This is a genomic window from Cecembia calidifontis (genome assembly GCF_004216715.1).
Classification (GTDB): domain Bacteria; phylum Bacteroidota; class Bacteroidia; order Cytophagales; family Cyclobacteriaceae; genus Cecembia_A; species Cecembia_A calidifontis.
In genome coordinates this window covers 1,980,344-2,095,686 of the sequence record NZ_SGXG01000001.1, presented here as the reverse complement: position 1 = coordinate 2,095,686, position 115,343 = coordinate 1,980,344, and the positions used below count along the sequence as shown (strand labels likewise).

The 115,343-nt window shown below is 41.0% G+C and carries 98 protein-coding genes, 2 pseudogenes and 1 riboswitch (1 of these 101 cut by a window edge); of the genes and pseudogenes, 42 read left to right on the top strand and 58 right to left on the bottom strand.

Annotation, left to right across the window (positions count from 1 at the left end; genetic code table 11):
* The 4 genes from BC751_RS09185 to BC751_RS09170 form a co-directional block, all read right to left on the bottom strand.
* Positions 1-175, bottom strand: the 5' portion of a protein-coding gene (locus BC751_RS09185) for a hypothetical protein (protein WP_130275281.1). 26 nt of this gene lie to the left of the window's left edge; 175 of the gene's 201 nt are visible here — the first part of the coding sequence; it begins with the start codon at positions 173-175; the stop codon falls past the left edge of the window.
* 388 nt (positions 176-563) lie between these two features.
* Complete coding sequence (vapC, locus tag BC751_RS09180; RefSeq protein WP_242617576.1) at positions 564-959, bottom strand: type II toxin-antitoxin system VapC family toxin; 396 nt, start codon at positions 957-959, stop codon at positions 564-566.
* Between the two features lie 10 nt (positions 960-969).
* Complete coding sequence (locus tag BC751_RS09175) at positions 970-1,161, bottom strand: type II toxin-antitoxin system VapB family antitoxin (protein WP_130275279.1); 192 nt, start codon at positions 1,159-1,161, stop codon at positions 970-972.
* A 683-nt stretch (positions 1,162-1,844) separates the two neighbouring features.
* Positions 1,845-2,930 (bottom strand): IS110 family RNA-guided transposase, encoded by a 1,086-nt coding sequence (locus tag BC751_RS09170; RefSeq protein ID WP_130273827.1) that lies wholly within the window; start codon positions 2,928-2,930, stop codon positions 1,845-1,847.
* Between the two features lie 148 nt (positions 2,931-3,078).
* Between BC751_RS09170 and BC751_RS09165 the strand changes: the two genes are divergently transcribed.
* Positions 3,079-3,315 (top strand): hypothetical protein, encoded by a 237-nt coding sequence (locus BC751_RS09165; protein ID WP_242617415.1) that lies wholly within the window; start codon positions 3,079-3,081, stop codon positions 3,313-3,315.
* Here the strand turns inward: BC751_RS09165 and BC751_RS09160 are convergent.
* The 4 genes from BC751_RS09160 to BC751_RS09145 all read right to left on the bottom strand — a co-directional run bounded on the left by BC751_RS09160 (position 3,302) and on the right by BC751_RS09145 (position 8,632).
* Positions 3,302-5,188: an IS1634 family transposase gene (locus tag BC751_RS09160; RefSeq protein WP_242617319.1), complete on the bottom strand. Its 1,887-nt coding sequence runs from the start codon at positions 5,186-5,188 to the stop codon at positions 3,302-3,304. The genes BC751_RS09165 and BC751_RS09160 overlap by 14 nt on opposite strands.
* 273 nt (positions 5,189-5,461) lie before the next feature.
* Positions 5,462-7,639 carry a peptidase domain-containing ABC transporter gene (locus BC751_RS09155; protein WP_130275278.1) on the bottom strand — a complete coding sequence of 726 codons (2,178 nt, stop codon included), beginning with the start codon at positions 7,637-7,639 and terminating at the stop codon, positions 5,462-5,464.
* Positions 7,614-8,144 (bottom strand): TlpA family protein disulfide reductase, encoded by a 531-nt coding sequence (locus tag BC751_RS09150; protein ID WP_130275277.1) that lies wholly within the window; start codon positions 8,142-8,144, stop codon positions 7,614-7,616. The genes BC751_RS09155 and BC751_RS09150 overlap by 26 nt, the downstream gene beginning before the upstream one ends.
* Positions 8,144-8,632: a hypothetical protein gene (locus BC751_RS09145; protein ID WP_242617414.1), complete on the bottom strand. Its 489-nt coding sequence runs from the start codon at positions 8,630-8,632 to the stop codon at positions 8,144-8,146. The genes BC751_RS09150 and BC751_RS09145 overlap by 1 nt, the downstream gene beginning before the upstream one ends.
* 296 nt (positions 8,633-8,928) lie before the next feature.
* Between BC751_RS09145 and BC751_RS09140 the strand changes: the two are divergent.
* A pseudogene (locus tag BC751_RS09140) lies at positions 8,929-9,384 on the top strand (transposase); the annotation flags it as partial.
* 128 nt (positions 9,385-9,512) lie between these two features.
* Here BC751_RS09140 and BC751_RS09135 read toward each other — a convergent pair.
* Together BC751_RS09135 and BC751_RS09130 are read right to left on the bottom strand one after the other, a co-directional pair.
* The gene (locus BC751_RS09135; protein WP_130273825.1) at positions 9,513-10,349 is read right to left on the bottom strand and encodes an IS3 family transposase; all 837 of its coding nucleotides are present in this window, start codon (positions 10,347-10,349) and stop codon (positions 9,513-9,515) included.
* Positions 10,346-10,639 carry a transposase gene (locus tag BC751_RS09130; RefSeq protein ID WP_130273826.1) on the bottom strand — a complete coding sequence of 98 codons (294 nt, stop codon included), beginning with the start codon at positions 10,637-10,639 and terminating at the stop codon, positions 10,346-10,348. The genes BC751_RS09135 and BC751_RS09130 overlap by 4 nt, the downstream gene beginning before the upstream one ends.
* Positions 10,640-10,701: 62 nt before the next feature.
* On the opposite strand from BC751_RS09130, the pseudogene BC751_RS09125 reads away from it, so the two are divergent.
* Positions 10,702-11,454, top strand: a pseudogene (locus BC751_RS09125) (IS256 family transposase); the annotation flags it as partial.
* A gap of 132 nt (positions 11,455-11,586) precedes the next feature.
* Here the strand turns inward: BC751_RS09125 and BC751_RS09120 are convergent.
* A complete protein-coding gene (locus tag BC751_RS09120; protein WP_130275276.1) occupies positions 11,587-12,033 on the bottom strand; it encodes a hypothetical protein in 447 nt (148 codons plus the stop codon).
* 144 nt (positions 12,034-12,177) lie between these two features.
* Here BC751_RS09120 and BC751_RS09115 point away from each other — a divergent pair, with 144 nt between their 5' ends.
* Both BC751_RS09115 and BC751_RS09110 read left to right on the top strand, forming a co-directional pair.
* Positions 12,178-12,471 (top strand): transposase, encoded by a 294-nt coding sequence (locus tag BC751_RS09115; RefSeq protein WP_130273826.1) that lies wholly within the window; start codon positions 12,178-12,180, stop codon positions 12,469-12,471.
* Entirely contained in the window at positions 12,468-13,304 is an 837-nt protein-coding gene (locus BC751_RS09110) for an IS3 family transposase (RefSeq protein WP_130273825.1), read from the top strand. The genes BC751_RS09115 and BC751_RS09110 overlap by 4 nt, the downstream gene beginning before the upstream one ends.
* 323 nt (positions 13,305-13,627) lie before the next feature.
* Here BC751_RS09110 and BC751_RS09105 read toward each other — a convergent pair whose 3' ends face one another.
* Both BC751_RS09105 and BC751_RS09100 read right to left on the bottom strand, forming a co-directional pair.
* A complete protein-coding gene (locus BC751_RS09105) occupies positions 13,628-14,935 on the bottom strand; it encodes an IS1380 family transposase (protein WP_130273823.1) in 1,308 nt (435 codons plus the stop codon).
* Between the two features lie 99 nt (positions 14,936-15,034).
* Positions 15,035-15,235 (bottom strand): hypothetical protein, encoded by a 201-nt coding sequence (locus BC751_RS09100; protein WP_130275275.1) that lies wholly within the window; start codon positions 15,233-15,235, stop codon positions 15,035-15,037.
* 347 nt (positions 15,236-15,582) lie between these two features.
* Here BC751_RS09100 and BC751_RS09095 point away from each other — a divergent pair, with 347 nt between their 5' ends.
* Together BC751_RS09095 and hutI are read left to right on the top strand one after the other, a co-directional pair.
* Complete coding sequence (locus BC751_RS09095) at positions 15,583-16,764, top strand: IS4 family transposase (protein WP_130273808.1); 1,182 nt, start codon at positions 15,583-15,585, stop codon at positions 16,762-16,764.
* A gap of 558 nt (positions 16,765-17,322) precedes the next feature.
* A complete protein-coding gene (gene hutI, locus BC751_RS09090; protein WP_130275274.1) occupies positions 17,323-18,567 on the top strand; it encodes an imidazolonepropionase in 1,245 nt (414 codons plus the stop codon).
* A 222-nt stretch (positions 18,568-18,789) separates the two neighbouring features.
* Here the strand turns inward: hutI and BC751_RS09085 are convergent, their stop codons facing one another.
* Positions 18,790-19,992: an IS4 family transposase gene (locus BC751_RS09085; protein WP_165389799.1), complete on the bottom strand. Its 1,203-nt coding sequence runs from the start codon at positions 19,990-19,992 to the stop codon at positions 18,790-18,792.
* Between the two features lie 201 nt (positions 19,993-20,193).
* Between BC751_RS09085 and BC751_RS09080 the strand changes: the two genes are divergently transcribed.
* The 3 genes from BC751_RS09080 to BC751_RS09070 all read left to right on the top strand — a co-directional run bounded on the left by BC751_RS09080 (position 20,194) and on the right by BC751_RS09070 (position 22,974).
* Entirely contained in the window at positions 20,194-22,188 is a 1,995-nt protein-coding gene (locus BC751_RS09080; protein WP_130275273.1) for a urocanate hydratase, read from the top strand.
* Positions 22,189-22,282: 94 nt separating this feature from the next.
* Positions 22,283-22,531, top strand: coding sequence for a DUF6364 family protein (locus BC751_RS09075; protein ID WP_130275272.1), 249 nt, complete (start codon positions 22,283-22,285; stop codon positions 22,529-22,531).
* Positions 22,528-22,974 carry a type II toxin-antitoxin system VapC family toxin gene (locus tag BC751_RS09070; protein ID WP_130275271.1) on the top strand — a complete coding sequence of 149 codons (447 nt, stop codon included), beginning with the start codon at positions 22,528-22,530 and terminating at the stop codon, positions 22,972-22,974. The genes BC751_RS09075 and BC751_RS09070 overlap by 4 nt, the downstream gene beginning before the upstream one ends.
* A 168-nt stretch (positions 22,975-23,142) precedes the next feature.
* On the opposite strand, the gene BC751_RS09065 is transcribed toward BC751_RS09070, so the two are convergent.
* The 3 genes from BC751_RS09065 to BC751_RS09055 form a co-directional block, all read right to left on the bottom strand.
* Positions 23,143-23,481, bottom strand: coding sequence for a CPBP family intramembrane glutamic endopeptidase (locus BC751_RS09065; RefSeq protein WP_130275270.1), 339 nt, complete (start codon positions 23,479-23,481; stop codon positions 23,143-23,145).
* A gap of 179 nt (positions 23,482-23,660) precedes the next feature.
* Positions 23,661-24,665, bottom strand: coding sequence for a phosphotransferase (locus tag BC751_RS09060; protein WP_130275269.1), 1,005 nt, complete (start codon positions 24,663-24,665; stop codon positions 23,661-23,663).
* Entirely contained in the window at positions 24,652-25,218 is a 567-nt protein-coding gene (locus tag BC751_RS09055; RefSeq protein ID WP_130275268.1) for a P-loop nucleotide/nucleoside kinase family protein, read from the bottom strand. The genes BC751_RS09060 and BC751_RS09055 overlap by 14 nt, the downstream gene beginning before the upstream one ends.
* Before the next feature lie 107 nt (positions 25,219-25,325).
* Here BC751_RS09055 and BC751_RS09050 point away from each other — a divergent pair, with 107 nt between their 5' ends.
* From BC751_RS09050 to BC751_RS09040, 3 genes are all read left to right on the top strand, one after another.
* The gene (locus BC751_RS09050; RefSeq protein WP_130275267.1) at positions 25,326-26,441 is read left to right on the top strand and encodes a family 10 glycosylhydrolase; all 1,116 of its coding nucleotides are present in this window, start codon (positions 25,326-25,328) and stop codon (positions 26,439-26,441) included.
* 149 nt (positions 26,442-26,590) lie between these two features.
* Positions 26,591-27,643 (top strand): alkane 1-monooxygenase, encoded by a 1,053-nt coding sequence (locus BC751_RS09045; RefSeq protein ID WP_130275266.1) that lies wholly within the window; start codon positions 26,591-26,593, stop codon positions 27,641-27,643.
* A 378-nt stretch (positions 27,644-28,021) separates the two neighbouring features.
* The gene (locus BC751_RS09040; RefSeq protein WP_130275265.1) at positions 28,022-28,852 is read left to right on the top strand and encodes a tetratricopeptide repeat protein; all 831 of its coding nucleotides are present in this window, start codon (positions 28,022-28,024) and stop codon (positions 28,850-28,852) included.
* Between the two features lie 71 nt (positions 28,853-28,923).
* Here BC751_RS09040 and BC751_RS09035 read toward each other — a convergent pair whose 3' ends face one another.
* The 5 genes from BC751_RS09035 to BC751_RS09015 all read right to left on the bottom strand — a co-directional run bounded on the left by BC751_RS09035 (position 28,924) and on the right by BC751_RS09015 (position 33,288).
* Positions 28,924-30,156 carry an NADH:flavin oxidoreductase/NADH oxidase family protein gene (locus BC751_RS09035; RefSeq protein WP_130275264.1) on the bottom strand — a complete coding sequence of 411 codons (1,233 nt, stop codon included), beginning with the start codon at positions 30,154-30,156 and terminating at the stop codon, positions 28,924-28,926.
* 184 nt (positions 30,157-30,340) lie between these two features.
* Positions 30,341-30,778, bottom strand: a complete 438-nt coding sequence (locus BC751_RS09030; protein ID WP_130275263.1) for a MarR family winged helix-turn-helix transcriptional regulator — start codon at positions 30,776-30,778, stop codon at positions 30,341-30,343.
* Positions 30,779-30,813: 35 nt separating this feature from the next.
* Positions 30,814-31,296 carry a glutathione peroxidase gene (locus BC751_RS09025; protein ID WP_130277543.1) on the bottom strand — a complete coding sequence of 161 codons (483 nt, stop codon included), beginning with the start codon at positions 31,294-31,296 and terminating at the stop codon, positions 30,814-30,816.
* The gene (locus tag BC751_RS09020) at positions 31,296-31,712 is read right to left on the bottom strand and encodes an organic hydroperoxide resistance protein (RefSeq protein WP_130275262.1); all 417 of its coding nucleotides are present in this window, start codon (positions 31,710-31,712) and stop codon (positions 31,296-31,298) included. Before BC751_RS09020 ends, BC751_RS09025 begins: the two co-directional genes overlap by 1 nt.
* Positions 31,713-32,235: 523 nt before the next feature.
* Positions 32,236-33,288, bottom strand: a complete 1,053-nt coding sequence (locus BC751_RS09015) for a M42 family metallopeptidase (protein WP_130275261.1) — start codon at positions 33,286-33,288, stop codon at positions 32,236-32,238.
* 176 nt (positions 33,289-33,464) lie between these two features.
* On the opposite strand from BC751_RS09015, the gene BC751_RS09010 reads away from it, so the two are divergent.
* The 3 genes from BC751_RS09010 (at position 33,465) to BC751_RS09000 (ending at position 36,051) form a co-directional block, all read left to right on the top strand.
* Complete coding sequence (locus BC751_RS09010) at positions 33,465-34,217, top strand: sulfite exporter TauE/SafE family protein (protein ID WP_130275260.1); 753 nt, start codon at positions 33,465-33,467, stop codon at positions 34,215-34,217.
* Between the two features lie 67 nt (positions 34,218-34,284).
* Positions 34,285-35,670, top strand: coding sequence for an ATP-grasp domain-containing protein (locus tag BC751_RS09005; protein ID WP_130275259.1), 1,386 nt, complete (start codon positions 34,285-34,287; stop codon positions 35,668-35,670).
* A 24-nt stretch (positions 35,671-35,694) separates the two neighbouring features.
* Positions 35,695-36,051 carry a response regulator gene (locus BC751_RS09000; protein ID WP_130275258.1) on the top strand — a complete coding sequence of 119 codons (357 nt, stop codon included), beginning with the start codon at positions 35,695-35,697 and terminating at the stop codon, positions 36,049-36,051.
* Positions 36,052-36,085: 34 nt separating this feature from the next.
* On the opposite strand, the gene BC751_RS08995 is transcribed toward BC751_RS09000, so the two are convergent.
* A complete protein-coding gene (locus BC751_RS08995; protein ID WP_130275257.1) occupies positions 36,086-37,969 on the bottom strand; it encodes an amidophosphoribosyltransferase in 1,884 nt (627 codons plus the stop codon).
* Between the two features lie 279 nt (positions 37,970-38,248).
* Here BC751_RS08995 and BC751_RS21900 point away from each other — a divergent pair, with 279 nt between their 5' ends.
* Entirely contained in the window at positions 38,249-38,407 is a 159-nt protein-coding gene (locus tag BC751_RS21900; protein ID WP_165389818.1) for a hypothetical protein, read from the top strand.
* A gap of 120 nt (positions 38,408-38,527) precedes the next feature.
* Positions 38,528-39,865 carry a sigma-54-dependent transcriptional regulator gene (locus BC751_RS08990; RefSeq protein ID WP_130275256.1) on the top strand — a complete coding sequence of 446 codons (1,338 nt, stop codon included), beginning with the start codon at positions 38,528-38,530 and terminating at the stop codon, positions 39,863-39,865.
* A 1-nt stretch (position 39,866) separates the two neighbouring features.
* Here the strand turns inward: BC751_RS08990 and BC751_RS08985 are convergent, their stop codons facing one another.
* From BC751_RS08985 to tsaD, 6 genes are all read right to left on the bottom strand, one after another.
* Positions 39,867-42,377, bottom strand: a complete 2,511-nt coding sequence (locus BC751_RS08985) for a hybrid sensor histidine kinase/response regulator (RefSeq protein WP_130275255.1) — start codon at positions 42,375-42,377, stop codon at positions 39,867-39,869.
* Between the two features lie 52 nt (positions 42,378-42,429).
* Positions 42,430-42,936, bottom strand: a complete 507-nt coding sequence (locus tag BC751_RS08980) for an HNH endonuclease (protein ID WP_130275254.1) — start codon at positions 42,934-42,936, stop codon at positions 42,430-42,432.
* A 56-nt stretch (positions 42,937-42,992) separates the two neighbouring features.
* Positions 42,993-43,460, bottom strand: coding sequence for an SsrA-binding protein (smpB, locus tag BC751_RS08975; RefSeq protein ID WP_130275253.1), 468 nt, complete (start codon positions 43,458-43,460; stop codon positions 42,993-42,995).
* Positions 43,461-43,809: 349 nt separating this feature from the next.
* Complete coding sequence (locus BC751_RS08970) at positions 43,810-44,688, bottom strand: IS3 family transposase (RefSeq protein WP_165389788.1); 879 nt, start codon at positions 44,686-44,688, stop codon at positions 43,810-43,812.
* Entirely contained in the window at positions 44,685-45,065 is a 381-nt protein-coding gene (locus tag BC751_RS08965; protein WP_130275252.1) for a transposase, read from the bottom strand. Before BC751_RS08965 ends, BC751_RS08970 begins: the two co-directional genes overlap by 4 nt.
* A gap of 97 nt (positions 45,066-45,162) precedes the next feature.
* Positions 45,163-46,167: a tRNA (adenosine(37)-N6)-threonylcarbamoyltransferase complex transferase subunit TsaD gene (tsaD, locus tag BC751_RS08960; protein WP_130275251.1), complete on the bottom strand. Its 1,005-nt coding sequence runs from the start codon at positions 46,165-46,167 to the stop codon at positions 45,163-45,165.
* A gap of 12 nt (positions 46,168-46,179) precedes the next feature.
* On the opposite strand from tsaD, the gene BC751_RS08955 reads away from it, so the two are divergent.
* The 4 genes from BC751_RS08955 to BC751_RS08940 are packed head-to-tail and all read left to right on the top strand — an operon-like array spanning position 46,180 to position 53,935.
* Positions 46,180-50,802 carry a translocation/assembly module TamB domain-containing protein gene (locus BC751_RS08955; protein ID WP_130275250.1) on the top strand — a complete coding sequence of 1,541 codons (4,623 nt, stop codon included), beginning with the start codon at positions 46,180-46,182 and terminating at the stop codon, positions 50,800-50,802.
* 47 nt (positions 50,803-50,849) lie between these two features.
* Positions 50,850-52,151 carry a cryptochrome/photolyase family protein gene (locus BC751_RS08950; RefSeq protein ID WP_130275249.1) on the top strand — a complete coding sequence of 434 codons (1,302 nt, stop codon included), beginning with the start codon at positions 50,850-50,852 and terminating at the stop codon, positions 52,149-52,151.
* Complete coding sequence (locus BC751_RS08945; RefSeq protein WP_130275248.1) at positions 52,148-53,098, top strand: Smr/MutS family protein; 951 nt, start codon at positions 52,148-52,150, stop codon at positions 53,096-53,098. Before BC751_RS08950 ends, BC751_RS08945 begins: the two co-directional genes overlap by 4 nt.
* 3 nt (positions 53,099-53,101) lie before the next feature.
* On the top strand, positions 53,102-53,935 hold the full coding sequence (locus BC751_RS08940) for a hypothetical protein (protein ID WP_130275247.1): 834 nt from the start codon (positions 53,102-53,104) through the stop codon (positions 53,933-53,935).
* Here BC751_RS08940 and BC751_RS08935 read toward each other — a convergent pair whose 3' ends face one another.
* The 8 genes from BC751_RS08935 to BC751_RS08900 all read right to left on the bottom strand — a co-directional run bounded on the left by BC751_RS08935 (position 53,936) and on the right by BC751_RS08900 (position 61,704).
* Positions 53,936-55,405, bottom strand: coding sequence for a cellulose synthase family protein (locus BC751_RS08935; protein ID WP_130275246.1), 1,470 nt, complete (start codon positions 55,403-55,405; stop codon positions 53,936-53,938).
* Positions 55,405-56,949: a 4Fe-4S binding protein gene (locus BC751_RS08930; protein ID WP_130275245.1), complete on the bottom strand. Its 1,545-nt coding sequence runs from the start codon at positions 56,947-56,949 to the stop codon at positions 55,405-55,407. Before BC751_RS08930 ends, BC751_RS08935 begins: the two co-directional genes overlap by 1 nt.
* Positions 56,946-58,298: an NAD(P)/FAD-dependent oxidoreductase gene (locus BC751_RS08925; RefSeq protein WP_130275244.1), complete on the bottom strand. Its 1,353-nt coding sequence runs from the start codon at positions 58,296-58,298 to the stop codon at positions 56,946-56,948. Before BC751_RS08925 ends, BC751_RS08930 begins: the two co-directional genes overlap by 4 nt.
* Positions 58,291-59,049 carry a DUF547 domain-containing protein gene (locus BC751_RS08920; protein ID WP_130275243.1) on the bottom strand — a complete coding sequence of 253 codons (759 nt, stop codon included), beginning with the start codon at positions 59,047-59,049 and terminating at the stop codon, positions 58,291-58,293. Before BC751_RS08920 ends, BC751_RS08925 begins: the two co-directional genes overlap by 8 nt.
* Before the next feature lie 50 nt (positions 59,050-59,099).
* A complete protein-coding gene (locus BC751_RS08915; RefSeq protein WP_130275242.1) occupies positions 59,100-59,591 on the bottom strand; it encodes a rhodanese-like domain-containing protein in 492 nt (163 codons plus the stop codon).
* A gap of 102 nt (positions 59,592-59,693) precedes the next feature.
* Positions 59,694-60,407 carry a Crp/Fnr family transcriptional regulator gene (locus BC751_RS08910; RefSeq protein ID WP_130275241.1) on the bottom strand — a complete coding sequence of 238 codons (714 nt, stop codon included), beginning with the start codon at positions 60,405-60,407 and terminating at the stop codon, positions 59,694-59,696.
* A gap of 74 nt (positions 60,408-60,481) precedes the next feature.
* Positions 60,482-60,952 carry a type I restriction enzyme HsdR N-terminal domain-containing protein gene (locus BC751_RS08905; protein ID WP_130275240.1) on the bottom strand — a complete coding sequence of 157 codons (471 nt, stop codon included), beginning with the start codon at positions 60,950-60,952 and terminating at the stop codon, positions 60,482-60,484.
* A 56-nt stretch (positions 60,953-61,008) separates the two neighbouring features.
* On the bottom strand, positions 61,009-61,704 hold the full coding sequence (locus BC751_RS08900; protein ID WP_130275239.1) for a ComEA family DNA-binding protein: 696 nt from the start codon (positions 61,702-61,704) through the stop codon (positions 61,009-61,011).
* Positions 61,705-61,926: 222 nt separating this feature from the next.
* Between BC751_RS08900 and hemA the strand changes: the two genes are divergently transcribed.
* The gene (gene hemA, locus BC751_RS08895) at positions 61,927-63,204 is read left to right on the top strand and encodes a glutamyl-tRNA reductase (protein ID WP_130277542.1); all 1,278 of its coding nucleotides are present in this window, start codon (positions 61,927-61,929) and stop codon (positions 63,202-63,204) included.
* Here hemA and BC751_RS08890 read toward each other — a convergent pair.
* Genes BC751_RS08890 through BC751_RS08880 form a run of 3 tightly spaced genes read right to left on the bottom strand, consistent with a single transcriptional unit; the run spans position 63,201 to position 66,027 of the window.
* Positions 63,201-64,112 carry a hypothetical protein gene (locus BC751_RS08890; protein ID WP_242617410.1) on the bottom strand — a complete coding sequence of 304 codons (912 nt, stop codon included), beginning with the start codon at positions 64,110-64,112 and terminating at the stop codon, positions 63,201-63,203. The two genes, hemA and BC751_RS08890, sit on opposite strands and share 4 nt — an antisense overlap.
* Before the next feature lie 50 nt (positions 64,113-64,162).
* Positions 64,163-64,876 carry a glycosyltransferase family 2 protein gene (locus BC751_RS08885; RefSeq protein ID WP_130275238.1) on the bottom strand — a complete coding sequence of 238 codons (714 nt, stop codon included), beginning with the start codon at positions 64,874-64,876 and terminating at the stop codon, positions 64,163-64,165.
* Positions 64,877-64,881: 5 nt separating this feature from the next.
* Positions 64,882-66,027 carry a cystathionine gamma-synthase gene (locus tag BC751_RS08880; protein ID WP_130275237.1) on the bottom strand — a complete coding sequence of 382 codons (1,146 nt, stop codon included), beginning with the start codon at positions 66,025-66,027 and terminating at the stop codon, positions 64,882-64,884.
* A 63-nt stretch (positions 66,028-66,090) separates the two neighbouring features.
* Between BC751_RS08880 and BC751_RS08875 the strand changes: the two genes are divergently transcribed.
* Together BC751_RS08875 and BC751_RS08870 are read left to right on the top strand one after the other, a co-directional pair.
* Positions 66,091-66,801 carry a TVP38/TMEM64 family protein gene (locus BC751_RS08875; RefSeq protein ID WP_165389817.1) on the top strand — a complete coding sequence of 237 codons (711 nt, stop codon included), beginning with the start codon at positions 66,091-66,093 and terminating at the stop codon, positions 66,799-66,801.
* Between the two features lie 148 nt (positions 66,802-66,949).
* Positions 66,950-67,135 carry a hypothetical protein gene (locus tag BC751_RS08870; RefSeq protein ID WP_130275236.1) on the top strand — a complete coding sequence of 62 codons (186 nt, stop codon included), beginning with the start codon at positions 66,950-66,952 and terminating at the stop codon, positions 67,133-67,135.
* Positions 67,136-67,182: 47 nt separating this feature from the next.
* Here BC751_RS08870 and porU2 read toward each other — a convergent pair whose 3' ends face one another.
* Together porU2 and BC751_RS08860 are read right to left on the bottom strand one after the other, a co-directional pair.
* On the bottom strand, positions 67,183-72,249 hold the full coding sequence (porU2, locus tag BC751_RS08865; protein ID WP_341272834.1) for a putative type IX secretion system sortase PorU2: 5,067 nt from the start codon (positions 72,247-72,249) through the stop codon (positions 67,183-67,185).
* Positions 72,209-73,321 carry a putative type IX sorting system protein PorV2 gene (locus tag BC751_RS08860; protein ID WP_130275235.1) on the bottom strand — a complete coding sequence of 371 codons (1,113 nt, stop codon included), beginning with the start codon at positions 73,319-73,321 and terminating at the stop codon, positions 72,209-72,211. The genes porU2 and BC751_RS08860 overlap by 41 nt, the downstream gene beginning before the upstream one ends.
* 390 nt (positions 73,322-73,711) lie before the next feature.
* Here BC751_RS08860 and BC751_RS08855 point away from each other — a divergent pair, with 390 nt between their 5' ends.
* Positions 73,712-74,041 (top strand): PadR family transcriptional regulator, encoded by a 330-nt coding sequence (locus BC751_RS08855; protein WP_130275234.1) that lies wholly within the window; start codon positions 73,712-73,714, stop codon positions 74,039-74,041.
* A 4-nt stretch (positions 74,042-74,045) separates the two neighbouring features.
* Positions 74,046-75,944, top strand: a complete 1,899-nt coding sequence (locus tag BC751_RS08850; RefSeq protein WP_130275233.1) for a PspC domain-containing protein — start codon at positions 74,046-74,048, stop codon at positions 75,942-75,944.
* 58 nt (positions 75,945-76,002) lie between these two features.
* Here BC751_RS08850 and BC751_RS08845 read toward each other — a convergent pair whose 3' ends face one another.
* On the bottom strand, positions 76,003-77,676 hold the full coding sequence (locus BC751_RS08845; protein WP_130275232.1) for an IS1182 family transposase: 1,674 nt from the start codon (positions 77,674-77,676) through the stop codon (positions 76,003-76,005).
* 226 nt (positions 77,677-77,902) lie between these two features.
* On the opposite strand from BC751_RS08845, the gene BC751_RS08840 reads away from it, so the two are divergent.
* The 7 genes from BC751_RS08840 (at position 77,903) to tenA (ending at position 84,115) form a co-directional block, all read left to right on the top strand.
* On the top strand, positions 77,903-79,303 hold the full coding sequence (locus BC751_RS08840; protein WP_130275231.1) for an MBL fold metallo-hydrolase RNA specificity domain-containing protein: 1,401 nt from the start codon (positions 77,903-77,905) through the stop codon (positions 79,301-79,303).
* 16 nt (positions 79,304-79,319) lie between these two features.
* Positions 79,320-79,829, top strand: coding sequence for a hypothetical protein (locus BC751_RS22045; RefSeq protein WP_207226857.1), 510 nt, complete (start codon positions 79,320-79,322; stop codon positions 79,827-79,829).
* A gap of 10 nt (positions 79,830-79,839) precedes the next feature.
* Positions 79,840-80,961 (top strand): S8 family serine peptidase, encoded by a 1,122-nt coding sequence (locus BC751_RS08835; protein ID WP_207226856.1) that lies wholly within the window; start codon positions 79,840-79,842, stop codon positions 80,959-80,961.
* Between the two features lie 79 nt (positions 80,962-81,040).
* Positions 81,041-81,131, top strand: a riboswitch (TPP riboswitch).
* Positions 81,132-81,206: 75 nt separating this feature from the next.
* Positions 81,207-81,998, top strand: a complete 792-nt coding sequence (thiM, locus tag BC751_RS08830; protein ID WP_130275230.1) for a hydroxyethylthiazole kinase — start codon at positions 81,207-81,209, stop codon at positions 81,996-81,998.
* Positions 81,995-82,648, top strand: a complete 654-nt coding sequence (thiE, locus tag BC751_RS08825; RefSeq protein WP_130275229.1) for a thiamine phosphate synthase — start codon at positions 81,995-81,997, stop codon at positions 82,646-82,648. Before thiM ends, thiE begins: the two co-directional genes overlap by 4 nt.
* Positions 82,642-83,472 (top strand): bifunctional hydroxymethylpyrimidine kinase/phosphomethylpyrimidine kinase, encoded by an 831-nt coding sequence (gene thiD / locus BC751_RS08820; protein WP_130275228.1) that lies wholly within the window; start codon positions 82,642-82,644, stop codon positions 83,470-83,472. The genes thiE and thiD overlap by 7 nt, the downstream gene beginning before the upstream one ends.
* A complete protein-coding gene (tenA, locus tag BC751_RS08815; RefSeq protein ID WP_130275227.1) occupies positions 83,459-84,115 on the top strand; it encodes a thiaminase II in 657 nt (218 codons plus the stop codon). Before thiD ends, tenA begins: the two co-directional genes overlap by 14 nt.
* A 20-nt stretch (positions 84,116-84,135) precedes the next feature.
* Here the strand turns inward: tenA and BC751_RS08810 are convergent, their stop codons facing one another.
* Positions 84,136-87,078, bottom strand: a complete 2,943-nt coding sequence (locus tag BC751_RS08810) for an FAD-binding and (Fe-S)-binding domain-containing protein (protein ID WP_130275226.1) — start codon at positions 87,076-87,078, stop codon at positions 84,136-84,138.
* A 114-nt stretch (positions 87,079-87,192) separates the two neighbouring features.
* Between BC751_RS08810 and BC751_RS08805 the strand changes: the two genes are divergently transcribed.
* Together BC751_RS08805 and BC751_RS08800 are read left to right on the top strand one after the other, a co-directional pair.
* A complete protein-coding gene (locus BC751_RS08805; protein ID WP_130275225.1) occupies positions 87,193-87,450 on the top strand; it encodes a hypothetical protein in 258 nt (85 codons plus the stop codon).
* 66 nt (positions 87,451-87,516) lie between these two features.
* Positions 87,517-88,293 carry a YdcF family protein gene (locus BC751_RS08800; protein WP_130275224.1) on the top strand — a complete coding sequence of 259 codons (777 nt, stop codon included), beginning with the start codon at positions 87,517-87,519 and terminating at the stop codon, positions 88,291-88,293.
* A 228-nt stretch (positions 88,294-88,521) separates the two neighbouring features.
* On the opposite strand, the gene BC751_RS08795 is transcribed toward BC751_RS08800, so the two are convergent.
* On the bottom strand, positions 88,522-89,442 hold the full coding sequence (locus BC751_RS08795) for an IS1595 family transposase (protein ID WP_130274191.1): 921 nt from the start codon (positions 89,440-89,442) through the stop codon (positions 88,522-88,524).
* Between the two features lie 1,069 nt (positions 89,443-90,511).
* Positions 90,512-91,693 (bottom strand): IS4 family transposase, encoded by a 1,182-nt coding sequence (locus tag BC751_RS08790; RefSeq protein ID WP_130275223.1) that lies wholly within the window; start codon positions 91,691-91,693, stop codon positions 90,512-90,514.
* A 449-nt stretch (positions 91,694-92,142) separates the two neighbouring features.
* Here BC751_RS08790 and BC751_RS08785 point away from each other — a divergent pair, with 449 nt between their 5' ends.
* The gene (locus BC751_RS08785; RefSeq protein ID WP_130275222.1) at positions 92,143-92,874 is read left to right on the top strand and encodes a hypothetical protein; all 732 of its coding nucleotides are present in this window, start codon (positions 92,143-92,145) and stop codon (positions 92,872-92,874) included.
* 157 nt (positions 92,875-93,031) lie between these two features.
* On the opposite strand, the gene BC751_RS08780 is transcribed toward BC751_RS08785, so the two are convergent.
* The 4 genes from BC751_RS08780 to BC751_RS08765 form a co-directional block, all read right to left on the bottom strand.
* A complete protein-coding gene (locus BC751_RS08780) occupies positions 93,032-93,490 on the bottom strand; it encodes a CBS domain-containing protein (protein ID WP_130275221.1) in 459 nt (152 codons plus the stop codon).
* Between the two features lie 159 nt (positions 93,491-93,649).
* The gene (locus BC751_RS08775; RefSeq protein WP_130275220.1) at positions 93,650-95,113 is read right to left on the bottom strand and encodes an FG-GAP repeat domain-containing protein; all 1,464 of its coding nucleotides are present in this window, start codon (positions 95,111-95,113) and stop codon (positions 93,650-93,652) included.
* 175 nt (positions 95,114-95,288) lie between these two features.
* Positions 95,289-96,023 carry a copper homeostasis protein CutC gene (locus BC751_RS08770; RefSeq protein WP_130275219.1) on the bottom strand — a complete coding sequence of 245 codons (735 nt, stop codon included), beginning with the start codon at positions 96,021-96,023 and terminating at the stop codon, positions 95,289-95,291.
* A 6-nt stretch (positions 96,024-96,029) separates the two neighbouring features.
* Positions 96,030-97,016 carry an isoaspartyl peptidase/L-asparaginase family protein gene (locus BC751_RS08765; RefSeq protein ID WP_130275218.1) on the bottom strand — a complete coding sequence of 329 codons (987 nt, stop codon included), beginning with the start codon at positions 97,014-97,016 and terminating at the stop codon, positions 96,030-96,032.
* A gap of 132 nt (positions 97,017-97,148) precedes the next feature.
* On the opposite strand from BC751_RS08765, the gene BC751_RS08760 reads away from it, so the two are divergent.
* Positions 97,149-97,910, top strand: a complete 762-nt coding sequence (locus BC751_RS08760; RefSeq protein WP_130275217.1) for a creatininase family protein — start codon at positions 97,149-97,151, stop codon at positions 97,908-97,910.
* A gap of 79 nt (positions 97,911-97,989) precedes the next feature.
* Here the strand turns inward: BC751_RS08760 and BC751_RS08755 are convergent, their stop codons facing one another.
* The 4 genes from BC751_RS08755 to BC751_RS08740 all read right to left on the bottom strand — a co-directional run bounded on the left by BC751_RS08755 (position 97,990) and on the right by BC751_RS08740 (position 108,997).
* Positions 97,990-101,508 carry a CRTAC1 family protein gene (locus BC751_RS08755; protein WP_130275216.1) on the bottom strand — a complete coding sequence of 1,173 codons (3,519 nt, stop codon included), beginning with the start codon at positions 101,506-101,508 and terminating at the stop codon, positions 97,990-97,992.
* 157 nt (positions 101,509-101,665) lie between these two features.
* A complete protein-coding gene (locus BC751_RS08750) occupies positions 101,666-103,402 on the bottom strand; it encodes a RagB/SusD family nutrient uptake outer membrane protein (RefSeq protein WP_130275215.1) in 1,737 nt (578 codons plus the stop codon).
* Positions 103,403-103,462: 60 nt separating this feature from the next.
* Positions 103,463-106,717: a SusC/RagA family TonB-linked outer membrane protein gene (locus tag BC751_RS08745; RefSeq protein WP_130275214.1), complete on the bottom strand. Its 3,255-nt coding sequence runs from the start codon at positions 106,715-106,717 to the stop codon at positions 103,463-103,465.
* 489 nt (positions 106,718-107,206) lie between these two features.
* Positions 107,207-108,997 (bottom strand): tetratricopeptide repeat protein, encoded by a 1,791-nt coding sequence (locus tag BC751_RS08740; RefSeq protein WP_130275213.1) that lies wholly within the window; start codon positions 108,995-108,997, stop codon positions 107,207-107,209.
* Positions 108,998-109,069: 72 nt separating this feature from the next.
* On the opposite strand from BC751_RS08740, the gene BC751_RS08735 reads away from it, so the two are divergent.
* Entirely contained in the window at positions 109,070-109,288 is a 219-nt protein-coding gene (locus BC751_RS08735; RefSeq protein ID WP_130275212.1) for a PspC domain-containing protein, read from the top strand.
* Here BC751_RS08735 and BC751_RS08730 read toward each other — a convergent pair.
* Entirely contained in the window at positions 109,285-110,277 is a 993-nt protein-coding gene (locus BC751_RS08730; protein WP_130277539.1) for a glycosyltransferase family 2 protein, read from the bottom strand. The two genes, BC751_RS08735 and BC751_RS08730, sit on opposite strands and share 4 nt — an antisense overlap.
* Positions 110,277-110,609, bottom strand: coding sequence for a YbaB/EbfC family nucleoid-associated protein (locus BC751_RS08725; RefSeq protein ID WP_130275211.1), 333 nt, complete (start codon positions 110,607-110,609; stop codon positions 110,277-110,279). The genes BC751_RS08730 and BC751_RS08725 overlap by 1 nt, the downstream gene beginning before the upstream one ends.
* A 212-nt stretch (positions 110,610-110,821) precedes the next feature.
* On the opposite strand from BC751_RS08725, the gene BC751_RS08720 reads away from it, so the two are divergent.
* Positions 110,822-111,103 (top strand): hypothetical protein, encoded by a 282-nt coding sequence (locus BC751_RS08720; protein ID WP_130275210.1) that lies wholly within the window; start codon positions 110,822-110,824, stop codon positions 111,101-111,103.
* Between the two features lie 75 nt (positions 111,104-111,178).
* Here BC751_RS08720 and hisS read toward each other — a convergent pair whose 3' ends face one another.
* Positions 111,179-112,546: a histidine--tRNA ligase gene (hisS, locus tag BC751_RS08715; protein ID WP_130275209.1), complete on the bottom strand. Its 1,368-nt coding sequence runs from the start codon at positions 112,544-112,546 to the stop codon at positions 111,179-111,181.
* Between the two features lie 88 nt (positions 112,547-112,634).
* Here hisS and BC751_RS21895 point away from each other — a divergent pair, with 88 nt between their 5' ends.
* Entirely contained in the window at positions 112,635-112,778 is a 144-nt protein-coding gene (locus BC751_RS21895; protein WP_165389816.1) for a hypothetical protein, read from the top strand.
* A 107-nt stretch (positions 112,779-112,885) separates the two neighbouring features.
* Here BC751_RS21895 and BC751_RS08710 read toward each other — a convergent pair whose 3' ends face one another.
* Entirely contained in the window at positions 112,886-113,812 is a 927-nt protein-coding gene (locus tag BC751_RS08710; RefSeq protein ID WP_242617409.1) for a hypothetical protein, read from the bottom strand.
* Positions 113,813-114,144: 332 nt separating this feature from the next.
* Here BC751_RS08710 and BC751_RS08705 point away from each other — a divergent pair, with 332 nt between their 5' ends.
* On the top strand, positions 114,145-115,326 hold the full coding sequence (locus BC751_RS08705) for an IS4 family transposase (RefSeq protein ID WP_130273808.1): 1,182 nt from the start codon (positions 114,145-114,147) through the stop codon (positions 115,324-115,326).
* The last annotated feature ends 17 nt before the right edge of the window (positions 115,327-115,343 follow it).

Here is a 115,343-nt window from a genome sequence, read left to right as displayed (position 1 = left end):
CAGTAGTGTCAGAACAAGGATTTGTATTTGATGAAAGACATTGAAATGTACTGATATGCTTCGGTCCTGTACATTTTCCAAGTAACACAGCATCATTTGATTCTTTTGGCGAGAAAGCCATAATCCCTGCACCTAACAATCCTGCCGTTGCAAGGCTAAAAAGAAGTTTTTTCATAACATTTAGAATTTATAGATTAACATTTAATTAGGTATTGAATCAGGTATGGCCATAACTAAATTCCTTTAATTTTATTAAAAAAAATTGAAATCACAAATTCGTTAAACATTAATAATCAATAACTTACATTAGTCTAAACTATTCCAATAGTCAATTTCAGAATAATCTTTTAAAAATTAGTTTACCCCCCCCCCGAAAAACCAAATAATTAGTAATTATACATTGATTTTCCAAAAGAATAAACTTTTTTTATAGTTTTTGAAAAAAATTAGAGTGCAATTCAGTTAAACCAGAATTTTATTGAAAAATAAGTTCATCCTAAGCAGGCTGGACTAGAACTTAATCATATATATAAAAAAAAGACCAATCTCAAAATCCATCCCAATTATCGGCTAGTGTAAAATTCCAAATCAAAATATTCAGAAATCGGAAGAAAGTCTCTGTCCAAATGAAATAGAGGGACCTTTCGAGAACTAGCATACCATGCAATCAAACAATCATAGCTTTTACGAATGGTATATCCCTTGGTTCTCAAGACAGAATATACCTGCCCAGCACCTTCGGCCGCTTCAAATGGATCAGCATGGATCTGCTTCAATGCACTCAATTTGTCTTTCATCCATAAAAAATCGGTAGGATACTTCATCCCTTGCAAAATCTCTTGGTAAATGGGTGGACAGATCAAAACTTGATCTTTATTCAACAATTCCTGCACGGTAAAAGTAAGTTTGGGGTCCTTCCCATCAAAAAAAGAAATCCACACACTCGTATCTATCAACACCCCAACCATTTCAATCAGTTCTCATGGCTCCTAAATCACCAGTCCAATCAATCTTACCCGCCATTTTAGAAAGCTCTTTCATTTTAAGCAATCTTAGAAACTCTCTAAGCGCCAAATCAACCGCCTCCTTTTTTGTTTTGATATTCGTCTTTTCAAGAATCTCATCAATTAGCTTCTGATCAATATCAATAGTGGTTCTCATCGCAATATCATTGAAACACAAAAAATATAAAATTCTACACACATAACCATTTACATGCTATCACTGATTTCTAAAAATTACTCCAGGTTATTACTTATTGAATAAATTGGTATGGAAGATTATGAAGGGATTTGGATACTTTTGTAAAAAAGCCACAAAGACGCTAAGACACAAAGGAAATATAACTCAATAATAAGATTTAAACAATAAAATGCTAGATGAGCAAATCACATACCCTGCCTTGCGCCAACCTTTGCGACTCCTATGTTGAAAAGCAAGCTAATGAGCTAAAATTTCACATAACTATTCCATTCTGGTACTTTTTCCTCTTAAATGCAATCCCAGTTTTGATAGTCCTGTTGTCAAGGCCGTAGCGAAGCGAAGTTCATTTTAGCCTTTACTACAGGGCGGTCAAAACTATCTTTGTGTTTAAAAGGGAAAAGAATCAGTTTAGTTTATCGTCAACTTTAATAATGCCTAATTCAATTCAGTAACCTCTTTAATCAATCTCCTATCAACGGTCAAACTTATAGCTTGCCGCAATGTATCTTTCATTTTAAAGAGGATGGGGACGCAATCTTCGCGGAACAGTCTTCCTATTCAGGTGCTGCAGTCGCAAGCTAACGTTTTGTCCCCCTCCAAATTTTCAAGGTTTTAGTTCCTTTAGGACTTTATTTCAGATTCTAGCTTACCACCCCAATTTCATATTCGATTTTATGGGTAAGGATGTGTCTGATTCTATTCAATAAGTTTTTAGCTATCCTGATTATTGCCTTGTTTTTGTTCATCCGCTCTGTCAGTTTATTGAATCTTGCGGTAAGTGCCGGATCTTTCCTGACCGCCACCCACGAAGCTTCAATAAGCATGATCTTAATATCTTTTCTTCCTCTTTTTGACAACTTACCAGTAATCATTTTTTCTCCTGACCCATACATTTTGGGAATTAGCCCTACATAGCAACATAGTTTGTCCATAGTCTGAAACCTTTTCATATTATATACCTGAAGAAGGATTTTCATAGCTCCCAGTGGACCAATGCCAGGTACTGATGTCAAAAGACTGAAGTCATCTTTATATTCCTCTGTTTGTGAAAGGCTTCTCAGCTGTTTAGTTATCTCTAACAACTGCTTCCTGAGCAATAAACCTGTTTCAATATGGTTATTGATACTACTTTGCAGTTTCGGCTCTATTTCAGGTATTGATCTTAGCCATTCAATGAATACTTTTGACCAGCTACGAGACTGACTGCTACTAAACCGTTCAGGAATCTCAATACCAAACTGAAAAAGAGTCGCTTTAACTCTGTTTTTTTCAGATGTCAACATTCTTGTTACGGAAAAATGCTGTCTTAGAAGCTTTCTGTCCACTTCAATGTGAATTGGCGGAACGTCTATTCCTTCAAACCCATGGGAACGGAGAAGTTGGGCCAGCTTTCTGCTATCAGATTTATCAGATTTTTGCTGCCTGTCCTTATGACTGGAAGGCACATCCATTGCATGGACTACTTGACAGTCAACACCAAGGTTTCTTAACTTTCTACATACAGTAAAGCCATTGAATCCTGATTCATAGACAGCCTTATATTCAGCTCCGGGATAATGATTTTCCAGATATGTTACCAGAGATGCAGGATCCGGATCCCTTGACATCGTCTTAAGTTCAAACTTGTCGGTGAGTAATGTTACCTTCCAACTTTTGTGGTGACAATCAATACCAATGTAGATAGATTGTCCCTTAAATGAATCTTTACTAACTTTAGTAGATGGCATAAGCGTTCTTATTTTAAAGGTTAAGGTTGAAATTCTTCCTTTAATATATGAAATCTAGCTTATGCCTATTTTTCAAACATAATACCTTTGCGAGCCAAAAACCAAACCTTTGTGTCTTTGTGCCTTCGTGGCAACATAAAATATGAATATGCAAACCATCAAACATACTTTTATTGGCCCTATACGCCAAGCCGTCACCATGTCAAACCTCCCTCTCAAAGGAGCCTTGAAAGACGAGCAGTTAGAAGTGATTTCCGAAGCAGGCATCCTGATCAAAAACGACCGCATCCATCAGATTGGCAATTACTGGGACCTATATCCCGAGGCACAGTCTATAGGGGCAGAAATGGTCAGTTTAACCCAGATTGCAGCTATCCGCCTGTAAGTAGCTGTAATTTGGGTATTTCTGTTTTTTTGAGTTCAAGTTTGTGTACTACGGATTTTCTTTTTTTAAACGGTTGATATTTGGCCTTAAGGATGTCGTAGATTTCTTTTAGGTTTTTGTTTGGAACTGTACACTTGCGTGTGGTAATGATTTTGTCATAGGTGTTTTTCCCTGAAGTAGTGATGACCTTTTGTGTGTTGCCTACTCTTACTATTTCACGCCAGCAGCTTTTTATTCCATTCTGTTTGAGCTGGTACCTTACTGTATTGACTATCCAATATGCAAGGATTCCCAGATGTAGATGTGCCATGGCGGCATCATCATTTTTATGGTAAATCGGTCTGAGGTCCAGGTCGGTTTTGAGGGTACGGAAGGCATTTTCTATTTCCCTGATAGTGTTATAGATATTCCAGATGATGTACTCCTCCTGCACGTTCAGGTTTGTCCGTAAAAAATAGACGCCCAGATTATCGGTTTTTGCCTGCTCCCGTTCCGGGTTTTTCTTCCATGACATTGCTGTTGCCTGTTCTGTTTTAGGGTCACTTTCAACAGTGATCTCATAATAATACTGGACTGATGGATACTTTTCTTTGGCCCTCCCGATGCGCTGGTGGACTTTATCGGTTTTTTTGACTCCTCCCTTGCTGTTGAGGGCATGGTGTATTTTTTGCAGCTCCTGTTCAAACCTTTCTTCGAACTGTAGCTTCATACCTTCCTCTTTCTTCTCTTTGGAAGGGCTTTTGACTTCTAAATAATAGTCTGTGTTTTTTTCTGTGGACACGGCTCTGAGTCTGATGTTCTGCTTTGATTTTGTTTCCAGCAGAGTTGTAAGCCTGTCGGGCACATAGCTATAATCCTTGAGTTTTGTCCTGCTTACACAGAGGTAGCTGTATCCTTTGTTCCGGATAAGATGCAGGTTTTCTTCGGTGGCTATGCCCGCATCGAGTACCACTACCGCAGGTCCTGTACAGGTGTGGACGGAAAGCTTTTCAATCATTGCGGCAAGTGTGTTGCAGTCTGCTATGTTTCCTTCCAGGATTGAGGAGTACTTGATAAACCCTTCCACATTCACTACCAGTGCCAGCACAACAAGTTTCGCATCTTTTCTTTTTTCCTTGCTCCTTCCGTATTGTGCCAGCTTACTGTTCGGCTTTTCTCCCTCAAAGTAGGTGTTGGTCAGGTCATAAAGGATGATCTTATCCTGCAGATCAAAGAGTTCATTGGTACGTTTGGAAAGGTGCTTTTCGAGTGAATCTTTGACTTTGTACAGCTCAAGCGCACTTTTGTACAGCTTGTCCTTGGTTATTTTATCCATATCATAGCCCGTAAGCTCACAGACTGCCGAGTTTTCCTTTATCCAACGGACAGTTTTGAGTTCGGAAGCGGGGTATACCGCACGGGATACAACCTGTGTGGCTGCAAGACTGGCATCTTCGGCGCTGAATCCCGCCGAAAGTAATAAAGGTGTAAGCTGTAGCTTCTCCCATGTCCGGAAAGCAATATTCTCAGCTCCTATTTCCCTGGCATTACTGTGCTGGATGGTATCCATATCCACCATCCGTGACAGCTGCTGTTCCGACTTGATATCCAGCTTCTTGGAAGATACGATCCGATTCCAGAAGTCTTCAACATAGCGTCTGACGATTGGATCTTCCTCCAGGTCAAAAAGAGAAGCCTTCTGCTCATACTTCTCGGTAAGGTGTTTCTGTATTTTGTTGAGCTGCTCGGGTGCAGCATCCTCCATGAAACCTATATTCAGGATAGTGCGATGACACACCCTGTTGTCCGCATTACGGTAACTTTCCACCAGCCGGTAGTATCCGCTGAGTATTCCCGTATCGGGATGTTTACGTAAAGAGAACTTGAAATACATGGTGTAAAGTACTGGTATTGAACCCCAAGATGCAATACCCCTTGTGTACTACAAACCGAAAAATGGCCTTATACAGCCCGTAGAAAAAAAATCACGTAGGGGGGTACGGATAATCGGAGCTAAAAAAAAGAAAATTTCCCGAAATTTTCTTTTTTAACCCCTAAAAGCTGCAATCTGGGTTAAAAGGAGACTTTGTAGCATTGCCAGGCCTGATCGATTGCCATACGCATATCTGTTTTGCAGGTTCACGTGCCCAAGACTATGTCATTCATCTCAACTAAAACCTGAAATTTCCTTTACAGAATTGGATAACAAATTTTCTGACTTTAAAAGATCCATTGGGGTACCTTTTTCTATTATTTTTCCATCTTTCAAAATATAAATATAATCAGACCTTAAAGCTGGAGAAATTTTATGAGTAACAATGAGAATTGGAATTTTATACTTTAAGTCATCCAATACTTGTAACATAAAACTTTCGGTTTCTTTATCCATCGCTCCAGTAAATTCATCCAAAAGCAGGCATTTGGGATTATGAAAAAGGGTTCTCGCAAATGAAACCAACTGTTTTTGACCACCGGAAAGGTTTATTCCTTCTTCTCCAATTATTGTTTCCAAACCAGCAGGTAAACGATTAAAAAGTCTCATCAAACCATATTCATTGCAAAAATTCACTACAGATTCAGCGTTCACTTTAGGATCAAAAAAACAAATATTCTGTAAAAGGGAACCATTAAAGATTTTAGTTTCTTGTTCAACATACCCTACACAGGATCTCCACGAAATTAGGTTTACATTTTTTATATCTGTTTTACCGTTGATTACAATTTTCCCTGATTCCAAATCATAAAATCTGAGTATCAGTTGCAGCATAGTACTTTTCCCTCCTCCACTTTCTCCTAAGACACAGGTCAATCTCCCTTTTTCTATTTCTAAGTTAATGTTATTCAAAAGTGATTTTCTCCCTGTAAATCGAAAATAAATATCTATCAAATGTAAACACTCAATAACATCAAATTTTTCTGATTGTATTTTAACCCTCTCATTTTCAGCAAAGCCAAACTCAAACATTCTTTCAATGGCTATTTTAGCTTCTTGAATCTGTACATTAGACATTGCCAACTTATTCACCGAAGGGATGATCATTCCAAAGAAGGCAATCAAAGCCACCATTTCACCTAGCATCAATGCCTCACTCAGGACCATTAAAGATGCTACAGAAAGTAGTATTGACATAAATACAACTCCTAAAAAATTAGAACTCAGACCCATCCCGGCTCCCAAAATCCCTAAGTTAAAAACCTGATTTTGATAATTAAGGTAGATTTCACTATTCAACGCTGTAACATTTTTTTCCTTACCAAAATTTTTGATGCTTGAAATCCCTTGTATGGTATCTATATAATTACTTTCTGTCATGGCAAAAGCCTTCATCACCGACTTTTGTTTCGTGCTAAGCCTTTTGGAATATGTATACACTAATGCAAAATAAAGCGGTAGAAAAAACAAAAGCAGATAGCCCATTTGGTTTGAGTAGGAAAAAACGGCGAAGGTTGTAACTAATATCAAAAGCAAATCAACTGAAAGATCTCCTGCAAGGTAAGTAATCGTCCGTTGAATTCTCTGGGTGTCGTTTAGTCTACTGATAAAATCTCCAGTTTTCCGGCTATCAAAGAATTCTTTTCGAAGGTTCATGAGCCTTGAATAAAAATCCAAGACGATTTTTGAATTAAACGCTGTGCTTTGCTTTACTGTGATTTTACTTCTGATATACGCTGTAATTGACCGGACCGAAAGCAAAACAAAAACAAGAATAAGTCCCAAAGTTAGTCTTTGGAAATCTGCATTGGGAAGTATTTCATCAATCAATTTCTGGGAGAAGACAGATACAGACAGACCCAAAACCGTCATAATCAAACCTAAAAACGCCATAATACCCAGTATAGGAAAGTCCTCCTTTATTATCTCATATAGCCAGCGAATTTTCTTTTTTGTGAGATTTTCCAAAAATTCAAAATCCTGATTGGGAGTTAAGGAAAGCAAAGCCATACTTTTCCAAATACTAGTTAAATAATCCTCTTCAACCCACAAAACTTCGCCTCCTGGATCAGCGATTAGAAAAAGATTATCCTTATATCCAAAATAGGTAATGTAGTGATTTCTGTTTCCATCCATTATCACATGCAAGATGGCAGGCATATTCAGATCTTTTAGATTTTTAATTTCTTTTGCCTTGAGAGGACTAGCATCGAGACCAATCTTCTTTGCTCCCTGAAAAAGCCCCAATATTGTAGTACCCTCTCTTGTAGTTCCACACACCCTCCGCAAATGTTCCAAAGAAACTTCACCACCAAAAAACTTGACAATGGTTGCCAAACAAGTTGCTCCACAATCTGTGTTACCCAACTGTTGGATATGGGATCGCCTAACTTTCTTTTCGAGATCCATCATGTACTAATTGGATAATTTTTTTGATCGCTATCATTCCTTTAAAGGCGCCTAGTAATGCACCATCATGATCGTAAACAAGTGTAGAAGGAACTGTCTCCAAATTAAAATATGAACCAAATAACAATTCCCTATCCTGAAGAAAATGTATCCTCTGCTTACCCCAAAGGTTAAATTCAGCTGCAAAAGGTTTAATATCTTCAAAATCTTCTGTGGATATAAAAATCAATTGAGCGTCTTTAAATTCCTGAAGATGCTTTTCAATAAAGTAAAATTCCTCTTTACATAAACTACAGCCTGAATTGAAATAAAAAATAACAATAGGAGGATTAAAACGTGTCAACTCCTTCTTAGGAACAATATTTCCTATAGAATCATAAAAATAGAACTCAGGGATAGTTGAGATCGCTTCTAGAATTGAGGTCTTCCTCCTAATTCCATTATAGATGAGAATACTGAGTAAAAGAACAGCACTCAAAATGGTCAGTATGTATGCTTTCCTTGCCATCAAAAAATACTCAAAGAAATGAATACCACAAAAAGTATCCAGCAAACAAAGTAAGATCCATAGTAGAAGACCACTATACGAAGCATTTGATTGAATTCTTGACCTAGCCCAAAAGCCAGACTTCCTGCCAAGGCAAACCAATACCCTATTTCAAAAACATTTAGTGCCTTGAATGGGTAATGAAACCATTTTTCTAACAAACTTGAACCAAAAAGACTGAAAAGAGATAAAGGATAGAAAGAATTAAACTCCTCCAAAGTGAAGCTTGGCTCTACAAATTCAAACCATAAGATCTTGGTGAAAACAGGAAGTAAACATACAAACTCTGCAATAACACAGGCCTTTAAAACATCAGAAAAGGGATACTTCAAATTAGATAGGTAAAACCCCAGATATACTAAACTGGCCGGAATTAAGATCTTAAAAAAAGTGATCACAGGGGTAAGGAGATAAGTTACCCATAGCCATTTCCCTCTAAATTCAAGCATCTGTCCTATTCTGGTATAAGAATATTGCTCTGAAAAGTGAGTATAAAAAACATGATCTGTTAATAAATATTGATTGATATAAAAGGAGAGCGATAAACCCAATGTGATAAGAATAAAAAGGGACTATGACACAAACTGTGTAAGTTGGTTTCACTACTTACGAAGTTAAAGTTAAACCTCGAAATTCTCTGTGTGATTTAGAAGAAATCGCACAGGGAATTTGAGGAACCCGCGGTAGGCGCCCCCCGGTCTGTGTGTGGACAATTTCTTACCTTTATAACACACAGATTACAAAAATGAAAAAAGAAGATCTCCTAAATGATGACTTCCTCAAGCAGTTCAGGACTGCCGGGGAGCTTAATTCCTTCCTTCAACAGCTTCAGAAAAGAGCCGTTGAGAAAATGCTTGAAGGCGAGCTGGATGCCCATCTTGGCTATGAAAAGCATCAGAATTCCGATAATCCCAATTCAAGGAACGGCTATTCCACCAAAACAATAAAAAACACATTTGGGGAAGCTGAAATCAGAGTCCCAAGAGACAGGGACGGCAGCTTTGAGCCTGCCCTTGTGCCCAAACGCAGAAGCATGGCGGAGGGCGTTGAAAACGTGATCATTTCCATGTATGCCAAGGGAATGTCAAACCAGGACATCGAAGAACAGATCCGGGAGCTTTATGACATCAATGTTTCCTCCTCCACCATCTCAAGGGTTACCGGTGCCGTAGCGGAGGATATTGTTGCATGGAGAAACAGGCTATAATACTCCCCATTTGTTGGACCAAAAGTATCAGTTGCTAAGTTAATTTATTTATTTGTTAATATATCCTTAGTTGTCCTATTTCCCAAGGGGACCCTTGGGAAATAAGACAACTAACTTTTGCTTTATGCTGCTTTTTGGGTTGCCCCAAAATACCTTTCCCCGGGCTTCTCCCTGGTGGTATGATGGACCTTTTGGTTGTAATATTCAATATACTTTTTGACACCTTTGAGCAGGTCATAACCGTCCTCGCTTGGGTTCAGATAGATGTAATCATACTTGATCGACTTCCAGAACCTTTCAATATATACATTGTCCAAAGCCCTTCCCTTTCCGTCCATTGATACTTTGATATCCAGCCCTTCAAGGTAATTGATCCATAAGGCTGATGTGTACTGGCTTCCCTGATCGGAATTGACTATCTCTGGCTTACCATATTCTCTGATGGCCTCTTCGATTACCTGCTTACACCATTTGGCGTCCTGACTGTTGGATATACCCCATGACAGTATCCTTCTGCTGTAAACATCCATGACTGCGGTCAGGAACATAAACCCCTTCTGCATCGGAATGTAGGTGATATCGGTTACCCACACTTGGTTGGGTCTTTCAATCTTTAAGTTCCTGAGAAGATAAGGCCTGATATATTCACGCAAACCGGATTTGGTAAGGTTCTTCCTCCTGTAAAGGGTTTCCCTGCCCATCAGCCTGAAAAGCCTCCTGATGCGCTTTGGGCCGACAACGAAGCCCAGTCCTGTCAACAGATAGACCATCGACACAACGCCTTCAGTAGGGTGATCGGTAAGATGCCTGTCCATGATTCCCATAAGTTTCAGATTGACCTCGTTTTCCCCTTTTGGTTTGTAATATAGACTGCTTCGGGGAACCTCCAATACTTCACACTGTCTCCTTATAGACAGCCCCTTATAATCAGAACAAATCAATGTCGCCCGATCTTTCATATCCCCAGTTTCTTGCAGCTTTTTTTTAAAAAGTCATTCTCTACTTTTAGCTCTCCGATCTGGGCATAGAGCTGCTCAAGGGCAGGGCCTTCTTCCTTTTTCTTTGAATGCTCCTTTTCAAATACAGCTGACATATTATCCAAAAACTCACCCTTCCACTTGGATATAATCACAGGGCTAACATCGAACTTCTTGGACAATTCAGCCAATGTAAACTGATTCTTGATTGCTTCAAGGGCTACTTTTGCCTTGAACTCAGGAGAAAACTTTCGTCTTGTTTGCTTGTTCATAAGGTTAAATTTAAACAGTTTTTTTTAACTTAACCTCTGGTCTCAATTTTGGGGAGTATTATAGGCCGCTTGACCCTGTATACCTGATCGTTTGGATGGATGGTATATCCTTCAAAGTCAGGGAGAACTCCAAAGTGGTCAACAAGACCGTTTATATTGCCGTTGGCCTCAGAACTAACGGCCTTAAAGAGATCCTAGGCCTTTGGCTTGGCAAGAATGAATCTTCGGCTTTCTGGATGGGGGTACTCACCGACCTGAAAGCCAGAGGGGTTGAAGATATTCTCATAACGGCAACTGACAACCTGAACGGGTTTACTGATACGATAAAAGCTTCATTCCCCCAATCAGTCACTCAGATATGTGTCGTCCACCAGATCAGAAACGCATGTAGATATGTCGCATGGAAAGACCGCAGGGCGTTTACAAGGGATATGAAGGAAATTTATACCGCCCCTACAAAAGATGCTGCTTGGGCTGCCCTGAACGATTTTGCCAAAAAATGGGAATCCAAATACGCTTATGCCATCAAAAGCTGGAGGGACAACTGGGATGAACTCACCGTTTTCTTCGATTACCCGGCTGAAATCCGTAAAATCATCTATACCACCAACCTGATTGAAAATCTCAATGGAAAGATCAGAAAATACACCAAAAACAAGCTCTCTTTCCCGACAGATGATGCCGTAATGAAGTCTGTTTTCCTGGCTGCAAGAGAAGCATCGAAAAAATGGACTATGCCTATCAGAGACTGGGGAGCTATTCTTAACAGTTTCCTGCTTATATTTGGTGATAGGGTCAGGCTTCTTGATACCTGACAATAAAACCATAATTTGAAGTTTACACACTTATCGGGATAGTGTCAATAAAAAACAACTTCATAAACCATTTTTTTAACTATCGAAGAAAAGATTTACCAATTACTAAACGCATGATCAAGAAAAAGGTCTTTACCGTCTATTATTGTTGTTATTTCTTTTGAATTCAATGATATTTTTGGAAACATAACCATCTGACGGCATAATGATTCTTAGTTGCAACACATCTTCCTCCAACTTGGAAATCAGGTATTTTTGAACACTTATTTTGTCAAATCTCCCAATGTACAGTGTGTCTTTATCAACCCACCATTTTCCTTTTAATTGAATAATTTCGGAATCTTTAAAATCAGTGAATATTACGGTATCTTTTTTAAACTCATAAAAGTACCCGTCAATTATTTTACTAAACGTTTCAGCTAGTTTTATTTGTTGTTCTTGGTCGTTCATTTGAAAATTCTTGGAAGTTAGTATGTTTTCAAATGTTTGATTTCTTGTCATTCTCCAATGACCATGCAAATCTTCTTCATGTTTTAAACTAAAAAAAAGAAGCAAGAATACGATATAGAGTTTATTCATTGTAATTAAGTTTATGCAAGGTGCTTATCGCACCTTGCAATGAATCGTTAAGGATTATGGTCTTGGCAATGTCTGTCGTAATATAATACTCCCCAAAATTGAGACCAGAGGTTAAGTTAAAAAAAACTGTTTAAATTTAACCTTATGAACAAGCAAACAAGACGAAAGTTTTCTCCTGAGTTCAAGGCAAAAGTAGCCCTTGAAGCAATCAAGAATCAGTTTACATTGGCTGAATTGTCCAAGAAGTTCGATGTTAGCCCTGTGATTATATCCAAGTGGAAGGGTGAGTTTTTGGATAATATGTCAGCTGTATTTGAAAAGGAGCATTCAAAGAAAAAGGAAGAAGGCCCTGCCCTTGAGCAGCTCTATGCCCAGATCGGAGAGCTAAAAGTAGAGAATGACTTTTTAAAAAAAAGCTGCAAGAAACTGGGGATATGAAAGATCGGGCGACATTGATTTGTTCTGATTATAAGGGGCTGTCTATAAGGAGACAGTGTGAAGTATTGGAGGTTCCCCGAAGCAGTCTATATTACAAACCAAAAGGGGAAAACGAGGTCAATCTGAAACTTATGGGAATCATGGACAGGCATCTTACCGATCACCCTACTGAAGGCGTTGTGTCGATGGTCTATCTGTTGACAGGACTGGGCTTCGTTGTCGGCCCAAAGCGCATCAGGAGGCTTTTCAGGCTGATGGGCAGGGAAACCCTTTACAGGAGGAAGAACCTTACCAAATCCGGTTTGCGTGAATATATCAGGCCTTATCTTCTCAGGAACTTAAAGATTGAAAGACCCAACCAAGTGTGGGTAACCGATATCACCTACATTCCGATGCAGAAGGGGTTTATGTTCCTGACCGCAGTCATGGATGTTTACAGCAGAAGGATACTGTCATGGGGTATATCCAACAGTCAGGACGCCAAATGGTGTAAGCAGGTAATCGAAGAGGCCATCAGAGAATATGGTAAGCCAGAGATAGTCAATTCCGATCAGGGAAGCCAGTACACATCAGCCTTATGGATCAATTACCTTGAAGGGCTGGATATCAAAGTATCAATGGACGGAAAGGGAAGGGCTTTGGACAATGTATATATTGAAAGGTTCTGGAAGTCGATCAAGTATGATTACATCTATCTGAACCCAAGCGAGGACGGTTATGACCTGCTCAAAGGTGTCAAAAAGTATATTGAATATTACAACCAAAAGGTCCATCATACCACCAGGGAGAAGCCCGGGGAAAGGTATTTTGGGGCAACCCAAAAAGCAGCATAAAGCAAAAGTTAGTTGTCTTATTTCCCAAGGGTCCCCTTGGGAAATAGGACAACTAAGGATATATTAACAAATAAATAAATTAACTTAGCACCTAAAATCCGCAGGATTTTAGTTTGGAGATTTGAATCTGCTTGTTTGTGTTCATTTTTGGTCTAGTTCGGGAATTTCTTCCCTTTGATTGAAGAGTGTTCATAGTTTTGAGACAATGGATTTTAGGTTTGAGGATAAAATGGACGGTTTTTTTCCTCAATTTTAATGGAAAAGGCATACCTCTTCCCTGTAAATCTTTATTTTTTGAGCTCCTGAGGGGTTTTTATCTGAATTTAGTTCAAAATCGGCTTGTAATCCTTACTCGTGAACAGTTTGAGCACTTCTCTTCTTCCCGTTCTTATCCACTTGGCTGAAACAGTGATAAATCTGAAGATAAACTTCTTGAGCCTGTCGGTAGGCTTAAGCCAATCAACTTTTCTGGAATACTCTCCAATGATATAGGTGTAAAAATTGGCATACATAGCCGTCATAAGCATAAAGGAGGTATTCTCTGCAAGGAACGAACAGGGCAACTTAGACCAGCCAAAGTCATTGTTGAGTACATCAAACAAGCGTTCGCTTGCACCCCGGGCGTTATAAAACCTTACAACAGCTTCATTGGACGATGTATGTTCATTGGTCAGAATAGCCCTGTAAGTAAATGCATCTCCACTAAACACATCTGCCTGCCCGTCTTTACGCCTGATTCTGGTAATGACCAGCCTGTAAGACCTGTCTTTACCGAAAGGTTTGTAGTCGGATAGGTCAGTAACTTCCATTTCCTGTACACCCAAACGTATTTTCTGCCACTTCTCAGGGGCTATACTTCCAAGGATATTATCCAGTTTGGCACATCTGTTTGCCCGTATATAAAAGCTTTCGGTATGTGCTTCCAGTGTGCGGAGAACTTCTTCCTGATAGGATGCTGAATCGGCTCTGAACCTTCCGATACGGATATTTTCATTGGTAAGCTGCCCAAACATGCGTGTAAGTGTATCAGCCTGCAAATATTTGGCCTGACTGTTGCCATTTCTGCCCTCTACGTACACAGGAATGGCCTGTGAAAATTCAGGATGTGCTATGGAAGCTACACCTGGCTGATATCCATAGACGTGTTTATATGTCTTTTTTGAATCGTACTTTTCAGTTGGAATGACGGTGTTGTCATAATCGAGGTCGTAAGCAACACCTGACTTGAGTAATCCGGTCTTACAAGCTGATTTTAACAACAAGCTGTTGAGTTTTCCATTGATATTAAATTCATGGCTTACTCCACTGGACGGATTTATAAAGAGTTCTGTATCAACAGCAAGCTCTTTGATACCTCTCAGAATTGTATCGGCACTGCATACTGAAAATGAAGGGACCTGTTCAAGTGCGTCTCTCAAGTGAACATTGATATCTTCAGTACAGTCGCCACCATTAAAGAAAATAGCCATATGATTGGCGAAAATGTCACTGTATGAAAACCCTCCCCTTAAGGCTCTAACCCCCAATTGATTATCAATGAGTTCTGGGAGACCAGAATTTTTGAAAGAGTTAAAAACAAAATTAAAACCTCCGAAAGGTGTGATTTTTTCTGTCGAATTCGTAATTTTCATACCGCTTATCAAGGATGTGTGGTAACACCTAAATAAGTGAAAAAAAAACGAGCCGGAAAAGCCTGAATTGAATAAATTCAGCCACTTTTTCGGCTTTTTTTAAATCCGCCCTGCGGATTTAAGGTAGCAACTGATACTTTTGGTCCAACAAATGGGGAGTATTATATAAGATTCAGCTAAGATTAAATATAATTCATCGCTGCCCTGAAATCCACCACCACTAAGCAACAACCAAGCTGTGTCACAATAATCCGATCCACCGACCAGATTCTCCATTTTTTCCATGTCTAATCTTTCCATGATTTTTAAAATTTAAATGTGAATAATAATTAAAACATGAATGAAACTAAGAAAATAAAGATTATGATCCAAAATCATTAGGCATTGATAACCTTACACTTAATGTAAATTGTACTATTCTAATTGTGATTTTCAAAATAATCTTTTAAAAATTAGTTTACCCCCCCCCTCCGAAAAACCAAAGAATTAGTAATTGAACATGGGTTTTCCAAAATAATAAACTTTTTTTATAGTTTAGGAAAAAAAATTAGAGTACAATTCAATACCGTCCTAAATAAAATATGAGAGGTCTGGTTTTTTGCCCAAAATAGCTATTTTGGGTTTGCACCAAAAAACATAAACCTCCCATGAGTAATATTACATTGTTTTCTCAGATTATTAAAAAAATCGAGCGTTCAATTTTCAAGAAACTGGTTGAAGAGAAGCAAACGGACAAGGGCTGCAAAGGCTTTGACAGCTGGACGCATTTGGTTTCCATGCTTTTTTGCCATTTTGCCAAAAGTACTTCTGTAAGGGATATTTCAAACGGCCTGCGTTCGGCCACGGGGAACCTCAACCATCTGGGGATTGCCAAGGCACCATCCAAGTCCAGTATCAGTTATCAGAACAAGCGCAGGGACTCTGACCTGTTCAAGGAGCTGTATTACGGGCTTCTGAAGCATTTAGGACAGCAGGCGTCCCTGAGCAGGGTAAAACTACGGATCAAGGCTCCCGTCTATCTGCTCGACTCCACGGTGGTAAGTCTTTGCCTTTCGATGTTTGACTGGGCAACCTTCAGGACCAAAAAGGGTGCTGTAAAGATGCATACGCTTCTGGACTATGACGGGAAACTCCCTGTTTATGTGAATATTACAGAAGGAAGTATGGCAGACAATAAAGGCGCTTATGATATTCCTTTGGAGAAAGGATCCGTTATAGTGGCGGACCGCTATTACAATGACTTTCCGATGCTCAACATTTGGGACAGCAAGGGGGTCTTTTTCGTCATAAGGCACAAGGATAACCTTAAGTTCAGCACAATCAATGAACGTCGACTCCCTGAAAATACTGCACAGGAAGTACTGATAGACGAAGAAATTGAACTGGTAAACCCGCAGTCAAAAGTGAAGTACCCCGGAAAACTCAGAAGAGTGGCTGTATGGGACGAAAAAAACCGACAGACCGTCGAACTGATTACCAATAACTTCAAATGGTCAGCAAAGACAATCGGTGATCTTTACCGGTGCCGATGGGAGATTGAGATCTTCTTCAGGGACATCAAGCAGTTACTCCATATCAAAACCTTTATCGGAACATCGAAAAATGCCGTGATGATCCAGATATGGACCGCGCTGATCACCATTCTGCTCCTAAAAGTGATGAAGGCAACCGCTAAATTCGGATGGCATCTGTCCAATCTGGTTGCATTTATCAGACTGAACATATTCGTTAAAATAGAGCTGCAAAAGTGGCTGGACAAACCCTTTGAAGACCATGAAAAACCTCCTCAAAAAAGCCAACAGGGGGTTCTATTTCCGGATTACAGATAAAATCACAATAGAAATTGCAGAAACACAGCTAAACATCTGTCTTGTAAATTATTTAGGACAGCATTGAGTACAATTTAATTTAAATACACTTTTTTTTTAGAAATAATAATATTTATACTAATAATCGGATAGCGTAAGATTTCAAATCAAAATAATCATTTACCTTCTATCACTAATTTTTAAAAATTACTCCAGGTTATTACTTATTGAATAAATTGGTATGGAAGATTATGAAGGGATTTGGGTACTTTTGTAAAAAAGCCACAAAGACGCTAAGACACAAAGGAAATATAACTCAATAATAAGATTTAAACAATAAAATGCTAGATGAGCAAATCACATACCCTGCCTTGCGCCAACCTTTGCGACTTTGCGGCTTTGCGAGCCAAAAACCAAACCTTTGTGTCTTTGTGCCTTCGTGGCATATGAAAAGAATGAAATGCTAGATGAACAAATCATATACCCTGTCTTGCACCAACCTTTGTGCCTTTGCGCCTTTGCGAGCCAAAAACCAAACCATAGTGCCTTAGTGCCTTTGTGGCATTAAAAAATATGAATATGCAAACCATCAAACATACCCTTATCGGACCCATTCGCCAAGCAATCACCATGGCAGGACTTCCCTTGAAAGGAGCGCTTAAAGATGAACAGCTGGACATCATTTCTGAAGCAGGCATCCTGATCAAAAACGATAAAATTCATCAGGTCGGTAACTATTGGGACCTGTACCCTGAAGCTCAATCCATTGGTGCCGAAATGGTGAATCTCAAAGGAGACTTTGTGGCTTTACCCGGCCTGATCGATTGCCATACGCATATTTGTTTTGCAGGTTCACGGGCCCAAGACTACGCCATGCGCAATGCCGGTAAATCTTATCTGGAAATCGCCAAAGCTGGAGGAGGCATCTGGGATACCGTCACCCAAACCCGGAAAGCCAAACAGGAAAAGCTGGTTCAATTGACTGTTCAGCGAGCCAACAGGCACCTGAAAGACGGTATCACCACCATTGAAGTCAAGAGTGGTTATGGACTCTCTGTAGCCGAAGAACTCAAAATGTTCCGAGCCATTCAAGAAGCCAATGAAAGCACCTATGCAGACCTTATCCCAACCTGCCTCGCTGCCCATATTCCACCCAAAGACTTTCAGGGAGCACAAAGGGACTATTTGAAAAGCATAAGTGATGAAGTTTTTCCTGTTTTAAAGGCGGAAGGCTTAGCCAATCGCATCGATGCCTTTATTGAGGATACGGCTTTCACTCCGGAAGATATACATTCCTACTTCCAAAAGGCCAAAGAAATGGGCTTCGACATCACCGTACATTCGGACCAGTTCCATACTGGTGGTTCGCAGGTAGCCATCAACTTCGGCGCTATCTCAGCAGACCATCTGGAAGCGAGTACAGATAAGGAAATCCAATTATTGGCAAATTCAGACACCATAGCTGTGGCCTTACCAGGAGCATCCATGGGTTTGGGCGTAGCCTACACTCCCGCTCGAAAACTACTAGATGCTGGTGCTTCCCTAGCCATCGCCTCTGACTGGAATCCCGGTTCAGCTCCCATGGGCGATTTGCTCATGCAAGCTGCTGTATTGGGCACTTTCGAGAAACTCAGCAATGCAGAAGTCTTGGCAGGCATCACCACAAGAGCCGCAGCAGCCCTGAACCTTCATGACCGAGGACAATTGAATCCTGGCATGTTGGCCGATATCGTCCTATTCCCCACAGCCGATTATCGGGAGATAACTTATCAGCAGGGGAAACTTAAACCTAGTATGGCTTTTAAAAATGGGGTTAAGGTTTAATTGAAATATGGTAGAAATAAATGGAAATATAGTTGAAATAAGCCTTTGGCGAAATATTGTGGAAATAAGTTCTCCTTGTCACCTCGACGATAGGAGAGGTCTATTTAATCTCAGGTTGGCAATAGATTTCTCCTTGCGTCGAAATGACAAGGTGAAGCCCAATTCAGTAGCATTCATTAATTCTTAATTCAGCATTTAATGCCGTTAAGTTAAGGAATGTGATTAAATAGATTTGTAATTCATTGAGTATTTCAGTTTAGCTCTGAATTTCCGCTTGAATACCTGGTTTCTTCTTGAATATTCTATTTTGGAAGCGATTTTCTTTACATATTTCTGGATAATCTGCTCCAATTCACCAATTAAATCTCTGATTTTAAGAATCAGGGATTTTGTTTTTGACAATGCATAAGTTTTATTGATTATCAAGGTCCTTGCTGACTTTGATGTCCGTCCTGTTTTGGTTTTTGGCTCCACATCATAGCAAAGAATATTGCAGAGTGATATGATCAGGGTCTTAGCATAGAAGTCCTGCTGGACCGCCCATGCTGTTTTGCCGGAAAAATCAGATACTTCAAGTCTTGATTTGATCAGTTTATATGCTTCTTCTATTCCCCATCTCTGTTTGTACAGGTTTATTAGAGAGGAGGCTGTATATTTTTTCCTGTCCAACAGCGAAGTCGCATATATTGAAATCTTACCCTTCTTATTCTTTTTCTTGATCAGTCTTACGGTCATGGTTTGGGATAACGAGGGATACTTTTCAAGCAGCCATCTGTATTTTGGAGGGAGTATTAATGTATATTCCGCATCAGAGGAACTACTTCGGGAAAAATCTTCGACACATTTCCACCAATTGTCTTTCATCCTGAAAAGAAAGTCGGCCCCTTTTCCTTTCAATTCGAAAAAAAGTCTCAGTGATGCATAATACCTGTCGCACACAAGAAGATCCCCTTCTTTAATATGTCCAAGATGGGCATGACATAGGGTGGCTTCCGAAGTGGTGTAGCTTTCCATACCGGCATCCAGTACAAGGCCGTTGTAAACATCATACAGGTAAGATATCCTGCTCATGTAATGTCCCGCATCCGCATTGGGCCCAAAACCATGATAGCTGAACTTCTCTGACATGGAGGGATGATCCGGGAGTTCAAGTGTTGAACCATCAACAGAAAGCACCCTATGCCCCTTCCATTTCTTGAACTTTGCATGTTGGTAAAAAAGACTGCAGATCAAACCGTTAAGCTTTTTAAAAACTGTATAGCACAGTTTTTTCCTGGCCTGGGTAAATGCACTTTTAGTGGGCGATAAGGAAGATTCCCCAAAAAACTCTTCAAGGCAGATATTAAGTCCTTTGTTGCTCTTTGACAAAATAAAAAGCACAAGAACTTCAAAGGAAAAGAAACGGTCACGAAGAAAATCTTTCACCGAAGTCCTACTTTCGATGATAAATTTTTCATAACTTAGTTTTAACTTGAATTCATTTACAATTAAAGTTTTAAGGCTTCCAGCACTCCCTGCTTTCGGAAGCCTTATTTTATACCTCTAATATAATGAATTTCAGTTAATTAACCACTAACTAAACGGCATTAATTCAGCATTTTAGAATCCAAAACAAAAAAATCAATCATGACCTTCCAAGACCAAATAACCCAAGGTATCCCCACCACCCTACCCCCCAAAAAACAGCCCAACCCTGATTTTTCACATGCACCCAAGCGCAAGGATATTCTGAGCATGGAAGAGAAAAAGTTGGCGGTAAGGAATGCGCTTCGTTATTTCCCTAAAGCCTGGCATGCGGAATTGGCAAAGGAGTTTTTTGAAGAATTGCAGGAATACGGGAGGATTTACATGTATCGCTTTATGCCGGACTATGAAATGTACGCAAGACCGATTTCGGAATACCCCGCCAAAAGCCAACAGGCAGCGGCCATTATGTTGATGATCCAAAATAACCTGGACCCAGCTGTAGCCCAACACCCACAAGAACTGATTACCTACGGTGGAAACGGGGCCGTATTCCAAAACTGGGCCCAGTACCTGCTGACCATGCAATACCTGTCCGAAATGACAGATGAACAGACCCTCCACATGTATTCCGGTCATCCTATGGGCCTTTTCCCTTCCTCTAAGGAAGCCCCAAGGGTGGTAGTCACCAACGGCATGATGATCCCCAATTATTCCAAACCGGATGATTGGGAGAAATACAATGCACTCGGCGTCACCCAATACGGGCAGATGACCGCAGGTTCCTACATGTATATTGGCCCACAGGGGATCGTACACGGTACGACCATCACGGTGATGAATGCTTTTAGGAAAAAATTGGGTGCAGGTAACAATCCTAAAGGAAAAGTTTTTCTGACAGCGGGGCTAGGAGGAATGTCTGGCGCCCAACCGAAAGCAGGGAATATCGCAGGCTGCATCACCGTCTGTGCAGAAGTCAACCCCAAAGCCGCTCATAAAAGGCATGAACAAGGTTGGGTAGATGAATTGATAGATGATTTGGATGCATTGGTCGCAAGGGTAAGAAAGGCTCAAGAAAATCAAGAAGTGGTATCCATTGCCTATCTGGGCAATGTGGTGGATGTATGGGAGAAGTTTGATGAGGAAAATATCACCGTGGAACTTGGTTCAGATCAGACCTCCCTGCACAATCCTTGGGCTGGGGGGTATTATCCCGTGGATTTGAGTTTCGAGGAGGCCAATATCCTAATGGCCAAGGACCCAGAAAACTTCAAATCCAAAGTTCAGGAATCCCTACGTCGGCATGCCGCTGCGGTCAATCGACATGCAGCCAAGGGCATGTATTTCTTTGACTATGGAAATGCTTTCCTATTGGAAGCTTCCCGTGCAGGGGCTGAGGTAATAGCCGAAAATGGCATTGACTTCCGCTATCCTTCCTATGTGCAGGATATCTTGGGGCCCATGTGTTTTGATTATGGGTTTGGACCATTTAGATGGGTTTGTACTTCTGGAAAACAGGAAGATTTGGAGAAAACCGATCAGATTGCACTCGAAGTCATGAAAGAGATTAAAGCCACCGCCCCGGCTGAAATCCAACAACAGATGCAGGATAATATCCAATGGATAGAGGAAGCTGGCAAAAACAAGTTGGTGGTGGGTTCACAGGCCCGTATTCTCTACGCAGATGCCGAAGGACGCATTAAAATCGCACAAGCCTTTAATAGGGCAATTGAAGCAGGAGAACTCTCTGCACCTGTCGTTTTGGGAAGGGATCATCATGATGTCAGCGGTACAGACTCCCCTTTCCGGGAAACGAGCAACATCTATGATGGCAGTAAGTTTACTGCCGACATGGCCATCCACAATGTGATCGGTGATAGTTTCCGTGGGGCTACTTGGGTCTCCATCCACAATGGTGGCGGCGTAGGCTGGGGTGAGGTTATCAATGGAGGTTTCGGTATGCTACTCGATGGCAGTAAAGAAGCTGACCGCAGACTCCAATCCATGCTTTTCTATGACGTTAACAACGGCATTTCCCGCAGGGCATGGGCCAGAAATCAGGAGGCTTTGTTTGCCATTAAAAGAGAGATGGAAAGAACGCCTGGATTGAAAGTAACGCTTCCGGAGATGGTGGACGAGGATTTGTTGGAGTTTTGAGAATTATTTTAAGCACTTCAAAAATCATTTTATAAATTTTTACATCCCAATGTTCAAAAACACGTATATTTAACTAATAAAAAACACGTGTGTCATGAATACTAAATTAACTCTGACAATAGATAAAGCTGTTATCGAAGAAGCAAAAGCTTTTGCAAAAGAACAGGGCAAAAGTCTGTCAGGAATTATTGAAAATTATCTTAAAACACTTCCAAAAGAAAAAAAACATAACGAGCTATCCCCTAATGTCAAAAAACTAGTTGGGGTAGTGAAACTGCCACCAAATTTTGACTATAAAAAAGAATTGGAAGAGGCAATAGCAGAAAAATATCTTAAAAAATGAAGGCTATTCTTTTGGATTCAGACATCATCTTAGATGCGATGGCTAACCGTGAACCATTTTCTAAAGAAGCAATTCAAATTCTCGAATTATGCGAAAAAAAAGAAATCCATGGTTATACCACTCCGGTTATTCTAAGCAATCTGTATTACCTCCTCAGGCGTTTGGGAATGTCTCACCAACAGGTACAATCCCATTTCAGAAACCTTCTTACCAATATTCTTTTTGACATTGCAATCATTGATAAAAAAACAATTCTCAGCGCTTTAGACTCAAACTTCAATGATTTTGAGGATGCTTTACAAAACTTCTCAGCAGAACAGCACAATAAAATCTCCATTATCATCACCAGAAACACAAAAGATTACCAGAAAAGTGCTTTAACTGTAATGAGCCCGATTGAATTTTTAAAAATGTTTTCTTTTAATAAAGCAAAAAAGAAATAAGTAAGCACTATGAATCCAAGTGCTACTTCAATGTTTACTATTGATTTCCGACTATTTTGTTTCAAAAATTAAATCACTCCCGCATTGATCCAGAATGGAAAAACCAATACCAAGGAGACTTGGGTTACTTTTTTCATCATACAACAAGTTTGTTTGCCAAGTTTTTTATTACGGAATATATTCTTTAAACTTTAAAAACCCATGATTTTCAAAACCCCTAGGAATTAAATAGATCATCAAAAAAATCACCAAGCGTAGTAAAATCCCCAAAACACTTCCTTCCGGACCTTGATCACCTCCATTAAAAAACATGTCAGGAACAATCTCAAGCTTAAGTAGCCCCTCCCGTTCCGTTCCGGAAACGTGGAATCCCGATACAGGTCCTTGGATAAAATTCCAGAAAAAATGGATAGCTATGGGAACCCACACCGTCTGGAATTTCAAAAATGCGTAGCCATACATGATCCCTCCAAGAAAGTAGCTGATTACTTCTCCTGACTTCGACACTGGGACACCCAAATCAGAAAAACAAAAAATGCAATTAACTAAATGTCAGTACTTTAAATTAAAATGGGACTGACAACTGTCGAAGTCAGGAAAAATAAAAATGGGCCAAGCAATTTCTCTGTTTGGACTTTAACTTATCCGTTTAATTAATCGGATAATAATTTTACAAAGGCAAAGATTTATATTTCCAAGTACTCAAACATCAATTCCAGGTATCCTTTTGCCTTCTTCACATCGCTTAGCTTTGCCCCCGCCTCCCTATCCGATTGGGCAGTTAAAAAGTTAACTTTTGCCCGGACATTGGCCCGCAAGGCCTTGTAATAATGAAAAATCTGCCAGTCGGCATCCTGGACAAAAGGGTCTATTTTTTTCCTGTAGGTCCTTAACAATGCCTCAGAATGGTCTTTCCTCCCATAAAATTCCAAGTCCATACACAAAAAGGCCAGTTCATAAAGCAAATCGGTCTGCCTGAAACTATCATTGAATTCAATACAATCAAACAAGATGGGTTTCCGGTAAAGAAAAATATTCCCGGTGTGCAGGTCACCATGGGTATCCCTGTACCAGGTTTCACGGATGCGCGCTGCCATCCTTTTCTTATGCAACTCCAGAAAAGCATTGCTTCGCTCCATCGCAGCATCGATTTTTTCAGGCAGGCCTGCCCCTAGTTCTTTGTTGGCTATCGCTTTCACCGTTGCCAGGTCATTGAAAAGGGCCTTTTCCTTTTCTAAATCAAAAACCGGGAATACAAGCGCTGACCTTTGATGAAAATCTGCTACCAATTTGGCCAGTTCTTGGATGTCTTCCAAGGCTACCTCCCCCTTCTCCAACATGACATCCATTTTTTTGGAAGCCCTAAGCCTCTTCATTCGGACAGCATAATCGCTTATTTTTCCTGGCCCCTCTCCAATATGCCAATGTCCCTGGAAGTAACGGATGGGTTCTACAGAAAGATAGATGGAAGAAAACCTGCCATTCAACTCCAACTCTCTTTCACAAAAAAATTTACGTTTGCTTAAAGTGGAATAATCCAAAAATGAAAACTGAATGTCTTTTTTTATTTTAAAAGCGACTCTACCCGATAGTATTACCCAGGAAATATTGGTTTCTATCAATGTCCCTTGAAGCCTTTGCCCCTTATACATTCCATTCCAAGCCAATTGTTTGACCTCATAATTTTCCATAATGCAAGGTGATATATTGGATGGTCTGTCTGAGCATCGTATCTATATTTTCATTATCCGATTTTAGGGATAAGAAAAGGCCTTCCATGGGCTCAAACTCTCCTTTGAGCTTTTGATAAACATCCCAATCTGCTTCTGAATCCGCTCTGGGTTTGGAAAGCCTTTCCCTTATGACTGAATCTTCTGCTTCCACCAATATTGAAATAAGTACGGCCTCTTGCTTTTTTGCAAGTTCAGCAACTTTTAGCCTCATTTCTTTAAGGTAGAATGTGGCATCTAAAACTACCCTGCTTCCTTTGAGCAGGTATTTTTCCGCTTGCTCAAGCATCTCTCCATACACTTTGAACTTATATTGATTCTGATATTTCCCCATAAACCTCAGCTGCCTCCTTACTTCGTCACTCCCGATATATACCGCATCAATGGCATGACTTAAGTGTCGGGCAAAAAAGGTTTTCCCAGAACCCGGTAATCCCATAACCATGATGACCAAACGCTTTCTCATACCATTCAATTCAAATGAAAATAGGATATCTGATGCAATCCGCTGCATAAAATGCCAAAAGAAATTTCGATCAAGTTTTTTAAAAAACAAATGACTTTGGACAGGCTTTAGAAAAAACCATCTTATCTTAATAAAAACTTAAAAACCACTTCCCTATGAGACCCTTTTTGTTGATGCTGGCTGTCCTGCTTTTTTTCTCCTGTTCCAAAAAAGCAGAAATAGTAACTGAAAAGGACTTTATCAAAGGCGTCTATGGCCATCCGGCCGCCTTACTGGATAAGGGTTACCGCTTTGATTCCCTCGGGATCAATGCGGTTTTTGTCAGAAGCATTTCACTCAATCTGGATTTCTACAAAACTGCCAAAGAGCAGGGCGCAGCAGTGTACGTGGAATTCCCCACACTCAATGGCAAGGGCTATGTCGAAGCACATCCAGATGCGTGGCCGATTGATAAAAAAGGCCTGCCGGCTCCTCCGGCAGACTGGTTTATGGGGGTATGCCCCATCCATCCCGGTTTCAGGGAATTCCGCTCCCAACAGCTTCGGGAGATTTTGAAAGAGTATGCCGTTGACGGTATTTTCCTGGACTATGTCCATTGGCATGCACAGTTTGAAACCAAGGATCCGATCTTACCCGAAACCTGTTTCTGCGAGCGTTGTACTTCTTCTTTTGGAAAGGAAATCAAACAAGAAATCCCAGGGGAAAGTATCGCTGAAAAAGCACATTGGATCCTTCGTCATGAAGACAAGGCCTGGAGAAAATGGAGGGCGGATATTTTAAATGGCTGGGTAGAGGATATGGGCAAGATTGTCAAATCAGAACAGCCTCAGGCCAAGTTGGGTGTTTTTTACTGTTCTTGGTATCCGAGTGATTATGATTCGGCTTTGTACAAAACCCTAGGCATTGATCCCTTGGCTCTTGCCCAAAGGGCTGATGTACTATCTCCGATGCTTTTTCACCGGATGAAAGACAGACCAACCTCCTGGGTGGGGGAATATGTGACTTGGTTGGGGGAAAGTATAGGGTTTAAGTCTGAAGGGTCCAAGTCTTCAGACTTGGACCAATTCCCTTCCACCCTTATCTGGCCCATAGTACAAGCCCACAACAATCCCGGAACTGTCAGTCCAGAGGAATTTCATCGGGTATTGATGGAAGGGTCCAAAAGCCCCTCATCAGGAATCATGATGTTTTCTGCAGAGTCTATTGCCCAGGAACCAGCAAAAATCAAGGTGCTTAAGCAATTTTACCGTAATAAAAATTCAAAAGATTAAACTCGGGTTGATTTATAAAATTTCCCATCTTAATGGCCTCCTTCAGTTTACCTGAAATTGTCAAATCATTTGCTTTTAGGCTGATATACAATTAAATTGAGATTCATTTTGATATGCTTTAAACATTACCAAAAAATAGCAACCCCAAAATGAAAGACCTCAAATACCTGCTTGCCTACTCCATACCGCTGTCTGCAGTACTGGCCCTGCTATGGCAGGGATGGTGGTCCTGGGCCACGGTGATTTTGGCCTTTGGTATATTCCCTCTGCTTGATGCTATCTTTCCGGCCTCCACGACCAACTACTCCGAAAGTGAAGAAAAAAGCAGGTTGTCCAACCGCTTTTTTGACATCTTGCTCTACATCTGCGCGCCTATCTGCTTTGTTTTGGTTTATTTCTATTTTAAGACCATACAAAAAGGGGGGTTGGCCACTTACGAATGGCTGGGGCTGACTTTCAGTATTGGCGTAGTCTTAGGCGCATTGGGCATCAATGTGGCGCATGAACTCGGACACCGCGCCAATAAATGGGAGCAGTTTTTGGCAAAGGCGGGTTTACTGACCGTACTTTACCAACACTTTTTCATTGAACACAACAGGGGGCACCACAAATATGTTTCTACGGACAAGGATCCTGCCACCGCCCGAAAAAATGAATGGATATACACCTTTTTTATTCGATCCATCAGCGGGCAGTACTTAAGCGCATGGAAACTGGAAAACGAACGCTTGCGCAAAAAAGGAATGAACACTTTTTCCTGGGAAAATGCAATGATCCGTTTCACTGTTTACCAAACTGCCTACCTCCTTGTTATCGTGGGCTTTTTTGGTTGGAAGATGCTTCCCTATGCTGTGTCCATAGCATTGATCGGGGTACTTCTATTGGAAACCATCAATTATATCGAACACTATGGCTTGAGAAGGAAGATACTTCCGAGCGGAAGGCCTGAGCGGGTACTTCCCAAGCATTCCTGGAATTCTGACCATGAAATGGGAAGGATTGTGCTTTTTGAACTGACCAGACATTCAGACCATCACTATTTAGCATCCAGAAAATACCAAATCCTTCGGCACATGGAGGAAAGTCCGCAATTGCCTACCGGATATCCAGGAAGCATGCTGATGGCTTTGGTACCGCCGCTTTGGTTTATGGTGATGAACAAAAGGCTGGAAGATCAAACCCGTCAATTGGAGCTCGCTTAATTTAAAATTCCAAAAGCTTGTAAAAGCTATAAAACGAACCTATTATTTTATAAGTGGTTATATATGTCAATAAAAATCGACTTCCACTGTAAACGAAATCTACTTAGTAGATCAGGGGAGGAATGACGACGGACCGGGCTGGCTCTAGCCTTGCGGGCTGATAGGATTCCGTCGTCTTGATCTTTTTGGTTACTTTTTGTATCAAGACAAAAAGTGACAAAAGAAAGTAACCCTTCAATTTACTCAGACGGGTTGAAGTGTAATATTTATTTATGCCAGATAAAGCCAAGTAAAATGGAGTTAGCATTAGAGTTTCTATTACTCGGCCCGAAAGTTATTACTCATACTAAATCATAATTTGGTTTAAATTTACCTGAAATGATTAAAGCATTATTCAGTTTTTTCTTACTAACCTTCCTGAGCCAATTCAGCCATGGCCAGGAAAAAAGGTTTAGTTATGGCGCCAACAATGCCGAGGCATTGAAGTATTATGAACAAGGTTGGGAATACATTTTGGACAAAGGAAAATGGCAAAAAGCGGAAGATGCTTTCAGACTGGCGGTGGCTTTAGACCCGGATTTTCACTTAGGCTGGAGCCAAGTGGGTAGAATCAGTCATGTTCCCGAAGAAAGGGCTGCCATTTTCACCAAACTCCAACAACAAAAAGAAAAATTGAATGACTGGGAAAAAGACTTATTGGAGGTGTATCTCACCAGCCTGGAAATCATCGATGCCAGGGACAGGGGCATTCCGAATACACCCGAAAAAGTTCAAAGTTTTTACCGGATCTCAGAGCAACATTTTTCGGAATTCCTCAAACATTATCCTTATGAACGGTACGTACATGCAGAATACATTGAGGTGATCCATGGAATTTACGGCGCACAAGCAGGTTTGGACAGTTTGGAAAAACACAGGAAAAATGGGAATGAATTAATCCCCTTTCTTATCAGTTACCAAGCCCAATTATTGTCAGAAACCAAGCAATTTGAACTGGCCCTCAAAACCGCCCTTCAACTGGAAAAACGCCTTGACAATCCCGATTTACCCATTATTCCTTTTACCTATGGGTACATCGCTTTTGAAAAAGGGGAATATGAAGTAGCTGCCATGCTCATCGACAAAACCCTAAACTTGGACCCTAAACATGTTATTGCCCAACGCCTCCAAAAAAAGATTCATGATCAATTAGGAATCTCTGAAAATTAATATCAATCCATATCTTAATATCTATAAATATCCGATTTCGCTCATTTGGTAAAATTTTTTGACACAAGGCTCTAACTTGCCCTCTCCTTCCAAACCCCTTTCCTTTTAAACACAAACCGAAACATATACTTCAAAAACACCCAAAAAGCAGACAAATTGGGCTTCGGACCCTTACCTTCCCCGATCCGCTCCAACTGCTCCCTGTACCAGACTGTTTCCATTACACTCATACGGTCAATAGGCCCAAAGCCGGTTTTAACTTTTTGAATGATTTGGGATGGATTTTTACCCTGCAAGAGTTTCTTGGCAGCATCAGGTTCGATAGCCAATAAACGGGCCAAACCGACCATATCCACATCTCCGGATTCAATGGCTCCAGCCATCCCTTGATAGGTTTTAAAACCTCCTGTCAGGACCAAAGGAACATCGACTGATTTACGGACCTTAACCGCAAAATCCATAAAGTAAGCCTCTCTTTCCAAAGTACTTTGACTGGCCTTACTCCCTACCATGGCGGGGGCCTCGTATGTCCCTCCTGATATTTCAATCAGATCAATTCCCATGCCGGCCAAAACGCGAATGGTTTCCAAGGATTCTTCTTCCGTAAAGCCCCCTCTTTGAAAGTCTGCAGAATTCAGCTTAATACCAACCGGAAAATCATGACCTACGGCTTTCCTCATCGACCTGTAAACCTCTACAACAAATTTTCTGCGTTTTTCGGGACTACCTCCCCAAGCATCTTCCCTTTGATTGTGCTTTGGAGATAAAAATTGACTGACCAAATAACCATGTGCCCCATGAATCTGCACTCCGGAGAAACCGGCTTTTTTAACTATTTCAGCAGCTTTTCCAAACCTGTCAATAATCTCCCAAATTTCTTCCTCTTTCAATTCTCTTGGGGTTTCAAAGAAGGCCTGCATGTCCTTGCGAAAGGGAATGGCAGAAGGTGCCACATTTTCCCTATTTAGTCCTTTCGGGGCCTGCTTGCCGGGATGATTCAGCTGCACCCAACAATGTGTATTATTCAGCTGGGCCTGCTCGGCCCAAAACCGCAGGGATGCTAAATTTCTTTCATCTTCGATGACCACATTTCCAGGTTCTCCCAAAGCCCTCTGGTCCACCATTACATTGCCCGTAACACATAAACCAATCTCTCCTTCTGCCCAGATCCGGTACAATTTGGCCAAAGAAGGCTTGGGAGCCCCTCCCTTTTCGCCCAAACCTTCACTCATAGCAGATTTAAAAATTCTATTTTTAATGACTGCCCCACAGGGAAGTGTGAGGGGTTGATCCAAAGGATTCATAGATTTTGTGTGGTTTGGAGGTAAAGATATTTGACTAAATACTTAAAATAAATTGGAAACGGAAGGAGCAAGCGTACCATTTTACATGGATCCAATATCTAATCATATCCAATATCATAAATATCAGACCTACTTAGAAAATGAAAATTGCAAAGAACTATTCCTTCCATTTGCCCCTTGCATTTTATTTATTCCCCATACATCCTATCCATTTTTGAATTTTATCCCGCACACCAACCAACTCTTCCAATTCAAACGCCATATCCCCCATGTTTTCCATCAATTTTTCAGGGACTGATGCCGCTGAAGCTTGTAATGCTTTCCCCTCTTGGGTCAGGTAGATCAATACTTTTCTTTCATCATCCTTCGCCTTTTCCCTTTTGATCAGACCCATGGCTTCCATTCTTTTCAACAAGGGCGTAACCGTATTGGTATTCAGGATGAGTTTATCGGAAACAGTCTGAACCGCCACGCCATCTTTTTCCCAAAGCACCAGAAGGACCAGGTACTGTGGATAGGTAATCCCCAATTTTTCCAGATAAGGCTGATACGCCCGGGTGATCAACCTGGAGATGGCATAAAAGGGAAAACAAATCTGGTTCTCAAGTTTAAGCTGTTCCATGGTCTCGTACAATGGAATGGATCAACATCATTCCCTTAGCCCAGTTTCTTACTTAAATAAGCGTCTATGGCTTCAGGCTTGGTAATTGGAGAAAAACGCTTGACCGGCCTTCCTTTTTCATCTATCAAAAACTTGGTAAAGTTCCATTTGATCCTTGAACCCAATATACAGCCCAACTTGCTTTTCAGGTACTTGAAAATCGGATGGGCATTATTGCCATTGACATCCACCTTGGAAAACATTGGAAAAGTCACCCCATAATTCAGGACACAGCCTTGGGCGATGGATTTTTCATCACCTGGCTCTTGATTGCCAAATTGATTACAGGGGAAACCCAGGATCACCAATCCTTTGTCTTTGTACTTTTCGTAAAGTTTTTCCAGGCCCTCGTATTGTGGGGTCAGGCCACATTGACTGGCCGTATTGACCACTAGGATGGTTTTTCCTTTAAACTCCTCCATGGATATTTCTTTACCCTGAAGGGTCTTGGCTTTGAAATCATAAAAGGTAGGTCCCATCATCCAATCAGATTAATTTTAACATCCACATTTCCCTTAATGGCCCTGGAGTAAGGACAGCTTTCATGGGCAAGGTCCAGTAATTTCCTTGCTTCTGCTTCTTCCAGTCCATTGATCTCAACATCCAAAGTCACATCCAGGTCCCAAGCCGTAGGCGTTCCCTGAATCAGGGCCACATGTGCCGTGACTTTAGAAGAAATGGCCAACCTTTGGCTCTTGGCAATGTAATTCAGGGCATTGTCAAAGCAGGCTGCATAACCGGCCGCAAACAACTGCTCGGGATTGGTATAAGCACCCCCTACCCCACCAAAAACTTTGGGTAAGCGCACCTCAAGGTCCAATACACCATCAAGGGACTTAACCCTCCCATTTCTTCCGCCGACTGCATAGGCGGCAGTTTCAAATAACTTTTGCATATAGTTTTTTATTTATATCGCACGCGATATAACAACAGGGTTTGGCAGGAAAATGTTTTTATAATGACAATTCTTTTTAATAAAATTAGAATCAAGTCATCCATCAGCAAAAGGACAGCTACTCAAATATGCCTCTCCCTTGTCATTTCGAAGGAGGAACGACTGAGAAATCTAAGGGCTTCAGTTTAGGGTTTTGAGATTTCTTCCCGCAATGCTGCGGGACAGGCTTCTGCGTTCGAAATGACAAAGAAAAGTCTTTGCTTAAAGTTACCCTGCTTGGGAAGGATAACTTTTTCTTTTTTGAATCAATACGGAAACAAAGCCATCCATCAGCAAAAGGCCAGCTATTTAAAAAAGCCTATCCTTGTCATTTCGACGACTAGGAACGAGGAGGAGAAATCTCTGTCATTCTGTTTTATTCCATAAAATAGATTTCTTCCCGCGTTCGAAATGACAAGGGAAAGCCTTTGACATTAGCAACCCATCTGAGCAATGAAAGCCTTTTCCCCTTTGCCCAAAAAAATCAATGCCCCCAATCATACCTGTCCATTTCTTCTAAACAGGCTTTCAACAATAGAATGCTATTGGCAATATCCTCTTTATGTGCCATTTCAATGACCTGATGCAAGTGCCTGGTCGGAATGGAAATGGCCCCTGCAATGGCACCCTGCTTTCCCATTCGCTGCACACCTGCCGTATCGGTACCACCTGCCGTCAAAATTTCCGGCTGCCATTTGATGCGGTGATTGTCAGCCGTCTGCTTCATGAAAGCCACCATCCTGTAATCACAGATAGTGGAGGCATCCATGATTTTGATCGCTGTTCCTTTACCTAATTCGGTTATTTTTTCGTGTGGCTGGGCGCCCGGAACATCAAAAGCAATGGTCGTATCCAAAGCAATACCAAAATCCGGATTGATGCCATGTGCGGCCACATTGGCTCCTCTCAGCCCAACTTCTTCCTGCACTGTAAAGGTAGCATGTACATCATAAGCAGGATCCTGCAGATTTTTCAAGGTTTCTATCAAAATGTAAACCGCGACCCGATTGTCAATGGATTTGCAGTTGACACAGTCCCCCATTTCTATCAACTCCCTATCCCTGGTAATGGTATCTCCAATGGAAATATACTTCTCCACCTCCTCCTTGGTCATCCCCAGATCAATAAAAAAATCAGTCGTTTGCGGCAATTTATTTTTTTCCTCAGCAGTCATGACATGGATAGGTTTACTTCCCATGACACCCACTAAATCCTTTTTCCCGTGAACGATAACCCTTTGGGCAGTAAGTGTTTTGGGATCAAATCCGCCCAAGGTATGAAATCTGACAAACCCCTTATCATCAATATGGGTGACAATGAACCCGATCTCATCCATATGGGCAGCCACCATGATTTTTTTACCTCCCGGATTTTTTTTAGATCTTTTAACAGTAATCACATTCCCCATATTGTCCGTTTTGACCTCATCTACCCATGGACTGACCAACTGGACTACTAAATCCCTGATTCGTTTCTCATAGCCCGGAGCACCAGGGGTTTCACAGATTTCTTTCAAAAGGTTGACATTGATTTCCATATTTGGATTTTTTCGGTTATGATCTTAAAGCCTCAATTTGGGGAAATTTTCCCCACTCAATTTTTTTTCAAAAGAAACAACCAGAGCCACAAAGGATCATTCTGGTACAGTTTTTTCTTATAAAATTAATCCAAATTGGCAGAATTTTAAAGGAAAGCCTATAATCAAATTGATTTATGCAGATAATATTGGTGCTCTTAGGCGCATTTGTTGTATTTATTTTAAGTACGCTTACCGGTGGAGGAGCAAGTTTATTGTTGATGCCATTAGTGGCATGGGTAGTGGGGGTGAAAGCAGTAGCCCCGGTAATGGCCATTAGTATCGGTATGAGCAGTACCTCCAAAGTCTTCTTTTTTCGGAGATACATCGATTGGAAACTCTTCGCTTGGCTTTTCCCTTCGACAATCATCGGTTCCATTTTGGGAGCGAGGATGTTTGCTAGTCTTTCTTCTGATTATTTACAGATTCTAATCGGCTTGCTGTTGATATCTACCGTTTTTCAATGGAATAAAACGGAGAAAAGGACCGGCTGGAAAGTCAAAGCCTGGCATTTCGCACCTATGGGACTGGTGGTTTCTTTCCTTTCAGGCTTGATCGGAGGAGTAGGACCATTGATGAACTCCGCATATTTGAATTATGGGATGAGTAAAGAGTCTCTGTTGGGCACTAGAAGTGCCAATGCCATCCTGCTTCATATCACCAAAATTATCAGCTATGCCTATTTCGGATATGTGACCGGTGAAGTGGTCAAGTACGGGCTATTGATAGGGGTATCATCAATGATTGCGGTTTATTTCGGCAAACTCATCCTTGCCAAAATGTCTGAAATGATCTTCAGAAAAATTGTCGTGGCAAGTATGGTACTCAGTGGGATTTTAATGATATGGAAAAACAGGGAATTTATCATTGACTGGGTTGCCATGATCTGATCTCAAGACGTGTATGATGAATCTCTGTTTTCAAAAAAATGAATTGAAGCAAAAATTATTCTGATATATGAAATTATCGATTTCAAAAAATGTGCATTTAGTGGAACCTGGGGACTTTGAGCCCACAGACCATTGGTATCCACAGGTTCTGAATTCAAATATCCATCCCTTGGTTGCCTATTTTCTGAATCTTTCCCACGAGCAAATGGTGGAAAGATACCATCGACTGCACCCCTCCTCCGACGCCGATGCCATCATGGAGATCCTTAAATACCAACCGCAATATTTCAAATGGGCAGGTACAGACCTGATGCATGTCACTAATCTTGAAGGAAACAGAAGGCTTACGGTCATCGAAACCAATTCCTGCCCTTCCGGTCAGAAATCCATGCCCCTCCTGGATCTCAATGTGGAGCAGGGAGGATATAAAAGATTGATTGAAAAAACATTTAAACCCCTGGTTGACAACGGAAAAGAAGAGGGATCCCTCGCGGTCATTTATGACAAGAATCCCATGGAAAATATAGGTTATGCAGCTACCATTGCCGATATTTTTGGCGAAAACGTCTACTTGGCCAAATTTGAAAAAAATGATCAGGACCCTCCTGCTAAATTCTTTGATAACAAGCTCTGTATCAAAAATGAAAAAGAAGCATGGACTCCAATCAGGGCTGCCTTTCGTTATGTCACCCAAGAACCTTGGACAAGAATCCCTAAAAACTCCAAAACCCTCCTACTTAACCCCATCGAAGCCTGTCTTGCGGGGGGTAGAAACAAAGAGGTAGCAAGCCTTGCTTATGATGAATTTAACGAACAATTTACTCAAAGGGGAATCCAGATTTTCACACCGGAGACTTACAGGAATGTAAGCTATCAGGACTTACCTCATTATTTTGAAAAACTTGGCGGAAGTATGGTTATCAAAGTCCCTGATTCCAATGCAGGACAGGGGGTCTATACTATAATCAGTAAAAAAGAACTTGATGAAGCTTTGGGAAAAATCAGTGCCAAAGATCGATATCTGGTCCAGCAACTGATCCACAGCAACTACAGTAAAGGGCTTGACCCTGAAAAATCCTGGTATCATGTAGGCACCATCCCTGATAACAAAGGAAGGTCCTTTGCATTTGACCTTAGGCTGATGATGCATGCAACAGAGGAAGGCATAAGACCTCTGGCAGTTTATTCCCGAAGATCGAGATTTCCGCTCAACCAAAACCTTCCTGAAAATATGAACTCCTGGGAAGTGTATGGAACCAATCTTTCCATCAAAGGAGAAGATGGTTGGACTTATGCAGATGAAAGGCTGATGCTTTTTGACATCAGGAATTTTGGACAGTTGGGACTGGGAATAGATGAACTTATAAAGGGATTTGTCCAAAGTGCCATGGCTGTCTATGCCATTGATCAAAATGCCATCAAAACCTTTGGTGACAAACGATCAAATCTTTAATTTAACCCTGTAAGCCCGCAAAAGATGGATAAGAAAATATTGATAGTTGAAGACGATGTTGTATTCTGTAAACTTCTCACCAGATTCCTCAGGAAAAATGGATTTGAAGTGATGGACGCCCAATCAGGTAAAGATGCCCTTGAGCTTGTCAATCTCAATACTTTTGAATTGGCCGTGCTGGACTACAGGCTTCCTGATATGACTGGGATTGAAATCCTCAGGGAAGTAAAAAGAAAAAATCCAAAATCCAAAATAGTCCTAATTACCCGTTATGGAGATCAAGATGTAGCTTCAAAGGCCATTGATTCAGGCGCGGATGCTTTTATTTCCAAACCGATCAATCCTGATGAACTGCTCCAGGTTATTCTTGGATTTGAATAAAAAAACCGCTTGATTTTCAAGCGGTTTATATCTATCAATAAGCCCTTACAGCTTTCCCTTCCATAAAATTGGCAAAGGCCCTGTTAACTACCCTCATGCCACCGGAAGTGGGATAGTCTCCTGTAAAATACCAATCACCCAGATGGTCCGGGATACATTTGTGAAGGTTATCTACTGTCTGGTAAATGACTTTGACTTCTGCGCGGATTTCAGGCGTGGTGATAATCTCGGCGATTTTATCCGAGATTTCCTGGTCAGTAAATGGAGCATACAATGCCTTGACATAATTTTCTGTCAATATCTGTTGGGTAGTACATTTTTCATATACTTCCTCCATCATGTAGGACATGCCTTTCTCTTTCAATAACTCTACTGTTGCCCTGAAAGCGATGAATTCCTTCATTTTGGACATGTCAATACCATAACAGTCGGGAAACCTGATCTGTGGTGCAGAAGAAACTATGACAATCCTTTTTGGATTCAGTTTATCCAAAGTGGTTAGAATACTCTTTTCCAAAGTCGTACCCCTGACGATACTGTCATCAATCACCACCAAAGTATCTATACCGGCCCTTACTACTTCATAAGTCGTGTCGTAAACATTGGCCACCATGGCATCTCTGTCAGAATCATTGGTGATGAAGGTCCTTAATTTCACATCTTTGCTGACCAGCTTTTCTACCCTTGGCCTGAAACTTAACAAAGATTCCAAGTCTTCAAGGTGAGGCTTTCCATCGAGTAGAACTTCTTTTCTTTTGGCGCACAAATAATCTTCCAAACCCTCAATCATACCCAAAAAGGCTGTTTCCGCAGTATTGGGGATATAAGAAAACACTGTGTTTTTTAGGTCAAAATCTATGGCCTGAAGAATCTGTGGTACCAGTGCCTTTCCCAGCATTTTTCTTTCCCTGTAAATATCAGGATCTGTTCCTCTTGAAAAATAGATTCTTTCGAAGCTGCAGGATTTTTTCTCCCTGGCAGGCAATATCTCATGCTCTCCGTAGGAGCCGTCTTTATTGATCACCAGCGCATAGCCTGGCTGAATTTCTTTAATTTGCTTGTAATCAATATTGAACGCTGACTTGATAGCCGGCTTTTCTGACGCCACGACAATGATGTCCTCATCGGCATAATAGTAAGCAGGACGGATTCCGGAAGGGTCTCTTACAACAAAGCTGGATCCATTACCAATCAACCCAGCCATTGCATAGCCACCATCAAAATCCCTACAGGACCTTCTAAGTATCCTGGCAACATCCAATTCGTTTTCGATTACTGCGGTGATCTGTTCGTTAGAGTACTGATGTTTGTATTTATCAAAAATCCGCTGATTCTCTTCATCCAAAAAGTGCCCGATCTTCTCCATAACAGTGACAGTATCGGTTTTTTCTTTCGGGTGCTGACCCAATTGGACAAGTTTTCCAAAAAGCTCCTCCACATTGGTCATATTGAAATTCCCGGCCATCACCAGGTTCCTGCTCCTCCAGTTATTTTGCTTCAAAAATGGATGGCAGGTTTCAATACTGTTTTCACCATGTGTCCCGTACCTTAGATGCCCTAACCAAAGTTCCCCGGTGAATGCAATGTTATCTTTGAGCCAATTGGCGTCTAACATAGCCTGATCCCCTCCCTGTTTTCTCGCCTTTTTGTATTTCTTTTGGATTTTTTCAAAGATATCATTCACCGCTTGTGGTTCAATGGAACGATATCGGCTGATATATCTTGTGCCCGGCTTGGTATTGATCTTGATATTGGCAACCCCAGCGCCATCCTGTCCCCTGTTGATCTGCTTCTGCATCAGGACATAAAGCTTATTGGGAATATATTGTGGGGAACCGTATTTATCGATGTAGTATTGCGGATCTTTCCTCAACCTTATCATGGCAATACCACATTCATGTTTGATTTGGTCACTCATTGGGTTTGGGGTGAAATATTCTGATGCTGCAAAGTTAGCTCTTTTTTAGAAGTTTACAGAGCTAATAAATAATTGGTTTACTTTTTATTTTGACAATTGCCTCGAATACCTCGATTGACCTTATGCATCTTCGGTAATTACTCAATGTTTTTCTTTTAAAAACCTGTGTAATAAATCCCCAATGGGGAAATATTCTACAGCCTTCCATTGGAAGAATTGGCCAAAAACCCAGAAAAAAGACTTTTTCCATATTGGCATGACTGATGCAATAATTAATGCATGAAAAAACGAGTAATCATCTTTTTATTGGGAAGTTTCTGGCTACTGCTTGGCATAAAATCTTATCAAAAGCTGCAGGTCAAATCCATGGCGCATACTGAACAAAAAGCGAATCAATTTTATACGGAAGAACTCGAAAGAAAATTCTATACCCCTTGATTGATTCCAACCCAAAGGCCGAAAAATATTCAGATAAACCAACCAACTCTTTCTTAAAAAGGCATTGGAATTATCCCTTTGCCTTATTTTTTTTAGCTTAGTGAAAATTTGGAGTGAAAGATGGCAAAAATACTTTTGATAGAAGACGATCTCAGTTACTCGAGGATTATTCAGAATTTCATGGAAAATAATGGTTTTGAGGTCAGGTCTTCCCAAAAAGTTTCCGATGGAATCAGCATTATACGGTCAGGGTGGCCTGATTTGATAATTACTGATTATAGATTGCCAGATGGAAATGGAATGGAAATTTTAGATTTTACACTCAAAGTACAACCTTCTCTAAAAGTTATCCTGATCACAAGTTACTCTGACATAAGGATTGCAGTGAAAGCAATGAAAATAGGAGCCACAGACTATATCACCAAACCCATCAATCCGGAAGAATTATTGGAATCTGTCAGGGAGGCGTTGATGACCGGAGAAAACCTTGATGCATATGGGGGTTCTGAATCATATCAAAATCAAGAATATATTGAGGGTTCCAGCGACAATGCCAAAAAGTTGGAAGAACAAATAGCCCTGATTGCCCCAACTGACCTGAATGTGTTGATTTTGGGTGAAACAGGTACAGGCAAGGAATTTGTGGCCAAGAAAATCCATCATCTTTCTTCCAGAAAAAACGGTCCTTTTATTGCCGTTGACTGCGGGGCCATACCATCGGAACTTGCCTCCAGCGAACTTTTTGGTCATGTCAAAGGCTCTTTTACAGGAGCCATTGACAATAAGACCGGACACTTTGAAAGGGCCAATGGAGGCACACTTTTCTTGGATGAAGTTGGAAATCTGGGACCTGAAACCCAAATGATGCTTTTAAGGGCTATTGAGGAGAGGAAAATCAGAAAGATCGGTTCCAATACAGAAATCCAAATCAATGCAAGAATCATTGCTGCTACCAATGAACCTTTGAAGGCTGGGGGAATAGATCGCGGATTTAGGGAAGACCTATTCCATAGACTAAATGAATTTTCAATTAGTATTCCATCATTACGGGAAAGAAAGGAAGATTTAAAACGCTTCATCAACTTTTTTATCCATCAAAGCAACATCCGATTAAAAAAATCGGTATCAGGGATTTCTGAAGAAACATTCAGGATACTCCGGGAGTACTCCTGGCCTGGAAATCTAAGAGAACTTAAAAATGTCATCAGAAGAGCCGTCCTGCTTTCTACTATAAATACTTTAACTCCCGATCTTTTACCGATTGAAATTATGGAAACATCAAGGCAAACCCATTCACAGCAAGAAGATGGAAGCACAAAAAGCCTGGAACAACAGGAAAAAGAACTGATTCAAAAAACTTTAATGGAAACCAAATTCAATAAAAGCCAAACTGCCAAGCTACTGGGAATTGATAGAAAAACGCTCTACAATAAAATGCAAAAATATGACCTGACCTAAATCAGGAAACGCCCACATTAAAATCCTCCCTGAGGGTTTCTATCAGTTTATGTGACATGGCCAAAAGTTTATCAACATCCTCCCTGATCATATCTGTGCGGTTTTCTTTGATAGCAGTTTCAATAGACCTGGCCAAAACCCCTTCATCAGCCTTGATTTGGGAAAGGCGGCTTCCTAATTGATGGGTAATTTCCATAATTTTATTGAGGTCATTTTTTGTTATTGCCGCTTCCAGATCCACTAGGTTCTGACTGGTTACCGAAATGATATCTGTAAGCACCTCTGTAAGCATCTCCTCGTCTCCCATACAGAATTTTTCCAGGTCAGAAATGTCATAATTCCCCACCACCCGATGTCCCATAACAGACTGATTGACCAATTCCGGCTGGGCCTTCAATAATGTTCCTATTTTGGAGAGGACAGCTTCTTCTCCAAAGGGCTTCAAAATCAAAGCTTGGAAACCTCTACTTTTCAGGCTCTCTTCTTCTCCAGCAAAAACATTGGCAGTCATGGCTATTACGGGTAGTTCAGCATATTTTACCCTACCTTTTATCATATGAAGGACATCATAACCACTGACCTCCGGCATCTGAATATCCAATATCCCAAGGTCAAAATCCTCCTCCTTGAAATTTTCCCTGAAATCGATACCTCCACAATAGGAAGTGATCTTTGCCCCATTCGCTTCCAACAACATTTTCAGCAATTTGAGACCCACTGGGTCATCATCTACCAAGAGGACGTTTAGGCCTTTTAAAGAAGGAAGAACCGCGATTTGTTGGATTGACCCGGCCGAAACAGCTTCTGAAAGGCCTACCGGTATTTTTACTTCGAATACAGTTCCTTTACCTTCCGCACTGTCAAATACAATAGAACCTTCCTGGAGTTCCACCAACTTCTTGATGATGGAAAGACCTAAGCCCGTACCGCCATATTTTCTCGTTACTGAGGTGTCTCCCTGGTCAAACTCTTTAAAAACCCTTGACTTGACTTCTTCCGACATTCCCATTCCGGAATCTTTGACGCGGATTTTCAGCTGGCCAAGTTCATCATAGGCTATTACCACCTCTACTCCTCCTTTTTGGGTAAATTTGATGGCATTACTCAATAAATTATTTAAAATCTGGTTGATCCGGAGCTGATCTCCTATTAAAAACTTCCCTTCAGGAAGGTCAAATTCCCATCGAAACACCAAGCCTTTTTCAGATGCTTTGAGGGCATAAAAATTCTTGATGGAAAGAAAAAGCTGCATGGGATCAAATGGCTCTTTTTCTATCTGAATCTTACCGGCCTCCAATTTTGAAAAATCCAGGATATCATTGACGATGCCGATAAGTGTACCGGATGCAAAACCGATCATATTGACAAATTCCCTCTGCTGGGCATTCAATTTGGTTTTATCCAAAGCCTCTTGATACCCTTGAATGGCATGAAGGGGATTCCTGATCTCATGACTCATATTTGCCAAAAAGTCCTGTTTGGCTTTGGCCAATTTATCTGAGGCCATCTTAGCCTCTTCCAAACGTTCTCTATATGAATTGGCCTTTTTGACCTCATTCAAGATGCTATAAATAAATCCTACTGAACCTACCACACCGAAAAACACCATTACCGCCAAAATAGTAGAGACAGTATAAGTCAGGCTGTAAGCAGATTGGGTCTTATTTCTGTAAGTAGCCAAAAGATCACCCTGAAGGATAGAAATCAATCCCTGAATCTGGGAAAACACTTCTTTGTTCTTATTGATAAGCCTTTCCTCCAAGCTCACAAAATTTCTTTGGAGACGCTGCTCATCTTTGAACATCTCTGTCATATAAGCCTTTATTGCTTCCAGGGCATTCTCCGTAGATTCTGTATTGGATTTTCCCTGCACCGAAATAGACTGCAATTCTTCCAGGTTTTTGACCATGTCCAATAATTCCTCCTGAAATCCGTCAATTTCAATTGGTTTCATTTCTGACTCTGTCTCTTCTGAATTTTTTTGGGGCAATGAGATGTCCGCTAAAATATCCCTGTTCCTTATCCTGCCCAAAAACTGCATCTCACTCCGCTCCTGTTGCCTCTTGATTCTCCTTTCGATATTTCTTAAAGCTTCCTCACTAAAGGTCCTGCTTGTCAGGTTATACCTCACTTCTTCAAGCCCTGCATATACCACCATCAATTCACTGATATTTAAGCTTATTTTTTCATAATTCCCAAACTCAGTGGAATCTTCGGCATGGGATTTCAACCAATCTAAGCGCCTTTTGATGCTGTTCAGTGTTTCCTCCAAAACAGAATCCTTATCTGAAGTCCTTTCTGTTTTGGACATATCCAAAAGGTAGACATCTGCAAAAAGTCCATTTAGTTGCCTCAATTTTTCATTGGGTTCTGAAAGGTTCTCTACCGTATTCAATAGATTACGGATACTGTAAAAGGTGATGACACTGACAGAAACTACCAAAAAAGCCGACAAAATGAATCCGACGACTACCTTGTTACCTACCTGATATTTTTTGTTTCTTTTTAACAAATGGGGTCTATTTTATAAAAACAGGAGCAATTTCCATTCCAAACAGCCTTTTTCAGACCGTCCTTACATCCAAAAAAGGCATCCACTCCTCTGCATGCCTTTCTGCATATTCCGCAATAAAAAAACTTAAAGTGGGGCGGAATGGCTGCCTTCGGAGCCTTAAACCTGCCTGTTCCGGTGTTTTATCTCCCTTGTTGACATTGCAACGGTGACAGGCAGTGATCAAATTGGTCCAGTTGGTTTTTCCACCTTTGGACTTGGGAAGAATATGGTCTATGGTCAAATGTTTCCTGGATCCGCAATATTGGCATTCATGACCATCTCTTTTGAACAGATTGGCCCTATTGAGTAAAACGCCCTTATATGGAATGCTTTTATATTCATTGAGCCGGATGACCGCAGGATATTTGAACTCTTGATTGACAGTTCGGATAATGAGCGACTCATAATAACTCAGGCAGCTTACTTTTTCCAAAATGGACAAAACGAGCGCCTTCTGAACCGGTACTATGGCTACAGGAGAATGATCAAGATTTAGAACTAAAACACGTTTTTCCATAATCCCCTAATATAAAATCTTTGAGTGGAAAAACCTGTTGTTCAGCGGGATTGTTTTTAAAACCTCATACGGTCCAGTTCTCTTTTGATATCTTTGGATTTGATGTCCTCCCTCTTGTCATGGAGCTTCTTACCTCTTGCCAATGCAATTTCCATTTTTGCTAGGCCCTTATCGTTGATAAAAATCCTGACAGGAACTATCGAAAGACCCTTTTCTTCAAACTTGGACTCCAGTTTTTCCAGTTCCTTTTTGTTCAACAAAAGTTTCCTTTCCCTTACCGGGTCGTGGTTATAACTGGCAGCCATAGAATAAGGGGCAATATGCATCTGTTTCACGTACAAATCACCCCTTTTGAAATAACAATATGCCTCAGTAAGGGATACCTTCCCTTCCCTCACCGACTTGATTTCGGTTCCCCGGAGTACAATTCCGGCAATAAAAGTATCCAGAAACTCAAATTCAAAACTTGCCTTCTTGTTCCTGATATTGATGATTTTATCAAATTTCTTTTTGTCCTGTCCCATTGATTTTAACGCAATTCTATCTTTAACTTCAGAAAAGGCCTATAACTAACCTTTTGATATCAAAGCCCTTCAGCCCTATTCAAATGAATTCACAAACCTGTTCTCTTCAAAAAAAAAACGGCACACTAAACTCCTTTAGGAACCATTTCTAATTTTGCCCGCCTCTTAATTTATGCCTATCGACCTCCAAATTTAATCTTCTTATTGATGGTTCAATATCTCCGACTCATCATGTCACGTCCTGATTTTACTTGACACTTTTTTCTTTGTTTTTTCTTTTATTTTCAATCCTCTTAAATGCCCTAGAGCCCAAGTAAGGAGACCTGTCAAGGCCGGAGCGAAGCGACGTTTATATAGCCTTGACAGGTCTCTGTCTTGGGCTACTTTTGCGTTTGAGAGATGAAAACACTGTTAGTCCCTCATGTACCTCAATCGGCTTCTTCATATTTAATGAACAATGTGGCCTCTTTTCATTGTAGGCCCATACTCCATGCCTTACTGCTGCAAACGCTTCTTTGAGATTCTTAAACCTGTCCCCAAGTTTATATTCAATCTTCAGAATCCCGTTAACCCGCTCTGCCATTGCATTATCATAGCAATTCCCTGCTTCTCCCATACTGGACTTTATACCTTCCTTTTCCAGTAATTCAGTATAAATCTTACTGCAATACTGAAAGCCCCTATCTGAGTGATGAACAATGCCTTCTGTTGACGGACATTGTTCTATCGCCATTTTTAAGGCTTCTACAGCACATTTTGACTCAAGCGTATTCCCCAAATACCATCCTACTATCTTCCTGCTGTATGCATCGGTAATAAGATACAGGTACCTGAAGGAATCCCCGACACGGATATAGGTTATGTCCGAAACCCAGGCCTGATGGGCAGTGGTCCAGACATTGCCATTGAACAGATCCTCATATTTACTGTAGCGCATAAATGACTGCGTTGTAACAACATACTTCCTCTTGCGCTTGACCAGCAAGCCTTCAGAACGCAACAACTCAAAGAGCCTGTCCCTTCCTATGCTGATCTCCAACCTCACCGCATCTTCTCTGATCAACTCCTGAAGCTTTCTTGTGCCCATCATCGGATGCGTCCTCCGGTAATCCCGGACAAGCTCCAATACCAGGTCGTATTGCGCTTCCTCCTTCAACTTGGAGTCCATCCAACCATAATATGCTGACCTACTGTAACCAAAGTAAGTACAACCGGACTTAACGCTCACTTCTTCAGGCCTTTTTGAAACAGTCCGTTGCCAAAGTTTTTTTTTAAATCCGTCTTGTATTCATCATTTGCAACATCTATCAGCGTCTCAAGCATCTTGTTGGCAACTATCGAATCGGCCAAGGCAAGTTTTAACCTCTTGTTCTCCTCTTCCAGTTCCTTAAGTCTTCTCTTCTCATCCATAGTCTCTATTCTAACCCTTTTGTTCAACAAATGATCCCTGCCAAAGGACCTGACCCACCTCTGGATCGTCTCCGCTCCTCTAATATCATACTTCTTTTGAAGATAAGAATAGGAACTTCCATTTTCCAGCTCCTCTACTACTTGCTTCTTGAAGCTAATACTGTACCTGTTAAATTCCCGAACCGTTTTTGTCATTTTTTTCCTGTTTTTAGTTTGACTTAATCTGTCAAGCTATTTCAGGACGTGACATCACTTTCCGAAACCTGCCTTCCGAAATCCCACTTCTTTCATCTCAAAACCTCATCCTTGCCTCCGGCACCACGTCCAAGCCGGAGAATTCCCCTTTTAGGAATTTAAAATGTGCTGCCATGGCAATCATGGCCGCATTATCGGTACAATATTCGAATTTGGGAACATAAAGGTTCCATCCTGATTTTTTACTTTCCTTTTGAAGGGCTTCCCTTAGCCCTGAATTGGCGGAAACACCACCTGCTATCGCAATCTCCTTAATCTTATGTGATTTCGCCGCCTTCTTCAACTTTTGAAGCAACATTTTGATCAATGTGAACTGCACCGAAGCACAAATATCCGCAAGATTGTCCTGAATAAAATCAGGATGCTTTTTTATCTGATCCCGAAGAAAGTACAGGACTGCCGTTTTGATTCCGGAAAAAGAAAAGTCCAGATCCGGAATATCTGAAACAGGGAATTCAAAGGCTTTTGGATTGCCTTCTTTTGCATATTTATCTATCAGGGGTCCTCCGGGATAAGGCAGGCCGAGCAACTTGGCAGTCTTATCAAAAGCCTCTCCGACAGCATCATCGGTTGTTTCCCCAATGATCTCCATGTCCAGGTAATCCTTTACCAAAACCAATTGGGTATGGCCCCCGCTCACCGTCAAACAAATAAATGGAAACCGGGGCTTAGGGTCCTCAATAAAATGCGCCAGGATATGGGCCTGCATATGATTGACCTCAATCAATGGGATGCCCAAGGCGTAAGCAAAAGATTTGGCGAAAGAGACACCTACCATCAAAGATCCCATCAGTCCGGGGCCTTTTGTAAATGCAACGGCCGAAAGGTCTTTTTTTGATAGGCCGGAGGTTTTCATTGCCTCAGCCACTACAGGAATAAGGTGTTGTTGGTGGGCTCTTGAAGCCAACTCAGGAACAACTCCCCCATATTTTTCGTGTACTGATTGCGTGGCGATTATATTATTGAGTACTTTGCCATCAGAAATTACCGATGCTGACGTTTCATCACAAGATGACTCTATTGCCAGTATATTGATCTTCATTGCGCTTATTCCTTGGAAAAGAACCCGAAAGTTACGGAAATTTTACTGAAAGCCTTAAGGCTGACCTTTAGGCTGCTGCTTTTCCTTGTTTTTGGTGTTTTGCTTATTGCTATTTCACTACAGATACCAGCAGTCCAAACAAAAATTATAGGTTGGCTGACTACCTACATTACCGACAATACAGGGTTTAATACAAGTATTTCTAAAGTCAGAATCCGCTGGTGGGATGCGGTGTCACTAAAAGACGTCATTATTTATGACCACCAGGATAGCCTCATGGTAGATCTGGAGGAAGTTTATATTGATTTTTCCTTGCAGGGCTTGTTGGACAGGTCTAACCCAGCCTTGGATCAAATTAAAATGGAGAAAGGTTACGTCCGACTTATTTCCCATGACGATGACTACCAGATGAATATTGCCGAATTTTTCAGCAGGTTCAACGAAATACTTCCCGGAAAAAAAGATCCTACACAACCTTCAGGAAAATTCAATATCAACAATATTTTCTTCAAGGAAACCTCTTTGGACATCATCAATTATGTCACAGCCCCTGTCACTTCAGGCTTTGATTACACCAACCTAAGATTTCGCGAACTGATTGCCGATGTGGACGGCTTTTATTCCAAAGGACCTGAAATAGGAATGAAAGTAAATTATCTGAGGGGGGTAGAATCAACCTCAGGAATGGTTTTTCAGCAACTTAAGACTGATTTTACCTACACGCCTAATTCCATGGAGTTCAGTGACCTCTTTCTGCGCTCCAATAAAACAGAAATCAAAAACTACCTGAGATTTGATTTTGACTCCATCCGCTCCTTAAATAACTTTAACAAGGAGGTACGGATTACTGCAAGACTGGATGAAACTGCTCTTGATATCCAGGATTTAAGGTATTTTTCAGAGGAGCTGCCTAATATCGAAGACAGGATATTCTTAAGTGGAGAGGTTATAGGTACTGTTTCGGATTTTTCTTCCGAGCAGCTGCTCATCCGGTTTGGGCTAAGGAGTGCGCTTTTTGGAAAATTCAGAATAGAGGGCTTACCCTACATCAATGAGACTTTTTTCCAGATGTCCCTAATGAACTCCGTGCTTAACAGCAATGACCTCGCACCTTACATTTCAGATGAAGCCAGAAAAGAGATCAATAAATTCAGGGACATCCGATTTGACACCGATTTTTCAGGCTATCTGCATATATTTACAGCCAATGGCAACTTCCGGACAGGTATAGGAAATATGATCGGAAGGTTACATTACAGATCAGAAAACGGTGAACCTACCTACACCGGAAGGGTCGAACTCAGAAATTTGGACATAGGAGTCTTATTGGAAGACAGGCAGAGGTTTCAAAAAGTCAACCTGACAGGAAATATAAGAGGCAGGGGCCTCTCCATACAAAATGCCCTATTGGAAATCGATGCGGACATTAAAACTGCCGGGGTAAATGGTTACAATTATGTCAACATCAAAACAAATGCGACTTATGGTAAGGATTTGTTCCGTGGAAAACTGGTTGTCAATGACCCTAACCTAAAAGGAGAAATCAGAGGTGTCCTTGATGTAAGGGATGGGAAAGATTCCATCCGGTTGAATGTGGAATTGGACACCGCATTTCTCAAAAATCTTGGGTTTATGGAGCGTGAAACCTTCGTAAGTGGAAAAGTTGACATGGACACCAAGGGAATCACTTTGGATGATATCGAAGGAATAGCGAGATTCAGTGACATCAACCTTAGCTATGAAGGAAGAAATCTCTATATTGACAATTTTTTCTTTCAGTCTCTTTTTACTGACGATTCCCGCTTGATTTCCCTGAATTCAGACCTTTTGGTAGCTGGCATATCCGGGAAATTCAAGGTGAATGAACTTGTCAATGACGTTCAAACTTTAGGAAAGGAATATTTTGCGCTTTTGACCAATTCGGAAAAACCCGTTTCAAGAAAAAAAATAGCGAAACCAGAACCCTACAATATTGATATTAACCTGAATTTCATAGACATCAACCCGATCATCAATTTATTTGAACCCAAAGCTTCCATTTCCAAAAACACGCTAATTGAAGGAGCTTTTTACCAAACGCCGGACAATACAATACTTAACTTTTTTTCGAGTATAGATACCATTTATTACAACGGCAACTTCTTATATAATACCAATCTGGACTTTAACACTTCCAAGCTAAATGTGAGTGATGAAGTCCTGGCATCTTTTTATGTGTTCTCAAAAAAACAGATGTTAAGCTCTGGACTTACCTTCAACAATCTTGCCATGGAAGCCATTTGGGATGAGTCAAACATTGACCTCACTTACAGGCAAGATCAGCTTGAGACCGGGAGTTTTGTGCGTGTAAAAAGTGAAATTACCATTTATCCGGACCATACCACCATTGTTTTTGATCCTTCTGAGCTTAAAGTCCTTGATAAAACTTGGCGTTTTGCCAATAACAATCAGATCTATATAACCGGTAAAACATTCCTTTTTGACAATATCAAATTATTCAACGAAAATCAATTCATCTCTTTCAACGGAACCATTTCACCCGATCCAAAAGACATCCTTTCCCTACAGATCAACGAACTGAATCTGGACTTTTTCAATACCCTAAGCACCAAAGAATTTGAAGGTTATGCCAACGGGCAATTTGGATTGAGCAATTTTTATGAAAATATCGGCGTCAATGGACAGCTCAAAATAGAGGAGATGTATATCAACAAATTCCTTGTAGGTGATATCGATGCAGCCACCTATTTTTCTGACAGGTTGATCCACCTTGACCTGACCAATACTAGAGAAGATAAAAAAGTAATCACTGTAAATGGTTATTTGGGAAGTGATGATGATGAACTTGCACTCAAGGCCAGCTTAAATGACACCGATCTTTCGGTCTTAGAACCCTTCCTTTCGGATTATCTGACCAGATTAGGGGGTACAGTTTCAGGTGAGTTGATCATTGAAGGAACCATAAATTTTCCTGTGGTCTTGGGTACCGGAAGGCTGAATGGAGGCACTGTATTGATCAATTACCTCAATACTTTCTATACGGTCAACGGCAATGTAATTTTTAATCCCAATGAAATAAGCTTCAGAGAACTACAATTACGTGATGTGAATGGTAATATTGCCAGAATGCGGGGCGGTATTTCCCATGATTACTTCTCCGACTTTATCCTCGATATCAGTTCCAACCTGGAAAATTTCCAGGTTTTAAATACCACCATTAGGGACAATGATCTCTTTTATGGAACGGCATATGTTACAGGCTCGCTCAATATTTTTGGGGCCGCCAACAACCTGGATATTACAGCAAGGGCAACATCACAGCCCAATACAAGAATTTATATTCCTTTTGGAAGCAGTAATGAACAGGCCCAGGAAGAATTTATCAATATCATCAATATTAGAGACACAAGTAGGGTCCAAATGGAATTAGTGGAAGGGGTTGAAAAACTGGCCATCAACAATGTCCGGATGAATTTTAATTTTGATGTCACTCCTGACGCCTACATCGAAATCCAGATTGACCCCCGAACCGGCGAAAATATTCAGGGAAGAGGAAGGGGAGTAATCAATATGAATATTGATACCCAAGGTAACTTTTCCATGCTGGGCAATTACGAGATCACAGAAGCCAAATACAATTTCTCCTTGTACAATGTAATCAGGAGGGAATTCATCGTTCAGCCAGGAAGCAGAATTTCCTGGTTTGGAGACCCTTATGAGGGAGTCATGGATATAAAGGCTTACTATCAAGAAAGCGTTTCTCTTCAAAGCCTGCAGCGGGTTCAAGTGGGAGGAATCGAAGATCCTCAGATGAGAAGACGTTTCCCATTAAAAGTTCTCATGAACTTAAAGGGAAATTTATTGTCACCGGACATTTCTTTCAGTTTTGATTTTTCGGAATTCCCCACAGAAGGGAATGTACAAACTTATATTTCTGCTTTCCAAAACAGGGTAGCCAACGACGAACAGGAAAAAAACCGGCAGGTATTTTCTGTCATCATGATGCGTTCATTTTCACCTGAAGGACAATTCAGCGGTGTGGGCAATATTGCTACCTCCAACCTAAGCCAACTGCTTTCTTCCCAGTTGAATAGTTTTATAGCCCAGGTGGACCAAAACCTGGAGGTGGATATTGACTTGGCCAATTTGGACCAAAACACCCTTGAAACATTCCAGCTTCGGGTAGCCTATACTTTCTTGGATGGTAGACTCAGGGTCAGCCGGGATGGCGGATTTACCGACCTGCAGGGAAATGCAGACCTAAACAGTATTGCAGGAGACTGGCAGGCGGAGTACTTGATCACGGAAGACGGAAGGTACAGGATGCGGATTTATAACAGGAATAATTTTAACACTTTTACTTCCCTTTCTTTGGCCAGGAATGTGGCCACTTATGGCATCTCTGTTTCCCAATATGTATCCTTCAATTCCTTCTCAGAATTGATCTCCAGAATCAAAAAGAAGGAAACGGAAAGGCTAAGAATCAATGATACGGATGATTTTTTGAGATATCAATTCGAGGAAGAAAGAGGCTGGAGGCCAATCCCCCTGGAAAACCTTGAAAACAGTGTCAGTCCCTTGGATTATCAATTTAGCCAGCCCGATAGGATTTACAGAAAAGAGGAAGAAGAATAAAACAATTTTGGCAGTTGGCTTATTCTTAAGAGGAAATCAATCTAACCATGGAAAAAATCACAATATTTTGGTTCAGAAGGGACCTGAGAATCGAAGACAATACCGGCCTATACTATGCCCTGACACAGGAAAAAAATGTACTTCCCCTTTTTATTTTTGACCGTAACATCCTGGATAAATTGGAAGACAGGACAGATGCAAGAGTAAGCTTTATTCATCAGCAGATCCATAGAATTCATGAAGAGCTGAAAGGCTTTGGATCATCCATTTTGGTCAAATATGGAAAACCTCTTGATGTTTGGAGCTCCCTGACAAACGAATACAACATTGAAAATGTCTATACCAATAGAGATTATGAACCCTATGCAAAGGAGAGGGATGAAGCAGTAAAGGCAGTCCTTCAGGGAAAAAACATACAGTTCCTGGACTTCAAGGATCAGGTGATTTTTGAAAAAGATGAAATTGTCAATGGCAGCGGTGATTTTTACAAAGTCTTTACCCCATATAGCAAGGTTTGGCTGGAAAAATTCCGGAAAAATCCTCCTCAGGTACTCAGCATCGGAAAATCAAAAAACCACTTTTTCCCAATTAGTCCACAGCACATTCCAAGTCTTGAGGAAATGGGATTCCAACCGAGCAGCATTCAGGTTCCTCCTTTGGAAATCAATAGAAATCTGATTAAGCAATACGATAAAACCAGAAATTTCCCCGCTATTAATGGTACGAGCAGACTCGGAATTCACCTCAGGTTTGGGACTATTAGCGTACGAAAGCTTGCATTGGAGGCAGCAGAACTCAACGAAACCTACCTCAATGAACTGATATGGAGGGAATTTTATATGATGATTCTCTACCATAACCCGCAGGTAGTGGATCATTCCTTTAAGCCCCAATATGACCGCATCCCCTGGAGAAGAAGCGAGGAAGATTTCAAAAAATGGTGCGAAGGCAAGACAGGTTATCCCATCGTAGATGCCGGAATGAGGGAACTCAATACAACCGGTTATATGCACAATAGGGTAAGGATGATTGTCGCCAGTTTCCTTACCAAACATCTTTTGATTGACTGGAGATGGGGAGAAGCTTATTTTGCGAAAAAATTGCTGGACTTTGAACTCTCTTCCAACAATGGAGGCTGGCAATGGGCAGCAGGAACAGGTACAGATGCACAGCCCTATTTCAGGGTATTCAACCCTGATTCCCAAACAGAAAAATTTGACAAAGAACTCAAATACATCAAAAAATGGGTGCCTGAATTTGGTACCCCAGCTTACCCCAAACCCATGGTAGATCATAAATTTGCCAGGGAAAGGGCAATAGAAACATACAAAAACGCTTTGAATTCATGAATGTAGGGGACAGAGTAAGATTGCTTCATGGCAATGAAGAAGGAATCATTACAAAAATTTCTGCCGGTGGTAGAGTGGAGATAGAAATTGAGGACGGATTTAGAATCCCTGCCCTCAAAAATGAGGTGGTGGTAATTTCTGCCGTAGAGGCACAGCATTTTGGAGGAGAAAAACCCGAAGCAATAAGCCAGATAGGATCAAAACCCCAAAAAACGGACAGCAACGAAAAAAGTGTTTTTCTTGCCTATATCCCACTCAATGACAAGGAACTGAGTATTTACCTTTGCAACAACGCTGATAGGGATTATTTGGTCATCGCTTCGGAATTGTATGGAGAAAACAGGCAAACAATTCTTGCTGAAATGCTTCCTGCCAAGAACTCTAAAAAAATCGGAGAAAAATCCATCCAGCAATTTGAAGAATGGCCACCATTGTTGATCCAATTCTTTCCTATCCATAAAAAAATCGAAAAAACACAGCCTTCTTTTGAAAGAAAGCTCAAATTCAAAGCCTCTGCATTTTTCAAAAGCAAAGGCACGGCTCCGGTGCTGAACAAATCCGGCTATGTCTTCAAAATGTCTGAATCAACCAAAGAAATTGATATCCAACAATTGAATGAGGAGCTCAATGAACATGCTGTTACGCCAAAGCAAGAGTTCAAGAAACCACCCAAAGAAGTAGATCTTCACATAGAAAAACTTACCAATGACCATCCCTTTATGAGCAATTCGGAAATGCTCAGGTTACAAATGGAGACTTTTGAAAAAAATCTCAATTACGCCATCGCCAGCGGAATGGATGAAATAACATTTATACATGGGATCGGAAACGGGGTTCTCAGAAAAGAAATCCACAAGTACCTTAGCCAATTGGAAAATATTAAGTACTTTCAGGATACACAGAAAAGCCGTTTCGGCTATGGAGCCACTTTAGTACGTATTTCTTAAACCATGAAAGGAAAGGTCTCTCCCATCTTTGCGCTGTTCCAACAACAATTCGAAGCAGCCAAATCAGCTTTTGATGCGCTGAGCAAACAATACCGGGGAAAAAAAGCCCTGGAATTGGAAAACAAACTGATCTTCCTGGAAATCTACATAGATTTACTATCCAAAATCCATTTCGAGGAAGAACAGTTAAAATTCAGGCTTTTTTCTCCCTTCAAAAAAATATTCAAAGGGTTAAAAAAAACCAAACATATCAAGATGATCATGGCCCAAACCGAGGCCCTGAAACTAAAAGAAAACCCTGCCTTTCATGCTTACCTTAAATCCCTGGAAACAGAAAAGAACCAGTTGTACAATGAAGTTTACGACCTGATCATTTCCAGTCCTTTACAGATTTGGGAGACACTTTATCATGAAGCCCATCATTACAGTAAAGGCATAAAACCCTTAATGATCAATACCGCAACTACACAAATCATCAACGAGGAACTGAGTTTTTTTCAGGTGGACAACAATGGAAAACTTGACAGCAAAGTACTCAAGGATATTTATGAAGGCATTCGTGTCATTACTGCCCTTGAAAACCTTAGGATTGAATCCGGTTTTAACCCCATCTTTGTCCAGGAGGTTCATGAACGCATGAGCGAACTCCAGAAGACCATGCTGAAATGGTATGAAAACCACCTCTTTATCCAGCACTTGGTGGCATTTCTTACCGATAAGGAAGAGGTCTCTAAAAAATATTTAGACCTTCTTTCCTCTCTTCAGGGCAATAGAAAAAACCATATCAAACAGATTGAAGACCAATGCGCTGCCCTTTTCGAAAGAATTCTGGAATGATCACCTCCTTTTGAAAGCATAACTTCTAAAAGAAGCAAAACTCACAACCGAATAACCAAAGGCCAACATCACATGAAAAACCAACATGGTGTAATTTCCTGTCCGGATAGAAATAATGGATACGGTCAAAAACACCGCAGCTAGCAAGGCCTCCAAATAAGTGGTAAAGGGCACCTTGAATTGGTTGTACACATTTTCCGTCCAGGAAGCTTTTTCCCTTAAATTATATTTAGGCGTTCGAACAAATGGGGTTTTTTTACCGGTAATCCCCTCCCAAACTGCCTGGGCATTGTGCAATGCCAGGCCCATGGAAACTGCCAAAAACACGGGCAACTCCCACAGGAACTTCAAAATACCCTTTAAAGAATATCCTACCAAACTGATATTGGCAAAGAAATACACCATGGCAATGATAATAAAGCCTATAAAAAATATCCCTGAGGCCTGAAAAAGTGATGGGGGCAACAAACCTTTGTGAAAGCCCCACCAAATTGGGATACTGCTTAGGCTCACCAACAGTACTGCAATGAAAATCATGGAGTTGAGTAAATGTGCTGTGGCATGGAGTTTTTTCCCCCAAGAAAAGCCTCCTGACAAAACACTTCCCAGATGCTTCCTGGCACATTCTGCACCGCCTTTTGTCCATCGAAACTGCTGGGACTTGATGGCAGACATAACGGGAGGAAGCTCGGCAGGAGATTCAATATCGGGTCGGTATATAAACTTCCACCCTTTTTTCTGCGCCCTGTAACTCAGGTCAAGATCTTCTGTTAAAGTATCCTCTTCCCAGTTGCCGGCATCCAGGATACAGGATTTCCTCCAAATACCGGCAGTCCCATTGAAATTGATAAAAGCTCCCTGACTGTTTCTGCCAATTTGTTCTACCATGAAATGGGCATCCAAAGCAAAAGCCTGCAGTCGGGTCAATAAGGAATAATTTTCATTCAGGTGCGTCCACCGACTCTGCACCATACCTACACGACTGTCCTTAAAATGCGGTAAGGTTTTAAGTAAAAAGTCAGCATCAGGGACAAAATCAGCATCAAAAATGGCAATAAATTCCCCCTGTGCTTTTGCTAAACCCTCCCGGAGAGCACCCGCTTTGAATCCTTTTCTATCAGACCGGTGAAGGTATTTGAAATTTACTCCGGAATATTTTTTGATTTTTTGGAGAATAATGTCAGAAGTTTCATCCGTGCTGTCATCCAGAATCTGTATCTCCAGTTTATCTTTTGGGTAACTCAAAGCTGCTACAGCATCAATCAAACGCTCCACCACATACATTTCATTAAATACCGGCAATTGGACCGTTACCATGGGAAGGCTTTTTTCATCCCTCGCCATTTCGATTTTGGGTTTATTTTTGGATTTGAAAAAATAAAAAAGCAAATGGGCCTGCGCCAAGCTGTAAAAGAGCACAAACAGCATAGCGAGCAAATAAATGCCGAGAAATACGTATATCAGAACCATCAGGATTTTACACTTATGGATTTATGGCCAATGATAATAGGCAGATCATTGATTCTTCCGTCTTCATCGGCATTCTCCAGCTTAAGAACTCCTCTTGGACAAACTGCTGAACAAATACCACAACCAACACAGGAAGAGCGGACAATATTTTGACCTCTTTGGGCATACCACCTGACATCAATCCCCATCTCACAGTAAGTGGAACAATTTCCACAACTGATACACTGACCTCCGTTAGTAGTAATGCGGAATCTCGATTTGAAGCGCTGAACAATCCCCAAATAAGCTGCCAAAGGGCATCCAAACCTGCACCATACCCGATTGCCCATGAGAGGATAGAAGCCTGTTCCGATAACCCCTGCAAAGGCTGATCCAATCGCAAATCCATAAACCGTATGCAGCTGATTGGTGGCTTGGCCCAATAGGTCAAATTTCATAAAATAATTCAAAATGGTGAGCAAGGTCATCACCACTGCAAATGCCAACACTCCGTGGATCAAATACCTTTCCACTTTCCAGGATTTAAGAGATTTATCGGAAAGCTGACGATAAGGATCGCCTAAAGTTTCTGCCAAGCCTCCACAACCGCAGACCCAAGAACAATACCATCGCTTTCCGTAAAAGTAAGTCAGTACCGGTACACCAATAATTATCAGGACAATGCCCCAAACCAACATGAACATCCCCAAGGCCCCAGAACTTACCATCCCATCAATCCTATAATCGTAAAAGAAAGAGTAATCCAAAGGCCAGATGTTTTTGAAATCATGCCAAGGCATATTGAAGAGCACCAGAATTTCAGGTAACAAAAAGGCAAAAGCCAACTGAAAAAACATAACCGAAGCAGTCCTGAGGGTTTGGTAAGCATTTCCCTTGTACTTTCTGAACATCCTAATGCCCATGACAAGGATGGCTAAGGTGTATATTAATCCATATAAAAACCACTGGGAAGCTTCATTACCGGAAAGAGCTTTGCTTATTGGATCCACCATTATGACCAAATTGACCATATATTCGGGAAACCAGTACAAAATCACATAAAACAGTATCAAATAGGTACCGGTAATGATCCCTAAAAGTCCTCTGGATTTCATGGATGAAAAGAAAATCCCATTGTTTTTGATGCCTTCAGGCTCACTCTTATACATTGGAATGATATACAGCAAGCTTCCCAATACACTTAGAAGAATTGAAATGCCCATAAACCAATATGGATGATGCTGTACAGAGCTTATGGCTGAGGCCTTGGTAACAGAAAAAGCATAATTGTCCCAAATAACATCATCCCAAGCCTGTCGGTCTTTCAATTCCTGGTTGTAGGCATTGAAAAACCCATTAAAATCTCGGATAAAACTAAAATTCGACCCATATTTTTTACCATACATAGGTTCAAGTATCTCAAGCATAACCTGCTGATGCGCTGATTTCACAACTTTACCAACTATTTGATCATCAAGCTGGTAATCTCCCAAAAACGGAATCCAACTAAAAATAAAGAGTCCAACAATAAAAAGAGCCAGACCGAGCTTCTGTATATTTTTCATGCTTTTGAACCTATAAGTTTACTGAATAGGGACTGCTTCTTGATTTGAATGTTTTTTCCCATCATGCTGTTGTAGGATTTCAGTGCCGATTGATAATATGGTTTATAAAACTCAGGATTGAAACTGGCTTTGTCAAGACTGCCCATCACCTGGTCTATCGTCCATTGTTCTGTCAATGCTTTGTCAAAAAACTCATGCCTCAATCTCCATCCCAAAGCATTAACCCCTTTTAAGACCTTTGATGCTTTATCAAAATTCAATCTGATGCACACTTTTCCATTTTTGTCCTCCCAATAGAAAGATTCTGTATCGGAAGGCAGATTCGGCGGCACCTGACCATAGGTCTGGTATTCGATGTCAAAAAATTTAGCAGAATTGAACCAAGGACCTGGTTTATAGGGCACCTGAACAGAAGCGGTTAAATTGTGTGCCAAAGTTTCCCCATGCATCCTCCCCGTGTACCAAACCTGTTCGATGTTTTTTCTGTCCTCAGAAACGGCTGACCGGAACTCTGCACAATCCCCTATGGCATAAACATTCGGAATGTTGGTGTTGAAGTAGTTGTCTACCAAGATGCCCCTGGACATTTCAAGACCTGAATCTTTCAAAAATCCGATATTGGGAACAACCCCAATAGTAAGCCCTACGAATTCACAAATTATTTTTTCTCCTTTATTCGTTATTACAGCTTCTACCCTTTTATCATCTGCACCTAAGATTTCTCTCAGTTCTGTGTCCAAGTGCAAATCAATTCCATGTTCAAGAATATGCCTGTTGATCATTTTAGACTCTTCTTCTGGGAGTACATTGTCCCAAAAATTTTTTTCTCTCACCAAAAAAGTGACCGGGATATTCCGACTTGCCAACATCTCCGCCATCTCGATTCCGATCAATCCTCCTCCGACAACAACTGCCCTCTTGATTCCTTGGGTATTCTCCTCCATGAGTTCAAGATCCTGCAAGGAATAAAGCCCTTGTACGCCTTTTAGATCCTGACCTGGCCATCCGATTTTATTGGGTTTGGATCCCGTAGCCAGGATCAAAATATCATAAGGAATGATTTCTCCTTCCTGACTGAGTAGCTGTCTTTTTTGAAAGTCCACACTTTTTATCCAGGCCTTCAGGAGGCTGATACGGTTTTTCGCCCAAAACCAATCCTCATACGGTTTAGTATGCTCGTATTTCATGTGCCCCATGTAAATATACATCAGGGCTGTGCGGGAAAAAAAATGCTCCGTCTCTCCGGAAATCACCAGAATTTCAGCATCATTATCCTTCTTTCGGATATTTCGGGCACAGGTTATTCCTGAAATCCCATTTCCAATAATGACAATCTTCCTTTTATTCATTGAGGGACCAATCGTAATCTAAATGATTGATTTTTGCTTTGGGTGATATTTTGATTTTTGAATACCTGTTAAGATAATCAATTAAACTTCCATTCCGGGTAAAATCCTCCCCAAACCACGAAAAAATCTTAGACACTTCCACCCTATCTGCACGTATTTTATTCCTTTTCGGATCATTGATAAACCTCCTTGCTGCCATATCAAGCTGTTCTTCAAGTTTTTCCGGAACATAAGCATCCCTTGATAGAATTGGACAGGAAAAAGAGGCACAATTGATGGCAAAATGTATCCTGGGTTCATCAAATTCCTTTCTCAATATTTTATGCTCGATTTCATCCAAGGAGGCCGGCTTGCCTCCTATCTTAAAAAATTCCATATGCCAGACCGTATTGATCAAAGGCAGGGGATATTTGGGTTTGATATCCTGAATGCTTTTGACAGGATAATGCTCAAGAATCAATTTGAGTGTAAAAGCATTGTAAGCATTGATCCAATAGGCCAATTGTTCTTTATGGGTCCAGGCAGTCCTATCAGGCGGATTTTGACTCAGGATTTCCAGATATGCTTCCAATTCAGCTTTTCGGATAAGCATGCCTTTGTAATCTACTTTCCCTTCCTCCGATACAAATTTTTTAAGAAACTTATCAAAGATTTCGTGAGAAGGAGGTTTGGTGCCCTTTTGTCCTAAATCCGAATGACCACAAGATAGATTGACCAATAAAATGGAAAAGGTAATCCATAAGAATTTCATGCTGTAAAATCTAAATTGACAATAATAACACTGATTTACTCATCAATATATCAATACACTTTCTGTCCGTTTGAAAGCCATATCCCCCAGCTTCGGCTATACGCATGGATTTTGTCTGTCTTTCCTTCTTTGGAATAAACCGGCTTTCCTTCATTTACCCAATGGAAAATACCTCCATACAGGTTATAAACTTCTTTAAACCCGGCCTGTTGAAGTTTTTTGCCAATATTCTCGCTTCTTGCCCCAATGGAGCAGTAAACAATTACAGGTTGGTTTTTATCCAGTTTCCTGACACTCTCCATGTTAAAAGTTTCATATCCTACCCAAATTGCATTCCTGATATGGCTTACCTCATATTCCTCAAGCGCTCTGGTATCCAAAAAAACAGGATGCTCCATGGAGTCTGCCCCTTCGATGGTGATGACGGGAAAATCTTTGTCATAAATCCCCTTCAGAAGGGCTTTGTAGGCAAGGCTTTGCGCCATCAACTGATTACTTATCAAAAGCATCCCAAAAAGGACGATAAATTTTATTGAGCTCATATAATCTGTAACCATTTAAGGACTGAAATAATTGCAAATGAAAAAGCCTTTTAAGTCAAAAGACTGACTCAAAAGGCTAATATATGCTCCTTGAACGGGCAATTATCCGTAGAAATCTGATAGACGTGCCAGTCCTTTCTTATCCAAAACAATGATTTTTTTGCCCTGAAAATCAATCAGTTCATCTTTTTTAAACTCAGAAAGCAAGCGGATCACAGTCTCTGTGGCAGTCCCCACAATTCCAGCGATTTCTTCCCTTGTCAATACGATATCTATTTTATCTCCTTCCTTCCCATCAATACCATAAGTTTCTGAAAGTTTCAACAAGGTGAATGCCAGGCGCTCCCTTATAGACTTTTGGGTTGCATCCGTCAATTTGCTTTCCATAACACCCAAATCATGACACAAAGCTTTGGTCACTCTTCTATGAAATGCCGTGTCCTCTGCTAAGACCTTAAGAAATGATTCCCTGGGCACAAAACAAATATTGGCATCTTCCACAATAGTAGCCGAATTAGAATATGCTTCTTCGCCTAACAAAGACGCATAACCAAGGAAATCTCCCTTTTTGGCCAGGCGGATAATCTGTTCCTTTCCATTAGAGGCAGTTTTGTAAACTTTGACTACTCCATCACTGATACAAAATACACCAAGAGGCTTGGTACCTTCATAGAATAAAATCTGTCCCTTCTTGTGGGTAATTAGATTTTTGCTTTCTGAAAGCTGACAAAGGTGGGGTTCTGAAACATCTGCAAACAATGAAAACTTCCTACTCACACAAAGTTCGCAGGGAGTATTTTTGGGTTGGACTTTCATAGGACTGGCGAATTATACTGGATAAACTTAATTCTTAAATTTAAACAAAAACATGACAAAAATCATAATTTTTTCTACATAAATTTTGGAACATCAGGTATTTGGGCAAAATTGGAAGAATCCTCATCCATAGAAAAAAACAGGTGGTTTATCCCATTGGTTATTCCTATGTGAGGCGCCTTAATTGACTTATTATATACGGAAACCTGCTCCAAAGTTTTCATAGAAAGGACTATTTCTGGTGCTTTACATTCTATCAAAAGAAAAGGTTTCCCTTCTCTATCCAGCACCAAAATGTCAGATCTTTTTTGCAAGGAATTGTACTGTAGTCCCTTTTCCAAAGCAAAAAGGCTTTTGGGATAATTTCTGAACTGGATCAGAAAAGCAATCATATGCTGCCTTACCCACTCCTCCGGTGTTAGAATAAGATATTTTTTTCTAAGAGAATCGAAAATGCTCAATTTCCCATCGGTTTCCTTGATTTGGAACTCCAATTCCGGGAAATTCATTTCCTTACCCAAAAAAGCAAATCTATCTGTAATCATGATACAAATATGCTTGCTTTTCCCGATTTAACATCAAGAGCCCCAGTCAAAATAATTCAATGCTGAAATTCCAAATATGGCGCTAACCTGTCCACCCAATCCTTATTAAAAATCTTGATTTGGAGCAGGTCGTCTGCTTGTCGAAAATAACCATGTTGGTCTCTGTAAGCGATGATAACTTTTGCAGCACCATAAGTGATGTAAGGATGTTTTGCAAGATCTTGGACATTTACCTGATTAATCGGAATCATTCTGAAAATACCAGGATTAAAGTCAAAGTGGTCCCATAACTTTTCCACCAGTTCTGGTGTCATTCCATAAACCTCGAGCAGCTGTTCTCTATGATGAAGCCCTCCTATGCTTTCCCTAAACTTGACAATTCTGGAGGCCATAGTCTGCCCTATCCCTGGAACAATCTGCAAAACCACGGAATCAGCTTCATTGAAATCTATCCGGTTGAAACCTGGATTTCTGGGCTTGTTGGGTAAAACTGTTCTTTTTACTGTATCAGGCGATGAAAAAGATTCTTGCGGCCTGAATACATAAGGAACCTTCCCTGCTTGAATAAGACTGTCAATGGCAAGCTCATACTGGGCAAAAAGTTTTTGGTTTTTCTTACTAAGCCCCCATTCATAAATGCTTGGAAGGAAATAAAGCAGAAACAATGAAGGAACAACCAGAACAAATCCTCTTGATTCCCTGACCGAAAAGCCCAAATAGGTACGCAGATAATAGAACAGAATCTTTTTCATAAAAAACACGTTGCAGAAAAATGAGAAACCTGAAATAGATCGTATCTATGGGGTATAAATTAATACAATTGGCTTTAGTTTGCAAATTTGCTCAATTTTGAGTCCTCATTTCACCCAAACAAAATAAAATTATTTAGACAGATTCTAAATTAAGGTTTAACAAAGGAAAATTTTCTTTTGCGACCGATTCTGGATTAAATTTGTATGTTAAAAGTACCTGTAATGCAGAACAAGTTTAGAGCCATAAGCTTATCCTATAAAAATGCCCCGGTTGAAATCAGGGAAGTAATTGCTTTGGATGAAGGTTCTATCCATTCCCTTTTGGTCAAACTGAAAGAGTTTTTCAGTATTTCAGATACTTTAATCCTTTCTACCTGTAATAGGACAGAGGTCTACTATTCCCATGACCTGGACATAAGTACTGAGATCATCAAATTGATCGGTCTTGAAAAAGGTCTGACCAATGTAGTGGACTACTTGGAATATTTCAATATCCTTAATGAGGACAAAGAAGCTATTGAACACCTGTTCAAAGTATCTGTTGGTCTGGAGGCTCAGGTAGTGGGAGACATGCAAATAGCCAATCAAGTGAAAAGGGCCTATCAATCTTCTGCCGATTTGGACATGGCGGGACCTTTTCTTCACAGGCTGATGCATACTATTTTTTACACCAACAAAAGGGTAGTTCAGGAAACTGCTTTTAGAGATGGGGCAGCCTCTGTTTCTTATGCGGCTGTTGAATTGATTGAAGAAATCACCTCCAATACCTATCAGCCAAGGGTATTGTTGATCGGGGTGGGTGAAATCGGGGAAGATGTAGCCAAAAATATGGTACATATCCCGGAAGCTAAGGTTACTATCACCAATAGGACCTTCGAAAAGGCAAAAGCTTTGGCGGACGAACTCGGTTTTGAAGTGATACCGTTTGAGCAGTGTTTTGAAGCGATGAAGTCTGCAGATGTGGTGGTTTCCTCCATCATGAAGTCAGAGCCATTTATCACCAAGGAGCTGGTTAAATCCATGGAAATTCCAAGTTATAAACTTTTTGTGGACCTATCAGTACCAAGAAGTATTGAAACTACGATTGAGGAGGCCCCAGGGGTATTATTGTACAATGTGGACAATATCAGAAGCAAAGCTTCCGAAACTTTGGAAAGAAGGCTGGCTTCCATTCCCCAGGTAGAAAAAATCATTGAGGAAAGTATTGAAGAGTTTTTCAACTGGAAAAAAGAAATGATGGTTTCCCCTACCATCAACAAGCTTAAAAATGCTTTGGAGCAGATCCGTCAGGAGGAAATGGCCAGATTCTTGAAAAATGCCAATGATAAGGAAATAGCCATCATTGACAAAATCACCAAAAGCATGATGCAAAAAATCCTAAAGGTGCCTGTTGTTCAATTAAGAGCTGCCTGCCAAAGAGATGATGCAGACAAAATGATCAGCACCCTCTCGGATTTGTTCGACCTGGAAAAAGTCAGTGACAAGAAAAACGAGGCTTAAAATTTCAGATTAAGTTCCTCCCGGAGAAATTCATCCTCCAGTTTATTCCTTTTCCAATAATCAATGATTTTTATCGCCTTGCGTTTCGCTTGTGTGATTTCTTTTTCTCCATGGGCGTTGGTCTGGATTTCTTTCCATTCCAAGATCGGAAAAGGAAAATCATGCTCAAACACTACTTCTAAGGAACGAAACCCTGAACTATAATTCAATTCTAATCTGCTTCTGTTTTCACTGATTTTGTCCACCTTGATGAAAGCGGATTCTGGGACAAATCCCCTATGGCTCAAACGTTGAAAAAACAGTGAAGGCAGCATTTTCACATTTCCCAAAGGGATTTCAGAGGGATTGATACGGATCAGATTCCAAAGATCATCTTCCATAATACCTTTTACAGTAAAAACATCATCTCCCTCCTTCTCAAAATAGGAAAACAACTTCCCCTGATAAGACGCTTCTCCATTTTTGTTGAGCTGGGTAAAAGTCTGGCCACACCATTCCTGTGAACTCGCGGTAAACTTTAGCCCAGTGCTTTTTTCCTTAGTAGGCGTAAAAGCCGAAAGCATCATGTGATAAGGATAGATTCCTGTCACAAAATCCCTGGTCTGGTTCATCTTCAGCACGCTCACCTTATCCCTACCCGCCTTCTCAGGTTCGTCCAGCTTCACCTGCTTTTTCCTGGAAAAATCTTCTGTTACAAATATTAAAACCGCTTCCCCTTCCCTGGCTTCCCCATACCGGTATTGTACCAAATCAAAACTGCTGATCTCTGCTTTTCCCTGAAACCAATAGTTGCCCCATTCGGTGAAATCTAAATTGTCTCTTTCGGGCCTGTGGCATGATGAGAGGATCAGGACATAAAAAAACAATATCAAGTTTGATTTTCCCATATAGCCAAAAAGGTGTTTCATGGGAATTAAGATAGTGAAAAAATATTTAATCTTTGAATTTCAAGATTTTGCTACCTATACCTCCATATCGTCCAAAGGATTTTATACCCCGCCCCAAAGACTCCTTTGGCCGTTCCGCTCACCTTAGAGACGCCTATCCGTTTTCTATAATCCACAGGTACTTCTGTACTTTTCAATCCTGACTTCGCTGCTTTGATCTGCATTTCAATGGTCCAGCCATAATTTTGATCCTCCATACCCAACTCCATTAATTTTTGCCATCTTATCGCCCTGAAGGGTCCGAGATCAGAATAATCGGTCTTATAGATCCATTTCATCAAGCTTGTAGCGAGCCAGTTGCCGAATACCTGCGGCAGGGTCATGGAGCCACTCTCACGGCTACCTTTGGCACGGGAACCTATGACCATATCATAATCTTTTCCTATGATGGGTTCAATCACATCAGTCATCTGTTCTGGATAATCACTGTAATCCCCATCCAAAAATACCAGAATATCCGGAGGGCTTGGCAGGGAAGCCAAATATGACATCCCTGTCAAGCAGGCCCTTCCATAGCCCTTCTTGGGTTCATCCAAAACAATAGCTCCTGCCCCTTTGGCAACCAAAGGGGTATTATCCGTAGAATTGTTATTTACCACCACTATATGCCGGACAAATTTGGGTATATCCCCGATCACTTTAGCTATGGACCTCTCTTCATTGAAGGCAGGAATCAACACGTCTACAATTATCCCACCTGTATTCAAAGTAAGATTTTTGGACATTTGCTTCAAACCTTAGCCAAAGCTGCCTCCAGGTCTCCTTTCAGGTCTTCCACATCTTCAATACCGACACTCAGACGAATCAGAGAATCCAAAAGACCGACTTTTTCTCTTTCTTCTTTGGGTATGCTGGCATGGGTCATGGTCGCAGGGTGACCACATAGAGACTCCACTCCTCCCAAAGATTCCGCCAAAGAAAAATAGTGCAGGTTCTCCAACACGGTTTTCGCATCTTCGATCTTATTGCCCTTTATGGTAAAAGAAATCATTCCCCCAAAATCCCTCATTTGCTTTTTGGCCACTTCATGGTTGGGATGGCTTTCAAATCCAGGCCAATACACCTTATCCACTTTGGGGTGTGATTTAAGAAAATGAGCTATTTCCCTGCCATTTTGACAATGTCTCTCCATTCTGATATGCAGTGTTTTGATGCCTCTCAACACCAGAAAACAGTCCTGGGGTCCCGGAGTCGCTCCACATGCATTTTGGATAAAGGCAAGTTTGGATGCCAATTCATCATCATTGACCACAATTGCCCCCATCACCACATCCGAATGGCCACCAAGGTATTTGGTCACAGAATGCATCACAATATCAGCACCAAGGTCCAATGGATTTTGCAAAAAAGGTGTAGCAAAGGTATTGTCAACAGCAAACAAAATCCCATGTTTTTTAGCCACTTTTCCGATCTCCTCTATATCAATGATATTCATCATGGGGTTGGTAGGAGTCTCGGCCCAAATCAGTTTCGTGTGCTCATTGATATAATTCTCGATATCGGAGGGTTGCTCCATAGGAATAAAATGGAATTTAATGCCATAACGCTCAAAAACCTTGGTAAAAATCCTATAGGTTCCCCCATATAAATCGTTAGTACTGATTACTTCATCTCCGGGATTCAATAATTTGATGATAGCATCAATAGCCCCTAAACCTGAGGAAAAACAAAGCCCATGCTTCCCATTTTCTAAAGCCGCCAGGTTATTTTGAAGTGCTGTCCTGGTAGGATTGTGTGTACGGGAATACTCATAACCTTTATGGTCACCTGGGGACTTCTGAACATAAGTAGAAGTCTGAAATATTGGTGTCATAATGGCTCCTGTAGAAGGATCAGGCTCTACACCGGCATGGATGGCTTTGGTTCCGAATTTCATATTGTAAATTTTATGGGTTCAATTCTGCTAATTTGATTTCCTTTGTAATTGAGGAGCCCAAAGATGGAAAAAAAGCAAGGTTTTTTCAAGGAATTCAAAGAAGCAAGTCGTACAAACCCATTAATGGCTTTTGCATTCCTTTGGGTAAGTATTATGCCCTCTTTGGGTACACTTGTCCTGGTCCCTTTTGCCTTATCAAACAGCCAAGCCCTGATGGAATTGAATTTTTTGGATCCTTTTACTGTGCTGACCGGATTGATTGTTGCTGCAGCCCTCATGGGATTTGCCCTAATGCCAACAACCATGTTGGCCGCCATTTCTGGATTTTTGTTAGGCTGGAAGTCCTTTTTCGGATTGGTTTTGGGATATACCTTAGCAACATTGATAGGTTATGCCTGGGGCAAAAACATAAGTAAAAATTCAGGGGAGTTCCTTTTGGAAAAATACCCCAAAGCAAAAAGTCTATTGGATCAAAAAAAGGGAAAGATTGGGGAGTTGATTTTTTTTGTGAGGCTAAGCCCCATAATTCCTTTCGCTCTATCCAACCTCCTTTTTGCTTTTCTAAAATCAGGTTGGAAAAAACTGATCATTTTTGGCACCATCGGCATGCTGCCCAGAACCACCCTTGTTTTTTTATCCGGCACATTGGTTTCCGACATGTATCAGGCACTACAAACAGATGGCATCTCAGGAAAAGGATGGATTTTTACGGTTTTCCTTTTGGTAAGCTTCTGGGGTATTTGGAAGTTTTTTAGCTTGGAAAAAAAGAAATAAACCACAACTCTTTTCCAAATCCATAACATTTTCTCTCACTCGGTAAATTTTTCACAAAAAACATGACATTATATTGCATTAATGAAAATATTGGCATGAAATTTATGTATATAAATGCTGTCCAAGTGACATTAAACAATCTAACAAAATGAAAAAAAGCATCTTTGCGCTAGCAATTGTCGCAACCGCCTTAATGGCTTCCTGCGGCACCAAAACCACTGAAGAAGTGACTTCTGAGGAAGTAGAAACTGCTGTTGAGGAAACTCCTACAGAAGAAGTTCCGGTATTGGAAGAGGAAATCCAGGAAGATTCCTCCGAAGTATCCGAAAACTAATTTGAAATTGGATCCAACAATAACCCGCCGATTGGCGGGTTATTTTTTTATCTCAACAAATACATTTTACCGTAGCCCTGCTTGAAGGCCTTATCCCCGGCTGTAGCCCTTGGCTCCACAAAAGTCCCATTCTTCCTTACCAATACCCTGTAGATATAAACTCCATTGGCCAACTGATCGCCAAATTCATCCCTGCCATCCCAAGCATATTCCGTGATATTGTTTCCTATACGAAGTGGCCCCAATTCATCCTGAAGGATTTCTCTGACAACCCTACCGGTGACTGTCATAATTTGTATTTTGATCTGATCCGGGATTTCAGAACCTGTCACTGTAAACACAAATCTAACCGAAGTACTAAAAGGATTAGGGTATGGATAAAAGTTGGTGATACTTGCCTCATTGATTACTTCAAAATTTATCTCGTAAGGTTTATCCATTCCCAGATCCTCAGTCACTACCCGGAAAGTGTACATTCCATCATCTAAGGGCCCGGGGCGAAGTTCAACCTTAAAGCTGCTGTTTTCAGTAGCTTCTGACCAATTGATTTTGGGGCTGGAGAAGTTTATTCTTTCAAACTGGCAACCATCACATTGTTTCCTGATAAACAATTCTATACCTAAAGTATCTTTTTTCAGAATCAGGGATTTTTCGTTTCTAAGAAGGGATGTAATCATCACTGTGGGTGAAACTATATCCCCATCCATAATATATACCCCATCAAAGTGAACATCCAAAATTGATGTGGTATTGTCGGGGTTGACCACATAGTAATTATCCAAGTCAATCAAGTTGTTGCGGAAGGTCTGCTCCATGATGATTCTGGGATTGGCAAATACCTCCACAATATTGGTACCTCCCCAGCCAATCGAATTGAATAGGATATTGAAGTCATGGGATTCGCCCGCTTTTATGGCAGGTATTTTTTTGCTGAACTTTGTACTTTTCCTCTGGGCATTGTTGGTGATGGTCCATTCCACAACCAAAGAATCTAAGAAATCAAATTTTGAAATGTTGACAAACTCAAAATTCAGGACATGTTCCTCCCCTTCCTGCAAACGGACCTGTTCTTCCTTGCCCTTGAAAACAAGTACACCTTCAGGGACTCCAGTATAGTTTACCTGCCATTTGGCCAACTGTGCAGCAGCTGTGGCCTCTTCATCCTCCATGGCGTACCTCAGTCTTAAAAAAGGGAAAGTATTGGGATTGATGTTGCTCAAATCAAGCTGTTCTTCCTGTATAGAAGCAAAAATCACCTGTTCGTCCCCTGTTGGAGTTACTCCATATACATCAAAATGTGTCAATTCCTGATTGATCCAATTTCTGCTTTTTACTTCATTGAAAAATTCTTTCCATTCAGAAGCCGGGCCAATCCTAGGGGTCAGGATACTTGCTGATGTAAAATAACCATTGAGCGTGGTCTCAAATGTAATCACCTGCTCATTGGTTTCAGGGTCAAGGTTAACATCTGCTACTACTTCTATAGATTCTCCTGGTCTCATGCCTTTTCTTCCAAAAAGAATGTAAGGATCTCCATTTTTAAGGTTCCTGAGCACCGCCTCATTAGCCCCCAATTCTTTTAATTTTTGGATAGGGACATCCGACCATTGTTCAAAATTCACAGCCCCTATTGAAAAGATAACCACATAATCTCCGTCTTTTACCCCATTGACATAATCCTCTATTCCAAATCCGGGCCGCTCAACCCATGCATTTCGGATATTCTGGATGATCTGTGGCACCTTACCACAACTCCTTCCGTCAAGGATATCAAAACCCGGGATAGGGATGGCTAAATAAGGAGTTAGAGACCTTTGATCCAATGCCACCAATCCCAAAGATCCATCCGGACAGATCCTGGCACTACCATCCACAAAACTGTCAATGATCTGTGGTACTCCATCCAAAATAAACTGGACATTTCTTGAAGTCAAACTATCTGTACGGTTACCAAAGGTGAAAACCTCAACATCCACTTGGGTATCTCTGAATTTCCATTCCCTTCTATTGAAATCTATTTCAAGGTTATTCAGAAGATTGGAAGTCATCTGAGGCAAAACCCTTTGGGTCCATCCCTCTGGTCCATTTTGAATGTAGCTGAAACTACTGACAGTCCAATCTTCGCTTTCACCTTGCCTTGGTTCCAAAAAGCGGGTTCTCCAATAAAAAGTAACTGAATCCCCCAATGGAACATTTTGGAAAATATCAAGGTCCCAGCTGGCGATATTGGCAGTGGTCAATCTTACCTCTCTCCTTCTGGCAGAGGAGAAATTAGGATCGGTATCCAACTGAAATACGAGATTTCTTGGTTCCAGGAGTTTCCCTTGTACCTGTGCCGTCAAGGTGACATTTCGCTCATTCACAATAGCAAAATTGTAGGGAAGCACATTCAGTGTCCCACTTAGTGGTATGAACTTATTGACTGATACTGAATTGTTGATAAATGTCATTTCCGGAATATTGCGTCCCGGATTAATGATAATGGTAAAATTATTGTCTCCGAAGGCATTGACTCCTGTGTTAGGCAATATAAAATCAATGGTATCTCTTCTAAATACCGGGGCTATCAGGTCAATCGGATAATCAACAATAGTACCGTCAGGCAATCTTCTACTTACTTTTACCTCAACAGAATCCAAATCAACCCTTCCTAAGTTTCTCAGAATAAAGGATAATTTAAGCCTTTCCGCATTGGCATTGAGGTCTTCTCCATCCACTCCACTTAATTCAACATCCTCTTCTCTGATTGCATAATCAGCCTTATCTGCTGGGAAAATCCTTAGAGCCGGGTCTCCCAAAAGCACCAGTTGTTCTGCATGGGACCTATTGACCACTGAGGTTCCATATCTGAGATAAAAAAGCTTTTCTGCCTCCTGTCTCACTTGTCCTACGGATCTGTAAATCATACTGGAATCCGCAAAAGCCTTGGTATATAAAGATTCAGAATACCTTCTCAAATAAACGTCTATTCCAATATTTGCATGAGCCAAAAAATTGGAGGCTCCTTTGGAAGGAGTCACTATCCAGTCCTCCCCAAAAGTGAATACATTTCCATAAGAATTACCCGCATCACAGCCATTCATCAAGATCATAGGGTATTTGCCCCTATTGTTATAACCCATGGTAGGATCCGAAGCCAAACCTATTTCAATGTCAATTACCGTCGGTGCAGCATGTCCAAAAAAGGTAACCATACTTACCCCATTGTTGACATCAGAAGAAATGTCTATCAGTTCTACAGTTGAATTGGATCTTTTTCTGTAGGTTTTTACATTGCCTCCCAAAAAGGGACCTTCCGCTATGGTTTTGAATCCGTTTAGGAAATTGAAAAACCGTGTAAGTTCGAATGCAGAAATACCCCCACTCAGATGCACAATTTCCTTCTGCCAATCTTCGGTAGCTCCCAATGCGTCTTTTTCCCTCGCTTTTTCCAGGTAGTTGGTCACATCCTGGGGATTCCTGGCCGGGATTCTCCCTATAGCCATGGCTGGCACCAAGGGATTGGCAGGATCCAATCCAATGGCAAAGTTATTATCTGCATAGGGATAACCCGCTGGAGGAATCAAATCCTGAAAAGTAAACAAATCAGGTCTTCTCCTATAAAAATGGGTTATATTACCCTGCCTCACCGTACTCAACATACCCATAGATCTTCCGATCAGAAAAAGATATTCAGGCTTATGCCTTGGATAATAAGCCCTCAAAAATTCGAAAATGGCCAGAGGTGTCTTTTCACCAAATGAAAACTGATCATACAGTTCATTGATATTGACGGTCAATGTATCAAAAGACCCACCTTCTCTGGAAGCCCTGTACTGGGCATAAGCCCTTACTGGGTCAGGGTGGACAGAAGATTGTCTTCTCAGGTTTCTATGGGAAACAATAATGTAGTCCGCTGGTTGGTTGAGCAGATTTCTAAACCTAACCCTTTCCATATTTCCCACTTCCTTGACGGAAAGCCTATTTTCCAGCCAGATTTTAACCGGAGTATTGGGATTCCCGGCACTAAACCTAAGTCTGTTTCCAATTTTCTCCACAGGAACCCGAATTGGGTTATTCGGGTCTAGAATGTCATAGGCCACATAATTCGAGAGCATGTTATCCCCTTGGTAAACAGCATCTCCAGGGCCCAAAATGATGGTTTCTCTATCCAAATCACCGTTTTGAGGCCTTTTTGGAAAAGTAATCCGTACATAAGCAATGGAAATATTGTCCACAGATTCAGGTCCATTGGAACTCACCCTGATGGTTACATTTCCATCAGTACTGAAATCGGCTGCATTCAACTCAATCTCTTGGTTGAGCACATTGAAGTCGCTGTAAGTATATCTTGCCACTTCTCTCACAGAACCTAAAGTTGGTCCGACTGCTACAGCCGTAACATGTGGATTTTCCGAACGCCCTACCAAACCTATTTCCAATTTGGCATTGCCCGTTGTTGGAATCTGCCCCAAACCGGTAAATGAAATATTTCTGGGACTGGCTTTGGTGACCGGAGCACTCATCCAACCTTGGCCCTCCTCATATTCTGCCAATCTTACTCCGGGAAAATAGACCCTCCCCAGGTTATATTGGTCTGAATAGACGGTCATTCTTTCTGTTTGGTAAGACTCTAAAATTGGGGAAACCGCTTGCGGCAGCGACCTGGAAGCCATTCTTTTTCCGGATGTACCCGGAGTAATGGTCAAAAAGAAGGCGGTGGTATCATTGTGGTGGTTGTACATGATGTTACCGATCCAGGAAGGATTCCTGAATAATTTCCGGTCCAGGGTAGCATCATTCCGCTTTCCATAAAAATCAATGAAATCATTCACGTCAAACCTGCCATCTTCTTCCCCTTGGACAAAAATAGCTACTTCTTCCCCCCTGTGGTACATCCTCAAGGTACGGGGGTCTAAAGTATTGGGATTGATCCCCGCGGAAGCCAATGCCGCAAATGAAATTCTATGGATCCCATCTTCTACTGTGGGGATCTTGTAATACGTCAGGTTGTAATCCACCCAGGTGCTCTGGGCCTGAACTGATCCAAACCAAATCAAAGAAATCAATATGATCAAATTCCTGCCATTCATATCAATCTTCCCATCCTTTGTTGATCCTAAATTTACTATCATAGGGCTTCAGACTTACCTTTACACTGATTACATGTGAATAAGGTGTCTGCGAAACGCCCCCAATATCTGTCAATGCATAGTCAATATGCAATTTTTCATTTAAAAATACTCCTACCCCAAAGCTGGGTTTCCAGGCGGTAAAATAACTACCGTCAAAATCCTTGATCCTTTGCACATGACTTCCACCTGCCCTTAAAAAAACCAAATTTCTATATCCGGCTTCCAGGCCAAACCTTGGGTCAAAACTGACCAGATTGGTCCTGATAATGGTATTTCTTTTCCCATCAAAAGTAAAATCCAAATCCAGGACACCCTGAAGGCTTATGTCCTCACCAAATCGAAAATCCCTGGTCACCGAAAAAACCGCTCTTGGAAGGGTTAGTTCAATAGAATTTACAGGAATCACATTATTGGTCTGGGCATAAATATCCCTGACCATTTCAGCATTGTGAAACCAGGCATTGAATGTACTGGTCACATCACGAAGCATCAGGCCAAACCTCCACTGTTCTTTCAGGTAAATAGCTCCTAAATCCAGGCCAAAGCCCCAGGCCTGTGCAAATCTGCCAACATTCCGGTGAATGATTTTGGCATTTCCCCCAATTTTGAACGCATCACTCACATCCCTCGCATAGGAAAGCAACAAGGCATAGTCTGCCGCATTGAAGAATTGAATATTGTTGTAATTGAGTGCTCCATTTGCGTCATAAAGAAATCGGGTATCAGGAATATCATCCACACCAAATCTGATAAGGGAAACTGCTATTTGATTATCCACGTCTATAGAAGTGGTATATCCCAGATAATCAAATTTGGCAATACCTGCGAAATATTCTGCATGCATCAAAGAAAACTCGTGTTGATGCCTGACACCTATCAATCCTGCAGGATTCCAATAAGCCGCAGTCACATCTCTTACGGAAGATACCTGTGCCCCACCCATTGCCAAAGCCCTTGCTCCAATGCCTATGTTCATAAATTCATTGGAATATTTTGGCGCAATGGTCTGTGCACTAAGTCCACTACCTAGGAAAAAAAATAACAAAAGCACAAAAAGCCTGAAAATGAACATGTATTACGCGTATTTCACCAATGCAAAGTAAAAATAAATAATCAATTCCCGACGAAATTGAGAAAAATTCGGGGCATCTGCAAGACGTACACCTGTACATCAGCGGACACTATTATGTCCACTACAGCCACATGAGACAATTCCAATTTTAATAACTGCAAATCATTTTCAAAAAAAATCATTTCACCCCAAAATCTGTTAAAACCCCAAAATTTTAAAAATTTGCAAGTTTTTTTTAATTATTGCCTTTTGAATGGTACCTTTTTATACCAAGTTAACTTGCAATACAAGGTAGCGTACAGATGTTTGGTATGGTTTTTCTTTATTTCTGGCATAGGGGGATAGCCTGTGCATGCCCCCAAAAAAGTTTGGAAATAAAAAAACAAATATATGAACGCTTCAAACACCCAGATTCAAATGCGGAAAGGCCTCTTGGAGTTCTGCATTTTGCATATCATAGCAAGAGGCGAGGTTTATGCCTCTGATATGATAGAAGAATTAACCGAAGCAAAGATGATTGTGGTAGAAGGAACACTATACCCTTTGCTTCAAAGATTAAAAAATGCCTCTTTGGTATCCTATCGTTGGGTAGAATCTGAATCAGGACCTCCCAGAAAATATTATTCCATCACAGAAGAAGGCAGGCATTTTCTGGAAACCCTGAATGAAACCTGGGAGTCCTTGGTACAAGCGACCCAAAAAATCACCTCAAAGCAATAAAGACATGAAAAAGACAATAAGCATCAATATCAGCGGCATCCTTTTTCACATAGAGGAGGATGGCTATGCAACCCTTAAGAAGTACCTTGAGGCTATCAACAGGCACTTCTCTCATTATCCGGACAACCAGGAAATCATCTCTGACATAGAAAACCGCATTGCGGAAATCTTCCTCAGCAATTTAAAAAACAATAAGCAGGTCATCACTGCTGAAAATGTATCCCGACTGATTGAAAAAATGGGTACGATCGCTGACTTCAAGGCAGATGAAGCGGTAATGGAAGAAAAAAACGAGGAAAAGAAAGAACCGGAAAATGATTTTTACAAATACATTACTCCTCCAGGACAAGAAAGCAAAGGTTATAAAAAACTCACCCGACTGGAAAATAGAAAAATCCTAGGTGGGGTATGTGCAGGATTGGCCCATTACCTCTCAATCGACCCACTTTGGACAAGGTTAGTGGCCTTACTGTTGCTTTTCAGCGGCAAACTCAATTTTGGCAAACCAGGATGGGATTTCCTTCCATGGAATTTTGATTTCTCACTTTCCTTGGGTATTTGGGCACTGTTAGCCTATGTGGTACTCTGGGTGATACTTCCTGTCTCCTATGAAGAACCGGAAGACAAACATGTCAAAAAATTGTACCGAAATCCTGATGACAGGACTTTGGGCGGTGTGGCCAGTGGGTTGGCAGCTTACTTCAATATCGAGGTAATTTGGGTCCGTTTACTGTTTATTGCTTTGATATTTGCCGGCGGAGCAGGTTTTGTGATCTATCTTATCCTCTGGATCATTACCCCTCAGGCCAAATCCATTACTGAAAGGATACAGATGAAAGGGGGCGCAATTACCTTGGACAATATCGAGAGCACTATCAAAGAAAATCTGAACCCTGCACCTCCAGTAGAAGAAAGTCAGACTAGAAAAGTATTGATGGCCCCATTCAGATTCCTTGGAAAAGTGATCAATAAACTTGGAGAAGCTTTAGGTCCATTGGGGAAATTTCTTGTGGCAGTGATCAGGGTGTTCTTTGGATTGATCATTTCCTTTATCGGAATCGCTATCATCATCGCGCCAATCATTTTGCTCGGGATTTATTTTCAGGCAATCCCAATTGATGGAAGCAATGTTATGATTGACAATATTCCTGCAGAATGGATAAGGGATATCTTGCCTTCATGGTTGGCCATAGCTGTTGGGTTTACCATCTTGATTCCTGGATTGATTATTCTCCTACTGGGAATCAGTGTAATTCTAAAGAAAAGCATCATAGAGGGCAGGTTTGGACTGATTGCCTTGGGTGTTTGGCTTTTGTCTATCGGTGTAGCGGGATTCCGAATCCCAAAAGTTGTGGCCCAATTCAAAACTGAAGCGATCCACACAGAGGAAGTCAACATGCCTTTGGGACAAGGGGTTATAGTTTTGAAGTCTATTCCTACCCAGAAAGAAGAAGGGGTTTTTGACCTGGTCAACCTGGAGCTTTCCGGTACCGATGGTAAAGAGGTGGTTCTGGTACAGGATTTCAAATCCAGAGGAAAGGGCTACGAAGATGCACTTAAAAATGCAAGCAATCTTCAATATGGGTATGTGGTTTCAGACTCCATCATCACCTTCGAAAGAAGTTTGGACTTGAGCCAGGTAGAAAAATTCAGAGGACAAAGTCTCAAATTGACCCTGGAAATCCCTTATGACAAACCTTTTGTAATGGATAAATCCATTCTTCCGATCATCCGAAATACTGTCAACAGGGCAGGATATAAAACACGGGATGTCAGTGCAAGAAATTATTGGGTGTTCAATGAAGAGGGACTTCTTTGTCTGAACTGCAGCAATAGCAGAAAACTTAGCAAAGCGGACAGTATCTCTATAGCTAAATTTCAAGACAGCTTTATGATGAAATAATCATTTTAACCAACTATGCCAAACCCACAATGAGGCTGTCCGAAAAGGGCAGCTTTTTTTATGCCGCTATTTTTTGATTTTGAAAATCCAATGCCATTACCAGTGATCTTTGATTAGAATTTTCCTTTGGAACGTAAAATACCGGCCGACTATTGTAGGGTTTATAACCCAAAGATGATTTTTTAGATAGTTTTAGTCCAGAGTGCATACTTTTAGCCACCATTTTTCTCAGATTATGGCCAATTGCCATCAATAAGAACTCTAATTCCACTTTTTCTAAACCAGTGAGTGTAAATCTGTTGAATTTATTATTGCTTTTAAGCTGGCCATACGCAGCTTCCGCCTCTATTGGTCTTTTGCTCCTGTGTTCAAGCCCTTTTTCATTCATTAGTTTTTCCCTGGCCTGCTGTTTTAAGAAGTTTAACCTATGGTTCACTTCGATTCTTCTGTTACCTGTCGCTTTATGGTATTGGGCTCTTAAGGGGCATCCTTCACAGTTTTTTGCCTGATAATAAGTTACTTGAGATTCATATCCATTGCTTGAAATGCGCTTTCCCTGTCCAACATTTTCCATGTGCTGTCCCATGGGGCATACATAAAAATCCTGCCCTGCATTGTAGAAAAGATTTTGGGGAAGAAAAGGATTGTTCTTTGTCTTCTTCTTTTGCTCCATGTGGAAGTAATTGTATTTCACATAGGCATCAACTCCCTTTTTTTCAAGCATTTCATAGTTCTCCTCACTTCCATATCCTGCATCAGCTACTATCTCCTTGCTTTGTTTGTTATACGCTTTTTCAAAACTGTCCAAGTGGGATTTCAAAGTGGTGATATCTCCTGGTGTTTGGTGGATAGTAGCATGAGTAATAAATTGGTTTTCAGTTGATATCTGAGGATTGTAAGCGGGTTTTAGTTGTCCGTTTTTCATGTGGTCCTCTTTCATTCTCATGAATGTGGCATCATGATCTGTCTTACTGTACGAATTTCTATCCCCCAAAATCTCCAGGTCTTTTTCATACTTCTCCAGCTTGGGAAGATGTTCTTCCTGAAGTTTTTGAAGCTCCTTAGCAACCTTCTTTGAAGGCTCTTTTAGCTTTTTATTTATGGCTGAAAGCCGCTCCCTTAATTCTTCAGAATCAATTTTTTTAGGCAATTCTTCTTGATTAACTTCTTGATTATCTGATAGGATGCTTTCTTCGATATCTGATAAAACACTCTTGATCTTACCTTCTAACCTTTCTTTGTGCTTTTCAACTGTCTTACGCCAGACAAAAGTGTACTTATTGGATTTTGCTTCAATCTTGGTTCCGTCAATGTATTGTACATCAAGGCTTACATATCCCATCTCAACAAGCATTTTTACCACTTCGGCAAACAATGTCTTGATGGAGTCTTTTAAGATTTTACCGCGGAAATCGTTGATGGTTCTGAAATCGGGGGTTGAGTTTCCTGAGATAAACATGAAGTGGATGTTCTCATTAAGTGCTTTGGCTATTTTCCTACATGAATACACATTGGATAAATAGCTGTAGAACAGCACTTTAATCATCATTCGTGGATGATAGGCTGATGTACCGCCTCCCTTGTACCTCTTTATAATATCACTGATATCCAATGAGTTAACCACAGTATCAACCAATCGAGCAGGGTGGTTATCAGGGATTTTATCAAAAATATTTGCCGGAAATAATTCTGGACAATTGCCAGTCTGATTTTTAAAAACTACCTTAGACATTGTTGTATTTTGTTCAACTCTAAAATAATAATTTTAGAGAAAATCAACAATAAAAAAAGGGTGTCTCGACTTTTCGGACACCCCCATTTTTTATTAATACCGCATGTTGTGAATTGACAGCGCAAAATGGAAGTCTCAAGATATTTAATAACCTTTAACGGAAATGAAAAACTTAATACCATAATTATCTTGTACATTTAGATCAGCAATCAACCCAAAATATTATATGCAGGTAAAAGTTAAATTTTTAGGCGGAGCAAAAACTGTGACGGGATCCAGGTACCTCCTGGAACTGGACCATCAAAAAATCCTTGTTGACTGTGGACTTTTCCAGGGGTTGAAAGAGTACAGGCTTCGCAACTGGGAAGCTTTTCCCATTGACCCCAGAAGTATTGACTTGGTTATCCTCACCCATGCGCATATAGATCACAGTGGCTATTTGCCCAAATTGGTAAAAGAGGGATTCTCCGGCCCTATTTATTGCACCTATGCCACCGATGAACTGGTACGCATCCTGCTGTTGGATGCCGGGAAACTTCAGGAGGAAGAGGCTGCCTATGCCCAAAGAAAAGGCTATTCCAAACATGAGAAGCCTTTGCCTCTATATACAATTCAAGATGTGGAAAAAGTTTTCCCTTTGTTGAAACCAGTGGACATGAATGAAGAGATTCAGGTCAATGAAAAAGTCAATATCACTTTTTTCAATGCAGGGCACATCCTGGGGGCAGCAATAGTGAAGATGAAAGTCAAAGGAGAAAACCAAGAAAAAAAGATTGTTTTCTCGGGAGATCTTGGCAGGTATCATGACCCTATATTTCACGCACCGGCAAGAATTCCATTTGCAGATATCCTCTTCATGGAATCTACCTATGGCAATAGGATCCAAAAAGAACAAAAACCTGTGGAAGAGTTGGCACGGGCAGTGAGGGAAACTTTCCGAAACGGAGGGGTATCCATCATTCCGGCATTTGCAGTTGGCCGAACCCAAATGATACTGTATTATCTCCATTACCTCCAACAAAAAGGCAAAATTCCTGATATCCCCATTTATGTCGATAGCCCTATGGCTATTGACGTGACAAAATTGTACAAAAAATATCCGGAATACCATAGGCTTGGCCCCCTTTTGGAAGAAGAGGGGGCTAATCCCTTCATTCACAAAAATCTCCATTATTACCAAACCCAAGAGGCCTCCATGTCCCTCAATGCCATCAGGGGTGATGCTATTATCATTTCGGCCAGTGGGATGGCAACAGGGGGACGAATCCTGCATCACCTGTACCACAGGCTTCCCAACGAACAAGACAGTATCATCTTTGTGGGCTATCAAGCTGAGGGAACAAGAGGAAGGAAGATTTTGGAAGGAGAAACGACCTCTCGGATGTATGGAGTTGAAGTTCCCGTCAAATCTAAAATTTACTATATTGAAGGTCTATCCGCGCATGCTGATCAAGAAGAATTGATGGAATGGGCAGAAGGATTTGCCAATAAACCTAAAATGACCTTTCTTATCCATGGGGAAAAGGAAGCCTCAGAAACCCTATCAAAAAAATTAACGGAAGAATTACAATGGCACACCATTGTACCGGAATACATGGAAAGTTTTTCTTTGTTTGACGGAATTTAATTGAAAATAACCTAACATGATTACCAAATTGAACAAAACCCTATGGGTATCCATGCTTCCCCTTGCCATGCTGGCAATTGGATGTACTGGCATAAAATCCACCACAAAACTCCTTTCAGGACCCGATACCTTTGTAGCCAAAAATGGAGAAATCGGAGAATACCAAATGTTGAACTGGCAACACCTTGACCTGCTCAAAGATACCATCCCAGGTATGAGTGTTGATAGGGCCTACAAGGAACTTATCAGGAAAAAGAAAGGGAACCCTGTAACGGTTGCAGTTCTGGATGCAGGAATTGACCTGTTACACGAAGACCTTGCTTCTGTGCTCTGGATCAATGCCAAGGAAATAGCAGGAAATGGCCAGGATAATGACGGAAATGGATTCATCGATGACATCCATGGCTATAACTTCCTTGGTAATTCCTACCATGAAAGACTTGAATTTACCAGAATATTGAGCTTGGGTCTTGGGGATGAAAAACTTCGGGAAAAGGCCCGGAAAAAAATTCGAGGAAGAAGCTGAAGAAAGTTTAATGAACTTGGCCCAAATTCAAGAGCTCAAAACCACCATTTCCTTTGCTGACTTTACCGCACAGCAATTGTTGGGCAAGCCAGCATATGAGCCTGAAGATTTATGGACAATAAAATCAGATAACGAAGAAACCCAGGAAGTATTGGGATTTTTAAGCAGCATTCTGGCCATGTCAGGAAGTTTGGATGCTATCATGGAAGATTTGGATGAGGCTGAAAAATACTACGGGACAAAAGCAAATTACCACCTGAACATGGAATTTGATGGAAGAAAACCGGTTGGTGACAACCCTTATGACCTCAATGATTTCCAGTATGGCAATGGCAACCCAAATATCCTTGTAAAAGATGAGAGTCACGGGACCCATGTGGCAGGAATCATTGGGGCCGACAGAAACAACGGGATAGGTATCAGAGGGGTTGCCAACAATGTTTCCATCATGAGCATCAGAGCAGTACCGGATGGAGATGAGTATGACAAGGATATTGCTTTAGGCATCAGGTATGCGGTGGACAACGGTGCCAGAATCATCAATGCCAGTTTTGGAAAGGCCTTTTCTCCTAATGCTGAATGGGTCTATGAGGCGCTCGAATACGCCGCCTCCAAAGATGTCCTTTTCGTGCATGCTGCAGGAAATGATGGCTTAGACCTGGATGACCCTGACAACCCCAATTTCCCTAATGACCACAAGTTTCAAAACGGGCAGGAATTCGTTAACAATGTGATTACTGTAGGTGCCCTTGGCAGTCAATATGGGCCGTACATGGTTGCCCCTTTCTCCAACTATGGCGCAAAAAATGTGGATGTCTTTGCCCCTGGGGCACAGATTAACTCCACCATGCCAGGCAATGAGTACGAGTTCCAAAGTGGAACCTCAATGGCTGCCCCTGCGGTAGCGGGCGTTGCTGCCCTCATCTGGACTTATTATCCCAAATTGACGGCTGCCCAAGTGAAAAAAATCATCATGGAATCAGGTTTGGAAGTTCCTGTACAGGTGATATTGAGAAGCAACCCCTCCCAACCACTTACTTTGCAGGAAATTTCAAAATCTGGTAAAATCGTCAACGCCTACAATGCACTTATCTTGGCCAGGCAAGTGGCCAAAGGGAAAGTGAAACTGTAATTAGAAAAAGACCAAATGAATGGTTCATGTTTTTGAAAACATGAACCATTTTTGTTTTATTCCGTGTATAATTAAGAAATAGAAACTTTAGGGGTGCCGACAAGGCTGAGATCAAACCCTTCGAACCTGATACGGGTCATACCGGCGAAGGAAAAAGTTAATTCCAAAGAGAGGCATAACCTGCTTGCTCTACTTTTTCCTGCTCCTACAGTTTCAACCCACTGTTTAACTGAAAAGAGAAAAATATGGAGCAGATCAGCGCATTATTAACCCGTTTAAAAACCCAATCCCCGCTTGTACAAAGTATTACCAACTATGTGGTGATGAACAACACAGCCAATGCACTATTGGCAGCAGGTGCATCTCCCATCATGGCACATGCCCAGCCTGAAGTCAAAGACATGGTCAATATTGTAGGTGCTTTGGTGGTCAATATTGGCACCCTCGATGAATATTGGTCAGAAAGTATGCTCCAAGCAGCAGCGCATGCCTATACTATCCAAAAACCTTGGTTACTTGATCCCGTAGGTGCTGGTGCGACTCCTTATAGAAATGAACTTTTGAGCAAATTGCTGCAATTCCAACCCAGTGTCATCAGGGGCAATGCTTCTGAAATCATGTCTTTAGCAAGCGTTAATATAAAAAGCAAAGGGGTAGACAGCACCAATTCTTCTGATGAGGCATTGGAGGCAGGCACGCAGCTATCCAAACAAACCGGTGCGGTAGTAGTGATTTCAGGAGAAGTTGACTATATCATTGACAGGGAACGGATAGCAAAAGTGAAAAATGGCAATGCTATCATGTCCAAAGTTACGGGATTGGGCTGTACAGCTTCTGCTTTGACTGGTGCCATGATAGCCATTGAAAAAGATCGCTTCCTGGCAAGTACTGCCGCCATGGCGCTTATGGGAGTCGCTGGTGATATTGCTGCCGAAAAAGCTAACGGTCCAGGAACCTTACAACTTCATTTCTATGATGCCCTATATAATCTTAAATCCGAGGAGTTTGAAGAAAGAATGATCGTAAGCTACCCATGAAGCCAACAATTTTCCCTTATAAGCTCTATTTGGTAACAGATGAAGCGCTATGCCTTGGCAGGGACTTTTTCTGGGTGGTAGAAGAAGCACTCAAAGGAGGAGTGGACATAGTCCAAATCCGGGAAAAATCCCTGTCCTTGGAAGATTTCGTAAGGAAAGCAGAGCAACTAAAAGCCATTTGTGAAAAGTACCATGTCCCCTTAATCATCAACGACTCGGTGGAAGTGGCAAAAATCATAGATGCGGAAGGGCTTCATGTGGGACAGGAAGACACCAACATCATGGAAGCCAAAACGATCCTGGGATCTGGTAAAACCTTGGGACTGTCATTGGAAAACATGGGAGATTTACGAAAACCATTTAGTGAAGAGGCCTGGTATTATGGGGTGAGCCCCATCTATGCTACTCCAACCAAAATGGACACCAAAAGTGAATGGGGATTGAAAGGATTGGCCCATTTAAGAAAGGCCACCGATAAGCCTCTGGTTGCCATAGGAAGGGTGAAAATAGAGAATGCCGCCAGCATCATTAGCCATGGGGCTGATTGTCTGGCCGTGGTCTCAGGGATTTGCAGTGCCCCAAGCCCAGCCCATGCCGCTGAAGCCTTTAGAAAAAAAATTGAAGAAGGATCAAATCATCAATTATGGTAAAAAAATACATCCCAGTCCTAAGCATTGCAGGTTCAGACAGTGGTGGAGGGGCTGGCATTCAAGCAGATCTCAAAACTTTTGCTGCGCTTGGCTGCTATGGCATGACAGTCATAACCGCCACCACCGCACAGAACACCCAAGGCGTCAGGGACATTTTCCCCATCCCTCCCAGGCATATTGAAGCACAATTAATGGCAGTCCTGGAAGACATCCCACCCAAAGCCATAAAAATAGGCATGGTCAATCAACCTGAGGTGGTGGAAGTTCTCACCAGCACTTTAAAAAACTTTCCCCAAATCCCTATAGTTTTTGATCCTGTCATGGTTGCCACTTCCGGAGATCGTTTAATTGCAGAAGGCACCGTAGCACTTTTAAAAGAAAAGCTCTTCCCATTGGCAACTTTGATCACTCCCAACTTGGATGAGGCTGCTATGCTGACGGGGTATGAGGTGGATTCGGTGAATAAAATGCACCAAGCAGGAAAAGATCTCCTGAACATGCAATGCCAAGCTGTCCTGATAAAAGGAGGACACCTGAACACGCCGGTTATTCAAGACATTCTTTTCCAAAAAGAAATGCCTGAACAATCTTACGAAAGCACCTACATCAAAACCAAGAATTTACACGGGACCGGCTGTACCCTTTCTTCTGCGATAGCAGCAGTATTGGCCAAAGGAAACCCGCTTCCAAAAGCGGTTGAAATGGCTAAGAACTATGTCAACGGGGCCCTGGAATCAGGCAAAGACGTAAATACCGGCCAAGGAAATGGCCCCCTGAATCATTTTTATAACCCTCAAAAACAGATCATCTATGAAATGGACTGAAAAAGCCTGGGAGCAAATATCTCCAATTTATAATAAAATACTGGAAATGCCCTTTAACCAAGAATTGCTGAATGGTACACTCCCAGTAGAGAAGTTCAAGTTCTACATGGCACAAGATGCCTATTATTTGGGTGAATTTGGCAAAGCCCTAAGTACCATTTCCGGTCGGATGGATAAAATGGAGCACGTGCTGGACTTTTCCCAATTTGCGGCAGGGGCTATTGTGGTTGAAAGGGCTTTGCATGAAGGCTATTTCAAAACGCTGGGCATCCCTGATACCATTGAACCTAGCCCAAGCTGCCTGCTTTATACCAATTACCTCCTGAAAGAAGCAAAATATGGCGATGTAGCTGTGGCAGTGGCAGCAGTACTTCCTTGTTTTTGGATTTACAAAAAAGTTGGAGATCATATTTTTGAGCAACAGTCTGAAGTCCAAAATAACCCCTATAAGAACTGGATCGATACCTATGCCGGTGAAGAGTTTGCCGCATCTGTCCACAAAGCCATTGCAATAACAGATGAACTGGCAGAACAATCAAGTTCAAGCACACAAGAAACCATGTTTAAGGCCTTTGAAATGGCCAGCCGACTGGAATGGATTTTTTGGGACAGTGCCTATAGGCTAGAACAATGGCCGGTATAACTGAGCACCCTTATGACTTGTTATTTTAGCGCCTGGTAAAGGATCTCAACTGGATGTAAGGCCTTCCTTCCTGTCCCATCAGCAATCTGATGGCGGCAGGAAGTCCCCGGGGCTGCGATCAATGTATTTTCTGAAGCCTCCCTTACAGCGGGGAACAATACCATCTCCCCAATTTGCATACTGAGCTCATAATGCTCCGCTTCATAACCAAAAGAACCTGCCATGCCACAACAACCGGAAGGGATCACTTCCACCTCATAATGCACTGGTAAGGAGAGGAGTTTCTGGGTCCAACTCAATGAAGAAAGAGCCTTTTGGTGGCAATGCCCATGCAGCTTGATCCTTTTGGGGTCTTTGGTAAATGACTCTGGAGTAATATTACCTGCTGCAATTTCCCGACCTATAAATTCATCAATCAAGAGGGTATGGAATTTCAGTTTTTTGGAAGCTTCAACCAGTTCTTGGTCCACCAAGCGGGGATATTCATCCCTAAAACTTAAGATTGCCGAAGGCTCAATCCCTACCAAAAGCTTATCTCCATTGACCAGTTCTTTAAAAATTTTCACGTTGGCATTGGCATGGCCCTTAGCCTTTTCCAAGAGCCCCTTGGAAAGTGCAGACCTGCCACTTTCCTCATGGTCTACCACGATTACTTCGTAGCCCAATTTTCTCAGCAATTTGACAGTCGTGATCCCGATTTCAGTGTCATTGTGGTTGATAAACTCGTCAACGAACAGGTAAACCGTCTTGATGATGGGTTTGGTAACAGGGTATTGGGCTTCATTTTTTCGGAACCATTGCCTAAGACTTTCACTGCTGATGGCGGGAAGTGTTCTTTTGGGGGCTACCCCCAGAACTTTTTTCAGAATGCTTCCCGAGATACCATTGCTCAGGGAGAAGTTGGCCAAACCTGGCACAAAGGCGCCCAATTTATTCAGGTCATTGATATAGGCAAAGGCTTTTGAACGGAGCGGAATTCCATGGGTCTTCTGATATTGGTAGAGGAATTCGGCCTTCATGGATGCCATGTCCACATTGGAAGGACATTCGGCGGTACAGCCTTTACAGGAAAGGCAAAGGTCCAGGGCTTCCTTGATTTCAGGATGGTCAAAGGGGTTGGATGGCTTGTCCTTGGTGAGAAATTCCCTCAAAGTATTGGCTCTTCCTCTGGTGGTATCCTTTTCATTTCGGGTAGCCTGGTAGCTTGGGCACATGGTGCCGCCAGAGATCGGCAGCTTCCTGCAATCCCCACTCCCATTACATTTTTCTGCCATTCGGAGTATGCCACCAACGCCGGAGAAATCAAGAACGGTATCATGTTCTGGGGTTATCATCCCTGGTTCATAGCGCAGAGAAGTGTTCATGGGTGCTGCATCCACTATTTTACCCGGATTAAAAATATTATCCGGATCCCAGGTATATTTAATCCTTCGAAAAAGCTGGTAGTTCTTTTCACCCACCATCAACGGAATAAAGGGTGCACGGACCCTGCCGTCACCATGCTCACCGGAAAGGGAACCTTTATATTTTTTAACCAGTCTGGCAGAAGCTTCCGATATTTTGAAAAACTCCTCCACATCTTCGGCCTTTTTCAGGTCTAAGATGGGCCGCATATGGATTTCTCCCGCTCCTGCATGTGCATAGTGCACTGGCTCTTGGTTGAAACCTTTCAAAATCCCGTCCAGCTCATCGATATAATCTGCCAAATCCTCAATATCCACTGCTGTATCCTCAATACAGGCCACCGCTTTAGGATCACCGGGTATATTGGCCAACAAGCCCAAACCTGCACTTCTCAGAGCCCAAGCGGATTTGGTTTTATCAGGACCTATTACCGGATAGGCATATCCCAACCCGCTCGCTTTAAGATCTTCAATCAGCTTAGCACCTTTTGCACGGGCTTCTTCCTCAGTTTTGCCTGTAAACTCTACCATCAACAAGGCCTTAGGGTCCCCTTCAACAAAATATCTGTTTTTGCTGTATTCTATGCTCTCCTTGGTACAATCCAGGATGATTTTGTCCATAAGCTCTACGGCAGTGGCCGGATGTTTCATGGCCACTTGTGCTGCCCTCATGCTCTGATTGATGCTTTCAAAGTGGGCTGCAACCACAATTTCAACCGGATCGGGCAATGGGTCAAGACTGATTTTTATTTCTGTTGTAAAAGCAAGGGTGCCTTCTGAACCTGCTAATAATTTACAGAAATTAAAAGGCTCATTTCCCTCAAAAACTTCTGATTTGAGTAATTCATCTACAGCGTACCCGGTATTTCTTCTGTGGATACTTTTCTTTGGAAATTGTTCATTAATTTCTTTCCTGGCTTCTTCTCCTTTGAGCTCCTCCCAGATCTGCCTGTAAATTTCCCCCTCCAGTGTCTGCAATTTCTTTTTGGATTCAAATTCCTCGTTTGACAAAGGCCCAAACACTGTAGGATTCCCATCACTCAACAGCACTTTCAATTCCATCACCTTGTCCCTCGTGACTCCATATACAATGGAAGTAGTTCCTGAGGAATTATTACCTACCATCCCACCAATCATGGCCCTGTTAGCGGTAGATGTTATGGGGCTAAAAAACAAACCATACGGTTTCAAAAATTTATTGAGTTCGTCCCTCACAACGCCCGGCTGCACTTTTACCCATTTTTCTTCTTTATTGAATTCTATGATTTTGGTAAAATGCTTGGACACATCGACCACAATCCCATTCCCGACACATTGACCTGCAAGGGATGTCCCTGCTGTCCTGGGAATCAAGGAAGTTTTGTATTTACGGGCAAATTGAATCAGTTTTTGTATGTCCGCTTCTTTCCTGGGGAAGGCAACTGCCAAGGGCATTTCGCGGTAAACTGAGGCATCAGTGGCATAGAGGGTTTTGGTCAAGCTATCGAATTTTAGCTCCCCCTCCAATATGGAAGCCAAATTCTCCAATAAAGGCAATAGGTTAGGTTTGTCAGCAATCATGTAGCAAAAATAAGCAATCGGCTTATGTTAGTTGCCCTAAGTGCAAAATAAATGGAAAATATTGCATAAGGTGTTTTATTTTGAAAAAACTGATTTTATCCTTATTTTAGAATCATGGCAGGCGGAACATCAGCTTTTAATATGGCCCAATCGTCGAAAGACAACAGGAGCATCCTTTCAAAAAGGAGCAGGATGGCAGACAACCCCTATCTTGCCTCTACTGAAAGAGAAGTGCTTAATGAACCCAAAACATATGATGAAATGATTACAGAAAGATTCGAAAGAAAAAAAGAGCATGAATTATCGCGGAAAATCGTGCTGTTCCTTTTCTGCATACTGGTAGCGCTTTCCATTTCCCTATTTTTTATTTAGCAATTCCGAAAATTCCCTTTTCTTCCTTTTCCCGGCCATTGATTATATTGCCGAAAAATTCACGTTATGTTTTTCTACCTTTCTCAATTTCTGAGCTTTTTGGCCATGCCTCTGACTATAGCACTGGTTTTGATTATCGTCGGTTACTTTTGGAGGAATAGAATACAAGGAAAGAAAATCATGCTCACCGGAATACTAACACTGCTCTTTTTTTGCAATCAATTTATTGCCAATCTCGCCATGAATTTCTGGGAACCGGAAATGAAATCCATTTCCGATCTCCCTAATTACGAGATGGGCATAGTACTCACCGGGATGACCAATCTGAGCAAAACTGTCTATGACAGGACATTATTCAACAAGGGGGCTGACCGGGCCACCCATGCGCTTCAGCTTTATAAAATGGGCAAAATCAAAAAGCTTTTGATTACAGGAGGGCAAGGCCTAAATCCAACCAATCCCAATACAGAAGCAGAATTGATCCGTGATTTTTGGGTCATGGCGGGAGTTCTTGGTGAGGACATCATCGTGGAAAATCAAGCTAAAAACACTTATCAAAATGCCATTTTCACTAAAAACCTCCTCAGTGAAACAGGACATGATTCGAATTCCAATGAAAAATTTCTTCTAATTACCTCTGCTTTCCACATGCATAGGGCCAAAGCTTGTTTTGATAAAGCAGAAATCCCTACGGATACCTTTCCTGTGGATTATTATGGAGAAGACATTCAATGGAGCCTCCCGGAATTACTGTATCCTAATCCCAATGCTTTGATACTTTGGCACAAACTTTTCAAAGAATGGATAGGATTGTTTACGTACAAAGTAGCGGGTTATATCTAAGTACCAACTTGTTCTTGCGGTGTAAATCTATTCATATTTAAGTAAGATCTACCTCAATACCCTTCACCGATATCCTTAAGTTAAACTTTTTTTGAACCTTTTAGGTAGTGTTTTTTAGTTATTGATAATGTTGCCAGATTGCAGAACAAAAGTAAATGTTCATATCTTTTTAAAAATAACATGTGTCATCACCCCTTACAACCACTAACCCCTAAATGTTTTTTATGATTATCCGCTTGTATACAAGTAGGGGCAAATGCTCGCAATAACAAGTCTATCAAAGAGTTTTTTACCAAAGTATCTTCGGTTTAGTTTATAACAGAATTCATTGAGATAGTTTTGAAGCATCTTTTCTGAAACCATATGGTACTTCTGTAAATCCCTTTTAAGGTTGCTTATTGCTATATGTGCCCATTTGAGGTTGAACTTGCCCTCTTTTGTGGAAGATAATTCGCTCACGTGAACATCGATACAATCTTCTAGGTTAGCATAAGTCGTACTTTCATCAGTTTGGAGCACGGCTTTTTTGTCAATCAGTCCTTTTATCAGTTTTTCGGCTGTTTTTGCCTTCAAGTTATCTATTTTGACCATCTTGAAATATCTGCAGCTTTTGTCCTTTTCTCCAGTAATTAGGTCTTCAAGAATAGATGATTCAGCCATAACAGCGACAGTAGCTTGTTTTTGGCTTCCACGGCCTTTCTTCAGCTTCGTCTTTTCCGAAGATTTTGTTGCCTTGCTTACAAAAGCCTCATCATATTCAACCATATCTTCTAGTTTATATTGGCTGTCACGTTTACCCATTGCTTCCCGGAGCTTGTGATACAGTCTGAAAACAGTCTCGTATCTGCTATGACCCATCTGCCTCTGTAGTTCAAGGCAGCTAAATCCCTTCTTGGTTGCGCTTACAAGAGTCATTGCAAGCAACCAAGTCCTCAATGGTAACTTGCTGTTTTCCATAATAGTACCATTTTTCAGTCCTGTCCTAAATTTACAATGTTTACATTGGAACATATTGAGAGAATTAAGCCAGTAGTGATCCTTGGAATTACAATTCTTGCAAATGACACCTTCTCTTTCCCTTTGTTCCTTCAAGTAATGGATGCAACTTGCCTCATCAGGATATCTTTCATTGAATTGTAGAATATTCATGGCCTTCTTATTTATTTACAGCCAATTAAACACTTACAATTCAGCCCTGAAAGTTATTGACACTTATTGTCAAAGTATAAAATTTGCCCACTTGTATGTAGGCGGATATTCATATCTCATTATTTGAAAACAGTAACCGTCATGCTACACGCAGATCAGCGCACCAGGACGGGTCGTTTTGATTAATAAAAATTAGGTTTTCAATAGTTGATAATGTCGAGAAACATCTCGTCTATCTTCCTCTTCAACTACAGTAGCGGAAATACTGAATCCTGTTTTTGAAAATTTAGAATTAAGAATCGGCCCAGAAATAACAATATTATCTTCAAGCTGTTCATCTTCCATTAGGGATTTCAAACCAGTCCATAATTTGCTTTCCTACATGATGAAAAGCAAATTTATTCGGCATACTCTACTTTCTTTGGTCAAATAAAACGTGAAAGAACTCACCGGAAATTTTAGTAGCGAGAAGTTATTGATAGAAAATTCTCAGACCTTTATTTTATTGGTCATTTAAACTCCATAGGATAAACTACATTTTAACCCATTCCCTTATCTAAAGCGAAATATTTAGAAGGATTGTGTGATGAAAGAAGGAGCACTGGAAATAGGAAAACATCAGTTATTTATACATAAATCGTGAACAACAGTAATTTTCCACCATTGATAATTTCGGTTTGCTCTGCGGTTCCTCAAAAAACCATAGAATCGTTTAACAATTTTTAAGTTCTTCGTTATCATTTTTTAACGGTGAAAATAATGATCAAAGAATTAGTTTGCTGATTTTTAACACCATCTATTAAAACTTTTATCCTAACATCATGAAAACTAAGATGCCAAAAAGAAAAAAAAGAAGTACTGTCTTTTATTTGAACCAATTCATTATGGCCAATACCTATTTCATAGGTTTTGAAAAAAGTGTTGCGGTTAATGATCAATTATCTAAAGGAGAACCGAAATGAGTTTGAGGTAAATTGTACAAGATATTTTTTTTATATCAGGACAATGCTGTCCTAAATAATTTACAAGACAGATGTTTAGCTGTGTTTCTGCAATTTCTATTGTGATTTTATCTGTAATCCGGAAATAGAACCCCCTGTTGGCTTTTTTGAGGAGGTTTTTCATGGTCTTCAAAGGGTTTGTCCAGCCACTTTTGCAGCTCTATTTTAACGAATATGTTCAGTCTGATAAATGCAACCAGATTGGACAGATGCCATCCGAATTTAGCGGTTGCCTTCATCACTTTTAGGAGCAGAATGGTGATCAGCGCGGTCCATATCTGGATCATCACGGCATTTTTCGATGTTCCGATAAAGGTTTTGATATGGAGTAACTGCTTGATGTCCCTGAAGAAGATCTCAATCTCCCATCGGCACCGGTAAAGATCACCGATTGTCTTTGCTGACCATTTGAAGTTATTGGTAATCAGTTCGACGGTCTGTCGGTTTTTTTCGTCCCATACAGCCACTCTTCTGAGTTTTCCGGGGTACTTCACTTTTGACTGCGGGTTTACCAGTTCAATTTCTTCGTCTATCAGTACTTCCTGTGCAGTATTTTCAGGGAGTCGACGTTCATTGATTGTGCTGAACTTAAGGTTATCCTTGTGCCTTATGACGAAAAAGACCCCCTTGCTGTCCCAAATGTTGAGCATCGGAAAGTCATTGTAATAGCGGTCCGCCACTATAACGGATCCTTTCTCCAAAGGAATATCATAAGCGCCTTTATTGTCTGCCATACTTCCTTCTGTAATATTCACATAAACAGGGAGTTTCCCGTCATAGTCCAGAAGCGTATGCATCTTTACAGCACCCTTTTTGGTCCTGAAGGTTGCCCAGTCAAACATCGAAAGGCAAAGACTTACCACCGTGGAGTCGAGCAGATAGACGGGAGCCTTGATCCGTAGTTTTACCCTGCTCAGGGACGCCTGCTGTCCTAAATGCTTCAGAAGCTCGTAATACAGCTCCTTGAACAGGTCAGAGTCCCTGCGCTTGTTCTGATAACTGATACTGGACTTGGATGGTGCCTTGGCAATCCCCAGATGGTTGAGGTTCCCCGTGGCCGAACGCAGGCCGTTTGAAATATCCCTTACAGAAGTACTTTTGGCAAAATGGCAAAAAAGCATGGAAACCAAATGCGTCCAGCTGTCAAAGCCTTTGCAGCCCTTGTCCGTTTGCTTCTCTTCAACCAGTTTCTTGAAAATTGAACGCTCGATTTTTTTAATAATCTGAGAAAACAATGTAATATTACTCATGGGAGGTTTATGTTTTTTGGTGCAAACCCAAAATAGCTATTTTGGGCAAAAAACCAGACCTCTCATATTTTATTTAGGACGGTATTGATATCAGGACAAAAAAAGGACCCTTTGAGATCCATAAGATCAAAATTACGGTAGTGAAATAGGCTTTTGTTAAACTCCATAGTTTAAGAAAAAGCAATTAAATGTATAATAGGTACCAAAATACCCTATTCTTATCCGTAGACCTCCCGACCCTGTCCCGTGTATACTCCGACCATTCGCCGACTTTTTGCGATGGATCAAGAAAACATGTGATTTTTCCGATAAAGCACTTTCCCCAATAAAGATCGAATGAACGAAATGTAAATCTCAAATTTTTTGGCTCAAATTTTGCTAAAATATCCAATAAAATCATCTGGATAAATCAACCAAGGGGTTTATTCATCTAAACCATACAAACTACTATGAAAATTTCAAAAAACATTTTAACAGCAATGGCATTGGCCGCCACATTTGCTTTTGTTTCCTGCAGCAATGAAGATGAAATCCCAGGCAGCGGTGAAGGAAAATTAGGTTTTGCCTTTGTTCTGAATAACGGTACCGCAAGTGCTGCAAATGCAAGAACTGAAAACAGTAACCTGACAATTGAAAACGGTTTCATTCAGATCAAAGAACTCGAACTTGAAGTCGAAGGCAAAAATGATTTGGGCACCTTCGAGAAAGAAATTGAGATAAAATTCAGAGACATCAAAAAAGTCACCTTTAACGACTTTGATGAATCTGTGGATTTCTTCATCAATATCGAAGCAGGTGAGTATAAAGAAATTGAACTGGAACTGGACCTGATTGATCATAGAAACGAACCTTCCATTTACATCGAAGGAACCTATGCTTCCCAAAGCGGGGCAGCTATACCAGTGGTTTTCGAGTTTTTTGGAGATGATATTGATTTTGAAGTAGAAATTGAAGCAAAAGATGGCAGCTACTTTACTATCGATGCAAGAAATAACCCACTGGCACTCTTTGAAATCAACGCGATGAACTGGTTCAGGGGAGTTTCAGATTCCGAATTTGAAAACGCAACCTTAACAGGAGGAAAACTGCTAATCAATAGAGATAGCAACAGAAATATTTATACCAAAGTGACCAATAATATCAAACAATCTGCTGAGATAGAAATCGAATTAAAAAGATAATTGAAGTAACATTCAACAAATTTCAAGAGGCTTTAAAATGATTCAAATTAAAGCCCTGAGATTGGGCTGAATGCAAGTTGATTCGGATACTTACCCAAACAAAATGGAGGCTGACTTTATATATGAGACAGCCTCTATTTTATTATTGGACTGAATATTACCAGGTCGTAGATTTTAGTTTGGGAAACGCCCTTATGATATCAGACAAAGAAATCTGACCGATCAATTTTCCGTCTTTTAAAACAGGAAATCTCCTTATTTTCAGTTCCAGAAATCTCTGCGCGGCATCAAAGAGACTCAAATCAGGAGAAAGGGTAATGACATCTGCAGTCATATGGTCAGCAACCGTCCCGGGGAATTTAGGTGTATTGGAATATTTTCCTTTGATAATTTCCTTTAAACAGTCCACTTCTGAAATAATGCCCACCAAATGGCCATGACTATTGACAACCGGGGCACCGGAAATTTTTCTCTTGGTCAACATTTCCAAGACATAATCAATACTGTCCTCCGGTTGGAACGTAACCAAATTGGTACTCATATAATCCTTCACTAAAATAGGAGGACTTGCTTTTTTGGGCTCTACCACCCTCACGCCTTGAAAACTTTTTACCATAATTTTCTGGGTTTAATTGCCCTAATAATTTAAGCAAAAAATATTTCAATTCAAAAGTTTATAACATATTTAAAAACTAAATCAAGACAAAAAACTATTGAATAATAAACATGCAAATCAATTAAACTGGAATCATTAAAAAAACAAAACTTAATATGGCTACATTACTTGGTTCAATAAAATTATGAAGGGCATCCAATTTACCGCAGGAAATGCGTGTATGGTTTTAAAATCAAAACTACCCAAAATGATATCCTCTTTCCCATTTCCTGATACATCTCCCTTACTGATGGTAAGCAAAGACCATTGTCCTAATTCAGGCTTGGTTTTTACCTCAAATTCAAAAGCGTTCTTTTGTTCAAAAAACAGGAAATTATCCAATCCATCTTTATTTTTGGAGGGAAAATGTGAAATAACAGCAATATCAGTTTTCCCATCCGCTGTGAATTCCCCGACTACCAAAGCACTCGCCCCGTGCATGGGATAGAAAAATACCTCATCAAATTGGTTCAAACCATTATTTTTAAAAATTCTCAAACCATGATAGGGTTTTAGAATTGGCGAAAAATCCGCATTATCTCCATTGACCAAAACAATTTCCTTATAGCCATCCCCGTCAATATCCACCCAATCAAAATCTGAAGAACCGAAAACCGGATCAAAAAGCAGCCAATTTTCCTCTTTGAACTCTCCATTGCCCAAATTAAGATAAACAAAAACACCCTCTTTGGCCTGGGTCATCAAAGCTATCACATCGGGCAATCCGTCCCCGTTCACATCATCAATGACCGTCTTTCTGGCACCTGGCCTATTGTTTAAAAGATGCGGTTCAAACCCTGATGAGGATTGTTCAAACCACATCAAATTCCCAATATGATGCCCAAAATTGGAAATAACGACATCTTCCTTTCCATCCCCATTGAGGTCTGCAAAAGAAAAATGTACAGGGCGTCTCAAGCTATCTAATAGAACCGAAGAAAATTCCTTGTTTTCCTGTAAAAACTGTAATTTACCAATGGCCCAATTGGATGGATCCATGTAGCCGATATGAAGCAAGTCCAATCCTCCATCTTCCCTGAACCTGATATCTGAAACCGGTGAAACCATGGTGATGGAATCTATGATTGAAAGGTCTGCAGGATCAATTCTGAACATCTGATTCAATCTATCTCCCAAATAAATCAAGGACTCCTCTTCATGATAAACTGCTATGGTGGTTAAGCTTGGTCTTTTGTTAGCAAAATGAGGTGTAATTAACTCAAATCCATCCAACGCTTGTATTTTTTCGGATGACCTGACAATCTGCGGAAGACTTTCAGGTGCATTTTCAAGGTAATAAGCCTGTATCAAGTCCCATTCTGATTTTCGGATCAATGTCTCTGAAGCATATATTCCTAAAGGGGCGCCGTTATCTTCCCCTATAGCTACCCCAAAATCATCAGCTATGATCAAGCCCAAACGCCTTCTCATGTCAGGTAATACGGATTTTTCCCAAGTAGCTTTATCCAAAAGTGAAGGATCAGGTTTGAGATGGCAAGCTGAACAATAAGCATCCGACAGGGATTTGCCCGATAACTCAACAGAATGGTTGCTGATGCTCCTGATCTTTTCAAAATCATCCATATCATTCTTTGAAGATGACTGACAAGCAACAACTAGAAATAATACGCCTACCCCCAAAAGGTTGAAAAAAGAAAATCGCATGTTGAAAGCTAAATTTCAACTAAGTTTGAATTTTTTTTCGAAAAGTCACTATGTATTTTTTACAATTTGATAAAAGGAAAAATGAGGGTTTAAACTATCCCTGCATCTCATTCAAAAACTCCCTGACTATCGCCTCATCAATCGTCAAAACCTGATGAAAAGTAGCTTGATCATTCGAAAGACTGACCTTGGGATGTCTGTAGAGGGAAGTTGATGGCCTGTAAGTTTTACAGCTTGCATGTATTTCTTTTAGTTGCCCTGAGGCTTTTAAAAGCCCAATATGCTCTACTTTCGATCCTCCGCCTGGTAATATGATAATTCTCCCAGCAGCCTGTATCATGTACTGGAGAATATTGGACAAACCCAATGCGGCTGTATTTTCCCCACCGGAAGTTAGAATCCTTTTAAAGCCCAATGAAATAAGGGTTTCGATGGCCTCTTCCTTATCCCTACAAATATCAAATGCCCTGTGAAAGGTACAAGGCAATCCCTCTGCTTCATCCAGCAAGAGCTTACAGGCTTTCTGATCTACACGCCCATCCTGATTCAAAACCCCAAATACAAATCCATCTGCTCCAAATGATTTCAGGATCCTGATATCCCTTCTCATTACTTCCAATTCTTCTGAAGTATAGATAAAATCCCCTCCCCTGGGCCGGATCATCACAAAAATGGGAATATTGATTTTCTCTTTTAGATATGATAGGGCTCCCACCGAAGGGGTCTCCCCCCCTTCTCCAAAATCAGAACAAAGTTCAAGACGGTGTACGCCATAGGATGCGGCCTTCAAGGCAGCTTCAATGGTAAAAACGGGCGCTTCTAAAATCATAACCTTCTACATTTTATAACCGGCATATAATAGATCCTTCCCTTTGCTGTGATGACGTGCATAGGTAAACCCCTTCTGAACTGCATATGCACCATACTCTCCGTCCTTATTGATGGCCAGGAATCCAGCCTGAATATCTTTGATGTCTTTTGAATTTTTGGCAATCAATCTTCTGACCGCCTCCTCGCAGGCTTCCTGTGGCGATCTTCCCTGACGCATCAACTCCACAATAAGGAAACTCCCACAAATCCGGATGATCGATTCACCCAAACCTGTAGCTGTTGCTGCACCTACCTCATCATCTACATACAGGCCTGCTCCAATTATAGGGCTATCCCCTACCCTTCCATGCATTTTAAATGCCAGACCGGATGTGGTACATGAACCCGCCAATCTCCCGTCTGGACCAAGAGCAATCATTCCTATGGTATCGTGGTTCTCAAAATTGATGATAGGTTTGTATTTGGACTCCACTTTCCATTCCTGATAAGCAGCCTCCGCTTTGGGGCTTAGAACCTCCTCTTCCATTGGAAAGCCTTGGGCAATGGCAAATTGTCGGGCTCCTTCCCCTACCAACATGACATGTGGGGTTTCTTCCATCACCTTTCTTGCCAAAGAAATGGGATGTCTGACCTGCCTAACAAAAGCTACTGAACCACAGGATCCATCTCCTTTCATAATAGAGGCATCAAGTGTGGGAATACCTTCTCTGTCAGGCAAACCCTGAAGTCCAACCGATAAGTTTTCCATGTCCAGTTCGGTCACTTTCACACCTTCCTCCACTGCTGAGACCAAGTCTCCAGTCTCCATCAAGACCTCCCATGCCTTGTCATTAGCAGGCATGCCATGGTCCCATGTGGAGAGAATCAAGGGTTTGAATTTTTCTCCTTTGGAATTATCCTGAGACTGACTGCAGGCAGGAATCAAACCTGCGGGCAACAAGAGAGAAGTGGAAGCTAATGTTTTTTTAAGGAAAGTTCTTCTATTACTCATGGGAGAATCAGTTGATGTTGAAACAATAAACAATATTGAAAAAAAATTGCATTTTGCAGGATTCTTAGATGATATTTTTAAAAAAGTCAGCAATCCAGTGTAAATTCAAGCTATATAAACCAAAATTTAAAGATGAGACCCTATATTCTGGCAGAAAACAACTGGAAAAACCTAAAAACCGAAAGATTCGAGCTTGCCGTACTCCCTTGGGGTGCCACCGAGGCCCATAATTACCATATGCCCTATGGGACTGACATTTATGAAGCAGATGCAATCGGAGCAGGGGCCGGAAAATTTGCTTGGGAAAAAGGCAGTAAGGTCATCATTCTTCCTACCATTCCCTTTGGGGTAAATACAGGACAACATGACATCTACTTGGACATCAACATGAACCCAAGCACTCAATTTGCCATATTGAAAGATATTTTAACCGTCCTGAACAGGCAAGGTATCCAAAAGTTTCTCATATTAAACAGTCATGGGGGCAATGATTTCAAGACCATGCTGAGGGAATTGGGACTCTTGTTCCCAAAAATGCTACTATTTACCTGCAATTGGTACCAGGCTTTGGATAAGAGCAAATATTTTGAAGAAGAAGGCGACCATGCAGATGAAATGGAAACCAGTTTGGTCATGTACCTGCACCCAGAATTGGTATTGCCCTTAGAGCAAGCTGGTGATGGAAAAGAAAAAAAATCTGTAATCCCTGGATTGAGGGAAAAATGGGCCTGGGCAGAAAGAAAATGGTCCCAAGTGACTGATGATACCGGTATAGGAAATCCCCATAAATCAAATGCTGTTAAGGGAAAAAGATATTTTGAAGATGTCTGCCAAAAGGTGGGACAACTCATGGTAGATATCTGTCAGGCAGATGCAGATGCTCTTTACAAGTAAACACCCTACCTAAGATAATTGGAAAGTTGACCTTGTGTTTCCTGTTTTTACCAGGACAAGATCAACTTTCCAAGTGAAATTAAAAACTAACACGCTTTCCTTTGTAATCAATTCCAATTACAGACTTTACATTCTTTGGCAGGAATATACTGCTGCTGGAGTTTGAAAGAAACCCTGACCTGTTTTTGACTTCCACTTTTCGTGTTCTTCCGTCCGTAAATTCTATGACAACACTGTGAACAGTTGGAGGAATTCTGAGGTAATCACCATTCAATTTGATACTTTGATGGACTTTAAGTTTCCCTCTGTTCTGGGTAGAAAGATATAGGGGCTGCCCCTTTCCATCATGCACCATGGCCATAGACTTTGCATCTCCCGGAACCAAGAAACCACTATCATAGGATCGGATTGGGGTAAAACTTCCTTTTCCATCGCCCAATAACACCAATCCGGTAAATGCATCATATCTTCCAGAAAAGACCTCATTTCCGTAATCATTCCCAACCATCAACACATCCATATTACCATCTCCATTGATATCGTCCACTATCATTCCATTCACCGGTGCAAATTGGGCCATCAATGGCAATTCATGTACCCTGAATTTACCATTGCCTAAATTTTCAACCCAACTGCTTCTGTCATAATTGCCCTTTAAGACCATGGCTCCCTCAAGTTCTTCCTTTGTAAAAAAAGTCTCTTCGGTAATGCGTGCATAATTTTTGTAACCTGTAAATTTCCTTCTGAAAAGTGGACTTTGACCATACAAATCATCCCAATAGTGGGCGGGAACTGAAGTGTAATTTCCAGAATTGTCTTTGAAGTATGTAAAAATTACCGGGTCAATACTGCGGTTGTTGTCAAAATCTTTTCCATATACTGTTACGGGCCTTTCCGCGGATGGATGGTAATAATTATTGGCCCCCAAATTTCCTACCACATAATCCATCTTGCCATCCCCATTGAAATCACCCGCCACTATGCTGTTCCACCAACCCAAATATTTTTCCAATCCTGTATCCGGTAATTTTTCCAATTTGGACCCCGTATTATTGAAGATGGTGATAGGCATCAATTCTCCCACCAAGACCAAATCCACCAATCCGTCATCATTTACATCGGACCAAAGTGCATCCGTAATCATGCCTATCTTCCTCAATCCGGGAGCCCAGAGCTCTGTCACATCTTCTAGCTTCCCCTGATTATTTCTAAACAGGAAGGATTGCTCCGGAAAAGGGTATTGGGCTATCGGAGCTCTGCCTCCAACAAATAGGTCCATCCAACCGTCCCCATCAAAGTCGGCTGCTTTCACAACAGAACCACTGGCTATTACTGCCTCAAAGGCATCCTGCGATCTGGAAAAATTACCTTTCCCATCATTCAGATAAACCCTATCCAAATATTCTTCCGAATCGGGAAGGAATTCAGAACTGCCTGATACCATATACAGATCCAAGTCCCCGTCGTTGTCCAAGTCAAAGAGTACCATTCCCATTTCCTCATATTTATTTTCAGTGGCATCTGAGAATAGATTCCGTTGGTCAAATGCTCCGGAAGCTTGCTGAATGAACAATTGAGGAGCAAATCCTGCGGAGCTTCCAACAATAAAATCCTCCAATCCATCTCCATTGACATCCCCTACTGCCAAGCTGGGGCCAAACTGGGTCAATTTATGAGGCAGGGTCCTTTGGACATTGTAATCAATTTTATCCGCTTCCTTGTGCAGATAATCAATTCCCAATTGATCGGCAATTTCATTTACAAAATGATCCACCTTTTTGGGGGTAAAAGGAAAAGCCAATTCGGTTAAAGCCTTTGGGGAAGCATTATTTAATTCTAGTATCAAGACCTGATTGGCTGTAAGATTTTCTAACTTCTGATATTTTCCTTCCTGCCAATAAATTTCAACGGAAGCAATAGCTTCAGAACTTCCCAACCCAAAATGGACTATATCTTCCACAGCAGACATGTAGCCCCTGGAAAGATGTTGTTCGTGGTAGATCAGTTGCCCATCTTTGGTTTTCAGGGCGATTTTGGCCCCTATTCCATATGGGTTATGTGCTGATCCTTTTAATTTGACACGAAGGTAATTCGGGACATCCTTCTTCTTTTGATTAAGCCTATTCTCAAACACAAAAGCCGGATCATTGATATTATTGACCACATAATCCAGATCCCCATCCCCATCTAAGTCGACAAATACTGCTCCATTTGAAAAAGAGGGCTTATTCAAACCCCAAGTATCTCCTACATTTTCGAAAGTCCAATCACCATTGTTCTTAAATGAGTAATTAGGGATTTTGACAATGGGAATGGAATCCAACAATTGCCGGGCAGAAGCCACATTCCCTACATCTGCCCTATAATTGGCAAAATCCTTATCTGTAATGTCTCTGGGAAAACCATTTGTAATCAAAAGATCCCTTTTGCCGTCATTATCCATATCGACAAACAAAGGAGACCAGGACCAATCCGTTTGATACACCCCGGCCAAAAACCCAATTTCACTAAAAGGAATCCCAGGACCATTTCCTACATGCAGCATGTTACGGACATGTTGGTACTCATATCCCCACTCTTCATTATTGATATAGGTTTGATAGGAGTTTTTGGCAATTGTTGTTTTCTTTCTGTAGTTGGTTTCTCCCAACATGTCCAAAGTGATGATATCGAGATATCCGTCATTGTTGTAATCAGCAATATCAGATCCCATGGAGAACATGCTTTGGTGACGGATATACTCCCTGGTTTTATTGGAAAAGGTACCATCCTGATTGTTGATGTAAAGGATGTCATTGGGCATATAATCATTGGAAATGTAAAGATCAGGCCACCCATCCTGATTGATATCAGCAACAGCCAACCCCAAACCAAATCCTTCAATGGTAATTCCAGCTTCCAAGGTTACATCAGAGAAAGTGCCATCCCCATTGTTTTTGTAAAGCCTATCATTGTTGATGGCTGAACCATCAGTGATTTTCTCCCTGAAATTAGAAGGAACACCTTTAACTTGTTCATTATTGAGGACATACAAATCCAAAAGCCCATCATTGTTATAATCAAAGAATGTAGCCCACATGCTATTCCCATTTTCAGCTATACCATATTCTTTGGCCAATTCCTTGAAATAGGGCTTCCCTTCTTTATCAAGTCCCTGATTTACAAACAGCATATTGGCACGCCTTTCTTTATCGGGAAACATCGCTGCACATACATAAATATCCAGCCAGCCATCAGCATTGATGTCGACAACTGTTACCCCCGTACTCCACCGGTCGGCTGCAGCAGTTTGGGAAGAGGTTGTAATATCCTCAAACTTGAAATTACCTTTATTCAAATACAACTTATTGGCTACCTGATTACCTGTAAAATAAAGGTCAGGCAAACCATCATTGTTAAAGTCTCCAACAGCCACCCCTCCCCCATTGAAAATGTATTCATCAGTAAGAATATTAAAAGTATCGGACTCAACGATAAGGTTGTTAAAATCAATACCTGTTTCACTGGCCGGTTTTAGGTTAAATAAATGATCTGTTTTTTTGGAACAAGCAGCAAGAAGTACTATCCAAGCCGCGATCCATAAATAATTTACTCTCATGATCCAAACTACTTTTGTGATGGGTAATAATGGCATCAAGTTAATGGAATAAATCCTTACGAAAAATGGATTTCCGCTTTAATTTTCCAGCCTTTCCCTTAAAAACAAAGGGATGACTTCAGCCATCCCTTTGCATTTATTTCAGATTTAACAGGTATTAGAAACCAGGGTTTTGTCTCAATTTATCCGACCCCATCAAGTCAATTTGGTTTTGAGGGATAGGCAACCATTCATCTCTGTTTACGGTAAATGAAGCCCCACCTAAAGCAGCCTGTAACAATGTACCATCCAATGCTAAATAAAAATCAATTTCAGCCTTAAGGGTACCCCACCTTGCCAGGTCATAGAATCTGTGACCTTCCATTCCCAATTCCAATTTTCTCTCAAATCTTACTGCTTCTCTGGCAAGGTTAACATCCGTCCATGGTGTATTGTATGTATCAATCACATAATTTGCCGCAGGTTGGCCATTGGACCTTAACAATTCAGAGTTTTTAGCTCTTGTCCTTACTCTGTTTACCAAAGCTCTAGCAGCCTCCAAATTACCCAATTCAACTTCAGCTTCCGCAGCCATCAAAAGCACGTCAGCAAAGCGGATGATCATAAAGTTGATACCGGTATATCCTGGAGTCCAAGAGGAGTTATCTTGGAAGGTACCTTGTTCAGCTCTTTGGTACACATATTTCTTTGGAGAGTATGGGCCACCATTAGGCTGGTTACGGATCCAAGCTTCTCCAGGATGGTCTTGCCAATCCAAATAAGGGATACCTCTTCTACCAACAGTATGGTCTAATCTTGGGTCAAGGGGACCGGCATCCGGTGTAAATGGTTGAGCAGAGGTGATGCCCATGTCATTAACAACCCTATTTGCAGGTTGATTGTAAGAACCATCCAACAAAGGAAGACCTTGAGCGTTGGTTCTAAAAGAGTTCACAAAGGTGAAGCTTGGCTGGAAGAACCCACAACAGTTACCGGGACCATTCGGACCGGTATTATAAGGAAAATTTAGGTCAAACTCGGGGTTTGCATTATTAACAGATCCTGTATTTGCCGCCGACTGATATGCCCAAACAGACTCCTGATGGTTGTCATTGGCTCCTCTGAACATATCATCATAGTAAGGCACCAAGCCATAAGGCAGGTTATTACTGGTTCTGCCATTGGCAATCACGTCATCGAATACTTGTTTAGCTTCAGCATATTTTTTTGCATACAACAATACTTTACCCAAATATGCTTTAGCCGCCCATGAGTTCACCCGACCCACCTGAGGTTGTGTCGGTGGAAGGTTTTCTGCTGCAAATCTGAATTCTGCTTCAATAAACGGTAGCATTTCCTGATCATTGCTCAGATTACTGAATTCTGGAGAGCCATAATCTACTGTATGGGGAACGATGGGCACTTTATTGAAATTTCTATACAATTGGAAATAATGATGGGCCCTCAAGAACCTTGCCTGTGCCTCAATGCCTCTTGCTTGAGCATCTGTAACGCTAGGGTCTTTTTTGTCTAAAAGCCTCAAAACAGTATTATTCCTTGCAATACCTTCGTAATTACCGTTCCAGTTTTCCTCCAAAATATCAATGGTTGAAAAAGCTTCATATCTTTGAATTGGGTTAATAGAAACGAAATCACCAGGATCAGTACCCTTATTAGCATCTCCACCTCTGATGCTTCCCCACACCCAGTTGGAAGGAGAAGCCATTCTTTGGAACCTACCATTTACCTGAGAATATGCAGCTATCAAAGCCGCATTGAGACCTTCCAAAGAGGTCAACTGGGCTTCTGAAAGCTGGCCTACTGCTGGGACTTCCAAGAAGTCCTCACAGCTTGTGGCAAACAGCATAGAACCCGCTGCCAATATCGCCGCAATTTGAATTTTAAATCTTTTCATATTTCAATTAAACTTTATGAAATTTTCGCTTATAACAAACTGTTTGATAGATTGTTTGGCTTAGAAACTCAAATTCAAACCAAATGTGTAACCTCTTGTAACAGGATAGTTACCCACATCTATACCGAAGGCCAAGTCAACGTTACCGCCTACCATTGGATCCAATCCATCATATCCTGTAATGGTAAACAAGTTGTTTACAGAACCAAACACTCTCAATCTTTCCAATTTCCACCTTTGCAACAAAGTATTGGGCATGGTATAACCCAATGTCAAGTTCTGTAATCTCAAATATGAACCGTCCACTACATAATAGCTGTTTGCCACACCGGAGGTACTGAAATTAGCTGTTTTGTCAACTACCGGTACAGTAGCGTTAGGATTCTCTGGTGTCCATGCATTTAACAGACGTCTTGAAATAGCAGCACCTTCGAAAGTTGGGAAGAAGTCGGTAAACCATCTCCACTGTGCCCAAATCTTGTTACCATAAGTACCGTAGAAGTAAGCAGCCAAATCAAAGTTTTTGTAAGCAACCGTAAAGTTCAAACCTCCAGAGAATTTAGGGACCGGAGAACCCAGGAATGCTCTATCATCTGCATTGATCACTCCGTCACCATTAACATCTCTATACTTAAACCTACCAGGTGCAGCCCCATCCTGAACTGCATGATTTGCAACATCTTCAGCAGATTGGAACAAACCGTCAACAATAAAACCAAAAAATGAAGAAATCGGCTGACCAACTTGGTTTCTGATCGGGAAAATACCTCTGAATCCAGGGTTAAAATTGGTGATGAAGTCAAGGCCAGGAGCCAAGTAAACAATCTCATTTTTCAAGAAACCACCATTCACCTGCAATTCATAAGTCCAATCAGAGGAGAAATTACCACGTGTACCAATCATGATATCAATACCTCTGTTCATCATTTCACCGATGTTGACAGAAGGAGCGGCGGCATTAAAGCCTGCAACTGATGGGATTGGGACTTGGAACAACAAATCCTTGGTATCTTTTTGCCACAAATCAATGATGAAGTCCAATTTACCACCAAAGGCAGTTCCATCAAAACCAATGTTTTTGGTTACAGCTGTTTCCCATCTTGCATTAGGGTTACCAATACGGGTTCTTCTGAAACCAATAATGGCTGAGCTGTTGGTGCCAGCGATATCGTAAGAAGAAGCAGCCAAATCACCACCGAACAAAGAGAACTGGTTATTTGGATCCACGTTGTTGGAATTACCCATTTGTCCCCAACCACCTCTGATTTTCAAATCATCCAACCATGTAGCAGAAGACATGAATTCTTCAGAGGAAAGCCTCCATGCAGCAGAGAATGCTGGGAAAGTCCCCCATCTCGTATTAGGACCAAATCTGGAAGAACCATCACGACGGATTACTGCACTGAACAAATACCTGTCATTATAGGAGTAATTCACCCTTCCAAAGAAAGAAAGGAAATTAACGCCCAAGAACTGGCTTGAGTTTGCAATCCTTGTTGCAAATGGCAAGTTAGATATGGTCACGAAGTTAGGGTCCTCAGAAAAAGGGTTTTGCCCCGTAGTGTTCATATTTCTACCTCTACCGGTATTCAAGGCTTCCTGACCGGCTAATACATCAATTGCATGTCTGCCAAAAGTTTTCTTGTACTGAGCAGTATTGGTAAATGTCCATCTGTACACATAGCCGGAGAATTCATTGTAACCGAAAGCAGAGTTGTTTTCGGAGTTTTCGTATTGCAATCTTGTGAATCCAACGCCATAGAAGTTGTCATACTGGCCACCTATAGAAGATCTTAAAGTCAGATTTTCAATTGGATCTACTTCTACATATACGTTACCAAATGCATTGGCATTGAAGTTTCTGTTATTTTTCAAACCGTCACGGTTGGCTACTGGGTTCCTTGGGTTGTTAAAACCCCTTGCTGCAGTACCTGCCCAACCACCAAATTCATCTCTAACAGGAATCATAGACGGCATACGGAAGGCTTGCAAAATGTCGTTTTCATCAGCTGAAACACCTACACCTCCGTTTCCACCTGTCTGTCCTAATACCTGACGGTAGGTAGCTTGGAAGTTTTGACCAACGCGAACTTTGCTTCCCAAATCATGTTCAGAGTTAGCTCTTAAAGTGATCCTTCTGAAGTCATTATTCAACAAAATACCTGCCTGATCTTGAATACCCAATCCCAGAAAGAATCTACTGGTACCGCTGCCACCATAGAACCCCATAGAATGTCTTTGAATAGGAGCCCTTCTAGTGATGGCGTCATACCAGTCTGTACCCTCTCCTGTAGCTGCCCTCACCAACTGATGAACTGGACCTCTTCTTGGATCAATGTTATATAAAGCTCTTTGCTCTTCTAACTGAGCAGGGGTCAAAGGTCCTGGCACACCTGCAGCACCACCAACGTTGATATAATAAGGTAATACAGGTCTTGGACCGTTACCTAACTGCGGGTGACCAAAGTTCGGAGCACGACCATCAATTCTTGCCTGATTGATCTCAGCCAACCAAGTCAGATCTGCATACTCCTGAGGGTTGGTCATATCCAATCCTCTTCCTGGGTCAGTGAAACCCATCATACCATGATAATCGAATCTCAATTTTTGAGCCCTTTTGTTACCTCTTTTGGTAGTGTAAACGATCACACCGTTAGCCGCTCTGGCACCATAAATGGAAGCCGCTGCAGCATCTTTCAATACCGTGGTAGATTCGATGTCATCCGGGTTAAGGAAGTCGGTATTCTCAACAGGCACACCGTCTACAATATAAAGAGGCTGGTTACCACCGAATGCACCAAAACCACGTACCCTGATCTGGGAAGTGGTACCTGGCTGACCGTTGGTTACAACAGTAACACCTGCAATCCTACCTTGTAGGGTTTGTTCAACGTTACCGGTTGGGATAATGGTCAAATCCCTCGGATTAACCGTTGAAATTGAACCTGTAGTCTCACGACGGCTATCAATGGTATAACCGGTGATAACCAATTCTGACAATTGTCTTTCGTCAGGCTGCATGGACAGGTTGATTACTGAACGGTTACCAACTACCTGTTCTACAGTTTGATAACCGATAAATGAGAATACCAACACGGCATTGTCACCTGGAACATTGAGGGAGAATTTTCCATCAATGTCAGTAGCAGTTCCTGTTGTGGTACCTTTCACCAAAACGGTAACACCAGGCAAGCCATCCCCGAACTCATCCAGGATGGTACCCGTCACCGTTCTTTGCGCCATCGCCGTGGCGCTCGAAAGCACTAAGAGTAGCACAAGCACACTTAGACTTTTGTAAAGTTTTTCCATAAACATAGATTGATTGGGTAATAATTATTAATTGATAAGGTTTGAAAGCAATTAATTTAAAGATAATCACGCAATCGTTTGCAAACACTTGCAAAATAATTGCAATAGCTTGCTCAGTTTGTTTCTGATTTCCTATTGCTGACTATACCTAACAGCTGAAGCTGTCGTCTACAATTTCAACTTAAAATCGCTGAAATGCCAGTGTTTTATTAATGCTAAAACGATTTTGTTACTCTGGATAAAAAAGAAGAAATATGGTCATAGGCATCGAGATTTTGGTTTATTGTCAAGTTTCTAAACTATTTAAGTGTCCAATGCAATACAAGGTTATTTTGTCAATCTTGACTATTATAGTGTAATATTGGGCTTTTATACTACTCAGCATCTAATTTAAGAGAATAAACAATAATACAAAAATTTTTTTTGCAAAATGATTATTCGATTTTTTTAATAAAGTGGAATGAACTTAAAAAATTCTTTTTTTTTAGTACGTTCTTATTCAAATAAATCAAGAAATGCCTTCTCTTCGCGGTAGGGGCTAAAAAAAATATCTATAAGTGCCCTATCTTTCAAATACTCAGATCTTTCAATCGCTTTAGCTAAATTTTCATAAAGTACTTGTCGATCTCTGTTCAGCGCCGCAATCATGGCCAAACCATAAAACCCATAACCATATTCCCTATTGGCAAATACACAATCCTCAAATGCAACCTGAGCATTTCGGAGGTCATCTGCCAAAAAAAAGGCCAATCCCATATTGAATAGGTCGATTTCATTCCTCTTTGACTTGGATAGTCTTATGGTCGCCAGTCTGTAATCCCCATTTATGATATCTAAAGCTCCCCTCAATCCCTCGTTTATCTTTAAAACCTCGCTATTTTCTTCCCATTCCAGCCCGGAAGCCTCCGAAATAACCACATAGGCATCGGCAAATTCACCCTTTAAAATCAAAGACCTACCTAAGTTATGTAAAGCGATGGAGGTTGTATTGAATTCAAGGGATTGCCTGAACATCCATTCTGATTTTTCAACAAGCCTCATTCTCAAACCCGAATCCAATTCCCTCTGGGCCTGATTCAAGTAAACAACCCCAAGATTGTTGTAAATGGATTCCGAAGGTGATATTTCAAGAAGCTTGGAATAAATAACCTCTTTTTCATGAAGCAGATTGGTAGACTGTGCCGCATATATAAGGTGTTCTGGGGAAAACCCATCCAATGATGTTCCCGAAGATATTAATTCAAACAAACGTGTGGCTATCTGATGATCAGATAAGCGTGTATTTTCCAATTCAACTTCAACTTTCACCCCTCTCAATTTTGGAAAAACCTCCCTTGACACCTTATTATATGTCTTTAGCTGTCTCATTTTCCTTAACTGAGATTCAAAATCTGTTCTTTCCTGCAGAATATCATAATACGACTCTCTTTCAGAATCGGCAATACCTGAATAACCTCCCAGCAAAACCCTGAAATCAAACCAATCTTTTCTTCTGATATCCACCTCTATTTGTTCCTGTTTAACTAAATTTTGATCGGTCAATTTACTTTTTAAATGTAATACTCTTTTTATAGGCAAATTTGGATCAGAAAGTTCTTGGTTTTCGGGTGACACCAATCCTGTTATCCTTATTTTTCTTATAGGTTTTCCTGGTTCGCCTTCTTGCAGCAGATTCATTAAATCCAAAGGCAAATCTTGGGTTTCCATTTGATCTGACCCTAATTTATATAGAACCGTATACCCCCTTATCTCAAGTGGATTTATTACCGAAACACCACTTGTCATATACAGTCCTATGGGAAAGATAGGCTCATTCGGAGTAATTTGGCCCATTCTTGCTAACAAGGGCGCAGTATTTAACCCAAGCGCAACAATTTTCTCGGGAAGAGAATGATTGACCCCATTTTTCTCTATCACAGCATTGATGACTAAATTCCCTACTTCCATTCCCTCCATGTAAGGAAAAATTATGGTTTGATCTATTTTTGGACCAGAAAGCGTTTCTGAAGATTTTCCCTCACAGAGAGTAAAACTTCCAAGCCTCAGGATTCCATTACCATACTGGTACTCGGGAAAAAGGTGCACTTTTATTTCATTATCCAAATATTGAACTGGTATGGATCCTGAAATCCTTACCCTTACTGAATCCCTGTGCAGCGCCAAATACCTGGGTTCTGCAGTCAATCCATCCAGTAAGCTTTCATATAGATTTATTTTGGGACTGCATCCAAAAAAGATGGAGAAAAGCGAAATCGACAGAAATAAAAACAGCAGATTTTTAAACATTTGATAATGAAATGTATTTTTAATTTATTCAGATTTTTTTACTACATTTAGCCTTGTAAAGGACCAGCTATTATGAATAAGATCAAACTGTTTTTAGAAGAAAGAGCTTTTGGAGTTTGTTCCAGATTGGGAGAGAAATTCAACTTCCCTGTAGACAGCATACGTCTTTTCTTTATATACAGCTCATTTATTACACTGGGCTCTCCAATCATCTTATATGTTAGTATGGCAATGATGATGAAAGTTAGGAAATATTTAAGAAAGATGAACAACCCAGTTCTTTTCGATTAAATTTCTGAATATCGTTTCTTTCCCCTAATGTAATAATCCCAAAGTAGGCATTTAACCCTACCGTTTCCTTTGATGTCTCCTTTTATAGGATTAATAGGTAGCGAAATCATTTTTCCATAGTCCCTGTGGGCCTTAAACACCATCACTGCATGCTTAACTCCTCCTTTCAATAGAAAATTAATTGACGCTAGGGCATCCAAAAACACCCTCAACACATAAACTTTTTCCCAAGTACTTCCTGAAAGATTTTTTTTAAGTGTAGCCAGGTTGTTTCTAAAATTCAAATAGGTCTTTTTTGGGTTGGCATGGGAAAGTGTAGCCCCGCCCATATGGTATACGTTTACATTACTTACATACCTAAACGTATACCCCTCTCTTCTCAAGCGCCAACACCAGTCAATCTCTTCCATATGGGCAAAATAAGAAGCATCAAAGCCTCCTGATTTATGAAACAGTTCTGCCCTTATTGCCATACAGGCGCCTGAAACCCAGTCTACGCTGATCTCATCATCATATTGCCCCAAATCTTCTTCCAAAGTTTCAAAAAACCTCCCCCGACAATAAGGATAACCGAAATTATCAATAAATCCACCGGCTGCTCCTGCATACTCAAAGTACTTTGGGCACTGATAAGACAAAATTTTACCCTGTACTCCTGCCACATTTGGTTTGTCATCCAAATAAGTTACCAATCCAACATCCCAACCAGCAGTAACCTCTACGTCAGAATTCAACAGAATATAGTATTCAAATTCTCCTTTTATCTGCTCCAATGCTTGGTTATAACCTCCTGCATAACCGAAATTAAAATCTAAAGCAATCAAATGGACATTTGGATAATTGGATTTCAAGAAATCTAAAGAGCTATCGGTACTGGCATTATCGGCGACATAAACGGGATAAACTGAAAATTGGAGAACAGAGGGGAGAAATCTCCTCAATGTTTCCTCCCCATTATAATTCAATATGACAATGGCGGCCTTTTGCATCAAAACATATTGCCAAAATCCATTCCGGGAATATTGGGCATCATCCCTTCTGTGGCCGACTTCATCTCCTCTTTAATTTTTATTTCAATTTCCTCCATAGCCTTGTTTGTAGCCGCAACAATCAGGTCTCCTAACATTTCTTTATCAGCTAAATTTACTAGAGAGTCATCCATGTGAATAGCGACCACCTTTCTGTTTCCATTTACCACTACTTTGACCATCCCAGCTCCAGCCTCTCCCTCAGCTTTAAGGTGAACCAATTTTGCCTGGGCTTCCTTAATCTTGGCCTGGGCTTCTTTCACCTTATTCATGATACTCATAAAATCAAACATGCGCTTTTCTATTTAATTCCGGCAAATATAAATCTTTTTTGACGGACTGAACGAAATTGACAAACACACAATTTATTCCGCAATTCCCCGTTTATAAAAACAAAATTCCTTTAATAAAAACTATAAGGAAATTTAATGGCTAAAATGAAACTTTTTTCAGAATTTTTCAGTCCTTAAAGTTCAAATCAACAATCAATAAACCAGGCCTATTTATGAAAACCGTAGAAAAAATCGAAAAGGAGCAGATAAAGCAATTAAAGTTTTGCAGAAAAGAGGTGCTTTCTGACCCTGAAGCCAGAAAGAAGAGGGACTTTGATTTGATGCGGGCACAGGCTTTGGGAAATCTTCTCAAAAATAAAGTGTACATCACTTTTGAAACGGCAGATGAAAAAGTATATCAGGTCCATACCACTATCTGGGCAGTAGGGTCTGAGTTTGTCTGCCTTAAGTCTGACATCTGCATTCCGATCAATTGTATCCTGGAACTGGAATAAAACCCAAAAATTCCACAAAAAATCCCCAGCGAATTTCTGGGGATTTTTTATTTTAAAATATTCAAGAACCAAAAACTATCCTACCCTTGAAATCATTTCTTCTACATTGAGGACTTCCTGTTTACCTGAAATAAGATTTTTGAGACTGACATTTTTTTCTTTAATCTCATTGTCTCCCAATATCACCACATAGGGAACCTTCTTCTTATCAGCATAAGTAAACTGCTTTTTGATTTTGGTTTCATCCGGATATAATTCAGATGCAATGCCTGCCTGCCTTAATCGGTTCAAGATTTTAAGCCCATAATCAAATCCTTTTTTGTCAAAATAGGTGATCAATACCTTGGTCTGATCTGCATGCTGCTCAGGGAATAAACCCAATTCCTCCATTACATCATAAATCCTGTCCACTCCAAAAGAAAATCCTACGCCGGAAACTCCTTCCAATCCAAATACTCCGGTAAGGTTGTCATAACGCCCTCCCCCACTCACTGAACCGATAGAAACATTGTGGATCTTTACCTCGAAAATTGCTCCCGTATAATAGGTAAGCCCCCGCGCCAACACCACATCAAAATCGACATGATCCTGGGTCTCCCCAAAAGTCTCCAATAACCGGAGAACTTCCTCCATTTCTTGCAAACCTTTTAAGCCTGTTGCTGAACTGGACAAAAATCCTTTAAGAAAATCCAATTTGCTTTGGTTGTCCGCTTTTAAGGTGATGATTGGACTGAGTAATTCAATTGAGCTTTCTCCAAAACCCCTTTGATTCAGTTCTTCCTGAACCTTCTCCCAACCTATCTTATCCAATTTATCTATGGCCACACACAATTCACCTTCCCGACCTTTTTCCCCGATCACCTCAGACAATCCTGTCAATATCTTCCTGTTGTTGACTTTGATACTGTAATCAGCGATCCCCAACTTGGAGAATACACGCTTGATCATCAAAAGGATTTCCAACTCACAGACGAGGCTATCGGTACCCACTACATCCGCATCACACTGATAGAACTCCCTATATCTTCCTTTCTGAGGTCTATCGGCACGCCATACGGGCTGAATTTGATAACGTTTGAAAGGGAAGGTAATTTCATTTCGGTTCATCACCACATACCTGGCAAAAGGCACAGTCAGGTCATAGCGGAGGCCTTTTTCAGATACTTTGGGAAGCACTGCTGATGTTCCCTTTTCCAGGTCAGAAGGCTCCACATGCTTCAGAAAATCCCCACTGTTCAGAATCTTAAAAAGCAATTGATCCCCCTCGTCCCCATATTTTCCGGTCAAGGTGCTGAGGTTTTCCATGGCGGGTGTTTCGATCTGCTGAAAGCCAAAAAGGCTAAAAGTTTCTTTGATGGTCTGTAGGATATAATTTCTTCTTGCCATCTGGACGGGCCCGAAATCCCGGGTTCCTTTTGGCAAACTTGGTTTCTGAACGGACATGATTATTTTATTTTGGCCAAAGTTAAGTAAAATCAAAATTTTATTGTAATTTTGCGCTTCATTTGAGATCACATAAACAGATAATACAATGGCTGTTACTACTTTAAAAAGAAAATTGAGAAGAAAGAGGCAAGGTCAAAATACAAGGGTTATCAAAATCAAACAATTGAGCGCCAAGCCTGTAATTAAGAATGTGGATATTGAAGAGCTGAAAAAAAGCTTCGAAAAGTAATCCCACTTTTCTCCTAAAAGAAATTCAAGGCAGCATAAAATGCTGCCTTTCTTTTTGCCAGTTTTTCAAAATTTGACCGCACTGAAATTATTTAGCCCAATAAAAACTCAATCAAACTTAAATACCTCAAATACTGCCACATCATCAGTTTCTTCATTTTCCCTTTGCATGGCCAAACCATCTGGAGTGACAAAGTAAGCCCCATATTGAATTAAATACTTTCCTTTCGGAATAGCATATTCGTTTTTGAAGTTGAGGTCTCTGTCAAAAACCATGATGGAATAATCCCTTTCCAAATTTTCAAAATCAAGTTGAAAGATATCAAGGACATTATATCCAATTGGATAGCCCACTATTCTATAAAATTCATTCGTATAAGGATTGAACAGGAAATTCAGGAAAACAAAGTTCGAGGTATAATTGGATGAGATATCCCTCATCTCAGCAAGGGTAGGCTTTTGTCTCAAGTCTTCCGGAGCAAGTCCTCTCTTAAAGATTAAGCGGTTGTTTTTATCACCATTTCCGCTTAGGTAAATTTTTTCAACCAATCTCCAGTTAAGGTCATATTTATATACTGCACTTAGATTTGGCCAGTTAACATAAAAGAAACCACCTACTTGCTGATACGTCCAATACAGGTACTCAAAAATACCATAATAACCATCTACAAAGTCATCCTCTACCTGAATCCCCACTTTTAGAGATTCATCAGCCCAATCATTAAATTGAACCCTTGAGGGAATGTCTTTTTGAGCAACAAAATAATTTGGAATTTCAATATGGCTTTTTGAGATTACCGGGTCAAGATACCCTGGAATAATATGGGGTTTCCCAAATACTGAACTGATTTTAACATTTATTTTACTCTTTATCTCCCCATCATAATTGGTAAGAAAAAGATCATTGACCTCATTGATCAAAAAAATAGAATCTTTATTGACGTAAGAATATCCGGAAATTTTCCAAAAATCAAGGTTGGGGTCATAGGTAATCGATTTTTCCAAACTCCCCTCATCCAGATTATAAAAATCCAACCTGTTTAAATTGTAATTTAAGGTGATTAATCTCTGTTTGGAATTTTCTATAATATATTGCGGGTAAAGGATTTTATAGGAAGATAAAGAATCAATCCTCAATTCAAACGTTTTAAAAGGTAAAGGCAATTCCAAGAGGTTTTCAAATTGAGCTTTTTTCTTTGAGCAACTGCTACCCAAAAATAAGATGAGTAAAGAAAAGAAGAATAATTTTCGTTTCATTGAATATCACAATCAAGTAATTTCAATACCGTCCTAAATAAAATATGAGAGGTCTGGTTTTTTGCCCAAAATAGCTATTTTGGGTTTGCACCAAAAAACATAAACCTCCCATGAGTAATATTACATTGTTTTCTCAGATTATTAAAAAAATCGAGCGTTCAATTTTCAAGAAACTGGTTGAAGAGAAGCAAACGGACAAGGGCTGCAAAGGCTTTGACAGCTGGACGCATTTGGTTTCCATGCTTTTTTGCCATTTTGCCAAAAGTACTTCTGTAAGGGATATTTCAAACGGCCTGCGTTCGGCCACGGGGAACCTCAACCATCTGGGGATTGCCAAGGCACCATCCAAGTCCAGTATCAGTTATCAGAACAAGCGCAGGGACTCTGACCTGTTCAAGGAGCTGTATTACGGGCTTCTGAAGCATTTAGGACAGCAGGCGTCCCTGAGCAGGGTAAAACTACGGATCAAGGCTCCCGTCTATCTGCTCGACTCCACGGTGGTAAGTCTTTGCCTTTCGATGTTTGACTGGGCAACCTTCAGGACCAAAAAGGGTGCTGTAAAGATGCATACGCTTCTGGACTATGACGGGAAACTCCCTGTTTATGTGAATATTACAGAAGGAAGTATGGCAGACAATAAAGGCGCTTATGATATTCCTTTGGAGAAAGGATCCGTTATAGTGGCGGACCGCTATTACAATGACTTTCCGATGCTCAACATTTGGGACAGCAAGGGGGTCTTTTTCGTCATAAGGCACAAGGATAACCTTAAGTTCAGCACAATCAATGAACGTCGACTCCCTGAAAATACTGCACAGGAAGTACTGATAGACGAAGAAATTGAACTGGTAAACCCGCAGTCAAAAGTGAAGTACCCCGGAAAACTCAGAAGAGTGGCTGTATGGGACGAAAAAAACCGACAGACCGTCGAACTGATTACCAATAACTTCAAATGGTCAGCAAAGACAATCGGTGATCTTTACCGGTGCCGATGGGAGATTGAGATCTTCTTCAGGGACATCAAGCAGTTACTCCATATCAAAACCTTTATCGGAACATCGAAAAATGCCGTGATGATCCAGATATGGACCGCGCTGATCACCATTCTGCTCCTAAAAGTGATGAAGGCAACCGCTAAATTCGGATGGCATCTGTCCAATCTGGTTGCATTTATCAGACTGAACATATTCGTTAAAATAGAGCTGCAAAAGTGGCTGGACAAACCCTTTGAAGACCATGAAAAACCTCCTCAAAAAAGCCAACAGGGGGTTCTATTTCCGGATTACAGATAAAATCACAATAGAAATTG

Bases quoted from the DNA above. Each gene is read 5' to 3' on its own strand.
- BC751_RS09175 (WP_130275279.1), bottom strand. From the start codon at position 1,161: ATGAGAACCACTATTGATATTGATCAGAAGCTAATTGATGAGATTCTT.
- BC751_RS09170 (WP_130273827.1), bottom strand. From the start codon at position 2,930: ATGCCATCTACTAAAGTTAGTAAAGATTCATTTAAGGGACAATCTATC.
- BC751_RS09165 (WP_242617415.1), top strand. From the start codon at position 3,079: ATGCAAACCATCAAACATACTTTTATTGGCCCTATACGCCAAGCCGTC.
- BC751_RS09160 (WP_242617319.1), bottom strand. From the start codon at position 5,188: ATGTATTTCAAGTTCTCTTTACGTAAACATCCCGATACGGGAATACTC.
- BC751_RS09155 (WP_130275278.1), bottom strand. From the start codon at position 7,639: ATGATGGATCTCGAAAAGAAAGTTAGGCGATCCCATATCCAACAGTTG.
- BC751_RS09150 (WP_130275277.1), bottom strand. From the start codon at position 8,144: ATGGCAAGGAAAGCATACATACTGACCATTTTGAGTGCTGTTCTTTTA.
- BC751_RS09145 (WP_242617414.1), bottom strand. From the start codon at position 8,632: ATGCTTGAATTTAGAGGGAAATGGCTATGGGTAACTTATCTCCTTACC.
- BC751_RS09135 (WP_130273825.1), bottom strand. From the start codon at position 10,349: ATGAAAGATCGGGCGACATTGATTTGTTCTGATTATAAGGGGCTGTCT.
- BC751_RS09130 (WP_130273826.1), bottom strand. From the start codon at position 10,639: ATGAACAAGCAAACAAGACGAAAGTTTTCTCCTGAGTTCAAGGCAAAA.
- BC751_RS09120 (WP_130275276.1), bottom strand. From the start codon at position 12,033: ATGAATAAACTCTATATCGTATTCTTGCTTCTTTTTTTTAGTTTAAAA.
- BC751_RS09115 (WP_130273826.1), top strand. From the start codon at position 12,178: ATGAACAAGCAAACAAGACGAAAGTTTTCTCCTGAGTTCAAGGCAAAA.
- BC751_RS09110 (WP_130273825.1), top strand. From the start codon at position 12,468: ATGAAAGATCGGGCGACATTGATTTGTTCTGATTATAAGGGGCTGTCT.
- BC751_RS09105 (WP_130273823.1), bottom strand. From the start codon at position 14,935: ATGAAAATTACGAATTCGACAGAAAAAATCACACCTTTCGGAGGTTTT.
- BC751_RS09100 (WP_130275275.1), bottom strand. From the start codon at position 15,235: ATGGAAAGATTAGACATGGAAAAAATGGAGAATCTGGTCGGTGGATCG.
- BC751_RS09095 (WP_130273808.1), top strand. From the start codon at position 15,583: ATGAGTAATATTACATTGTTTTCTCAGATTATTAAAAAAATCGAGCGT.
- hutI (WP_130275274.1), top strand. From the start codon at position 17,323: ATGCAAACCATCAAACATACCCTTATCGGACCCATTCGCCAAGCAATC.
- BC751_RS09080 (WP_130275273.1), top strand. From the start codon at position 20,194: ATGACCTTCCAAGACCAAATAACCCAAGGTATCCCCACCACCCTACCC.
- BC751_RS09075 (WP_130275272.1), top strand. From the start codon at position 22,283: ATGAATACTAAATTAACTCTGACAATAGATAAAGCTGTTATCGAAGAA.
- BC751_RS09070 (WP_130275271.1), top strand. From the start codon at position 22,528: ATGAAGGCTATTCTTTTGGATTCAGACATCATCTTAGATGCGATGGCT.
- BC751_RS09060 (WP_130275269.1), bottom strand. From the start codon at position 24,665: ATGGAAAATTATGAGGTCAAACAATTGGCTTGGAATGGAATGTATAAG.
- BC751_RS09055 (WP_130275268.1), bottom strand. From the start codon at position 25,218: ATGCAGCGGATTGCATCAGATATCCTATTTTCATTTGAATTGAATGGT.
- BC751_RS09050 (WP_130275267.1), top strand. From the start codon at position 25,326: ATGAGACCCTTTTTGTTGATGCTGGCTGTCCTGCTTTTTTTCTCCTGT.
- BC751_RS09045 (WP_130275266.1), top strand. From the start codon at position 26,591: ATGAAAGACCTCAAATACCTGCTTGCCTACTCCATACCGCTGTCTGCA.
- BC751_RS09040 (WP_130275265.1), top strand. From the start codon at position 28,022: ATGATTAAAGCATTATTCAGTTTTTTCTTACTAACCTTCCTGAGCCAA.
- BC751_RS09035 (WP_130275264.1), bottom strand. From the start codon at position 30,156: ATGAATCCTTTGGATCAACCCCTCACACTTCCCTGTGGGGCAGTCATT.
- BC751_RS09030 (WP_130275263.1), bottom strand. From the start codon at position 30,778: ATGGAACAGCTTAAACTTGAGAACCAGATTTGTTTTCCCTTTTATGCC.
- BC751_RS09025 (WP_130277543.1), bottom strand. From the start codon at position 31,296: ATGGGACCTACCTTTTATGATTTCAAAGCCAAGACCCTTCAGGGTAAA.
- BC751_RS09020 (WP_130275262.1), bottom strand. From the start codon at position 31,712: ATGCAAAAGTTATTTGAAACTGCCGCCTATGCAGTCGGCGGAAGAAAT.
- BC751_RS09015 (WP_130275261.1), bottom strand. From the start codon at position 33,288: ATGGAAATCAATGTCAACCTTTTGAAAGAAATCTGTGAAACCCCTGGT.
- BC751_RS09010 (WP_130275260.1), top strand. From the start codon at position 33,465: ATGCAGATAATATTGGTGCTCTTAGGCGCATTTGTTGTATTTATTTTA.
- BC751_RS09005 (WP_130275259.1), top strand. From the start codon at position 34,285: ATGAAATTATCGATTTCAAAAAATGTGCATTTAGTGGAACCTGGGGAC.
- BC751_RS09000 (WP_130275258.1), top strand. From the start codon at position 35,695: ATGGATAAGAAAATATTGATAGTTGAAGACGATGTTGTATTCTGTAAA.
- BC751_RS08995 (WP_130275257.1), bottom strand. From the start codon at position 37,969: ATGAGTGACCAAATCAAACATGAATGTGGTATTGCCATGATAAGGTTG.
- BC751_RS21900 (WP_165389818.1), top strand. From the start codon at position 38,249: ATGAAAAAACGAGTAATCATCTTTTTATTGGGAAGTTTCTGGCTACTG.
- BC751_RS08990 (WP_130275256.1), top strand. From the start codon at position 38,528: ATGGCAAAAATACTTTTGATAGAAGACGATCTCAGTTACTCGAGGATT.
- BC751_RS08980 (WP_130275254.1), bottom strand. From the start codon at position 42,936: ATGGAAAAACGTGTTTTAGTTCTAAATCTTGATCATTCTCCTGTAGCC.
- smpB (WP_130275253.1), bottom strand. From the start codon at position 43,460: ATGGGACAGGACAAAAAGAAATTTGATAAAATCATCAATATCAGGAAC.
- BC751_RS08965 (WP_130275252.1), bottom strand. From the start codon at position 45,065: ATGACAAAAACGGTTCGGGAATTTAACAGGTACAGTATTAGCTTCAAG.
- tsaD (WP_130275251.1), bottom strand. From the start codon at position 46,167: ATGAAGATCAATATACTGGCAATAGAGTCATCTTGTGATGAAACGTCA.
- BC751_RS08950 (WP_130275249.1), top strand. From the start codon at position 50,850: ATGGAAAAAATCACAATATTTTGGTTCAGAAGGGACCTGAGAATCGAA.
- BC751_RS08945 (WP_130275248.1), top strand. From the start codon at position 52,148: ATGAATGTAGGGGACAGAGTAAGATTGCTTCATGGCAATGAAGAAGGA.
- BC751_RS08940 (WP_130275247.1), top strand. From the start codon at position 53,102: ATGAAAGGAAAGGTCTCTCCCATCTTTGCGCTGTTCCAACAACAATTC.
- BC751_RS08935 (WP_130275246.1), bottom strand. From the start codon at position 55,405: ATGGTTCTGATATACGTATTTCTCGGCATTTATTTGCTCGCTATGCTG.
- BC751_RS08930 (WP_130275245.1), bottom strand. From the start codon at position 56,949: ATGAAAAATATACAGAAGCTCGGTCTGGCTCTTTTTATTGTTGGACTC.
- BC751_RS08925 (WP_130275244.1), bottom strand. From the start codon at position 58,298: ATGAATAAAAGGAAGATTGTCATTATTGGAAATGGGATTTCAGGAATA.
- BC751_RS08920 (WP_130275243.1), bottom strand. From the start codon at position 59,049: ATGAAATTCTTATGGATTACCTTTTCCATTTTATTGGTCAATCTATCT.
- BC751_RS08915 (WP_130275242.1), bottom strand. From the start codon at position 59,591: ATGAGCTCAATAAAATTTATCGTCCTTTTTGGGATGCTTTTGATAAGT.
- BC751_RS08910 (WP_130275241.1), bottom strand. From the start codon at position 60,407: ATGAAAGTCCAACCCAAAAATACTCCCTGCGAACTTTGTGTGAGTAGG.
- BC751_RS08905 (WP_130275240.1), bottom strand. From the start codon at position 60,952: ATGATTACAGATAGATTTGCTTTTTTGGGTAAGGAAATGAATTTCCCG.
- BC751_RS08900 (WP_130275239.1), bottom strand. From the start codon at position 61,704: ATGAAAAAGATTCTGTTCTATTATCTGCGTACCTATTTGGGCTTTTCG.
- hemA (WP_130277542.1), top strand. From the start codon at position 61,927: ATGCAGAACAAGTTTAGAGCCATAAGCTTATCCTATAAAAATGCCCCG.
- BC751_RS08890 (WP_242617410.1), bottom strand. From the start codon at position 64,112: ATGAAACACCTTTTTGGCTATATGGGAAAATCAAACTTGATATTGTTT.
- BC751_RS08885 (WP_130275238.1), bottom strand. From the start codon at position 64,876: ATGTCCAAAAATCTTACTTTGAATACAGGTGGGATAATTGTAGACGTG.
- BC751_RS08880 (WP_130275237.1), bottom strand. From the start codon at position 66,027: ATGAAATTCGGAACCAAAGCCATCCATGCCGGTGTAGAGCCTGATCCT.
- BC751_RS08875 (WP_165389817.1), top strand. From the start codon at position 66,091: ATGGAAAAAAAGCAAGGTTTTTTCAAGGAATTCAAAGAAGCAAGTCGT.
- BC751_RS08870 (WP_130275236.1), top strand. From the start codon at position 66,950: ATGAAAAAAAGCATCTTTGCGCTAGCAATTGTCGCAACCGCCTTAATG.
- porU2 (WP_341272834.1), bottom strand. From the start codon at position 72,249: ATGATAGTAAATTTAGGATCAACAAAGGATGGGAAGATTGATATGAAT.
- BC751_RS08860 (WP_130275235.1), bottom strand. From the start codon at position 73,321: ATGTTCATTTTCAGGCTTTTTGTGCTTTTGTTATTTTTTTTCCTAGGT.
- BC751_RS08855 (WP_130275234.1), top strand. From the start codon at position 73,712: ATGAACGCTTCAAACACCCAGATTCAAATGCGGAAAGGCCTCTTGGAG.
- BC751_RS08850 (WP_130275233.1), top strand. From the start codon at position 74,046: ATGAAAAAGACAATAAGCATCAATATCAGCGGCATCCTTTTTCACATA.
- BC751_RS08845 (WP_130275232.1), bottom strand. From the start codon at position 77,676: ATGTCTAAGGTAGTTTTTAAAAATCAGACTGGCAATTGTCCAGAATTA.
- BC751_RS08840 (WP_130275231.1), top strand. From the start codon at position 77,903: ATGCAGGTAAAAGTTAAATTTTTAGGCGGAGCAAAAACTGTGACGGGA.
- BC751_RS22045 (WP_207226857.1), top strand. From the start codon at position 79,320: ATGATTACCAAATTGAACAAAACCCTATGGGTATCCATGCTTCCCCTT.
- BC751_RS08835 (WP_207226856.1), top strand. From the start codon at position 79,840: ATGAACTTGGCCCAAATTCAAGAGCTCAAAACCACCATTTCCTTTGCT.
- thiM (WP_130275230.1), top strand. From the start codon at position 81,207: ATGGAGCAGATCAGCGCATTATTAACCCGTTTAAAAACCCAATCCCCG.
- thiE (WP_130275229.1), top strand. From the start codon at position 81,995: ATGAAGCCAACAATTTTCCCTTATAAGCTCTATTTGGTAACAGATGAA.
- thiD (WP_130275228.1), top strand. From the start codon at position 82,642: ATGGTAAAAAAATACATCCCAGTCCTAAGCATTGCAGGTTCAGACAGT.
- tenA (WP_130275227.1), top strand. From the start codon at position 83,459: ATGAAATGGACTGAAAAAGCCTGGGAGCAAATATCTCCAATTTATAAT.
- BC751_RS08810 (WP_130275226.1), bottom strand. From the start codon at position 87,078: ATGATTGCTGACAAACCTAACCTATTGCCTTTATTGGAGAATTTGGCT.
- BC751_RS08805 (WP_130275225.1), top strand. From the start codon at position 87,193: ATGGCAGGCGGAACATCAGCTTTTAATATGGCCCAATCGTCGAAAGAC.
- BC751_RS08800 (WP_130275224.1), top strand. From the start codon at position 87,517: ATGTTTTTCTACCTTTCTCAATTTCTGAGCTTTTTGGCCATGCCTCTG.
- BC751_RS08795 (WP_130274191.1), bottom strand. From the start codon at position 89,442: ATGAATATTCTACAATTCAATGAAAGATATCCTGATGAGGCAAGTTGC.
- BC751_RS08790 (WP_130275223.1), bottom strand. From the start codon at position 91,693: ATGAGTAATATTACATTGTTTTCTCAGATTATTAAAAAAATCGAGCGT.
- BC751_RS08785 (WP_130275222.1), top strand. From the start codon at position 92,143: ATGAAAATTTCAAAAAACATTTTAACAGCAATGGCATTGGCCGCCACA.
- BC751_RS08780 (WP_130275221.1), bottom strand. From the start codon at position 93,490: ATGGTAAAAAGTTTTCAAGGCGTGAGGGTGGTAGAGCCCAAAAAAGCA.
- BC751_RS08775 (WP_130275220.1), bottom strand. From the start codon at position 95,113: ATGGATGATTTTGAAAAGATCAGGAGCATCAGCAACCATTCTGTTGAG.
- BC751_RS08770 (WP_130275219.1), bottom strand. From the start codon at position 96,023: ATGATTTTAGAAGCGCCCGTTTTTACCATTGAAGCTGCCTTGAAGGCC.
- BC751_RS08765 (WP_130275218.1), bottom strand. From the start codon at position 97,016: ATGAGTAATAGAAGAACTTTCCTTAAAAAAACATTAGCTTCCACTTCT.
- BC751_RS08760 (WP_130275217.1), top strand. From the start codon at position 97,149: ATGAGACCCTATATTCTGGCAGAAAACAACTGGAAAAACCTAAAAACC.
- BC751_RS08755 (WP_130275216.1), bottom strand. From the start codon at position 101,508: ATGAGAGTAAATTATTTATGGATCGCGGCTTGGATAGTACTTCTTGCT.
- BC751_RS08750 (WP_130275215.1), bottom strand. From the start codon at position 103,402: ATGAAAAGATTTAAAATTCAAATTGCGGCGATATTGGCAGCGGGTTCT.
- BC751_RS08745 (WP_130275214.1), bottom strand. From the start codon at position 106,717: ATGTTTATGGAAAAACTTTACAAAAGTCTAAGTGTGCTTGTGCTACTC.
- BC751_RS08740 (WP_130275213.1), bottom strand. From the start codon at position 108,997: ATGTTTAAAAATCTGCTGTTTTTATTTCTGTCGATTTCGCTTTTCTCC.
- BC751_RS08735 (WP_130275212.1), top strand. From the start codon at position 109,070: ATGAATAAGATCAAACTGTTTTTAGAAGAAAGAGCTTTTGGAGTTTGT.
- BC751_RS08730 (WP_130277539.1), bottom strand. From the start codon at position 110,277: ATGCAAAAGGCCGCCATTGTCATATTGAATTATAATGGGGAGGAAACA.
- BC751_RS08725 (WP_130275211.1), bottom strand. From the start codon at position 110,609: ATGTTTGATTTTATGAGTATCATGAATAAGGTGAAAGAAGCCCAGGCC.
- BC751_RS08720 (WP_130275210.1), top strand. From the start codon at position 110,822: ATGAAAACCGTAGAAAAAATCGAAAAGGAGCAGATAAAGCAATTAAAG.
- hisS (WP_130275209.1), bottom strand. From the start codon at position 112,546: ATGTCCGTTCAGAAACCAAGTTTGCCAAAAGGAACCCGGGATTTCGGG.
- BC751_RS21895 (WP_165389816.1), top strand. From the start codon at position 112,635: ATGGCTGTTACTACTTTAAAAAGAAAATTGAGAAGAAAGAGGCAAGGT.
- BC751_RS08705 (WP_130273808.1), top strand. From the start codon at position 114,145: ATGAGTAATATTACATTGTTTTCTCAGATTATTAAAAAAATCGAGCGT.